Source organism: Haloplanus natans DSM 17983, from assembly GCF_000427685.1.
Taxonomy (GTDB): domain Archaea; phylum Halobacteriota; class Halobacteria; order Halobacteriales; family Haloferacaceae; genus Haloplanus; species Haloplanus natans.
On the sequence record NZ_KE386573.1, the window covers coordinates 773,397 to 888,739 of the forward strand.

At 62.8% G+C, this 115,343-nt stretch carries 100 protein-coding genes and 4 pseudogenes (2 of these 104 cut by a window edge); 53 read left to right on the plus strand and 51 right to left on the minus strand.

The window, feature by feature from the left end; all coding sequences use genetic code 11:
* Both HALNA_RS06300 and HALNA_RS06305 read left to right on the plus strand, forming a co-directional pair.
* Positions 1-517, plus strand: partial view of an RNA-guided endonuclease InsQ/TnpB family protein gene (locus tag HALNA_RS06300; protein WP_049935555.1) — the final stretch only. It extends 773 nt beyond the left edge of the window; only the last 517 of its 1,290 coding nucleotides appear in the window; the start codon falls outside the window, past its left edge; it ends in the stop codon at positions 515-517.
* A 215-nt stretch (positions 518-732) separates the two neighbouring features.
* Positions 733-1,125 (plus strand): hypothetical protein, encoded by a 393-nt coding sequence (locus HALNA_RS06305; protein ID WP_049935556.1) that lies wholly within the window; start codon positions 733-735, stop codon positions 1,123-1,125.
* 17 nt (positions 1,126-1,142) lie between these two features.
* Here the strand turns inward: HALNA_RS06305 and HALNA_RS06310 are convergent, their stop codons facing one another.
* From HALNA_RS06310 to HALNA_RS06320, 3 genes are all read right to left on the minus strand, one after another.
* Positions 1,143-1,925 (minus strand): hypothetical protein, encoded by a 783-nt coding sequence (locus tag HALNA_RS06310; protein WP_049935557.1) that lies wholly within the window; start codon positions 1,923-1,925, stop codon positions 1,143-1,145.
* A gap of 115 nt (positions 1,926-2,040) precedes the next feature.
* Positions 2,041-3,756: a pyrroloquinoline quinone-dependent dehydrogenase gene (locus tag HALNA_RS06315; protein ID WP_049935558.1), complete on the minus strand. Its 1,716-nt coding sequence runs from the start codon at positions 3,754-3,756 to the stop codon at positions 2,041-2,043.
* 25 nt (positions 3,757-3,781) lie between these two features.
* Positions 3,782-4,702, minus strand: a complete 921-nt coding sequence (locus tag HALNA_RS06320) for a hypothetical protein (RefSeq protein WP_049935559.1) — start codon at positions 4,700-4,702, stop codon at positions 3,782-3,784.
* A 521-nt stretch (positions 4,703-5,223) separates the two neighbouring features.
* Here HALNA_RS06320 and HALNA_RS06325 point away from each other — a divergent pair.
* The 5 genes and pseudogenes from HALNA_RS06325 to HALNA_RS06345 all read left to right on the plus strand — a co-directional run bounded on the left by HALNA_RS06325 (position 5,224) and on the right by HALNA_RS06345 (position 11,102).
* A complete protein-coding gene (locus tag HALNA_RS06325) occupies positions 5,224-7,407 on the plus strand; it encodes an AAA family ATPase (protein ID WP_084509925.1) in 2,184 nt (727 codons plus the stop codon).
* 134 nt (positions 7,408-7,541) lie between these two features.
* Positions 7,542-7,808 carry a hypothetical protein gene (locus HALNA_RS06330; RefSeq protein WP_049935560.1) on the plus strand — a complete coding sequence of 89 codons (267 nt, stop codon included), beginning with the start codon at positions 7,542-7,544 and terminating at the stop codon, positions 7,806-7,808.
* Positions 7,809-7,953: 145 nt separating this feature from the next.
* Positions 7,954-8,784: a hypothetical protein gene (locus tag HALNA_RS06335; protein WP_049935561.1), complete on the plus strand. Its 831-nt coding sequence runs from the start codon at positions 7,954-7,956 to the stop codon at positions 8,782-8,784.
* A 489-nt stretch (positions 8,785-9,273) separates the two neighbouring features.
* Positions 9,274-10,487: pseudogene (locus tag HALNA_RS21600) on the plus strand (RNA-guided endonuclease InsQ/TnpB family protein).
* 135 nt (positions 10,488-10,622) lie between these two features.
* Positions 10,623-11,102 carry a 2Fe-2S iron-sulfur cluster binding domain-containing protein gene (locus HALNA_RS06345; protein WP_049935562.1) on the plus strand — a complete coding sequence of 160 codons (480 nt, stop codon included), beginning with the start codon at positions 10,623-10,625 and terminating at the stop codon, positions 11,100-11,102.
* Positions 11,103-11,291: 189 nt separating this feature from the next.
* Here the strand turns inward: HALNA_RS06345 and HALNA_RS06350 are convergent, their stop codons facing one another.
* From HALNA_RS06350 to HALNA_RS06370, 6 genes and pseudogenes are all read right to left on the minus strand, one after another.
* Entirely contained in the window at positions 11,292-11,633 is a 342-nt protein-coding gene (locus HALNA_RS06350; RefSeq protein ID WP_049935563.1) for a cupin domain-containing protein, read from the minus strand.
* Between the two features lie 124 nt (positions 11,634-11,757).
* The gene (locus HALNA_RS21335; protein WP_281172102.1) at positions 11,758-11,889 is read right to left on the minus strand and encodes a hypothetical protein; all 132 of its coding nucleotides are present in this window, start codon (positions 11,887-11,889) and stop codon (positions 11,758-11,760) included.
* 47 nt (positions 11,890-11,936) lie between these two features.
* A pseudogene (locus HALNA_RS06355) lies at positions 11,937-12,533 on the minus strand (RNA-guided endonuclease TnpB family protein); the annotation flags it as partial.
* Between the two features lie 776 nt (positions 12,534-13,309).
* Positions 13,310-13,828, minus strand: coding sequence for an ArsR/SmtB family transcription factor (locus HALNA_RS06360; RefSeq protein WP_049935564.1), 519 nt, complete (start codon positions 13,826-13,828; stop codon positions 13,310-13,312).
* Between the two features lie 509 nt (positions 13,829-14,337).
* Complete coding sequence (locus tag HALNA_RS06365) at positions 14,338-14,805, minus strand: HVO_A0114 family putative DNA-binding protein (protein WP_049935565.1); 468 nt, start codon at positions 14,803-14,805, stop codon at positions 14,338-14,340.
* A complete protein-coding gene (locus tag HALNA_RS06370) occupies positions 14,786-15,094 on the minus strand; it encodes a toxin-antitoxin system TumE family protein (RefSeq protein ID WP_049935566.1) in 309 nt (102 codons plus the stop codon). The genes HALNA_RS06365 and HALNA_RS06370 overlap by 20 nt, the downstream gene beginning before the upstream one ends.
* 22 nt (positions 15,095-15,116) lie before the next feature.
* On the opposite strand from HALNA_RS06370, the gene HALNA_RS21085 reads away from it, so the two are divergent.
* From HALNA_RS21085 to HALNA_RS06380, 3 genes are all read left to right on the plus strand, one after another.
* Positions 15,117-15,350 (plus strand): hypothetical protein, encoded by a 234-nt coding sequence (locus HALNA_RS21085; protein WP_245576052.1) that lies wholly within the window; start codon positions 15,117-15,119, stop codon positions 15,348-15,350.
* 12 nt (positions 15,351-15,362) lie between these two features.
* Positions 15,363-15,611, plus strand: a complete 249-nt coding sequence (locus HALNA_RS21090) for a hypothetical protein (protein WP_245576007.1) — start codon at positions 15,363-15,365, stop codon at positions 15,609-15,611.
* Between the two features lie 574 nt (positions 15,612-16,185).
* Complete coding sequence (locus tag HALNA_RS06380; protein WP_049935568.1) at positions 16,186-17,487, plus strand: RNA-guided endonuclease InsQ/TnpB family protein; 1,302 nt, start codon at positions 16,186-16,188, stop codon at positions 17,485-17,487.
* A 240-nt stretch (positions 17,488-17,727) separates the two neighbouring features.
* Here HALNA_RS06380 and HALNA_RS06385 read toward each other — a convergent pair whose 3' ends face one another.
* From HALNA_RS06385 to HALNA_RS06395, 3 genes are all read right to left on the minus strand, one after another.
* Positions 17,728-18,021, minus strand: a complete 294-nt coding sequence (locus HALNA_RS06385; RefSeq protein ID WP_049935569.1) for a UPF0175 family protein — start codon at positions 18,019-18,021, stop codon at positions 17,728-17,730.
* A gap of 762 nt (positions 18,022-18,783) precedes the next feature.
* Positions 18,784-19,143, minus strand: a complete 360-nt coding sequence (locus HALNA_RS06390) for a hypothetical protein (RefSeq protein ID WP_157573465.1) — start codon at positions 19,141-19,143, stop codon at positions 18,784-18,786.
* Between the two features lie 33 nt (positions 19,144-19,176).
* The gene (locus tag HALNA_RS06395) at positions 19,177-19,800 is read right to left on the minus strand and encodes a histidine kinase (protein WP_245576008.1); all 624 of its coding nucleotides are present in this window, start codon (positions 19,798-19,800) and stop codon (positions 19,177-19,179) included.
* A gap of 488 nt (positions 19,801-20,288) precedes the next feature.
* On the opposite strand from HALNA_RS06395, the gene HALNA_RS06400 reads away from it, so the two are divergent.
* The 4 genes from HALNA_RS06400 (at position 20,289) to HALNA_RS06410 (ending at position 24,874) form a co-directional block, all read left to right on the plus strand.
* On the plus strand, positions 20,289-20,639 hold the full coding sequence (locus HALNA_RS06400; protein WP_049935572.1) for a hypothetical protein: 351 nt from the start codon (positions 20,289-20,291) through the stop codon (positions 20,637-20,639).
* A complete protein-coding gene (locus tag HALNA_RS19850; protein ID WP_157573466.1) occupies positions 20,636-20,779 on the plus strand; it encodes a hypothetical protein in 144 nt (47 codons plus the stop codon). The genes HALNA_RS06400 and HALNA_RS19850 overlap by 4 nt, the downstream gene beginning before the upstream one ends.
* Before the next feature lie 724 nt (positions 20,780-21,503).
* Positions 21,504-23,642: a S8 family peptidase gene (locus tag HALNA_RS19280; RefSeq protein WP_157573467.1), complete on the plus strand. Its 2,139-nt coding sequence runs from the start codon at positions 21,504-21,506 to the stop codon at positions 23,640-23,642.
* A 122-nt stretch (positions 23,643-23,764) separates the two neighbouring features.
* Positions 23,765-24,874, plus strand: a complete 1,110-nt coding sequence (locus tag HALNA_RS06410; protein ID WP_049935573.1) for a glycosyltransferase family 4 protein — start codon at positions 23,765-23,767, stop codon at positions 24,872-24,874.
* Between the two features lies 1 nt (position 24,875).
* Here the strand turns inward: HALNA_RS06410 and HALNA_RS19285 are convergent, their stop codons facing one another.
* From HALNA_RS19285 to HALNA_RS06430, 5 genes and pseudogenes are all read right to left on the minus strand, one after another.
* Positions 24,876-25,772 carry an alkaline phosphatase family protein gene (locus HALNA_RS19285; RefSeq protein ID WP_211225996.1) on the minus strand — a complete coding sequence of 299 codons (897 nt, stop codon included), beginning with the start codon at positions 25,770-25,772 and terminating at the stop codon, positions 24,876-24,878.
* A 55-nt stretch (positions 25,773-25,827) separates the two neighbouring features.
* Positions 25,828-26,682 (minus strand): glycosyltransferase family 2 protein, encoded by an 855-nt coding sequence (locus tag HALNA_RS06415; protein WP_169719017.1) that lies wholly within the window; start codon positions 26,680-26,682, stop codon positions 25,828-25,830.
* A 182-nt stretch (positions 26,683-26,864) separates the two neighbouring features.
* Positions 26,865-27,974 (minus strand): glycosyltransferase family 4 protein, encoded by a 1,110-nt coding sequence (locus HALNA_RS06420; protein ID WP_049935575.1) that lies wholly within the window; start codon positions 27,972-27,974, stop codon positions 26,865-26,867.
* A gap of 76 nt (positions 27,975-28,050) precedes the next feature.
* On the minus strand, positions 28,051-28,980 hold the full coding sequence (locus HALNA_RS06425; RefSeq protein WP_049935576.1) for a glycosyltransferase family 2 protein: 930 nt from the start codon (positions 28,978-28,980) through the stop codon (positions 28,051-28,053).
* A 72-nt stretch (positions 28,981-29,052) separates the two neighbouring features.
* Positions 29,053-29,687: pseudogene (locus HALNA_RS06430) on the minus strand (IS6 family transposase).
* Positions 29,688-30,244: 557 nt separating this feature from the next.
* On the opposite strand from HALNA_RS06430, the gene HALNA_RS06435 reads away from it, so the two are divergent.
* The 3 genes from HALNA_RS06435 (at position 30,245) to HALNA_RS19290 (ending at position 34,287) form a co-directional block, all read left to right on the plus strand.
* Positions 30,245-31,429: a glycosyltransferase gene (locus HALNA_RS06435; protein WP_049935577.1), complete on the plus strand. Its 1,185-nt coding sequence runs from the start codon at positions 30,245-30,247 to the stop codon at positions 31,427-31,429.
* Positions 31,430-31,496: 67 nt separating this feature from the next.
* A complete protein-coding gene (locus HALNA_RS06440; protein WP_049935578.1) occupies positions 31,497-32,804 on the plus strand; it encodes an O-antigen ligase family protein in 1,308 nt (435 codons plus the stop codon).
* 82 nt (positions 32,805-32,886) lie between these two features.
* Positions 32,887-34,287 (plus strand): DUF4330 family protein, encoded by a 1,401-nt coding sequence (locus HALNA_RS19290; RefSeq protein ID WP_084509928.1) that lies wholly within the window; start codon positions 32,887-32,889, stop codon positions 34,285-34,287.
* Between the two features lie 487 nt (positions 34,288-34,774).
* Here HALNA_RS19290 and HALNA_RS06445 read toward each other — a convergent pair whose 3' ends face one another.
* Entirely contained in the window at positions 34,775-35,698 is a 924-nt protein-coding gene (locus HALNA_RS06445) for an alkaline phosphatase family protein (protein ID WP_049935579.1), read from the minus strand.
* A gap of 277 nt (positions 35,699-35,975) precedes the next feature.
* Here HALNA_RS06445 and HALNA_RS06450 point away from each other — a divergent pair, with 277 nt between their 5' ends.
* The 3 genes from HALNA_RS06450 to HALNA_RS20840 all read left to right on the plus strand — a co-directional run bounded on the left by HALNA_RS06450 (position 35,976) and on the right by HALNA_RS20840 (position 40,413).
* Positions 35,976-37,196 carry an NHL repeat-containing protein gene (locus HALNA_RS06450; protein WP_157573468.1) on the plus strand — a complete coding sequence of 407 codons (1,221 nt, stop codon included), beginning with the start codon at positions 35,976-35,978 and terminating at the stop codon, positions 37,194-37,196.
* A gap of 234 nt (positions 37,197-37,430) precedes the next feature.
* Positions 37,431-38,921: a flippase gene (locus tag HALNA_RS06455; protein WP_049935581.1), complete on the plus strand. Its 1,491-nt coding sequence runs from the start codon at positions 37,431-37,433 to the stop codon at positions 38,919-38,921.
* A 58-nt stretch (positions 38,922-38,979) separates the two neighbouring features.
* The gene (locus tag HALNA_RS20840) at positions 38,980-40,413 is read left to right on the plus strand and encodes a vWA domain-containing protein (protein ID WP_049935582.1); all 1,434 of its coding nucleotides are present in this window, start codon (positions 38,980-38,982) and stop codon (positions 40,411-40,413) included.
* A 342-nt stretch (positions 40,414-40,755) separates the two neighbouring features.
* Here HALNA_RS20840 and HALNA_RS20845 read toward each other — a convergent pair whose 3' ends face one another.
* The 4 genes from HALNA_RS20845 to HALNA_RS21605 form a co-directional block, all read right to left on the minus strand.
* Positions 40,756-41,019 (minus strand): ribbon-helix-helix domain-containing protein, encoded by a 264-nt coding sequence (locus HALNA_RS20845; protein ID WP_211225997.1) that lies wholly within the window; start codon positions 41,017-41,019, stop codon positions 40,756-40,758.
* Between the two features lie 650 nt (positions 41,020-41,669).
* The gene (locus HALNA_RS06470) at positions 41,670-42,116 is read right to left on the minus strand and encodes an HVO_A0114 family putative DNA-binding protein (protein WP_049935583.1); all 447 of its coding nucleotides are present in this window, start codon (positions 42,114-42,116) and stop codon (positions 41,670-41,672) included.
* Complete coding sequence (locus HALNA_RS06475) at positions 42,113-42,415, minus strand: toxin-antitoxin system TumE family protein (RefSeq protein WP_049935584.1); 303 nt, start codon at positions 42,413-42,415, stop codon at positions 42,113-42,115. The genes HALNA_RS06470 and HALNA_RS06475 overlap by 4 nt, the downstream gene beginning before the upstream one ends.
* Before the next feature lie 877 nt (positions 42,416-43,292).
* Positions 43,293-43,664, minus strand: coding sequence for a HalOD1 output domain-containing protein (locus tag HALNA_RS21605; protein ID WP_049935585.1), 372 nt, complete (start codon positions 43,662-43,664; stop codon positions 43,293-43,295).
* A gap of 199 nt (positions 43,665-43,863) precedes the next feature.
* Between HALNA_RS21605 and HALNA_RS06485 the strand changes: the two genes are divergently transcribed.
* From HALNA_RS06485 to HALNA_RS06505, 5 genes are all read left to right on the plus strand, one after another.
* Positions 43,864-46,086: a methyl-accepting chemotaxis protein gene (locus HALNA_RS06485; RefSeq protein WP_049935586.1), complete on the plus strand. Its 2,223-nt coding sequence runs from the start codon at positions 43,864-43,866 to the stop codon at positions 46,084-46,086.
* Positions 46,087-46,214: 128 nt separating this feature from the next.
* The gene (locus tag HALNA_RS06490) at positions 46,215-48,809 is read left to right on the plus strand and encodes a PAS domain S-box protein (RefSeq protein WP_049935587.1); all 2,595 of its coding nucleotides are present in this window, start codon (positions 46,215-46,217) and stop codon (positions 48,807-48,809) included.
* Positions 48,810-48,902: 93 nt separating this feature from the next.
* A complete protein-coding gene (locus HALNA_RS06495; RefSeq protein WP_049935588.1) occupies positions 48,903-50,420 on the plus strand; it encodes an ATPase domain-containing protein in 1,518 nt (505 codons plus the stop codon).
* A complete protein-coding gene (locus HALNA_RS06500; RefSeq protein WP_049935589.1) occupies positions 50,417-52,636 on the plus strand; it encodes a PAS domain S-box protein in 2,220 nt (739 codons plus the stop codon). Before HALNA_RS06495 ends, HALNA_RS06500 begins: the two co-directional genes overlap by 4 nt.
* 4 nt (positions 52,637-52,640) lie before the next feature.
* On the plus strand, positions 52,641-54,062 hold the full coding sequence (locus HALNA_RS06505) for a sensor histidine kinase (protein WP_049935590.1): 1,422 nt from the start codon (positions 52,641-52,643) through the stop codon (positions 54,060-54,062).
* Between the two features lie 21 nt (positions 54,063-54,083).
* Here the strand turns inward: HALNA_RS06505 and HALNA_RS06510 are convergent, their stop codons facing one another.
* The 4 genes from HALNA_RS06510 to HALNA_RS06520 all read right to left on the minus strand — a co-directional run bounded on the left by HALNA_RS06510 (position 54,084) and on the right by HALNA_RS06520 (position 57,620).
* Positions 54,084-55,532 (minus strand): response regulator, encoded by a 1,449-nt coding sequence (locus HALNA_RS06510; RefSeq protein ID WP_049935591.1) that lies wholly within the window; start codon positions 55,530-55,532, stop codon positions 54,084-54,086.
* 154 nt (positions 55,533-55,686) lie between these two features.
* Positions 55,687-55,863, minus strand: coding sequence for a hypothetical protein (locus HALNA_RS20550; protein WP_169719018.1), 177 nt, complete (start codon positions 55,861-55,863; stop codon positions 55,687-55,689).
* A gap of 527 nt (positions 55,864-56,390) precedes the next feature.
* Complete coding sequence (locus HALNA_RS06515; protein ID WP_049935592.1) at positions 56,391-56,708, minus strand: hypothetical protein; 318 nt, start codon at positions 56,706-56,708, stop codon at positions 56,391-56,393.
* 285 nt (positions 56,709-56,993) lie between these two features.
* Positions 56,994-57,620: a peptide-methionine (S)-S-oxide reductase MsrA gene (locus HALNA_RS06520; RefSeq protein WP_049937988.1), complete on the minus strand. Its 627-nt coding sequence runs from the start codon at positions 57,618-57,620 to the stop codon at positions 56,994-56,996.
* Positions 57,621-57,810: 190 nt separating this feature from the next.
* On the opposite strand from HALNA_RS06520, the gene HALNA_RS06525 reads away from it, so the two are divergent.
* Positions 57,811-58,134, plus strand: coding sequence for a hypothetical protein (locus tag HALNA_RS06525; protein ID WP_245576009.1), 324 nt, complete (start codon positions 57,811-57,813; stop codon positions 58,132-58,134).
* 279 nt (positions 58,135-58,413) lie between these two features.
* Positions 58,414-58,845, plus strand: a complete 432-nt coding sequence (locus tag HALNA_RS06530) for an acyl-CoA thioesterase (protein ID WP_049935594.1) — start codon at positions 58,414-58,416, stop codon at positions 58,843-58,845.
* Between the two features lie 25 nt (positions 58,846-58,870).
* Here the strand turns inward: HALNA_RS06530 and HALNA_RS06535 are convergent, their stop codons facing one another.
* Complete coding sequence (locus HALNA_RS06535) at positions 58,871-59,065, minus strand: hypothetical protein (RefSeq protein WP_049935595.1); 195 nt, start codon at positions 59,063-59,065, stop codon at positions 58,871-58,873.
* A gap of 690 nt (positions 59,066-59,755) precedes the next feature.
* Between HALNA_RS06535 and HALNA_RS21455 the strand changes: the two are divergent.
* A pseudogene (locus HALNA_RS21455) lies at positions 59,756-59,933 on the plus strand (NAD-dependent epimerase/dehydratase family protein); the annotation flags it as partial.
* Between the two features lie 268 nt (positions 59,934-60,201).
* Here HALNA_RS21455 and HALNA_RS06540 read toward each other — a convergent pair.
* Positions 60,202-61,002 carry a hypothetical protein gene (locus HALNA_RS06540; protein ID WP_049935597.1) on the minus strand — a complete coding sequence of 267 codons (801 nt, stop codon included), beginning with the start codon at positions 61,000-61,002 and terminating at the stop codon, positions 60,202-60,204.
* Between the two features lie 115 nt (positions 61,003-61,117).
* Here HALNA_RS06540 and HALNA_RS06545 point away from each other — a divergent pair, with 115 nt between their 5' ends.
* Positions 61,118-61,606, plus strand: a complete 489-nt coding sequence (locus tag HALNA_RS06545) for a helix-turn-helix domain-containing protein (protein WP_049935598.1) — start codon at positions 61,118-61,120, stop codon at positions 61,604-61,606.
* A 32-nt stretch (positions 61,607-61,638) separates the two neighbouring features.
* On the opposite strand, the gene HALNA_RS06550 is transcribed toward HALNA_RS06545, so the two are convergent.
* Both HALNA_RS06550 and HALNA_RS06555 read right to left on the minus strand, forming a co-directional pair.
* Positions 61,639-61,875 carry a hypothetical protein gene (locus tag HALNA_RS06550; RefSeq protein WP_049935599.1) on the minus strand — a complete coding sequence of 79 codons (237 nt, stop codon included), beginning with the start codon at positions 61,873-61,875 and terminating at the stop codon, positions 61,639-61,641.
* 136 nt (positions 61,876-62,011) lie between these two features.
* Positions 62,012-62,287, minus strand: a complete 276-nt coding sequence (locus tag HALNA_RS06555) for a type II toxin-antitoxin system HicB family antitoxin (protein WP_049935600.1) — start codon at positions 62,285-62,287, stop codon at positions 62,012-62,014.
* Between the two features lie 816 nt (positions 62,288-63,103).
* Here HALNA_RS06555 and HALNA_RS06560 point away from each other — a divergent pair.
* The 4 genes from HALNA_RS06560 (at position 63,104) to HALNA_RS06565 (ending at position 67,117) form a co-directional block, all read left to right on the plus strand.
* The gene (locus tag HALNA_RS06560) at positions 63,104-65,224 is read left to right on the plus strand and encodes a PAS domain-containing protein (RefSeq protein WP_169719019.1); all 2,121 of its coding nucleotides are present in this window, start codon (positions 63,104-63,106) and stop codon (positions 65,222-65,224) included.
* 399 nt (positions 65,225-65,623) lie between these two features.
* Positions 65,624-65,785, plus strand: a complete 162-nt coding sequence (locus HALNA_RS19300) for a DUF1289 domain-containing protein (protein WP_169719020.1) — start codon at positions 65,624-65,626, stop codon at positions 65,783-65,785.
* A gap of 315 nt (positions 65,786-66,100) precedes the next feature.
* The gene (locus HALNA_RS19860; protein ID WP_157573470.1) at positions 66,101-66,277 is read left to right on the plus strand and encodes a hypothetical protein; all 177 of its coding nucleotides are present in this window, start codon (positions 66,101-66,103) and stop codon (positions 66,275-66,277) included.
* Positions 66,278-66,445: 168 nt separating this feature from the next.
* Positions 66,446-67,117, plus strand: a complete 672-nt coding sequence (locus tag HALNA_RS06565; RefSeq protein ID WP_049935602.1) for a glycerophosphodiester phosphodiesterase — start codon at positions 66,446-66,448, stop codon at positions 67,115-67,117.
* A 433-nt stretch (positions 67,118-67,550) separates the two neighbouring features.
* Here the strand turns inward: HALNA_RS06565 and HALNA_RS06575 are convergent, their stop codons facing one another.
* The 3 genes from HALNA_RS06575 to HALNA_RS06585 all read right to left on the minus strand — a co-directional run bounded on the left by HALNA_RS06575 (position 67,551) and on the right by HALNA_RS06585 (position 69,990).
* On the minus strand, positions 67,551-68,129 hold the full coding sequence (locus tag HALNA_RS06575) for a rhomboid family intramembrane serine protease (protein WP_169719021.1): 579 nt from the start codon (positions 68,127-68,129) through the stop codon (positions 67,551-67,553).
* Between the two features lie 81 nt (positions 68,130-68,210).
* Positions 68,211-68,966: a sugar phosphate nucleotidyltransferase gene (locus tag HALNA_RS06580; protein WP_049935605.1), complete on the minus strand. Its 756-nt coding sequence runs from the start codon at positions 68,964-68,966 to the stop codon at positions 68,211-68,213.
* A 40-nt stretch (positions 68,967-69,006) separates the two neighbouring features.
* The gene (locus HALNA_RS06585; protein ID WP_049935606.1) at positions 69,007-69,990 is read right to left on the minus strand and encodes an NAD-dependent epimerase/dehydratase family protein; all 984 of its coding nucleotides are present in this window, start codon (positions 69,988-69,990) and stop codon (positions 69,007-69,009) included.
* 424 nt (positions 69,991-70,414) lie between these two features.
* Between HALNA_RS06585 and HALNA_RS20555 the strand changes: the two genes are divergently transcribed.
* The 6 genes from HALNA_RS20555 (at position 70,415) to HALNA_RS06610 (ending at position 75,841) form a co-directional block, all read left to right on the plus strand.
* Positions 70,415-70,591 carry a DUF7501 family protein gene (locus HALNA_RS20555; RefSeq protein WP_169719022.1) on the plus strand — a complete coding sequence of 59 codons (177 nt, stop codon included), beginning with the start codon at positions 70,415-70,417 and terminating at the stop codon, positions 70,589-70,591.
* Positions 70,592-70,676: 85 nt separating this feature from the next.
* Positions 70,677-71,747, plus strand: coding sequence for a guanosine monophosphate reductase (locus HALNA_RS06590; protein ID WP_049935607.1), 1,071 nt, complete (start codon positions 70,677-70,679; stop codon positions 71,745-71,747).
* 167 nt (positions 71,748-71,914) lie between these two features.
* Positions 71,915-72,313 carry a hypothetical protein gene (locus HALNA_RS06595; RefSeq protein WP_049935608.1) on the plus strand — a complete coding sequence of 133 codons (399 nt, stop codon included), beginning with the start codon at positions 71,915-71,917 and terminating at the stop codon, positions 72,311-72,313.
* 89 nt (positions 72,314-72,402) lie between these two features.
* Entirely contained in the window at positions 72,403-73,176 is a 774-nt protein-coding gene (locus HALNA_RS21460) for an ABC transporter ATP-binding protein (RefSeq protein ID WP_342665011.1), read from the plus strand.
* Entirely contained in the window at positions 73,173-74,789 is a 1,617-nt protein-coding gene (locus HALNA_RS06605; protein WP_049935609.1) for a hypothetical protein, read from the plus strand. Before HALNA_RS21460 ends, HALNA_RS06605 begins: the two co-directional genes overlap by 4 nt.
* Before the next feature lie 38 nt (positions 74,790-74,827).
* Positions 74,828-75,841: a hypothetical protein gene (locus tag HALNA_RS06610; RefSeq protein ID WP_049935610.1), complete on the plus strand. Its 1,014-nt coding sequence runs from the start codon at positions 74,828-74,830 to the stop codon at positions 75,839-75,841.
* Positions 75,842-76,312: 471 nt separating this feature from the next.
* On the opposite strand, the gene HALNA_RS06615 is transcribed toward HALNA_RS06610, so the two are convergent.
* Positions 76,313-76,738, minus strand: coding sequence for a universal stress protein (locus HALNA_RS06615; RefSeq protein WP_049935611.1), 426 nt, complete (start codon positions 76,736-76,738; stop codon positions 76,313-76,315).
* A 123-nt stretch (positions 76,739-76,861) separates the two neighbouring features.
* Between HALNA_RS06615 and HALNA_RS06620 the strand changes: the two genes are divergently transcribed.
* Together HALNA_RS06620 and solA are read left to right on the plus strand one after the other, a co-directional pair.
* Entirely contained in the window at positions 76,862-77,395 is a 534-nt protein-coding gene (locus HALNA_RS06620) for a Rossmann-fold NAD(P)-binding domain-containing protein (RefSeq protein ID WP_049935612.1), read from the plus strand.
* Positions 77,395-78,528 carry an N-methyl-L-tryptophan oxidase gene (solA, locus tag HALNA_RS06625; protein ID WP_049935613.1) on the plus strand — a complete coding sequence of 378 codons (1,134 nt, stop codon included), beginning with the start codon at positions 77,395-77,397 and terminating at the stop codon, positions 78,526-78,528. Before HALNA_RS06620 ends, solA begins: the two co-directional genes overlap by 1 nt.
* 2 nt (positions 78,529-78,530) lie before the next feature.
* On the opposite strand, the gene HALNA_RS06630 is transcribed toward solA, so the two are convergent.
* From HALNA_RS06630 to HALNA_RS06650, 5 genes are all read right to left on the minus strand, one after another.
* A complete protein-coding gene (locus tag HALNA_RS06630; protein WP_049935614.1) occupies positions 78,531-79,511 on the minus strand; it encodes an ornithine cyclodeaminase family protein in 981 nt (326 codons plus the stop codon).
* Between the two features lie 86 nt (positions 79,512-79,597).
* The gene (locus HALNA_RS06635; RefSeq protein ID WP_049935615.1) at positions 79,598-81,043 is read right to left on the minus strand and encodes an aldehyde dehydrogenase family protein; all 1,446 of its coding nucleotides are present in this window, start codon (positions 81,041-81,043) and stop codon (positions 79,598-79,600) included.
* A gap of 134 nt (positions 81,044-81,177) precedes the next feature.
* On the minus strand, positions 81,178-82,107 hold the full coding sequence (locus HALNA_RS06640; protein WP_049935616.1) for a hypothetical protein: 930 nt from the start codon (positions 82,105-82,107) through the stop codon (positions 81,178-81,180).
* Positions 82,104-83,765: a hypothetical protein gene (locus tag HALNA_RS06645; RefSeq protein ID WP_245576010.1), complete on the minus strand. Its 1,662-nt coding sequence runs from the start codon at positions 83,763-83,765 to the stop codon at positions 82,104-82,106. The genes HALNA_RS06640 and HALNA_RS06645 overlap by 4 nt, the downstream gene beginning before the upstream one ends.
* 155 nt (positions 83,766-83,920) lie before the next feature.
* Positions 83,921-85,054, minus strand: a complete 1,134-nt coding sequence (locus tag HALNA_RS06650) for a dipeptidase (protein ID WP_084509930.1) — start codon at positions 85,052-85,054, stop codon at positions 83,921-83,923.
* Positions 85,055-85,178: 124 nt separating this feature from the next.
* On the opposite strand from HALNA_RS06650, the gene HALNA_RS06655 reads away from it, so the two are divergent.
* Positions 85,179-86,837 carry a BCCT family transporter gene (locus HALNA_RS06655; RefSeq protein ID WP_049935618.1) on the plus strand — a complete coding sequence of 553 codons (1,659 nt, stop codon included), beginning with the start codon at positions 85,179-85,181 and terminating at the stop codon, positions 86,835-86,837.
* Between the two features lie 124 nt (positions 86,838-86,961).
* Positions 86,962-87,735, plus strand: a complete 774-nt coding sequence (locus HALNA_RS06660) for an IclR family transcriptional regulator (protein ID WP_049935619.1) — start codon at positions 86,962-86,964, stop codon at positions 87,733-87,735.
* Between the two features lie 785 nt (positions 87,736-88,520).
* Here the strand turns inward: HALNA_RS06660 and HALNA_RS06665 are convergent.
* From HALNA_RS06665 to dctP, 3 genes are read right to left on the minus strand one after another with little or no spacing between them, the layout of a single operon-like run.
* Positions 88,521-89,804 (minus strand): TRAP transporter large permease, encoded by a 1,284-nt coding sequence (locus HALNA_RS06665; protein ID WP_049935620.1) that lies wholly within the window; start codon positions 89,802-89,804, stop codon positions 88,521-88,523.
* Complete coding sequence (locus HALNA_RS06670; RefSeq protein WP_049935621.1) at positions 89,801-90,319, minus strand: TRAP transporter small permease; 519 nt, start codon at positions 90,317-90,319, stop codon at positions 89,801-89,803. Before HALNA_RS06670 ends, HALNA_RS06665 begins: the two co-directional genes overlap by 4 nt.
* Positions 90,320-90,341: 22 nt before the next feature.
* A complete protein-coding gene (gene dctP / locus HALNA_RS06675; RefSeq protein WP_084509931.1) occupies positions 90,342-91,619 on the minus strand; it encodes a substrate-binding domain-containing protein in 1,278 nt (425 codons plus the stop codon).
* A 139-nt stretch (positions 91,620-91,758) separates the two neighbouring features.
* Here dctP and HALNA_RS06680 point away from each other — a divergent pair, with 139 nt between their 5' ends.
* Positions 91,759-92,883, plus strand: a complete 1,125-nt coding sequence (locus HALNA_RS06680) for a zinc-dependent alcohol dehydrogenase (RefSeq protein ID WP_049935623.1) — start codon at positions 91,759-91,761, stop codon at positions 92,881-92,883.
* A gap of 60 nt (positions 92,884-92,943) precedes the next feature.
* Here the strand turns inward: HALNA_RS06680 and HALNA_RS06685 are convergent, their stop codons facing one another.
* Complete coding sequence (locus tag HALNA_RS06685) at positions 92,944-93,288, minus strand: MoaD/ThiS family protein (RefSeq protein ID WP_049935624.1); 345 nt, start codon at positions 93,286-93,288, stop codon at positions 92,944-92,946.
* Positions 93,289-93,380: 92 nt separating this feature from the next.
* On the opposite strand from HALNA_RS06685, the gene HALNA_RS06690 reads away from it, so the two are divergent.
* A complete protein-coding gene (locus HALNA_RS06690) occupies positions 93,381-93,635 on the plus strand; it encodes a MoaD/ThiS family protein (protein WP_049935625.1) in 255 nt (84 codons plus the stop codon).
* Between the two features lie 43 nt (positions 93,636-93,678).
* Here the strand turns inward: HALNA_RS06690 and HALNA_RS06695 are convergent, their stop codons facing one another.
* From HALNA_RS06695 to HALNA_RS06705, 3 genes are all read right to left on the minus strand, one after another.
* Positions 93,679-95,340: an aldehyde ferredoxin oxidoreductase C-terminal domain-containing protein gene (locus HALNA_RS06695; RefSeq protein ID WP_049935626.1), complete on the minus strand. Its 1,662-nt coding sequence runs from the start codon at positions 95,338-95,340 to the stop codon at positions 93,679-93,681.
* A gap of 239 nt (positions 95,341-95,579) precedes the next feature.
* On the minus strand, positions 95,580-96,749 hold the full coding sequence (locus tag HALNA_RS06700; protein ID WP_049935627.1) for an enolase C-terminal domain-like protein: 1,170 nt from the start codon (positions 96,747-96,749) through the stop codon (positions 95,580-95,582).
* 161 nt (positions 96,750-96,910) lie between these two features.
* Positions 96,911-97,684, minus strand: a complete 774-nt coding sequence (locus HALNA_RS06705; protein WP_049935628.1) for an IclR family transcriptional regulator — start codon at positions 97,682-97,684, stop codon at positions 96,911-96,913.
* Positions 97,685-98,345: 661 nt separating this feature from the next.
* Here HALNA_RS06705 and rdfA point away from each other — a divergent pair.
* Complete coding sequence (gene rdfA / locus HALNA_RS06710) at positions 98,346-98,975, plus strand: rod-determining factor RdfA (protein ID WP_049935629.1); 630 nt, start codon at positions 98,346-98,348, stop codon at positions 98,973-98,975.
* 36 nt (positions 98,976-99,011) lie between these two features.
* Here the strand turns inward: rdfA and HALNA_RS06715 are convergent, their stop codons facing one another.
* The 4 genes from HALNA_RS06715 to HALNA_RS06730 form a co-directional block, all read right to left on the minus strand.
* Positions 99,012-100,946: an archaea-specific SMC-related protein gene (locus tag HALNA_RS06715; protein ID WP_049935630.1), complete on the minus strand. Its 1,935-nt coding sequence runs from the start codon at positions 100,944-100,946 to the stop codon at positions 99,012-99,014.
* 1,701 nt (positions 100,947-102,647) lie between these two features.
* Positions 102,648-103,418, minus strand: coding sequence for an IclR family transcriptional regulator (locus tag HALNA_RS06720; RefSeq protein WP_049935631.1), 771 nt, complete (start codon positions 103,416-103,418; stop codon positions 102,648-102,650).
* A 208-nt stretch (positions 103,419-103,626) separates the two neighbouring features.
* The gene (locus HALNA_RS06725; RefSeq protein ID WP_049935632.1) at positions 103,627-105,147 is read right to left on the minus strand and encodes an FGGY-family carbohydrate kinase; all 1,521 of its coding nucleotides are present in this window, start codon (positions 105,145-105,147) and stop codon (positions 103,627-103,629) included.
* Positions 105,144-106,658: an FGGY-family carbohydrate kinase gene (locus tag HALNA_RS06730; protein WP_049935633.1), complete on the minus strand. Its 1,515-nt coding sequence runs from the start codon at positions 106,656-106,658 to the stop codon at positions 105,144-105,146. Before HALNA_RS06730 ends, HALNA_RS06725 begins: the two co-directional genes overlap by 4 nt.
* Positions 106,659-106,942: 284 nt before the next feature.
* Between HALNA_RS06730 and HALNA_RS06735 the strand changes: the two genes are divergently transcribed.
* The 7 genes from HALNA_RS06735 to HALNA_RS06765 all read left to right on the plus strand — a co-directional run bounded on the left by HALNA_RS06735 (position 106,943) and on the right by HALNA_RS06765 (position 114,755).
* Positions 106,943-108,427, plus strand: coding sequence for an ABC transporter substrate-binding protein (locus HALNA_RS06735; RefSeq protein WP_157573471.1), 1,485 nt, complete (start codon positions 106,943-106,945; stop codon positions 108,425-108,427).
* A 13-nt stretch (positions 108,428-108,440) separates the two neighbouring features.
* Positions 108,441-109,376: a carbohydrate ABC transporter permease gene (locus tag HALNA_RS06740; protein WP_157573472.1), complete on the plus strand. Its 936-nt coding sequence runs from the start codon at positions 108,441-108,443 to the stop codon at positions 109,374-109,376.
* Complete coding sequence (locus HALNA_RS06745) at positions 109,373-110,251, plus strand: carbohydrate ABC transporter permease (RefSeq protein ID WP_049935636.1); 879 nt, start codon at positions 109,373-109,375, stop codon at positions 110,249-110,251. Before HALNA_RS06740 ends, HALNA_RS06745 begins: the two co-directional genes overlap by 4 nt.
* Positions 110,252-110,273: 22 nt before the next feature.
* Positions 110,274-111,344: a 2-hydroxyacid dehydrogenase gene (locus HALNA_RS06750; protein WP_049935637.1), complete on the plus strand. Its 1,071-nt coding sequence runs from the start codon at positions 110,274-110,276 to the stop codon at positions 111,342-111,344.
* A 1-nt stretch (position 111,345) separates the two neighbouring features.
* The gene (locus tag HALNA_RS06755; protein WP_049935638.1) at positions 111,346-112,518 is read left to right on the plus strand and encodes an ABC transporter ATP-binding protein; all 1,173 of its coding nucleotides are present in this window, start codon (positions 111,346-111,348) and stop codon (positions 112,516-112,518) included.
* Positions 112,519-112,585: 67 nt separating this feature from the next.
* Entirely contained in the window at positions 112,586-113,242 is a 657-nt protein-coding gene (locus tag HALNA_RS06760) for a class II aldolase/adducin family protein (RefSeq protein WP_049935639.1), read from the plus strand.
* Between the two features lie 46 nt (positions 113,243-113,288).
* Positions 113,289-114,755 (plus strand): xylulose kinase, encoded by a 1,467-nt coding sequence (locus tag HALNA_RS06765; RefSeq protein WP_049935640.1) that lies wholly within the window; start codon positions 113,289-113,291, stop codon positions 114,753-114,755.
* A gap of 6 nt (positions 114,756-114,761) precedes the next feature.
* Here HALNA_RS06765 and gfcR read toward each other — a convergent pair whose 3' ends face one another.
* Positions 114,762-115,343 carry the 3' portion of a transcriptional regulator GfcR gene (gene gfcR / locus HALNA_RS06770; RefSeq protein WP_049935641.1) on the minus strand. It continues 54 nt past the right edge of the window, so the window shows 582 of its 636 coding nt (coding positions 55-636); its start codon lies off the right edge, out of view; it ends in the stop codon at positions 114,762-114,764.

The window sequence follows — 115,343 nt, forward strand, 5'->3', positions numbered from 1 at the left end:
GCGGATGTCGAACAAAAAGCACGATTACAAGCACAAACTCGCACACGCCTACACCACCCAGTATGATGCCGTACTCGTTGAGAATCTTAACATCAAAGGGATGCTCGAATCCCCTGAAAACGCGCGTAACAAAGCCGAAGTCGGGTGGCGAGACTTTATCACCATTCTCGAACACCACGGTGATAAGAACGGGTGCCACGTCGTGCAAGTCAGTTCACGTGGAACGACTACGGAATGCGCGTCATGTGGAGTGGAGACGCAGAAACCGTTGTGGGTTCGTGAGCATTCGTGTCCGTCGTGTGGGTTCGAACTCGATAGGGATTGGAATGCGGCTCTCAACGTCCTCTCTTGGGGACTTGACAAACTAGGAGTGGTTCACTCCGAAGACATGCCTGTGGAGACTGCAACCGCTGTGTCTACCGACGGTGGCGAACATTCGTCCTTCGTCGTGGATGCAAGTCGCGTCGTAGAAGCAGGAAGCTCCGCCCTCAAGGAAGCCGCCTCGGCGGCTGAGTAGGGCGGGGTAGTTCACACCCTCCAGCCCCTCCTCACGAGGATGGCGAACGTTGGACGATCCCACGGCCGCTGTTCGATACACCGTCACAGACGGTCACCTCGTGGGTGTTCGATCGGATCGGACAGATATGGCCGGACCACGACCCCCGACCCGTTGGTACTGTGTGCAGCTACCGCTCCCCCACCGTTTTCCCACCCCGCCGCGAACGGCCACCGATGGCCCTCGAGCCTCACGCCGTGGCGCGAAGCGCCGTCGCCACCGTTCTCGCCGGGGTCGCGCTGTGGCCGCCGCGAGCGGTCTACTGGACGCGTCTCGCGGCCGTCGTCGGCGACGCCCCGACGCTCGCGCTGGTCGCCCTCCTCGCCGTCGGCTTTGGCGCGGCGCTCGCACGCGTCGCGGGCGCCGACCTCCCGTCGTTCGCCGGGGGCGGGCTCGTCGCGTACGCCGTCGGGATGGCCGCGATCGAGGCGTGGCTCTCGCCCGACAGCCCCGCGCATCTCGTCTGGTACGCGGCGCTTCTGGCCTGTCTGGTCGGTGGGGCGGCCCTTCGGAAGCGGTACGAACGGGATCGGATGTCGCCGCAGCGATCCCGAGATAACGGGTCGTAGCCCCTGCCCGGCACGGCCTACGGGCCGTCCGTTCGGACCGCTCGATCCTCCTCGAAGGCCCGGGTGAGCGCCCGCGCGGCCGCCCGGGTCTCACGCCCCGTGTTCGGACGGGGATCGGCCTTCGCGAGCGCGCTGAGTTCCTCGGCTCGTGTCAGCACCTGCTCCCGGCTCGGGACGATCTCCGCATCGACCGATGCGACCGCCGCCAGCGCGCGCACGGCCCCCTGTGCGACGACCTGCCGATCGGCGTCGGTCGCTGTCGCGTACGCCCCGACCGTCGCCTCGAACAGTTCCGGCCGCTCGACGACCGCCCCGACGAACGAGCGGACGATGGCGATCTGTGTCGGCAGCGTGGCCTCGGGGAGGCGGTCGGCGATGACCCGGTCCGCTGGCGTCACTGCTTCCGGGTCGGTCATGCCGATCCGCGTGAGCGTCCGAACGATCGCTTCCTCGATGGACGGCGCGACAGTGTCTTCGAAGGCGGTGACGAGCGTCGGCACCGCATCCGTCAGCCGTTGGGGGTCGTGCCCGGAAAGCTCCGCGAGTCCGATCGCCCCCGACAGCGTGAGCGAGCCGTTCTCGGCGGTGAGGAAGTCGACGAACGTCTCCTCGTAGGGCACGGCGAGTTCGGGGTCGTGCTCCGCGGCCGCCCGCAACGCCCGGCCGGCGTCCATCCGATCGGCCGGCCGCTCCGACGCGAGTTGCTCACGGAGCCGATCCTCGGCCGTCTCGATGATCGCGGGGTCGGCCCGAACGGCCCGTTCGAGGTCGTCGATCGCACTGATGTCTTTCATCGTCATGGCTGTTCCTCGTGAACAGGTATCGTATACACCTCGTCGATAAAAAATGGAGGTGTGCCGGGCGTCGTTCCGGACGGCCCGGCGACCCACCGACACTGCGATCCGACGGGTCGTCTCAGGCGCCAAGCGAGAACACGGCGAGACGGTCCCCTCGCGGACCGCGCCCGACGAAGCCGCTGCCGCCGACCTGGATCGCGATGTACTGTTTTTCCGTCCCGGGGTCGTACCAGCTAACCGGGTCGCCGGAGATGGCCTTCTCCGAGAGGTCGAACTCCCAGAGTCGGTCGCCGTTTTCGGCGTCGTACGCGACCATGTTGCCGTTCTGGGTCCCGGCAAACAGCAGTCCGGTCGCCGTCGACATCGTGCCACCCCACAGGTACCGGTCGCTGTCGATCCAGTCGCGCCAGACGACCTGTCCCGTGGTCGGGTCGACCGCGGCGATGGCGCTGATGTGGCCGTTGTACTCGTCCGGGATATCCTCCTCGTCCGGTTCGACGTCGACGATACCGCCCCAGAACTTCTCTCCCGGCTTGTACTCCTCGTTGCGCCACTTCACCGAGTGCGGGGTGTTGAGCGTCTTGTGGTAACACAGCCCCGTCTCGGGGTTGTACGACGCCGGCTGCCAGTCTTGCCCGCCGAGCAGCCCCGGCAACATCACGTACTCGCGCTCCTCGTCGACGTGGGGGACCATCTCTTGGAAGTTGATCTGCTGGGTGATCGGCTCCCCGCGAACGAGTAAGTCGCCGGTCTCGGGCTCCACCACGTACGACCAGGAGGTCTTGCCGGCGCTGTAGACGACGTCGCCCTCGTAGTCACGGTGTGGCACCTCGATGTCGCGGAGCAGCATCCGCATCATGCCCGCGTCGTAGTCCCAGATGTCGTGTGAGGACTCCTGATGTGCCCACTGGAGTTCGCCGGTGTGGATGTCGACGGCGACCGTGCCACAGGTGTTCCGGTTCGGCCCCGGCCGGACGGTGCCGTTGAAGTCCGGGCTCGGGTTGCCGACGTTGAAATAGAGGAGTTCGCGCTCGGTGTCGAGCGTGGGCGTCATCCAGTTCGTCCCGCCGGACTGTTTGAAGGATTCGCCGACCCACTCCTCCTCGGGACAGGTGCGCATCCGCCACAGTTCGTCACCGGTTTCGGCGTCGAGCGCGCAGTGGAACCCGCGGACGCCGTACTCGCCGCCCGCCGACCCGGTGAACAGTTTTCCGTCGTAGACGATCGGTGCCCACGTCGAGGAGTACCCGTCCTTGTAGTCCTCGGTGGAGGTGTACCACAGCTCCTCGCCGGTGTAGCGATCGAGCGCCTGCACGCCCGAGTCCAGCGAGGTCATGTAGATTTTGTCCTCGTACACCGCGACGCCACGGTTGTTGTCGTCACAACAGAGGACGGCATCCTCCGGCGCGGGATACGTGTAGCTCCAGAGCACCTCCCCCTCGCGGGCGTCGATGGCTTTCACGTGGCTCGGCCCGTTGGCCTGGTACATGATCGGCGGGTCGCCGGGGACGACGATGGGCGAGCCCTCCATGCTGGAGTTGGCCCCGACAGTCATCTCGTATTCGAGTTCCAGCTCCCCGACGTTGTCCTTCGTGATGACGTCGGCGGTGGTGTAGCGGTGTCCCTCGTAGTTGTTGCCGAACATCAGCCAACTCTCGGGGTCTTCGCTCTCCAGGAGCATCTCCTGGGTCACGTCGAATCGTGGGATTCGATCCGTATCGTGCTGGTCGAGCACCGCCTCATCGGGTGCGTTGAACACCTGATAGCCGAGGTCGGTCTCTTCGACGATCGTTTCGCTCGCTGCCTTGATAGCTTCGTCTTCTTCGACTGCCATTATCTTGTTTGGTATCCGTATCGTGTTATCTCGCCGGCGAGGGCGCGCGGTTCTCCTCGTTGATCCAGAACGCTTCCTGCATCAACTCCTCTTGATTGACGATCGTGATCGCAGCCCCAGAACTGAGTGCGGCGACGATCCGGCGGTCGCTCGACCCGTCATCGTTCGCCACCGCGTGGGCGGCACGCAGGAACAGATACACACCGCCGAGGATGGCCTTCGTCCGCCAGAACGCGTCGTCGACGATCGAGTCCGTGAGCAGGATTTCCTTCTGCTTGAGGTGCCGATCGAGCGCCTTGACCCACAGCAGCCCGCCGCCGACCGCCCGATGGTACAACGGCGGGACGTAGTCGACATCGAACTCGACACCCTCGGGGATTTCCTTGGCTTGAACCCAGTGCGATAGCCGAGTGTCGTTACTGACGAGATCGAGCAGTAGCGCCGTTCGCTCGTGTTCGTCGAACCCGACGTTGGCCAGTTCGTCGGTCAGCATCCCCGTCGCGAGGGTTCCCTCGGCCGTGTGGTCGAGATGTTCCTCGGTGAAGCCGGGGAGGGTGTCCTCGATACGCTCGAAGAACCCGACATCGATTAGATGGTAATACGCTTCCCACACGGGGGCGATCAGCTCACGGTACAGCTCTTCGACCCCCGCATCGCCTGGCCCATGCCGTTCCGGGATCCCTGCCTCTCGAACCGACTCTGCATCCTCGAGGACCGCTTCGAGGTCGTCGACCGCCGAGTCGAGGAGGTCCGCGTCGAGGGACTCACTCAGATCGTTTCTGATCGCTGCCCCCATCGACTCGAACGGCGCCGCATCCGTCCCCTCGATGTCGGTCAACAGGTCGAGGACTGCTTCGGGATCGTCGTCCAAAGCACCGACGTCGAACTCCGTCGTGAGGACCTCTCGATCACGGTCAGTAATACGTGGTTTGTATTCACCTGCCATACGGCATACGTCCTACATGATCATGTAACATTAAGAATACTCATAATTGCTCGCCTACTCAGTCTGTATATAATTGTCCGATGGGCGTCAGCGACGGTACTGTTTAGATTAGCGTACTTGGACTGGGGACACCTCGAAAGCCCCGACTCGCTGGAGTCGGGGGTAGCGAGGCGGCTTCGCCGCCTCGAACACGCGCACGGCTTCGCCGTGCGCGAACCTCGCTGCGGTCCTCGGCCTTCGGCCTGCGGTCCTTGCGTCGGCCGCCTTCCTCCAGCGAGTCGCCCCTTTCAGTCCCACCCGCATCGGCTGGCCACCCGGCCGCCGCCGGGTGGGACTGAAAGGGGCCGGCGTCTCGGCGTACCCGGACGACGCAAGCACCGCAACGCAGTGAGGAGCGCAGCGAGTCCCGGGAGCCGAGACGCCGGGGGCTTTCGAGGTGCTCCCAGTTTCACAGGCTTATCTAAACACTACTTCAGCGACCACCCACGTTTTGATATGTCAGGACTGCCAGAAGCCAACCGATGGAGCTAGTGATCAAACCGTCGCTCCGTTCGGACGATAGCGACGCGGCCGTCCTCGCCGCGGAGACGATGGGGACGCTTGGCGTGAGCGACGGCGACGCCGTCCGGATCGAACACGGCGACTCGGTCACCGCCACCCGGGTACGGACCGGAGCGAACGCCACGACGAACGACGGCGAAATCAGGCTCCAACCTGCGGTCCGGCGCTCGCTCGACGCCGAGCGGGGCGATACCGTCGAGGTGACGGCTACCGTTCCCGAATCGGCCGAACGGGTGACGCTCTCGTTGCCACCCAACCTCTCCGAAGCGGCCGCGTTCGACGTCGTCGAGGCCCTCGAGGGTCGCCCCATCGTCGGCGGGCAGACGCTGACACTCGACGACGACGGTCCGGCGAACGGCCATACGGCGGCCGCCGACCACGGCACGCACGTCTACGTCGACGAAACGAAACCCGACGGGGTCGTCGCAGTGAAAGGGTGGACGTCGATCCGGATTTCGGGTGCGTCCTTCGAGGCCCCGGTCACGCGGTCGGTCGGCGGCGGGGCGGCGCCCGGATACGACGATATCGGTGGGATGGAGTCCGTCATCGAGCAACTCCGCGAGGCCGTCGAAGCGCCGCTGGCGACGCCGGAACCCTTCGATGCGCTCGGCGTCGACCCACCCGGTGGCGTGCTGGTACATGGTCCCCCAGGGACGGGCAAAACGTTGCTCGTCCGGGCGCTCGCTGCCGAAGCCGACCTCCCCTTGATCCAGCGTTCCGGCGCCGAGTTGGTGGCTGGAGATATCGACGGGACGGATCCCTTCGAGAGCGCCCTTTCGGAGGCGGAGGCAAGTGCGCCGTCGATCCTGTTTTTCGACGACCTCGACGCCCTGACCGGCGAGCGGTCGGGCGAACTCGATCACCGCCGGACCGCGCGGCTCATCGCAACGCTCGACGACCACGACCCGAGTTCGCGTGTCGTCGTCATCGGCACGACGACCGACCCCGGGCGTCTGGACCCCTCGCTCCGTCGGAGCGGCCGCTTCGGGCGCGAAATCGCGGTTCCCGTTCCCGACCGAAACGATCGCCGTCGGATCCTCTCGGTCGCGACGCGGGCCGTCCCGCTCGCCGACGACGTGGACCTCGACCGAATCGCCGAGCGGACACACGGGTTCGTCGGCGCCGACATCGAACGCCTCGTCGACGAGGCGGCCATCGACGCCCTGCGCCGGAACGGACTCGAAGTCGCGGCTGGTGTCGCCCTCGACCCGGCGACCGTCGGCTCGATTCGGGTCCGACCGGCCGACTTCGACGCCGCCCTCGCAGGCGTCGATCCCTCGGCGCTCCGCGAGGTGTTCGTCGAGGTGCCCGACGTCCGGTGGGACGACGTCGGTGGGCTGGAAGCAACCATCGACCGCCTCCGCGAGACCGTGCAGTGGCCCCTCGAACATCCCGAGGCGTTCGAGCGGGTCTCGTTGCGCCCCGCGAAGGGAATCCTTCTGTACGGCCCGCCCGGCACCGGCAAGACGCTTCTCGCGAAAGCCGTCGCCAACGAGGCGGCGAGCAACTTCATCTCGGTGAAGGGACCGGAGCTACTCGATAAGTACGTCGGTGAGTCCGAGAAGGGCATCCGCGAGGTCTTCGAGAAGGCACGCACCAACGCTCCGACCGTCGTGTTCTTCGACGAAATCGACGCTATCGCGGGCGAGCGCGGCGGCGTCGGCGGTGAGTCCGGCGTGGGCGAACGCGTCGTCTCGCAGCTGTTGACGGAGATGGACGGCCTCGAAGAGCTCGAAGATGTCGTCGTGATCGCGACGACCAACCGGCCCGACCTCGTCGACGACGCGTTGCTGCGCCCCGGCCGTTTCGATCGACATATCCGCGTCGGCATCCCCGACACCGACGCGAGACGGCAGATTTTCGACGTGCATACCGCTGACCGGCCACTCGCCGCCGACGTCGACCTCACGGAGTTGGCAGCCCGGACGGACGGTTACGTCGGCGCCGACATCGAAGCCGTCTGTCGGGAGGCGGCGATGCTTGCGGTCCGGAGCTTCGTCGACACCCCGTCGACGACGCCGGACGCCATCCGTCTCACCGCGGCCCACTTCGAGACGGCGATCGAAACCGTCGACGCCGAACGACGCGACCGGGAGAACGGGTTCCCGACCGACGACCCCCTCGACTCGTCTCCGACCGAGTGATCGTTTCGACAGCACCTCGTCGGCGAGGCGTCGTGGGACCACCCGTGCCACGCGGTATGCGGCCCGCGTGGCGAGTGGCCGCAGGTCGTGGTCCGCACAGTAGTTTTATTAATCATGTGGAACCCAAAGACAGTATGCGAAAGTATCCCGCGACGCTGGTGCGCGTATTCGAGCACAAACTGGAGGCGGGGGCCGACACCGACGAGGACATCCCCTTCGACAAAGCCGACCTCCAGCGGGCGACCGACGAGTTGGATATCGACGTTCGGCAGGTACTCGAAATCCCCTCGGCGTACAGTTCGACCCGCGCGCTTCCCGACGATATCACCGAACACGGATACGTGGACATCGAACCCGACGAGTCGACCGAGGGCGAAACGTATCTGTTCGTCAAGGACTGATAGTAATCATTGTAAGTCAGTACCGGTGGTTCGCCGACCCGTTCTGGCGAACCACCGGTACACGGTTACAGTACACACTATGAGACGACCCGCCGTCGCTCCTGCGGTGCGAAATTTATGTGCCACTCGGTCCTACCGAGCGGTGATGCGTGTCGTTGACTCGCTTCGGCAACCCGAGTACACCGGCGAGAATCGGTGTGGGCCGTGTACCGTCGTCAACCTCCTCGTCACGGTGGGGCTGTCGGCCGCGACGTGGATTCTCGTCGGCCCCTGGAGCGGGGTCGGCACGTTCGTCGTCTGCACTGCGGCCGTCTACTTCCGGGGTTACCTCGTTCCCGGAACCCCGACGCTGACGAAGCGGTATCTCCCGGCGCCGGTGCTCCGAGCGTTCGGCAAGGAGCCGGTTGCGGACCGCACCGTCCGCCCGGTCGGCGACGACGCCCCGAGCGAGCGCTGGCTCCTCGCCGCCGGCGCGCTCGACGAGCGCGACGACCCCGACGGCCCGACCCTTGCCGACGACTTCGGCGACCGATGGGAAACGGCCGTCGAGAACGTCTCCTCCGGCGCCCCGACCGAGACCGACCTCTGCGACGCGCTCGGCACCGACGACGTCTCGAAACACGCCGACACCGGGGCAGTCGTCGAGGGGTCTCGATCCGTCCGGTGGCTCTCCGTCGCGGCGATGCGAGCCGACATCGCCGCGGCCCGCGTCTTCGCGACGACGGTCGCGGGCTGGGACGACGTCGGTCCGGGGCGACGGGTCGACCTGTGTCGTGACCTTCGACTGTTCGCTCGGACGTGCCCCGACTGCGGCGGCGGCGTTACCCTCGACGAACGGACCGTCGACCCCTGCTGTGAACGCCCCCACACGCTGCTCGAGGTCCGCTGTTCGGCGTGTGAGACGCCACTCGCCGACGCCGCGGTCGCCGGGACCGACGGCACGGTCCCCTCACGTGTCCGCGCACTCCGGGAGTGATGTCAAGCTGGATGGTCGTTCCGGAGCGGATGGCATCGCGTACGGACGGGTGTCACCCGCCCCCAGCGCCCGCTGACCCCGGCCGCGTATGCGACTCATCTTTCTACGAGCGGGAAACCCCGCCGTGAACGGCTGTCTCTTACCCACAAATCGAGTCGCTGTCGAGGTCAATAAATCCGACCGAAACCCCGATATCTACAGATGTAACACTCCTATGGAACGATTTTGCTGATCTCGTTTCCCACATTCAGTACCCACCCCACCGCCGAGATCATCGCCCGGATCACTCCCCATCTCAATCTTCCGGTCACAGATTGGGTTCGATAGCGTCTGAAACGTCTGTTTGGGACTCGGTGAACTTACGGGTAAAAGACAGCCGTTCACGGCGGGGAGGAACGCGACACGGTGAGGAACAACCGCCGTTCGGTGGCCCACCGACTCCCCACACCCGACGCAACCTATATGAATGTGAGATGTTACATATGAAATATGGCGGAGGCGCGTCGCACGGTCGTCGTCAAACTCGATATGGACGACAGCGACGCGACTCTCCTCCACGAAACCGTCGAGGAGTACCTGTGGGCGTGCAACTACGTCGTCCGAGACGCGTGGCAGGACGACTACAAGCCCACCTCGAAAACCGAACTCCACGACCGGACGTACTCCGACGTGCGCGAACAGACACGGCTTCAAGCCAACCTCGTTCAATCCGCACGCAACAAAGCCGCAGAAGCCATCAAGGGCGTCGTTGCCCGCTGGCAGAACGGCAAGAAGGCGTCACAACCACACTTCACGACCCCATCCGTCAGATACGACAAACGGAGCGCGACGTTCCACGATGACCGCGTATCCCTCTCCACGGTGAACGGACGTATCGAAGCCGAATACGTCCTTCCACCAGAGGGAGACAACCCGCACACGAAGTACCTCCGCGACGACGACTACGAGGTCACGGGTGCGACGCTCCAGTACCGCGACGCGACGGACACCTTTTTTTCCACATCGGAACAAAGGCTGACGTGGGGTCCGAGATACCGGACGAAGGCGACGCCGAGAACAGCACAGTCCTCGGCGTGGACCTCGGTATCGAACAGATTGCCGTCACGTCAACCGGAATGTTCTGGAGCGGCGATTACCTCAATCACCGCCGTCGGGAGTACGAGCGGGTCCGTGGCGATCTTCAACGGACAGGCACGGAATCAGCCCACCGAACAATCGAACGGATGGGCGACCGGGAGACACGGTGGGTAGAGGACTACCTACACCGTATCTCGAAAGCAATCGTCCAAGAAGCCGTCGCGCACGGGTGCGACCGGATAGCTTTCGAGGAGTTGAGGGACATCCGCGACCGGATGCCGGGCGCAAAGAAGTTCCATGCGTGGGCGTTCCGCCGCTTGTACGACTACACGGCGTACAAGGCCAAAGCGGAGGGTATCGACGCCACGCAGGTAGACCCGGCGTACACGTCCAAGCGGTGTTCGAAGTGTGGGACGACGCTAGACGAGAACCGCCCGTCACAAGCGAGGTTCTGTTGCCAGAAGTGTGGCTACGAGGTCAATGCGGACTACAACGCGGCGAAGAACATCGGATTTCGGCTACTCCGTGCGGGGCAAAAGTCTCCGCACGGAGGGGCGACACGTCACCTCGCCCTGAAGTCGGGGACGCTGAACGTGAACGGCGGCTACTCGCCTGCCACCCAGTAGGGTCGGCCAGAACGGGAGTCCACCGACAAGCTCCGCCCTTTAGGGCGGAGAAGGTGACATCTTCGGGACGGTGACCCAATGGGCGCGGACTGCTCGAAACAAACTTAATGTATGTGTGTGTATCTACCATCTACGATGGGCATCGAACTCCCTGCCGTTGGCCCGGGAGCTAACACCGACGACGACGACGGCGAGGACCTCCCACCCGCGGAGCTCGAGTATCTCAGTTACCAATCCATTGTCGAACACGGGTGGGAGATCGACGACGAGAACCTCTTCGATAAGGCAGCGCGTGCGAACCTCGACGACGACCGCTACGGTCGGATCGAGATCGACCGCGACGAGACGCTTCTCAGATCCGCCGAGGAACACGACCTCAAATGGGGTTCACAGTGTCGCTCCGGGACGTGTAACGTCTGTGCGGCGGTGATCAAAAGCGGGGAGATCGAGATGGACATGAACTTGGCACTCACGGACGAGCAAGTCGAGAACGGGGCCCGCTTGACCTGTACGGCGTACCCCGGAAGCGACCGGATTCGGCTCGTGTTCAACGCCTTCCCGCTCATCGCGAACGACGACCCCGGCCGCGGCCGCGAGCCGCCGGCCGAGGACTGATACTGTTTATTGTAACTGGGTACCGGTGGGTCGCCACGACGGTCCGGCGATCCACCGGTACTGACTTAGGATAAACACTATGAGACCGACTGTGTCTCCGGTGACCGTCGAGACGGCCCGGCGGGGCCCCCGTCGCAACGGCGGCGGTTGGACCGACCCTCGCAACGCGGCGCCGTCCGTCGCCGGGTGCTACTCGCGTATCGCGTACGAACTCGGATGCGACGAGTCGGCGAAGACGACGAGCGTCACGAGGTCCTCCTCGATGTCGAAGAAGTCGTGTTCGAGTCCCCGTTCGACGAAGACGGTATCGCCCGGTTCGACGGCGTGGACGTCGTCGCCCACCCGCACCTTCCCCGTGCCGGCGACGACGTAGTAGAGTTCGTCCTCGGTGTGTGGGTTCTTCGGGACCGCCTCACCGGCGGCGTGGCGGCCGATTTCGACCGTCATCGACCCTTCGTCCAACACTTCGAGGTAGTTGCCGCTCTCGTCGGCGAGCTGATCGAGCACGTCGAGTGCCGAGGCATGTGTCATCACGTATCACCCTAGTCGCGTAGTCGTATGTCGGCGTCGATACAATAGCGTTACGCGCCTACAGCGTTCGTTCGGTGTAGCGGTTGATCTCCGGTCGCTGCGGATGCGTCTCGTTCGGGCCGTCTCAAAACCCGTCGCGCTTGTGCGCTTCGTCGATGGGCACGATTTCGAGCACACGAACTTCGCCCTCCGCTTCCAAGACGGTGTGAACTGCCTCGGGGTCAAGTGGTTCGAGAGACCGTAGGTCTCTCGTCATCACGAAACGGCGTAGCCGTTTCGAACGACCCCGAGGCTTCCCGTGGGTTAGTCGGACACTCCCATCCGACCATCCGCCTGATAGCCTCGGGCGGTCGGGTGGGTCACGGTCGGGGCGTCCACGGCCCCCGATGCCTGCCGTCGCACCTTCCGAACAACGGGAAGGCTCTTGAGAGCAGGCACATTCCAATCGAGTTTCCTGATGCCTTTCACGGCGATGTTGACGCTTGCACCACGGTCGCTGTGGTCTTGATGAGAACACGACCGACACTTGAACCGCTTCTTGTTCCGATTCGCACGCTCCGTATGCCCGCACATCGGACACCGCTGGCTCGTGTATTCGGGGTTAATCCGCGCAGTCGGAATCTCCTCGAACGACGCCTTGTACGACGTATAGAACTGAAGGGCGCGGAACGGGAGGTGGTGCGAGCGTCGGTTCACCCGCGTGCCGTAGTCGATACTGTCGCGCATCTCTTTGAGGTCTTCAAAGACGATACACGGCTTCTCGAACTGACGGCTCCACTCCACGATGTGCCGAGATACCTTGTGGAGTCGGTCGCGGACAAACCGTTCCTCACGTTCTTCCAACGTGTCGTGAATGCTGTCCTTCCCCGCGTTTTGAACGCGCTTCCGCATCGTGAAGTAACACGGCGCGCTCTTGACGGAGGGGGGGGGAAGAACCGCCGCTTCGATATCGGCATCCGGCCAGTCATGTGGGGGTCGACACAGTGTGAGTGGTGGCGTGTGCCGAAGGGTCTCCGGGCTGATCGAGTCCCGGTAGATATCGGCCGCTTTGGGTGGCTGCTTACGAGTCAGCGGTGGGAGTGCGCCACCGTCGGGATCCTCGGCCAGTGCAGACATACTCTCGATAGTGTCGTCGATGTGCAGTAGCGCCCGGAGGAGTTCGATGCGACGATCGGTCACCGCCGATCTCTACGGACTCGGACGAACGCTTTCAGGTAGACTCGGGACACGATCACAAAGCTCAGTGAGACAGGTTTCGAGGATTGCCATCGGGTTCGGATCTATAAACGATGCAGATTCACGGTGCGGTGCTGGCCACGTTTCGTGGTCAACTTGGAAGTGACTCGGCCCTAGCGTCTCGTGGGTGTCGTCCTGATGCCAGCCACATGACCATGGCGTCCCCGGTTCATTGTACTGGATGCGGAACTCATCCCATTCGGAATGTGGACGCCACTCGAATTCGAGCGTCGCGTTGCCAACATCCACGTTCTGATCAAAAAAGACCGCGCGATTGAGGGTCGCTACGAGACGGACTGGACGCATCGGACTTGGTTTGGCGTCTACCATTGTCACACCAACTTCTCGTCGAAGTCGAGTTGCGGCTCGTTTGTGAACCTCGTATCGGTGGAGATGCGTGTTCCCAGAAATCGGTGGAGTTCCCATTTGCTGTCACCGGGTCAGTTGGAGGATGCGATACGACGCTCGCGAGTCGCCTCGATCGTATCATAGAGCTGAATTGCCTGCTTGATGAGCATCGCTTGGTGCTCATAGTAGTCCCAATCCTCTGCGTCGTGTCGCCGCTGTCGGCGTTCGGATGCCGGAATATCATCCCCGACCGTTGCCCGAAGTTCATCCGCAGACGCCACATCGTACTCCTCTTTCCACTCGTCGATATCATCTCGGATTGTATCTAATTCGGCTGTGAGCTCGTCTTTTTCATGGTCGTTGACGAGGTCACGGATCTGGTCGAAATACTGGGTGACTGGATCTGGATAGTAGCAGGTCTCACGGCCCCGCATGATCGTCGTGAGTTTATCCGCTTCGACCAATTGTGTGAGATATTTTTCAGCCGTGTTCCGGGCAACACCAGCTGTCTCAGCTATTTCTCCCGCGTTTTTTGGTTCGCGAACTGTCATCGCAACCTCTCGAATCCGGGCGACCTTTGTCGTGTGATCTGTGGTTCCCGAGTCGCTCATACACGTACTCGGATCTCTATCATCCTTAGTGTTTTGAATCTTGATTCAATATATTGAATTGGACGCGTTTTGGCTAGCAATACCGAAGCGCAAGACTCGGATTCCAAAGAAGCCTATCGAGAGATTATCGAAGCGAGACTGGAACCGGTGGAATATCCAGACGAGTCGAAACGTGTGGTTGGCTCACCGTGCTGTCGCTCAGACCCACCCGTGAACGGGTGGGCTTCCACTCGCTACGTTTCGTCCAGTGAGTCGTTCTGTACCCGAAGGAGCTGGATCGGTGGTACTGCCCGGAGCGATTCCGGACAGATCGAGTCCCGGTGGATATCAGCCGCCTTGGGTGGCCGCTTGCGAGTCAACGGTGGAAGTTCGTCACCGTCGAGATCCTCCAAGGTGACCAAGCGGGCGTCAAGGGCCTGGACGAGGCGCCACGCCCGATCGGTCAGTCTGGAGGTGTCACCTTCCCCGCCGGGAACGGCGGGGTTTCCCGCTTGTATCTTGATGCGGGGTCAGGCCGATGCGGCCGATTCTGACTCTTCACCGCGGGGGAGGCCGAACTCAACCTCGATTCGGACCGTATCGTAGGGGACGTACGGCTTCTTCGCACGGCCGTCCTCTTGGAAGTGGATGATGCCGTACTCGGCCAGCAGGTGCAGATCGTCGTGGACGTCGTGCACGTCACGGTCGAGGCGGTTGGTCAGTGCGCGGATACTCTCGGGCGGGTCCTCCATCACCGCTTCGAGCAGCTCCATCCGCCGGTCGGTCAGCAGCTGGCGGAGCCGCGAACGGTCTTCGAAGTTGACGACGTGCGGAACCTCCTCGCCGTCCTCCCATTGTTCGGCGCGCTCGATGGCTGCCGCCTGCGCCTGCTTCGCGGGGAGCGACGTGATGCGGAGGGTCGAAGGATACTCGGCCTCGTCCGGGTCTGGCGTGAATTCGTCGTGCGTGGGTTCGGTGTCAGTCGGTTCGTTGCTCATAGATTTCGGTCACCTCGTTCTGGAAGTCCTCGATCAGGTCGGAGAGACCTGTGAACTCCAGCTGCGTGATGTCGCCCTCAGGTGGGTGTCGATGATGCCGTCCGACATCCAGGTGGTAGGGCGCGTTGTCGTACCGCAGGAGTGTATCGCCATCAGCGTTCATATACTGGAAGCTGTACTTCAGCCCCTGCGGGAAGTCCTCGCTCATCGGGACCTGCCATGCGACCATCTCGTACCGACTCCCGTCCGGTTTCTCGTCTTCTTCTCGGTACACGACCGTCGCAGGCATCGTTCTCCTATGTTGGGATAGAATCCCAACAAACTTAACTCTTACACGAACGAGAGTCTGCGATGTCTACGTCGCCGAACAAGCAGCGGCTGACGACGTTGTGTTTGGTGGCGACCCGAGTGGCGCGTGGATTTGGCCTGCAGAGACACTGCGTCCGGACGGCTCACTAGCAGCCGGCAAATTCGCCGAACTCGTGGCGACCAACGGCTCGCTTGCTGACCTCGTCGCTGAGATTCCGACCTATCCAATCCGATGACAGAATATTGAGGTGGCTGCCCCCGAGAAAGCGGCTCTCATGGACAGGGTCGTATCGCTTGTCACCGAGCGCTACGATGCAAGTTCGATCACCACGTTGGACGGGGTCCGAATCGAGACCAAGACGGGGTGGATGCTCATTCGGGCGAGCGGGACTCAACCGCTCGTACGGCTGACTGCAGAGGCCCGAACCGACGATGACGTTGAACGACTCCTCGCAGAGGCTGAAAACCTAGTTGCGACGGCACGGTCTGAGCGGTAAGCGTGAGCGTGGACAAACCGGGGACGGCGACGACGCTTTCGTGGGCAGGGACGACATTTCTGATCGGGGGGCATGTCGCATGACTGGCGTCACTCAGCCTCTCGTCCCTGCCGACACCGGCCGTCCCCACAACTGTATCTCATGTCTTGCCGGTCTTAAATACTGTATGATACTTGATCATCTTTCGTGGCCGAGTTCGTTTCACGGAGATACAAGCAGGCACCCACGGTGTTAGCTGTGGGATGAATTCTCCGCTGGACGGACAGTCAGCGCGTCGAACGCGGATTGTACGTCTGTGAGGCAATCGAGTGGGCACGAGGGTCTACCTGTATGACCTCTCCTACGAATTCCAACCGCAGGCCGAGGTGGTGGACTCTAAACCGTAATATCCTAACCTCGGGATTCCTCCGCCTTCAGGCGGAGGAGAATGTCAAATATGTTTAAGGAGGAAGCCCACGGCTTCAGCCGTGGGAGGAATCCGACAAGGCTCGAAACAACCACGAGCGATAGTAACCCGACTCCCCTACCCCAGTCGTAGATTATATAAAGAGTCAATCCAATATGTGAAATACGGATGGAGGACGTGATTCGCACCGTCAAAGTCAAACTTGACGTACCCGAAGAGCGGTGCGACGACCTCCATCAGACGAAACAACAGTTCCTCCACTGTGCGAACACCACCGCAGCGTGGGCGTGGAGACACCCGAACGACTACTGTGTAACCTCGAAACAAAAAGCCGAACAAGCCCTCTACGATAGCCTTCGCAACGAGACGGAGTTGACTGCAAACCTCGTCCAGAAAGGGATTCGACGCGCTATCGAGGCCACGAAAAGCGGTGTCGCCCGACTCAAGAAAGGAGACAACACCAGTCAACCGCACTTCGATGCGTGGAGCGTCGTCTACGACAAACGGAGTGCGACGTTCCACCGCGACCACGTGTCCCTTTCCACAGTGAACGGTCGGGTTGAGTGCGACTATGTGCTTCCCGACGACGCAGAGAGGACACCGATTGGTGAGTACCTGCTGAGCGAGGACTACGAGTTCAGAATGTCCACGTTACAGTACGACCGCCAAACAGAGTCGTTCTACCTCCACGCTCGGATGCGCCGAACCACGGATGAACAAGAGCAATCCACGACTTCTTCGTCCGACGCCACGCACAGAACAGTCCTTGGTGTTGACCTGAACGTGGATGGCTCGCTCGCCGTGACTTCGACAGGTGCGTTCATCGGGAATGCTGATGAAATGAATCATCGACGCCGAGAGTTCGAGAAGACTCGCGGGTCGATGCAACAAGTAGGAACACGGTCGGCGCACCTGTCGATTCAGTCGATGAACGACCGCGAACACCGCTGGATGCAAGACGAACTCCACCGTGCCTCAAACCAAATCCTCGAAGAAGCCCGCGACCACGGGTGTACGCATATCACGTTCGAGAACCTGACCGACATTCGGAAGCGGATGGCTGGTGCAAAGCGGTTCCACGCGTGGGCGTTCAGACGCTTGTTCCAGTACGTCAAGTACAAAGCCGAGATGTACGGCATCGAGGTTGAGCAAGTGAGTCCGGCGTACACGTCTCAACGGTGTTCGTCGTGTGGATTTACGCACAGAGACAATCGGCGGTCGAAACACCAGTTCGTGTGTCAGAAGTGTGAGTACGAACTGAACGCGGATTACAACGCGAGCAAGAACATCGCTCGCAAACTTCTCAAGAAACTCCACTCGGGGCAGACGTCTTCGTGTGGAGGCGCACCCTGTCAGTGTGCGCTAGCGTCAGGGACGCTGAACCTGAATGGCGATTACACCGCCTCCGTCAACACGACGGCAGAAGGGGAGTCCACTGACAAGCCCACGACTTCAGTCGTGGGTAACTGACGGACGCATCGGCCACCGCAATTCCCTCCATCGACGCAATCTCTTCGGCTCGGGCTGGCGTGTCGTGAACGGGCACGTCCGCCAGAAACTCGTCAAGCGCCGCAGTCCCACGCTTTCCTTCTGTGAGGATTTCCTTTCGTACTTCCCCAGTTGTTCGAATTTCGTCAAAGACCGTCGAGACGAGGTCAAGTCGGCCGACCCACGCGAGCGGAATCAGCGCGGAGGAGTCGACGACGACCATCAGATGCGTTCGAGGTCGCGCTCAAGATCGTCAGTCGTGTACCCGACGTCGATGCCCTCCTCGGCGGCGAGCGTCAGCATCTCAACGTAGGAGACATCCGCGAGTTCCGCTGCCTTTCGCAGCGTGATGCTGTGGTCGCGGAGCTGGTCGAGCGCCCGCTCTGTGCGCCAGTCGTTGAGACCCTGCCGGATGAGACGCCGAAGCACTTCCGACCGGTCGGCACTCATCTCCTCCTCGAGTTCGGCGAGTGCCTCCTCGTCGTCTTCCGGGATGCGCGTGGTGACCGTCTTCATCGTTACGATACGCAATAGATGTAACGCACACTACCATCAGGTTTGGCTCCCACAGGTAGAATCAGGAACAACCGAGGACGGTGGTCATCGACTCGCTGAGAACAGTGGATAGGCACGCGTCTCGCAACTACTCGGCCCGGTCTGTTGTGACGACTAACTGACTGCACTCATCGTCCGCTTCGCTCGCCGGTGACGGGGCAAATGGACTGTCCCGCGGTTCTGGTGGACAAACAGCAGTATCAGTCGTCGATAGACTCGTTCAGCGTAGCAAACTCCGCTGGAGAGAGGACGACCTCCGCGTTAACCTCCTCCCACGGCTGAAGCCGTGGGATTCCCCGAAGGGGATTTTAAGTTTGCGCGTTTCCTCGGCCCTCAAGTTCCCTTTCGGGAGGGGCGTTCGACGGTTGCCGTCCGGTTACGACCCCGGACGTGCTTTCCAGCGCGTACAGCCCGGTCAAACGGGCCTTCCCACCCGGACGCGCCGGGTGCTTCGACGGGAATACCGCTTCCCTCCACGGTCGGGTATTCAGCCGACTGGGTACCACCATTCGCGTCCGGCCCGTAGGCCGGGACGTGGTGGATTGGTTCTCCGGCTTTGTTACCCGGCAGGCTGTGGACGCGAAGCGTCCGTAGGGGTCGAAGACCCCGTGCCACAACCGGGGAACGCCGTTACATCACAGTACAGGAGGGGCGGAGTTAACGATTCGGGACACAACTCCCGTCCGGCCACCGAACGGTGGTCTGTCTCCCACTGTGTCGGCTTCATCCCACGGCTAAAGCCGTGGGCTTTCGCCTCGAACAACTGTAATACCCGTCCCAGCCGTCGATGTTGTGATCGGCCGCCGGATCGAACGCAGCCCTGACTGTCGACTCTGTCATCTCGTCGTACCAGTGAACTCGACTCGCATCCGCGAAATTCTCCATCAGACGAGAGGCGTCAGCGTTCGAAAACGCGTAGGAGTTCGTCAGAACCATGTGAGAACCGAAGAGTGCTGGATACGGGACGACGGCGTCGATGGTGCCCTCGATGGCATCTTTCACGTACGAGAGCGCGTTCAGCGTCACGTGGCACATGCTCTTCGACGAATGCGAGGATTTCGCCGAGAATGCAACCGTGCTCACGCTACTCTCACAAAGTCGCTTCCGGATCACGCGCTACAGGGTCCGCTCGATGTAGCGGTTGATGGCCCGAATCCGGTCGTCGTCGAACGTCCACAGGGCGTCCCACTCGTTGTCGCCGACGTGTTCGGCGACCAGCGCGGCCGTCTCGGCGGTCGGGTCCGCGGTGTGAACGACGACGAACCACGAGGTGCGGAACTCGCCCTCGTAGCCCGCGTGGACGACGCCGGGGAACGACGCCGGCGGCAGCCAGTCCGGGACGCCGTAGACGTCGACGTCGGTGTGACCTACCGTCTCGTAGACGGTCCGGGTGCCGCGTTCGTCGTCGAGTCGGGAGGGGCGCTGGAACGAGGAGCGCAGGCGCCCCGAGCCGTGTTCCCAGGCGAGTTGCTCGATGTATCTGGAAATCATGATGAGGGGCAGCTTCTCCGACCCCGAGGCGGGGTAGCCCCGGACTCTGAACGGCGTCTCGTCGAGGCTCGCGAACACGTCGGGCAGCGTCACGTCGCCGAGCCCCTTCGCGCCCGTCATGTAGAGATCGGAGTTGACCAGTAGGATTTCGTCTTCGAGGACCGCCAGCGGCGAGGTGGCGACGACGTCGTCGCCGTCGAGCAACACCACCTGGTCCGCCTCGGCGTCGGGGATGTCCAGTTCGTCCACGCCGATCGATTGCCCCCCCGAACGTCTCTTCGACCATCTCCTGGATCGGCTGCGGTCGCGTCCGGTTGACGACGGCGATAGAGAGATCACGGACGGGGCCGCGTTCGATGAACGCGGCGAGCGAGTCGAGTCCCTCTGGCATCTAAGTCTGTCTGTGTGGGGCGTCAGATTAACTGTTACAGCGTGTGCCGCTCCGTGGACGGGCTCCGGGACGCTTCGACGACCCGACCAATCGTACGCGCGCCGAGATGGCCCGGCCATCGCGCCGAGTTGGCGCGGACAGGTTCGGCCGCCGGCCCGTCGAATCGGTACCGAGCTCCCGATCACTTCCGGCGGTAGTTGAGTCCTCGTCTACACATTGTGAACCACACGGCCTTGACATCCGCCCCGCGCTGCAGCGCGAGGCTTTCGCCTCGAATTTTCCGTATGGTCTTCCCCTGAGGGGAACAGCGCAAGGATTTTTGTCTCCGGGTTCGCTACCGTCTGCTATGAGTCAAAATCGAGACGAACACGGCCAATTCACCGAGCAGGTGACCCTCGCCGATGTACTCGGTGTGTTCGAGGCTGTCGAGGGGCCGGTGATCACCTCGGGCGATGTCGCGTCAGTAACTGGGTGTTCGGACGATTCTGCCCGGCGAAAACTCGAGCAGTTGCACCAGCGAGACCGTGTCGGTCGGCGAAAGACAGCCGGTCGAGTCATCTACTGGCGGCTCGACACAGCGGACCCTACCCCGGTGGACCCCGACGACCCGATCTTCACAGATCGTCCCTCGTTCTCGTCAGGTGCGGACAACCTGTCGGAACAGGTCGATGAACTCCTCTACGGGGCGGACCCGTGACACAGCCGCGGCCACTCTTCGTCGATACGAACGCGTTCGTCGCGCTTTTCGATGCGGATGACGATCATTACGCCGCCGCGAACGCCGTCATGGACGGGATCCGAGATGGCGACCTCGCCTACGGGCCACTATTTACGTGAGTGCGAGGAGAAAGCCCCCCTTCAGGGCGGGGATGAATCCGACACGCTCATATCGCTCGCTCTCGTACAATGGCCTACTGGAGTTCCCTCGTCGGGACACACCGGCTTCGCCGGTACAGACGCTTTGCGTTCACGTCCTACGGGGTAACAAATCCGACACCAGTCCACGGCGTAACACCTCAGGTGACGCGAACCGTGGTACCCAGTCGGCTGAATACCCGACCGTGGAGGGGCGAACGGTATTCGCCCCGTCGAAGCGTCCGGCACGTCCGGGTGGGAAGGCCGCTTTGACACGGCTAAACGCACTGCAAAGCACGCCCTTGGTAATAACTGGGCGGCGACCCCCGACGTGGGACGCGAAAGCGTACTTCGCCACCGAGGAAACGTGCAACCTTGAACTCCCCTTCGGGGAATCCTCGCCCTTCAGGGCGGGGAGGATGTCAAAGCGGGGGCGACCCCCTCGACGAACCGACCGGCCCCACCTCGGCTTGGATGGCCCGGCCATCGCTTCGGTCCGCCGCGGCCAGGCTCGGCCTACGAGCCGTCGCATCGCTTCAGGATCGCCGTACGAGACGGGTGTGCTGTATCTCAAATAATCGTCGATAAGGATTAGGAAGAGCGCCTAAACGCCCCATATAGCCGGGTTTCAGCCGTCCCTGCATCCGATTATCACCGGTGAGTTCCGAGCCAGAACGAATAAACTCTAGGCTCGCGGCGAGGGCGTATGGGTTCAGAGGCACCCGAGGGACAGGGTAGCGATTCGGGAGACGATTCGACCGGCGATTCGACGGGCATCGGGTCGACGACGCGACGTGGCGTCCTCGTCGGACTGACGACGGGCGCCGGCATCGGACTGGGCGCCGCGGCGGCCGCGCGCGGGCCGCCGGCGCACGCCGGCAACGACGCCGGCACCGGGCGCGGCAACAACGGCCGGGCACCCGCGGGCAACGACGACACGCCGGGGCGCGGGCCACCGGATCAGGTGATCGTCGGGACGACGACACAGGCCGCCGCCGACGAGGCGGCCCGGCAGGCCCGCGAGGTGCGTCACAAACTCGACTTCGGCGACCACGGCAAGGCCGTCGCGGGCCGCTTCCCCGAACCGGCGCGGAAAGGCCTCGCCAACCGGCCGGACGTGCGCTACGTTGAACCGGACGCGACGTTCGAGGCCGTGGCGCAGTCGACGCCGTGGGGCGTCGACCGCGTCGACGCCGACACCGTCCACGGCGACGGCACGACCGGTTCGGGAGCCGACATCGCGATCATCGACACCGGGATCGACAGCGACCACCCCGATCTCGTCGACAACCTCGGTTCGGGCACGGCGTACGTCGAGGCCGGCACCGACTACGACGGGAGTAGCTGTAGCGGCAACGGCAACACCTACTACGAGCCCTGGGACGACGACAACGACCACGGCACCCACTGTGCCGGCATCGCGGCCGGCGTCGACAACGGCGAGGGCGTCGTCGGCGTCGCGCCCGGCGCGACGCTGCACGCCGTCAAGGTGCTCGCCTGTAGCGGCACGGGGTATCTCTCCGACATCGCCGCGGGCGTCGAGTATACGGCGAATCAGGGCTGGGACGTGGCGAGCATGAGTCTCGGGTCGTCCTCGTCGTACTCGACGCTCCGGGACGCGTGTCAGTACGCGGTCGATCAGGGCGTGTTGCTCGTCGCGGCCGCGGGCAACGACGGGCCGTGTTCGGACTGTGTGTCGTATCCGGCGACCTACGACTCCGTGGTTGCGGTGAGTGCGACGACGAGTGCCGACGATCTGGCGTCGTTTTCGTCGACCGGGCCGGAGATCGACATCGCGGCGCCCGGGTCCTCGATCCTCTCGACCGTTCCCGGTGGGGAGGCGTATTTCTCCGGCACGTCGATGGCCTGTCCCCACGTGAGTGGCGTGGGTGGACTGTTGATGGCGAACGGCTATACGGGCAGTGAGGCGCGGTCGGCGTTGCAAGGGAGTGCGGAGGACATCGGGCTGTCGAGTTCGGACGGTGGGAACGGATTGCTAGACGCGAACGGGGCTGCGGGAGATCTTCAAAACATGATTGGCGAAGCCGGCACGATTTCGGTCGACGAGAATTGGACGACAGTTACGCTCGAAGGGTCGTACACCGACCCCGTGGTGGTTACGTCCGTGGGGACGTTCAACGACCCCGATCCGGTTCACGCGCGGGTTCGGAACGCCGGGAGCGGGAGTTTCGAAGTGCGGTTGGAGGAGTGGGAATATCAGGATGGGGCGCATAGTGCGGAGTCGGTTCAGTATATCGTGGTGGAGGCGGGTGAACACGATACCGAGGCAGGCGTCCCTCTCGTGGCCGGCAAGACGACGGCCAACGGCGGCGGCTGGACCACGGTCACCTTCACGTCGAGCTGGAACCCGCAGTCGCACGTCTACACACAGGTCATGTCGAACAATGATTCGACGCCGGTCTCAACGCGGATTACGCGGGCCGGTGCCGAGACGTTCGATGTCAGCTGTCACGAGGAGGAGACCAACGAATCGGGGTCGTCCTGGACCAACGATCACGCCGACGAGACGGTCGGCTTCATCGCGACGCAACCCCAGTCTCGGATCGACAACGCTGGCGCCGGCGAGAGCATTGCCTCCTCGATTCCGACGGACGCGTGGACTACGAACCCATTTCAGGAGAGCTACTCCGCCGCGCCCGTGACGGTGCCTCGGATGCAGTCCTTCTTTGGGGGGAACACGACGGACCTTCGCATGAGAAATCTCTCGGCGTCGTCGTTCGATGTACAGGCACAGGAGGAACAGTCTCTCGACGACGAGGTCGCCCACGTTCCGGAGTACGTGGCAACCTTGGCGCTCGAAGCTGGTCCCACCTCGCCTGCGTGACGGACAATCGCTCCGACCGCCGAAATTCCACCTGACTGAGACGTTCGTTTACGATTCGGTCCCAAATGTGTCCTATCAGCTGATCGCTGATTTCTTGACACGTCGTATTAATTGTCTCTCCGATGCGTATCCTCCGCGTCGCACAGAAACTCTACCCTGAGGTTCCAGGCGGCGGGACCTACCACGTCCACGCGATGAGTCGCGACCAGGCCGCCATGGGTCACGATGTGACCGTACTGACCGTCGCGACCGACCCCGAACTTCCTCACGTCGAGGAACGCGACGGCTACACGGTCGTCCGGTATCCGTCGACGCTTTCACTCATCGGCAACGACATCTCAGCCGGGCTCGCCCGGCACCTCGCCACCGTCGACGATTCGGCGTACGACGTGTGCCACGCCCACTCCCACCTCTACTTCTCGACGAACCTCGCGGCCCTGAAAGGCCGACTCGGCGACCTCCCACTCGCGATCACGAACCACGGTCTCTACTCTCAGAACGCGCCCGAGTGGGTATTCGACGCGTATCTACGGACGCTCGGACGGTGGACGTTCAACCGCGCTGATGTTGTGTTCTGCTATACCGACACCGACCGCAATCGCGTTCGTGAGCTTGGCGTCACATCACCGATCAAAATCGTCTCTAACGGCATTGATACTGGGCGATTCCACCCCCAAGGTTCCCAGAGCGATATGATCGATCACAATGGTCCTGTCATCTTGTTCGTTGGTCGGCTAGTGGAGGGAAAACGCCCGACTGACGCCATTCGTGCGCTTGCAGCGGTTCGGGAGACACATCCTAGTGCAGCCCTCTTCATGTGTGGTCAAGGGCCTCTCCGTCCGGATTTGGAGTCACTGGCAGCCGAATTGGGAATCGCTGGCGCCGTTACGTTCCTTGGACAGGTGTCGTACGATGCGATGCCTGGTGTGTACCGCGGAGCCGACGTGTTCGTTTTGCCAAGTCGAGCCGAAGGCGTCCCGCGGACGGTCATGGAAGCGATGGCGACCGAAGTCCCCGTCGTATGTAGCAACTTGCCCCAGATTCGAGAGCTGGTTTCGAGTGGTGGCTATACGGTCGATGTCGGCGATCATGCGGCATTTGCCGAGCGGATCGCTGCGTGCCTTGATGGATCGTTCCCCAATCGTGGGCGAGAGCGCATCGTGCGCGAACACTCATGGACGGATACAGTCGATCGAACGACCGACATCTTAGAGAAACTCGCCGCAACCTGACTCACTGGAGATAGCCAAGATCCTGCAGTCGTGATTCGACATCGTCTGTTTCGGTGGCTGTCTCGCGTGGTGCGGACGTAGCCGTGTTTCGCCGCGATTCGAATGGTAGTTCGACTAGTGGAACCTGTATGAGACCCTCAGCAGGCATATTCGGTGGGTGTCCGTACAGGGGGATTGGAAGCGCCGAGACGCGTTCACCGAAGAGGTTCCCGTGATCGCTCGTGACTACGGTTTTGCCGTTGAGTTCGCCGACCAGTCCGACGACCTCGTCGAGTACGAGTTCCAGATTCTCTTCGTACGCCGTCCGCACGTCGTCGACTGACACCTTTCCCGCCGAGAGGAGTTCCCAAATTGAGAGATGCTCTCGCTCTCGAAGCCCGCCAGTAAATGTCGCATGAGTTCCTATTTCTTGACCCGTTGGGCCGATGAACGGGTAGTGGGGCTGCATATAGTGGACGACTAGTTTCTTGTCCGGATACTTCTGTAGGGCTGCGAGCGCCGCTTCCGTTACGCTCTCTGGACGTACTGTCCGTAGTTTTTCGTCCCAATCACGCTTCCAGACGTGGACGATGTCGTGAAAATGGGATTCGTAACCGGCTAGCTGTGGAGAGGCGGTGACGTAGACGGTGTCGTGTCGATTCGAATTGAAATTCCGTTCGAGAAATTCCGCAGTGTGGCTGGCGTTTGATTCTACTCGCTTCGCTGCCACGTCGAACGGATTGTGTTTCTCGAAGGTGTCGTACCGACAGGCATCAAGGATGATCAGCGTGTCCCACTCTATGTCAATGTGCGACATCGCTGGAAAAGATGCGTACGTGAACGGGCGAACGAGCGACGCGGCTACCTTTCTCTTGGCTGCCTCTGGGAATTTGATCGCCTTCCGAATTTTTTCGATCATTTAGTAGTGCCCCGTCCGTAGCCGGATGGTTCTTCGACGGCCAATAAATAGATAGTCATGTTCGGGATGGACAATCATCTAGCAACCCATTGAGTATCCGCTCTTGTTCGTTGGTCAACTGCTGATCGTCGTCTGGAGCGAACAGCTGTCGGACAATCCGCTTCATCTCTGGTGGACTGTACATATAGACGAACCAGCCAAGGGACAGGACTAAATTAAGCGGCGACAGCCCGAGCCGCGTCACCGCCTGATAGTTGCGCTTAAGCAGGACCCATTTCTGTTCGAACTGTCCCTCGCGACTGATCGATTCCTCATTGATACGGTAGACGAACAGCGGTTCTTCCAGATTTCGTAGCTTCCACCCGTTTGCCGCCATATCGATGAGTATCTCGTAGATCTCGGCGTACTCGGATTTGAACAGATGAGTTTCAGCGAGTGCTTCGCACCGGAACATCGCCGAGCCGATGTGTATCGGGCACGACCTCGCCAGCGCCTTCCGAATCGTTTCGTGTTCAGTCGGCCGATTTCGGATGGTTCGCTCGTTCCGATTTGGGTTGATATAATAAAACGAACTGCCGACGGCACCGACATCCGGGTTTGACTCAAGGAACTCAACCTGACGTTCGAATCGAGATGGAACGGAGAGATCATCGGCATCGTGGAAGACGATGTATTCGCCGTTTGCATGCATTAGCCCTCTATTTCGGGCGAAGCTCTGGTTGACTCTCGGATCGTTCACGAGTATCTTGACACGCTGGAACTCCTCTTCGAAGCGCCGGATTTTCTCGACCGTGTCGTCAGCTGAGTTACCATCGACGACAATGAGTTCGACGTTATCGTACGTTTGGGCAGCCAACGAACGAAGCGTACTCTCGACGTAGTCGCTCTCGTTAAACGTCGGCGTAATCACCGAGATAGTCGGGCGATCCATTGTTGATTCAGCGGTCTACGAATTTTTTTGTCATAGGAGCGCTTGGGTTTTCGGCGGACTTGGGCTGCGTGTAGTACTACCACACTTTCTCCCCTAATTAATTCTCCTCGTTATTTGTAACGCTTCGATCACGAGACTGCGTTGGTACGACTAGTACCCTCTCACGTCTCCTCTGTGATGATCTCTTGGTACAACTCGGCATATTGGCGTGCGGTTTCATCGATATCGAACTCCGAACGAGCACGCTGTTTACAGGCCCTTCCCTCTTCAATTCGAGTTCGCTCGTCGTTATACAGTTCTACGATTTCGGTGGCGAACGTCTCGTAGGCGTGCGGTTGAGCATAGCGTCCACACGTCCCGACCACCTCGTGGAGGACGTCGATGTCGCTGACGACGACTGGTAACCCGCTTGCCATCGCCTCCACCGCAGCCACGCAGAATCCTTCCGATGTCGAACAGATAGCGAAGACATCACTCGTTGCGAGTGTTTGATATACTTCCTCTCGTGGGACGAGGCCGGCGAATCTTATCCCCGTTTCCACGCCGAGCTCAGCAGCTAAGCCGATCAACTGTTCTCGTTCGGAACCGTCACCGACGATTACGAGTTCGGCGCCGGGAATCTCGTCCTGAATCTTGGCAAACGCCCGCACAAGAGTGGCGTAGTTTTTCACCGGAACGAGCCGACCGACCGAGACTATTCGAAGTGGAGTGTCGTTTTCGGCATCCGGCGTCTTTTTCGACGCCATAGCGAGTGCTTGCTCGATCCGATCGATGTCGACGCCGTTGTAGATGACCTCCAGCTTCTCTTCCTCAAGTAGCAGACGCTCGTACCAGCGTAGCGAGCCCTTCGTCTGCTCCGAGTTGGAGACGACTCTATCGGCTAACGGGAGCGTCGGTGCGTTCACCAAATTCTGCAGGAGCGTGAATGACTCGTGATTCCGGTGTTCGGTGTCGACGATTTGGGTGTCTGTCGTTGCGGCGACCGCTCTCGCGATAGAGCCGATAAAATTCTGGTGCGTGTGGAGGAAATCGACCGATGAGAGTTGCTTGTGTAATCGTCGATACGCCGCGATATCGAACCGAGTTTGAGCCCCTAAAGTAGTGACTGGGACCGTGTGATCCGGATCGTCATGGGCCGTTGATCCGTTTGTCGAGTCGTAAAATGTGGCAACTTGAACGTCGATCTCGGAATCCGTGTGTAATTTCTCGGCGATTTCGAGCGGAATAGAGCTTGCCGAGACGCCAGTGACGAGGTGAAGGACCGAAACCATCTACAGAATCTCCTTCACATTCACTAATGAAGCTATCCCGCGTTTTCACTTGAACTACTCGTAACGCGAGTTATACTTAATTCAGTCCCGAATACAACCGCAGTATCGTGTTATACACGCTCTTTTTCAATTCATTCACTTTCCGAAACGTCCTTTTTCCGAACTGTGATGAGAATACCTGCAAATAATACCGTGCCTTCGTGGGATCCTTTTTTACGGCCTGCCGAAACTCGTGTCGGGCGCGGGGCATTTGATCGATTTTGACGTAGAGAAATCCACGAGTGTAGTGGATATACGCCTCTCCCTTCTTATCAAACCGCTCTTGATGTTTTTGCGTGAGTTGGTTTAGTGCGGACAACTTCATCTTCGTATTTTCGGAGAGGCGTCCCTGGTGAAGATAGTATTCCACCAGTTCTTCCGAGATCGGAGCCAAATCATATTTGTCGAGAAACCGAATTAAGAAGTCTCTATCTTGGAAAGCATCTAGTGACTCATCCAGTAATCCAATCTCATTGAACACTTTGGAGCGAAACGTCAAACAAGAGAACCCACCGACTTGATAGTCTCGAACAACTTCTACTAGGTCGGTAACTGCCGCTCGTGCGTAGTTAATGTCTTTCACAGAGGAATCTTGGATGAAACGCTCCGTGGTGTAAACGCCGCCGATACTCTCTGGCAAATCGTCCAGCTCCGTGATAACAGTCTCTAGATGTGTCGGTAGGAACGCGTCGTCCGAGTCAAGAAAACTGATATATGGCGCGGCAGCGGTTCTAATTCCCTCGTTACGCGCCGCATTTGCCCCTCTATTCTCCGTGAGTTGAACATAGCTTATGCGGTCATCGGTATACGATTTCATCACTGAGGGTGTTTCGTCCGTCGATCCGTCGTCAACCACGATGAGTTGGAACTCGTCTAGTGTCTGATTCAGGACGCTGTCAACTGCCCGTGGGAGCAGTTGCGCCCTGTTGTATGTTGGTATGACTACGCTAACTCGAGCCGGTGACATGGTCGCGATTTAATGAACTGTCATGCCACCATATGACTCTACGGAATACATCGAGATACGCGGTGGTAGTGTTCAGATTAGCTGGTTCCATGCGAAGGCGAACGCTTGAAGCCAATTTTCGACGGTGTCTGCTTCGGTGTGACTGAAACAGTTTGAGAACTAGTTTGTTCGACGTTTTAGTTCTCGAAAGATACGTTTAATGCTGTTCCGATTACCATGTTTTTCACATTTGTAATCGAGGCCGTGTCGGTGAAGCGTCGCTTGCAGCCACGTGCGGAATCGACGAGAAAGAGCGCGTTATCGACGAGATGTTTCTCACAGAGTTCCGCAAGGAATATCGCGGTTATCGCTATATTTCTCGTCGGAGAGAGCTTAACGTGCAGCAAGCGGTTTGTCTCAGGATCGACCGCAGCGTACAGCCAGAACCATTCGTCATTGAGCTGGAGCACGGTCTCATCAACCGCAACGTGATCCGGGTCGGCACCGTCTGTGGGCTGTAAATCAGCCTTCTGCACCCAATTGTGAACGGTAGATCGACAGCGCTCAACACCCAAAATATCGGGAATCGAGATGGTATTCGAAAATGATAGTCCTGCCAAATGGAGTCGAATACCGAGCTTCATCGCTAGCTTGGGTGTCGACTCTCGCTCCACAAATCCTAACTCGAAGCGGTCGCTACCGTCGCTAGGGCGGTCGATTTCGAGCATAGACCACTCAAAAAATCGCACCGCCTCATCCTTTATCCTTATCTGAACACCGCCCACCACCTCCGGTATTTCATATAAAATGATTTTACGCTCAAGAGGTATGACCGTTTTAATGTGATGACGGTCAGTCGACCGTGATTAGCAGTTTGTTAGTTCGTCCGATAATTATAATATCTAACAATAAATGATTGACTATATTATTAGGAGTTATTTGGATCACCAACTCAAAAATATCTGTCGAAATTCGATTATTACTTTGGAGTTGAAAGAGACGACTGCGGAATTGTAGCGACGGCTACCTCCGTGTGATCGACATCGTCGGCTCTCAAACACACCCTCATCGAACCACTCAATCTGTGGTGAGGGGCTCCTAGCGGGACGCAGACCCCGATTGCCCGGGGCTGGTCACGTACGTCTATCAGTCCCCGAAACAATTAAATTCAGGTGACACAATTCCATTTTCAAGGTGGCTCACTGGTGAACACCGACTCCGGACCGAGCACCGTTGCCCCATCCGACTTTACCTCCTCTATACCTCCGAGAGGTTCGGATCAGCGATGAACATTCTATACTTCCTCGGCCAGTTTCCAAAGCTCTCCGAGAGTTTCGTCCTCAACGAAATTTACGAACTTGACCGGCGGGGCCATCAGGTCGCCGTCTGTGCGCTCAACAAACCGACCGAGTCCGTTAGCCACCGGGAGTACGACGAACTGGATATCTCGGTACACTGGATCGAGACGCCGCAATACCGGGACGTGACGACGCTCTGCTCAACGACGCTGTTGCACCCCGGCGTAATCAAGAGCGCCCTCCATCCCGGATCTCCGAAACACCATGCCGCCAACCTCTACCGGGCGAAACGATGTATTGAGTTCGTTGAGTGCTTACCCTTCGACCTCGACCACGTACACACACACTTCGCGAAGGGTTCGAACTTCGGGGCTGCGTATGTCTCCGCGTACTACGACGTGCCGTTTACGCTCACGACGCACGCTACCGACCTGTACCGACGGCCGCTTGGGCGGTATAAACCGTATTTACTCCGCGCCGTGAATCGGCTAGTGACCATTTCCGAATACAATCGCTCGTACATCCGAGAGCACTTCGTCGACGACACCCCCATCGACATCGTCCACGCGGGGATCAGACCGGACAAGTTCCGTCCGTCTGGTGACCCACAGGACGGTCGCATCCTGACGGTCTCCCGTCTCGTGGAAAAAAAGGGTATCAGATACGCGATCGAGGCGGTCGCCGAGGTCGCGAAGCACGTTCCTGATGTCGACTACCACATCGTTGGTTCCGGCCCGTTGCAAGACGACTTGGAAGCACTGGTCGCGGAACATGACCTGCACACAAACGTCAACTTTCTGGATACGGTCAGTGACGACCGTCTGCTCACCGAGTACAACGAGGCTCGCTGTTTCCTGCTGCCCTGCGTCGTCGCCGAATCCGGGAACAGAGACGGCATCCCAGTGGCGCTCATGGAAGCCATGGCGATGAAGATACCCCCCGTGTCGACGACGGTGTCAGGTATCCCTGAACTGATCGAAGACGACTGGAACGGGCTCCTCGTTGAGCCCCGGGATCCCGATCTGATTGCCGACGCACTTCTCACGATGATCCGAAATGACTCAAGGTGGCGTGACTACCGCGACCGGACCAGACCCCAGATAGTCGACGAATTCAACATATCACGGGAAGTTGAAAAGCTGGAGACGACCTTCGAGAGGTGTGTTCAGTGATTTGGCGTAGTGGCTCGCGGCCGCGGCTGGCTGCCTCTACGGCCGTATTCCCCCAACGAGACAGCCCATGAGCGTCAAACAGAACATGGATTCGGACCGGATTTCGATTCCCGTCGTCACTGCACTTGTCGGACTTCTCGGACTGTCGTTGTTGAACGGAGCCTTCCCTACCGTTCGGATAGCGTCGTTCAGCTTCTTCCAGATCCACGTCTTCTGGATCATCGGTGTCTGTCTCGTTGGCTACCTCCTCCTCATCCGGAAGAGCGTCGAGGTCTCGGTCCCACTACTCTTTCTCGCGCTCTTCGCCGTGTACGCGACCATGACGATATCTTGGACGACGAGCATTTCCGATACCGTCCGGGCAATCTTCCACATCGTGTCGTCGGCGACGGTAATCGCGGCGATCATCTACACGCTTCGTGGGAAGCGGGACTTCTCGGTGCTGGTCTACGGCTTCTTCGCCATCGTTACGATCACGGTGCTCATCGCGTTCTGGGAATACTGGACCGGGAATCATCTGCCGGTAAGCCGGTTGACAGATCCCTCTCGGGCCAACACGCGAGGGTTCTCAAGTGTTTTCATCAATCGGAACTACTTCGTGTTTCTACTCGCTGTCACCGCGCCCATCCTTGTTTGGGAACTTCTGAGACGACGTTCGGTTGCCGCTCGGTTCGCCACACTCGGTCTTCTAATCACTGCTTTCCGGCTAATCGTCTACAACGGGGGGCGATCCGGGCTCATCGCCGGCAGCTTGGGTGTCGGTGTTACGGTCGTGTTTTGGATTCTGCGAGATAACATTCGAGCGTGGCTTTCGTCGTGGCTACCAGTCTTCACGGCACTCGTCGGCTCGACCACCGTTCTTGGATTAGTCCTTCCGAAGATAGCGAGTAACCCGTTCGACAAGGCTGCATCGTTTGGCCTGTGGAGTCGCTGGCAACTTCTGGACCTCGCTGGGACGATGTTAGTAGAGAAGCCGCTCGGACACGGTATCGGCGCGTTCACTTCGGTTGCCGCCCGCTCGTCGGTGGATACTGGGCGCATCATCAATCCCCATTCTTGGATCGCACAACTCGCCGGAGAAGTAGGGGCTGTCGGATTACTCCTGTTCGTTCTCGCCTATGGGCTTCTAGCCGACCAACTGTTTCAGACGTATCTTAATGGAGACGACGGATACGCACTCCCACTCTGTGTTTCCGTCCTGAGCTTTGCTATCGCCAGCCTCGGCACCGGTGACCCGCTTCACTCCAGCCGAATCTTCTGGGTCATATACGGGCTTGGATTAGCGTACGTACATGTGGTTGTCACGTCCGGTTTTTCGCGCTTTCAGTCCAGTGATCCGCAGGCAGTAAATCTAAACGATCAGAGGACAGATTGAAGCCACCTTCGAGTGACTCATTTCGCCCAAACTGTACGTTAGCAACTAGATTTTTATTTATTGGTGCCACACTTGTGGTTGAATGGACCTTATTGACGAACGGGGGAATCTGTTCGGCCTTCTCAACGTCGTCGATGCCCTTGTTGTCGTTCTGGTTTTTTGTCTCGTCGTAGCAGGGGTGGCACTTGCCGGTGAGGGATTTTCCGGTGATTCGGAACCTCGTGACTTACCAACGACACACGTCACCCTCGATCTCGGTACTCAACCGGATTATCTCCTTAGCGAATTGGAAGAAAACGACACGTACTCACCGGCAGTAAACTCCAAACTCACTATTACCGACGTTCACTTTTCTCCACAAGGGGAGCAAACTAGGGTATTGCTTCGGGCGGAACTCCGAGGTCCGGCGAGCGGTGAGACGTTGAGCTACGATAGCACACCTCCACGACTGGGACGCAGTCTCTCCATTCAGACGGATACGTATGAGGTAACGGGTGTGATCCGAGATGTTGGTTCCAGAAGTACACTCAAAACGCGTGAAATTCCGGTGGTGCTACGGACCGAGTCACCGAGTTCCGGCACCGCCAATATTGCTCCCGACCGGCCTCTCAATGTTGGCAACCGAACAGTCGGGAGGATTGACGAAGTCATCCTCTACCGGACAAGCGACACCGATGGTCGCCTCGCATTCATCAGCGCGACGCTTGACGTATACGCCGGTGCGACGGGAATTCGATTCGGCGGAACACGCCTCCAGCCGGGCACGTCCATCACTTTCCCTCCAGATACGGGATCCCTTTCGTTGACCGTCCTTGATGTCGGCTCGACACTTGATCAAACCACTTCTGATGTTCTGATCAGCAGTATGGTGTCAAGCGAAGTAGCGAGCCGACTCGATACAGGGGACACGTATCGTGTCGAGGGTCGAGACGTGGCTACCGTCGAGTCTGTCACGGTGTACGGTACGGATTCTCCCGATCAGAAGCGCGCGTTCGTCGGACTAAACCTCGTAACGATAGCCCGAGACCAAACACCACACTTCGGCGGAACACCTGTCGAAGAAGATTCCACGATTCGGTTCGTCACAGAAACGTACGAATTAAATGGAGAAATCCGTCGTGTCGGGGCAACCGAGCAACGCGGTGAGCGCACGACTCGAACGGTCACTCTCCAGCTTCGGAATGCTCCTCCCGTAGTCGCAAATGGCGTCCAGGAAGGGATGGTTGAGCGGGCCGCAGGCAGTACGGTTGCGAGAATCACCAACGTCTCCCGTGAGAACTCGACTATCGTTTTGACGAGTCAGGACGGTGGTATTTATCGACGTGAGCACCCCCTCAATCAGGACCTCACAATTACTGCTGAACTCACTCTGTACGAGACGCCTTCCGGAGTTTCGTTCAAAGGGCGAACGATTCAGCAAGGAAGCCGAATTGTTCTTGACCTCGGGCAGATGACAGTCCGCGTAACCGTGGTGTCACTATAGTGTCGATCGATCCGAAACGACCGGAGGACGGCAACTTCCGCATGTGGCTCAAGTCCGTGTACCGACAGTCCCTGCTTGCCGAGGTGGTCGGCGCCTTCAGCGATAACCTCGTCGTCTCGAGTGTCATTTCTGGTTATTTTTCGGTGCTTAAACTCGCTCACCGATCTTCCTCTTATCGCTTTCTCAGGCGGATCACCGAACCAGGCATCGTCTCCATTGATCTTCGAGAAACACGAACGCTCGGCCCAATACTTTCGCTAATCGATTGGGTGAGCCACCATACAACGCCGATTTTGCACAACTCTTGGACGTATCGAACGGTGACCGCTTTCACCAATTGGATTTCACAGTCATTACGGACGGAGTCGGACCAACAGTAACGACGATCAAAACATATTATAATCTGTGGTTATCGACAGGTTCGATATTCTACTTCGGACGAAATCCGCACCTTACGCACTTTTTGACTGTTGAGCCTACGTTTTCGTTACAGATACCCAAGATCTTCCAATCGTGACGTAACGTCCTCTTCGGAGATACTGTCCACCTGTTCGGACGGTTCCGGTTCGTATTTCCCCGAATCCGTCGCTCTCGTCTCTACCCACGGAACGCGCCGCACGCTTGGATGTGGATTTCGTGGAGGGTGGCCGAAAAATCCAAATTCGCCGAACGCATTTCCGTGATCTGCACTGATCACGACGGTGTCGGCGTCCATATTCTCAAGCAGGAGTTCTACGTCGTCGAGTACGTAATTTAAATTCGCCAGATAGGACTCCCACACTCGCTCCTTTGAAATTCGTCCGGCTTCGAGATCGTCCCACACTGATTCCCACTCTTCCCCGAATGTGTAGAGATCGATTGCCGATCCGATCGGATCAGGCACGCTCGGGAAGTGAGGCTGCATGTAGTGTACGAGCAAGCGCTCGGGATTGTGCGAGCGCGCTGTCTCGATGGCTTGGTCGGTAATCGGACGGGCTGGAACCGTTCCTCGCTCGTCGTCCCACGCGTACTTCCACACTTCGTCGATGAGCGCGAACGCGTTGGGATCGACGTGGTCGTTGCTGAATGGGTTGCCCGTGATGTATGCTGTCTCTTGCATCTCTACCCTCCACTCCGGTGTGAAGTTCCGATCCATCCAGACACGTGAGCTACTGGCCTTTGAACGGATCGTCTCCGGGTGTGTGGGGAGAAAGTCATACTTATCCGCCACCTCACCGAGTAAGTCCGGGCGGCACGCATCAAGGATCAACAGCACATCCCACTCTCTGGCAAAGATCGACTCGCCGGGGACATACGGATCGAGCCGAGATGCGGCACTCCGTTTGAACTCGTCGGCGGAGCGTCGCAGACCCGACAGTCCATCCTCCCGGACGTATGAGGCGGACCGTCCGAGCCAGTCGAAGACCGTCATCTATCGATGTATCTCAGCCTCGAAACATATGTCTTTGCTACGGGGCCACACATGATACAGATTAAATCGGTGCATATTGACTTGAGTATGGCCTCATTACCGCTTTTCATCCCGTGTATCGCGTGGCCATACCTATATATCAAACAGACGAAATATACTATCTGACCTTACTGACGGAAGTGCAGTGAGGAGCCAGCATATCATGAACCCGGACACAATCCAATCTGGAATTTCTCGCAGAGATGTCCTTCGCGCGACCACACTCGGTGTTGGAGTGGTGAGTTTCGGTGCGCTCGGTGTCAGAACGCTCTCTTTCCCAGCTACTGCCCAGTCCGTCACGGAAACGATCTATCTGACGGACAGTGCCTTCAGGGCTGACGACCCCGAGCCGACGCGTCTGTTCTCGGTCGACCTGGATACCGGTAGTGGGGAAGCTGTCCTCACAGAGCTTGAGGTACTCCCAGAGCCGAATTTCACGGGCGTGGACGCCATCGCGGCATCACTTGATGGAGAAACGGTCTATCTCATCGACCGGTTATCACGCCATCTCTGTACGTACGACGTGATCGGTGACACGTTCACCGACGAGGGACACATCAGCGGTCTGCCGGAACAGACGGTGCTCGCGTCGTTCGGCCTCGACGGTGTTCTCTACGCGGCCAGCAACGACACGAACGCGCTGTATTCGATCGACTTCGGTGCGTCGCCACCGACCGCGACGGAACTCGTGGTTCTGCAGGATGTGGAGGTCAACGGTGCCGACATCGCCTTCGACTCCAACGGTACCCTGTTCCTCCACTCGAACGCCGACGACACTCTATATACGATCGACTACGATTCCGGGAGTCCGACCTATGGTCAGGCGACCGTCGTCGGTACTGACGAGGGCACATCCTTCACCGGTTTAGCTGTCCGCGATGCCGGCCTCGGTGACCTCGTCGGATCGAGCCGCGAGTTAGAGGCACTCGTCGTCATCGATAAGACCGACGGGCAACGCGGAACAGTCTTCCACATGACGCTTGACGGCAACCCGTACGACTACCGTAACGGTGACATGACTGTGGGTCGGCTGATTGACGATACCTGCGTCGACTGCGAACTCGACGAAGCGGTGAAGTACGAGTTCGAGGACGGCGACTTCGTCCTCGAGGGTGAGGGCGACGACGGGATCAGTTACACGCCCGGCTCCTACGTCTCCAAGGAGGACGAGGAGAACGAACCGATGTCCGTCACCTTCCAGACCGACTACTGTACCCTGTGGGTCGTCGTGAAGGCCGGCCAGGGCTTCGATGTCCAGGAACTTGACGGAACGAACGGGGAGGTCACCGCGACGGCTCCTGACCGGTTCGCCATCAGCTTCGTCGAGTTCTACTGCACCGAGGCAGACGCACAGGAAGCCGCGGACAACTTCCCGTCGAACAACGACAATGGGAACGGCAACAACGGCAACGGAAACGGCAGCAACGGTAGGGCCCGAGGTCGGGGTCGGGATCGGTAACGGACTATCCGGCTAGCACTCCAACCTTACGTCGTATTTTTGTCCGCCATCGATGCAGGGGCTCATTTGCTAAGATTTAGATAACTCCAGGTTGACAAACTGATCATGCGACTAACTGGGGAACTATCTTCGATCCGACTTTCGACGTGAACTGACACGCTTCGATGGGTATGCTCGACACTACGTCAGAATCACCGATTCCTTCGACCCACCGCTACCTCTTCGGGAGCTTGAATGAGTGACAACGAGGCGGATAATGGAGGTCTTGACACCCTCAACTCCATCTCCGAGGGTGCCGGACTATTCTTGATCGGCAAGGGCATCTCGAAGGGATTCGGGCTCGTCACAAACGTCGTCCTCACGCGGTATCTCGGCACGAGCCTCTACGGCATCTACACCTACCTCAACGTCATCTTCTCGCTGTTTACCGTCTTCACGAAACTCGGCGGCGACAAGTCCGTGTTGCGCTTTCTCCCGGAGTATGAGGATCAACCGCGGAAACGACAGGCGATGCTCACGCTCGCGTACGGCACGTCGATCGCCGGCAGCGTCGTCGTCGCGGCTCTCGTCTACTTTGGTGCGCCCCTCGTCTCCGCCTATACGCTCGACGATCCCCTCTTCGTCGACGTGCTCCAGATCACTGCCATCGTCATCCCCTTCCAGACGCTGTCGTTGCTCACGTTTTCGGTGTTCAAGGCCATCGAGCGGATGGACTACAACGTCGCCGTCTCGTCGGTCGCGCGTCCGGCGATCCGGCTCGTATTCATCGGCGGGGCCGTCGCGCTCGGCTACTCGCTCGTCGGGGCCGCAGCCGGGCTCATCGTCAGCGGCGTGTTGACGCTTCTGGTCGCACTCGGGGTCCTGATCAAGAAGACTGACCTCGATTCGATCGCGCGACCGACACGGACCGACGCCGAGCGATACTACGACTTCTCGGTGCCGTTGACGTTCACCCAACTCGGGAGTTTCCTGTACAATCGGATCGACCTCCTGATGGTCGGCTTCCTGCTCTCGGGCTCGGCCGTCGGCGTCTACAACGTCGCAGTCCTCCTCTCGGGACTGCTCTCACTCCCTCTCAGCGCGTTCAATCAACTCTTTCCCCCAATCGCGTCCCGTCTCTACCACGACGGGGAGTACGACGAACTCGAAGACGTCTACGGCACGATCACGCGGTTGATCTTCACGACCGCTCTGTTCCCCGCGGTTGCCGCGTTCGTGTACGCACCGGAACTGCTCCGCATCTTCGGGGAGGGATTCGTTCGAGGAGAACGAGTACTGTGGCTGTTCGTCGTCGCCCAACTGACCAATGCACTCGTCGGACCGAGTGGCTACCTCCTGATGATGTCCGATCACCAGTATCTCACGTTGGCCAATCAACTCACCTCCGGCGTGTTGAACGCGATTCTGAACTACGTACTGATTCTGGAGTTCGGCTTCATCGGCGCCGCCCTCGCAACTGCCACCGTACTGACGCTCATCAACATCGTTCGCGTCGCTCAGGTCTGGTACCTCGAAGGGTTCTCACCGTACGACTGGACGTATCTGAAACCCGCTGCCGCCGGCGTCGTCGCCGGCGGAACGATGTACGGACTCAGTATCGTGCTCTCGCAATACGCGTTGCTCGTCGTCGGCGGCGGTCTCGGTGCTGGCGTCTTTCTGACGACGCTGTATCTCCTCGGCATCCAGGATCGTGATATCGAGTTGGTTCGGAATCTCGTCGAGTGACGATTTCGTCGGACGAAGGGACTTCCGATGGGATCGCTTGGTTCGGCAGATAGCCACGATGGCGTTCGGGGTATCAATCTTCTCTGGACGGGTCGTCGCCCAAAACGGCCCGATCGAAACGTGTGGGAAAGTCGACCTCGTGATGGCGGTCGACAACTCCGGATCACTGAGTTCCACCGAAATCGACGAGCTCGAAACCGGCGTGAACGCTCTCATCGACGGCTTGGTTACGACAGGTGCGGACATCAACATCGGCAGTCTGACGTTCAACGCCAATCAGATCAGCAACCTGAATACCCTCACGTCCTCCGGGCCGACAGTTTCGTTCCCCGACGCGGGCGGTGTCGGCAACACGCCGATGCCACCGGCACTCGACATCGCGGATCAGTTAGTGAACGATACGGGCGCGGGTGCACGATCCGACGCGCTCAAGATCGTCGTCCTGCTGACCGATGGTGGTCCGAATTATCGCAACTTCCAGTACAGCGCGAACGGGTACGTCGCCCCACGCGACCAGAGTGCGGACTGGTCCGCTGTGGGAGGGAACGATACGTACGACAACGAGGGGACGGGAGACTCGACCCAGGGGCAGCCCGGTACTGGGACGACTACCGTCGAGGAGATGGACGAGACTGCCTTGGTCGCGAATTCGGTCAAGAGTGGTGATACGCGGATCGTGACCGTCTACGTCGGCGATCCCGGCAACGATCAAGATTCGATGTCCGACCAAGCGATCAATACGTACACCGACTTACCGACGTATCTCGCTAACAACGTCGCTTCGCCCGACAGCGCCCGAACGACCGACTTGGAAGATCTTCAGAATTTCGTCGACGAACTGATTCAGATCCTCGCCGACCTCTGTGAAGACACCTGTGTCCTCTGTGAAGACGGTGACTTCGAGTTCAAGTACGAATGGGTGGAGGACGATGAGGACGACGATGACGACGAGGATGAGTACAATGATGACGAGGACGACGAGGATGAGTACGATGATGAGGACGACGAGGATGAGTACGATGATGAGGACGACGATGATGACGATGAGGACGACGATGAGGACGATGAAGACGACGAGGGACGCGGACGAAGCCACGTGAGCGATAGCGTCTTCAGAACCGACGGTGGCGATGACGATGACGACGCCGATGACGATGGAACCGGCGGTTGCGAGGGATCGTTCGTCATCTACGACGACGACGACAATATGATCGCCCCGGGTGCCGTCGAGAACCTCGAACTCGTCTCCGTCACCTGCGACGACGACGGTGAGCCACAGGAAGCGTGCTTCCGGACGAACTTCTGTGACCTCCACTACGTGGTGAAGGCCGGTCGCGGCACCGAGGAGGTCACCGTCTCCCTCGACGACGGGTCGATCGACGACAACGGTGAGTTCTGCGTGACGGGCATCGAGGGACAGAACCCTGCTGGCAAGTCGGTGACCTACGCCATCAGCAACATCGTGTTCACGTGCCCGCCCAGCGAGGAGTAAGAAGCCGCTCCCACTGATCACAGCACTTTTTATTCGGCTGGTGTCCCGATTTCGCTCAGTATCCTCGCGCCCAACCGTCCACGAACGGCCCACCGTGTGACGCTGGCAACCGCGACGAGTGAGAGACTTCTCCCCGATCAGAACGGGGCGCTCCACGACTCCGGTGCCGGGAGACGATACTCGCGTGTCTGGATGTTCCCTACGATCCATCGGTTTCGGGCGACCGACGGTTCCCCTGTGCCCTCGCCGTCGTCTCTCTTCATAATCGGCTTTTTCGGCTCAGAAACTGGAAGCCGACCGCTCGACGCATCTCAGCGGGTATAGGATTCGTCAGTATCGATGTCACGCTCCGGAAGAACACACCCCCCCATCGACAGTCCCCTTCGTCAGCACCACTTCGCTGTCGACCACTACGTACGTCGCTCGCACGCCTCGGTCTGCCTGCTCGTGTAACCGCTCTACGCGTTCCTCCCCGACGACCAGTCGAGCGCCATAGCGGAGGGCGTCCGACCGAGAACCGAACATCTCGGCCCCGACCAGTTCGTCGAGTCGCTCGACCACCTCCGGAGGAAGTGAGACCGGGAGCGACTGACAGTCGCCGCTCATCGGCCGACATACGTTATACAATCGTATCGAGTACTGCGTTGGCGGTACCCTCCACTGGGATTCCGCATACGGGCGTCGCTGCGGCGGCATTCATGATCAGTACGACCGTCTCGCTGTACCTCATACGGTCGTTCGCCGCCGTTGCGTGCGGCTACGAGCGTTCATGATCGAGGCCACTCCCGAGAAGAACACTCACTAACTGCTATCCCACGCACGAACGAATACTTGTCGACGACCAACCGAAACGCCCGAAAATCGGCACATCGACGTAGCAACCCGGAATCGAGCGTGCCACGGTATTGGCCAGTCACGCCCCGTCACGAGCTCCTCGATATTCATAATCGGTTCCCGTCCATCGATTCGCAGATCGGGACCGACCGTCGTCGTCGACGCTGCCGACCACGTCGTCCCGACCAACCCGTCAGTCGGGCGTGCAGGCGCTCTCCCCGTCGAGTTCGCGTCGCACCCGGGACCGCACGGCTCGCTTCATATTCGACTCTCGATTCGGTCCAACGGCCGTCTTGCGGGGACACAGCCCGATGATGACGATTCGATGTCCCGCGCCATGCCGCCGAGGGTCGCCAGTTCGACACCGTCGCTGTCCGTGAACCCGCAGATGACCTCCTGAATGAATCGGGTTCGCTCCTCGGTTAGGCTGGTGTTGGCTCTCTGCCGACGAGTTCGATGTCGAGGTGAATCCGCTCGTAGGGCAGGTACGGCCGCTTGCGCTGTCCGTCATCGACGACGAACAGCAGGCCGTAGTCCGCAAGCAGGGAGATGTCGTCGTGAACCGGCCGGTAATCACGGCCGAGCGCATCGGCCACTGCCGAAATGCTCTCGGCTGCCCCGTCGGTGTTCAGCAGCACCCGAAGGAGTTCAAGACGGCGGTCGGTCAGGATCTTCCGCAACTCCCCGACCGTCGCGAACGACACGACCGCCGGTGAGGAGTCCCCCTCGGCGACTGCGTCAACACGCTCGAGTGTGTCCTCACAAACGTCGTCGAACCCCTCGACAGTCACCCGGAGGACGGTCGGGTGTGGGCGCTCGCGGGGGTCGCGGTACTTGTCGGGCCAGCCGTCGTGATCGGTATCGGTCATGGGTTGGAATGCTCAGTGTCGGTTAGTTCGGCGATCTCTTGAAAGAAGAGGACGACGTGCGACACGAGGTTCTGAAACGGGATCTCGGTATCCTCGCCGAACCGAACGTGGCGATGGTGCCAGCCGAGATCCTCGTCGGCGTGTGCATTGTCGTAGGGCAGGAACTCGCCCTCCTCCGGGTGGTAGTACTGGAACCGGTAGAACCAACCGCCGGGGTACTCCTCGTCGCGGATCGCGAACACCTCCACGCGGCCACCTGGGACGGCGCGGTTGAGTTCGATCGGGTGGTTCTCCGGCATCCTGCCACTGAGTATAACCTATGACCTCATAGATCATAAGTATTTATACTGTGTCCGTATGACCGAACACGGCGCAGTCGAATGGCCCACCGAGACGAGCGTGTCGACGCACTGGTGACCGCTCGCTTGGGGGACAAGCGTGACAGAGCGCGTTCGCTGCAACCGGCTCTCCGAACGAGGTCTTGCCGCCACCGATCGTCATACTCGGTGTGGCCGATGCAACGGCGCGTAGACGGCCTCTCGACGTATCCTCACGCCGACAGTCTCCTCCGTATCGATCCTCCGAACCGCAAGCACACACCCTGACTGCCACACGACGGCAGTCGATCCAACCTCCGGTAGCCACCTCGACTCCGACACGCATCCAAATTCGCGCGTCTCGACGCTCGTCTCGGGCGCCACGAGCGCGACGCGACCGGCCCCTCGTCGTCGTCGCGAGCCCCCCGAGCTTCATAATCGGCTCTAATCTGTCGATTTGGCCGATCGTGATTCGTCGACCGCGCTCGCGGTCGTGTGTGCATTCGTTCGATCGCCCGAACGACGGTCCGTCAGGCTCGTTACGGCCTTCCATGGCTGGCGGATGATCTCCGAGAGCCGGCGTGCTTTGGAAATGTCTGTATTGCTCGGACGTTGCTGAAACTCGATGATTACTACACCCCGCCAGTCGGTGGCTCTGGAGCGGATAATAAACGCAGCTGAGTCGACAACACCGACCGGAGGAGCACCGGCGGTTTGGCACCGTTTCGCGATGGCTTAAAATAAATCCCCAAAATGAAACCTGAGCTATAGTGGTAATCTCGAAAATCCCACCGCTCGGGGTTCCTGCGCCTTCGGGCCCAAGAGGGTATCGAGCCAGTCGTCCGTTCTGATCGTCCAGTTATTCCGTATTCCCCGCACGCGGAAGGCCCACTTCGATCACACCGCCGCTCGAGAGTTGAATCGTGAGCCCCTCATAAGTGAACTCGACGAGCCGGTCGTTACGGGATGGTCCGGACGGACGGTGTCTCACGATTCGGTCGAGAGCGTCCGGGTCGACGACGTGGTCCAGTGGTCGGAGAGCAGTCACCGACTGTCCGGTTATTTTTGCGACCACCGAAATAACGGCTACACTCGGGGACACGTCGCCACCGTCGAACTCCGCAACGTACGTTTCCTCATCTGTATCGAACGTTAGCGACCGAACGGGGGGATCGGCGTCGATTCCGCCCAGTCCGAAAGAATCTCGATCATGCTGGGGCGAATCGGACATAACCGTTCAAAAACGGACAGTGACATAACTCACCCCTCTAGATAACGGGACACATCCGGAACCGTACTTCCGACGGCGTCCCTCAGGAATGGTTCGAACAGCGAAGCGATCGAGCGAGACGGCCGCCGATTCTCAGCTGCGATACTCATACTGTTATCTAGAATGGCCAGTTATTGGGTTTGCCACGGGAGAGTAGCTCATGTTAGAAAAGGTGAAACTCGATCGGTTCGACTTGCGGCCGAAACTCATCCTGGCGTTCGTGCTCGTGGCGTTGCTGGTCGCCGTGACCGGTGCGATCGGGTACACCTCGGTTGCCACCGTCGATGAAGAGGCACACATCATTGCAGAAGATGGGCTGAAGATGGACGCGTCCGCAGAAATGATCGTTGCCATCGAACAGCAGCAGGGTGCGATACAGGCTGCCCAACTCGGTGAGGAAAACGCACAGCAACAATTCGAAGAGGCCACGCAACATTTCAACGAACAGGCACAGCACCTCGAAGAGGCGGAGTTGAGCCCACAGCAAGAAGAACAGTTCTCGACCCTCAAATCCCAACACGAGGAGTACAACACGCTCGGAACCGAATTTTTCGACGCGAGAGCCGCGGGTGAGACTGAACTCGCTGCACAGAAAGCCGCCGAAATGGACACCCTCCGTCTCCAAATGGAAGAGCACGCACACGCCATCGAGCAATCGGCACAAGCAGACCTCGAATCTCAAGTCGAAATCGCCGATAGCACGACACAGTCCGCACAACTGGAGATTCTCGGGCTTACCATCGGTGCGTTCGTCCTCGCGATCGCCATCGGCCTGTTCGTGGCCGGACGGATCATCCCGCCGATCACGAGGTTGGAAGAGACTGCACAGGCTGTCAGTGACGGCAACCTCGACAACGACCTCGACGACCACGTCGAAGACGACGAACTCGGTCGGATGATCGAGGCGTTCACCGAGATGCAGTCGAATCTTCGAGGCGTATTCTCGCAGATCGGAACCGCCAGCCGTGGTTTGCGAGAGGGCGACCTCGGGTGGGAGTTCGAGTCCAGCTATCCCGGTCGGTACGGCGAAACCGTCGCTGATCTCGAAGCGGGTGCCGACGAACTCGCGGAGAGTTTCGACGAGATCCGGGGTGTGAGCGACGATCTCCAGCAGGGAGTTCTGGACGGGGACGTCGATGCGGACCGCCCCGGACAGTACGGCGAAGTGCTCACCGACCTCGCGACCGGGACGACCCAGTTGTCGGAAAGCTTCGCCCAAATCTCGGCCGTGAGCCGGGGTCTGAACTCCGGGCAGCTGGATCAGGACATCGACACGGATTTCCCGGGAACGTTTGGATCGACACTGGGTGACCTCGAGAACGGGATCGAGCAGTTGGATACGAGCGTCGCACGCGTCCAGTCCATCGCGGACGATGTCGCGACATCGAGCGAGAGCGTGGCGAGCAGTTCGGAAGAGATCGAACAGGCCAGCAGGCAGGTCGCGGAGTCCGTCGAGGAGATTTCACGCGGTGCGGACACACAGAGCGAGAACCTCGACGAGGTGGCCGGCGAGATGAACGACATGTCGGCGACCGTCGAGGAAATCGCTTCCTCGGCCGAGGAGGTGGCTACAACCGCCAGTACGGCTGTCGAGCGCGGTGAGACTGGCCGACAGTACGCCTCGGAGGCGACCGAAGAGATCCAGTCGATCGAAACGCGGGCCGACCAAGCGGCCACACAAGTCGAGGCGCTCGACGAGAAGATGGACCGGATCGGCGAGGTCGTCGAGATGATCGCCGACATCGCCGAACAGACCAACATGCTGGCATTGAACGCCTCGATCGAGGCCGCGAGGGCTGGAGAAGCGGGCGAGGGGTTCGGCGTCGTGGCAAACGAGATAAAGTCCTTAGCAGGGGAGGCAGCCGAAGCGACTACGGACATCGAACAGCGCATCGAAGAGGTCCAGGCGACGACGGACGATACCGTCGAGGGCATACAACAGATGAGCGACCGCGTCGAACGCGGCTCCGACACGATCGAAGACGCCATCGAGATGTTCGACGAAATCGCCAACACCGTCCAGGAAGCCGAAAGCGGTATCCGGGAAATCAGCGACGCCACCGACGACCAGGCGGCCTCGTCGGAAGAAGTGGTGTCGATGGTCGACCAGGTCTCCAGCGTCAGCCAGCAGACGGCGGCCGAGGCGAGCAACGTCTCCGCCGCGACCGAAGAGCAGACCGCCTCACTGTCCGAGGCCTCGGAGAACGTGCAACAGCTGTCCGCGCTCGCTGAGGAACTACACGACCAAGTGTCGGATTTCGACACCGGATCGGGTGTCAATGCAGGAGCCGATGTGACAGCGGGATCGGCGGCCGCAGCCGACGGCGGACACCACCTCTCCGAGACCGATGCTCGAACGCCGGAGTACGATGGAGAAACGTGAGCCGATGAGGACACGTCACGTTCCCGAGTCCACGCGCGTGGAAGGGCGGTACGCTATCGGTATCGGGACCGTCTCCGAAATTGTCGGCTGTTCGGAAGAGTGGATCCGGAACCGATCTCGACCGAAGCATGAGTGAGGCGAAGGCCCTGATCGAGACTGAGGAGGTGATACGGGTTCTCCACGTGGACGACCAATCCGATTTCGCCGATCTCACTGCGACGTTCCTCGAGCGAGCGGACGACCGGTTCACCGTCGAGACGGCGAGTAGCGCCGACGGCGGGTTGGAGCGAATCGGCGATCGGCCGCCCGACTGCATCGTCTCGGATTACAATATGCCCGGCATGAACGGTTTCGAGTTCTTGGAAGCTGTCCGAGAGCGATATCCCGACCTTCCGTTCATCCTGTTTACTGGCAAGGGCAGCGAGGCCATCGCCAGCGAGGCCATCTCCGCTGGCGTTACCGACTACCTCCGGAAGGGTTCCGGTACCGAACAGTACGACCTCTTGGCCAACCGGATTCGGAACGCCGTCCGGGCACGACGCGAGGCACAGCGGGCCGACAGACAGCAACAACTGATGCGACTGACGGAGTTCGTCGGCGACACTGGTGGGTGGGAACTGGATCGAGGGAGTGATACTGTCCTGCTGACGGCCGGCACCCGGCAAGCCATCGGCCGCCCTGACCGGGCCGAAATCCCTCTGGAGGAGGCGATTGCACTGTTCCACCCGGGCGACCGCGAAGACGTTCGCCAGACACTCACCGAGGCCTTCGAAGCGGGTGCGGAACTGGAACGGAGGTGGCGACTGCGGCCACGTGACGGCGACGAGCGTCTCATAGACATGACGATCACTCCGGTCGTCGAATCGGGGGGAACGGTAACGAAGCTCCGTGGTGCTGGCCACGACGTCACCGACCGCGAGGAGCGGCGGCGCGAACTCGAAACGTACGAGACGATCATCGAGGCGCTGACCGACGCGGTGTACGTGCTCGACGAGGAGGGACGATTCACCTACGTCAACGACGAGTTCGTCGAGTTGGTTGGCTACGACCGGGAGACGATTCTCGGAAACACGCCGTCGCTCGTCAAGGACGAGGCGGCCGTCGAACGGGGTGATCGCAACTTGCGACGGTTGTTATCGAGCGACGGCCCTGAGACGATTTCCTTCGAGGTGACACTGCAACCGCGCGAGGGTGAGCCGATCGTCTGCACGGACCACATGGGCGTGCTTCCCTACGAGGGTGACCGGTTCGACGGATCAGTTGGCACGCTCCGGGATGTTACCGCGGCCAGGGAGCGCGAGCGAACGCTGGAACGGCAAAACGACCTGTTTACAAAAGCCCAAAACATTGCCGATGTCGGGGCTTGGAGTTACGACGTGCGGACCGACGAGGCGTTTTTGACGGACAAAGCGTACGCGATTCACGGCCTCTCGCCGGATGACGAACTGACTCCCGAGAGAAGCCTCGATTTCTATCACCCCGAGGATCGACCGGCAATCCGCGACGCATTCGACCGAGCAGTAGAGACGGGCGAATCCTACGACCTCGAACTTCGACTGATCGACACAGCGGACGACCTCCGCTGGGTGCGCACCCGTGGCGATGCCGAACCCGAAGACGGCAACGTTGTTTGCGTTCGCGGCACCCTGCAAGATATTACCGAGCGCAAACGACGGGAGCGGGCGCTCGAAGATCGGACTGAGAAGCTGGAAACGTTGACCTCCGAACTCGAGGAACAGTACCGGCATCTGTTCGAGGAAGCACCGCTCATGGCGGTCGTTACGCGTGCCGAGGAGGGGGAGCCGATAATCGAAGACTGTAACGACCTGTTCGTCGATACCCTAGGCTACGAGAAGTCGGAACTCGTCGGAGCGAAACTCGAACGGTTCTACACCGCCGAGTCCCGACGTAAACTGCTGGACGAAGGTGGCTACGAGCGTGCACTGGGCGACGAGTTCGTCCGCGAGAACAGATCCCTGGTGACCGCTGGCGGGGAGACAGTCGAGACGCTCTTCCGGGCGGTTCCCCGGAAAAGGTCACCGGAGGGATCCCGCGGGACGATCGCGTTCTACGTCAACGTCACCGAGCGTAAACGATTGGAACGGGAACGGGACCGTCTGGAGGAGTTCACGAGCATCGTCAGCCACGACCTCCGGAATCCGCTCACAGTGGCAGATGGACACATCGAACTCGCACGAGAAGAGTGCGACAGCGACCATCTGGCTCGGGTAGCCGACGCGATCGATCGGAGCCAAGCACTCATCGACGACCTGCTGACGCTGGCGCGTGAGGGGAGAGAAGTGACCGGAAGCGAACCTGTGGAACTTACCGACGTGGTCAAGCGCAGTTGGGAAACCGTCGATACGGAGCACGCAACGCTCGAAGCCAACGCGACGCAGGTCGTCAAAGCCCACAGGAGTCGGCTCCAGCAACTATTCGAGAACCTCTATCGGAACGCGGTTGAGCACGGTGGTGACGGGGTGACCGTTCACGTCGGCGATCTGGACGGCGGCTTCTACGTGGCGGATACGGGGTCCGGGATTCCCGAAAGCGACCGGGACGAGATTTTCGAGGCCGGCTATTCGACCGCAGACCACGGAACCGGATTTGGCCTGCGGATCGTAGAGCAAATGGTCGAGGCGCACGGCTGGGACATCCGCGTCGTCGACGGCGAACGGCGTGGCGCCCGCTTCGAGATTACCGGCGTCGAGACCACACACTGAGCGAAACCGCCGTCGACGGACTGCGTCCGGCATCTCGTTATCTAGACCGTCGAGTTATTCTTTCCGAGGCCCGTTACGGGAACACGATAGTCGATGTCCGACGATTCTGGCGGTACGGCGGCGGAGGAAATAGACCTGATCGCGTCCGGCATCCCCGAGTTGGACGAGTTACTCAACGGTGGGTACGTTCGCGGTCGGACGTATCTCGTGCAGGGCGTCTCCGGGACGGGAAAGTCACTGCTCGGCCAGCACTTTCTTCGAGCAGGACTCGATAGAGACGAGACGGTCGTCTACATCCACGGCGAAGAATCGAGACACGATATTCTCGTCAACGCCGCACGGTTGGGAATCGACATCCAGGATGCCGAATTTCTCGATATCGGCCCCGGGACGGACTTCTTCGCCGAGGACAAGTCGTACAACTTGGTCGAGGCGACCGAAGTCGAATCCGAGCGGTTCACACAGGACATCAAGCGGGTGATCGAGGACGTCGACCCGAGCCGGATTCTTATCGATCCGATCACACAGCTCCAGTACGTGGAACGGGACGAGTACCAGTACCGGAAGCGACTGCAATCACTCATCCGATTTCTCCGGGACCGACAGGTGACGACAGTCGCAACGCGAACGCACGACAGGAGCCGTGCACCGCAGACCACACACGACGATTTCGAGTCGCTCAGCGACGGTGTCATCGATCTGTATCTCGACGAGCGCGAGCGTCGGATAGCGGTCCCGAAACACCGCGGACTCGGCCAGGTGGACGGTACCCACGGGCTCGAAATCCGCGAGCACGGGATCGAAGTCTACCCACAGACCATCCCGGCCCACGACGACCGAACGTTCGACCCGGAACTCATCCCCACCGGACACGAGTCCCTCGACGGCCTCCTCGGAGGCGGAATCGAACGCGGAACCGTCTCGTTCGTTAGCGGCCCGACCGGCATCGGAAAATCGACTACCGGGGCACAGACACTCTCTGGCATCGTCGAAGACGGGGGGACGGCACTCGGATACTTTTTCGAGGAGTCAATCGATCAGTTCGTCCATCGCTCGGAGGCCCTCGGACTCCCGATTTCGGAGATGCGGGCGCAGGGATCACTGGGGCTGATAGAGACCGAACCGCTCGTTCGTTCGGCCGAGGAGTTCGATCAACACGTCCTCAATCAGGTCGACGAGCACGCGCCGGACGCGGTGTTCATCGACGGGCTCTCGGGCTATCAGACCTCGCTCCAAGGCGACGATCAACGGCTCGTTCGACGTCTCCACGGCCTTACGCGGGTACTCAAAAATCGCGGTATCGCAGTCATCATCACGGACGAAGCGGATCGACTCACCGGCATCCCGGAAGCCACGAGTACGAACACCAGCTACATCGCCGACAACATCGTGTTTCTCACGTACGTGGAAGTCGACGGCGAGTTGGACCGTGCGATCGGAGTCGTCAAGAAGCGACTCGGGGACTTCGACAGCCGGTTTCACCGATTCTCCATCGAATCCGGCGAGGGACTCGTTATCCAAGGGCCGTTCGACAACGTACGAGGAATCATGGGGGGGAGTTCGGCGCGTCGCGTTCCGGACGGATCCAACCAGACGACTCATCGATCATGATCGGCCGGTCGAGCCACGAAGCGAGTGCGCGACACACGATACAGCTCTTCGTACACGGAGACAACGACCGGGACGCCCTCGAAGAGTCCCTCCGCGAACGGTACGACGTTATCGACGGCGAGACGCTCCACCCCGCCGATTGTTACGTCGTCGATGAGCCGATGGTGCCAACGTATCGGGACGCGTTGCGAGAACACAAAACGAAGGTTCACCCGACGTTCACCCCAGTGCTGTTGATTCAGAAAGAAGGGTCGCGGGGAACTGTTCCACTGCCGTCGGAGCAGAACGGCGACGGCCCACCGCTGATCGACGAAGTGGTGCCAGCACCCGTCGACCGGAAGACCCTGTTTCGTCGAGTGGGGAATCTGTTGGCCCGGCGAGAGCAGTCGGTGGAGTTGTCCGAACGTTACGAAGACGTTCAGACCCGATTTCAGCGGCTGTTCGAGTCGACGAACGACGCTCTCTTCGTGGTTGCCCCGGGCGGCGACGGGATCAGCGAGTGTAATCCGGCTGCGTGTGACCTCGTGGGATACTCACGCGACGAATTACTCTCTCTCTCCCCGACTGAGACGATCTACGCCGACGACTGCGAGCGGTTCCAAGCCTTTCTTCGAGACGTACGAGAGTCGGGTCAGGGGTCGACCGACGACCTCGCGTGTCTGACGAAGGCGGGCAACGAGCGACAGTTGGAGGTGTCGGCTGCGACACTCGAGGAGTCCGGCGAGTCCTCGATAATCCTCTCCGCACGCGACGTGACAGAGCGGAAGGCGTACGCACGGGAGCTCGAACTGAAGTCCCGAGCGATGGACGAAGCCCCCGTCGGGATCACAATTACCGATCCCGACAGGGAGGACAACCCGATGATCTACGTGAACGAGGGGTTCGAGGCGCTAACGGGATACTCCGCGGAGGCGGCGGTCGGTCGAAACTGTCGATTTCTTCAGGGGGAAGCGACACGGGAGCAGCCCGTCGCAGAAATGCGGAAGGCGATTGATAGAGCCGAGCCGGTTTCCGTGGAACTCCGCAACTACCGCAAGGACGGGAGCCAGTTCTGGGATCGTGTCAGTATCGCGCCGGTGAGAGACCAGGCCGGAAACGTGACGAACTACGTCGGATTTCAGGAGGATATCACCGAACGCAAAGAGCGCGAGATGGACTTACAGCTGTTCAAAAAAGCCGTCGAGAACGCGGGACAGTCGGTGTTCATCACCGACAGCGACGGGGTTATCCAGTACGTGAACCCGAAATTCGAATCCCGATCCGGCTATACTCGTGAGGAAGCGGTCGGTCGAACGCCCCGTATTCTCAAGTCGGGCAAACAGGGCGAGGAGTTCTACGACCGGATGTGGCAGACGATTCTCGCAGGCGACCAGTGGGATGCCCACCTCGTCAATCGCCGCAAAAACGGGGAGCTGTACCACGTCGACCAGACGATCTCGCCCATAGCGAACGACGAGGAGATCACGCATTTCGTCACGATCGAAGCTGACGTGACGAACCGCCGGTTGCGCGAACAGCAACTCGAGGTCCTCAATCGTGTGTTGCGTCACAACCTCCGGAACGCTGTGAACGTAATCGAAGGCCGCGCAGCAATGCTCCGGAAGGCGCTGGACGACGACGAACTCCAGACACACGTGAGCGCGATCGAAGATCGATCGACTGCGCTGTCGAGCCTGGCTGACAAAACCGCAACGGTGCGCTCCCTGTTCGACACCGAAGCAGCTACTCAGACGGCCTGCGACGTGACTGGACTGCTGACTGAGGTCGTCGACGAACTTTCCGACGAGCATCCCGACGCGATGTTCACGGTCAGTACGCCCAATTCTCTCCACGCACGGGCGGACAGTCGGTTGAAAACCGCACTGTCGGAGCTCATCGAAAACGCAATCGTCCACAACGACAAGTCCACGCCGGAGGTCACGGTTACGACCAGATCGCCAAGCGAAGATCGAACCGGCGAGTGGATAGAACTCGTCGTCGCCGATAACGGACCCGGAATCCCGAATCACGAACAGGAAACGATCGAAAGAGCAGAGGAAACACCCCTGCAACACGGTACCGGAATCGGACTGTGGATCGTCTACTGGACGATTTCGTTGTACGGAGGTGAGATCTCGATCGAGGAAAACGCACCGCGTGGGACGCGCCTCGTACTGAGTCTCCCACAGGAGTCGGTCGACTCCTCGCCCCGGATCGTCCCCGCTGATACTCACTGAGCCAATGACGGAACGAAGGACCTCGAAAACGGAGAGCGAGAAACGAACCGACCGGTATCGGGCGCTCGTTGAAGCGTCGCACGACATCACCACCATCATCGACACGGACGGAACGATGACGTACGTGAGCCCCGCGGTTACACGGGTTCTTGGCTACGACTCCGAGGAATTAGTCGGGGACACTGGATACGAGTACGTCCATCCCGACGACCGGGAGCGAAACGAAGACGCGGTTGAAGCCGTGCTGTCGGCCCCGGACGAATCCCAGACCGTCGAAGTCAGATTCGAACACGCCGACGGGTCGTGGTGCTGGATCGAAGCCACGATGCGGAATCGACTCGACGACGACGCCATCGACGGGATTTTACTCAACAGCCGTGAGATTGCCGAACGAAAAGGACGTGAACGCGAACTCCACGAACTCGCCGGAGAGTACGAAGCACTCCTGAACAACGTAGAGGACGCGATTTTCTTCGTTGAGGTTGACGCTTCGGACACCGACATCACGTTCGAGTTCGAGCGCCTCAGTCCAGCATACGAGCGACAAACCGGACTCACGACCGAAGAAGTCCGGGGACAGACGCCACAAGAGGTGTTCGGGGAGCAAGAGGGAGCGGAACTCGAAGCGAACTACCACCGGTGCGTTAAGATCGGTGAGCCGATTTCGTACCAGGAAGAACTCCGGATTGACGAAGGGGCACGCATCTGGCAGACGAACCTCGCGCCGGTCACCACCGACGGTGAAATCACCCGTCTCGTGGGAATTACCCGGAACGTAACCGCCCGCGTCGAACGGGAACGCCAACTCCGTCGTCAAACGGAGCGTCTCGACGAGTTTGCGAGTGTCATCTCCCACGACCTTCGCAATCCGCTCAACGTCGCACAGGGTCGCGCAACGGTCCTCGATGAACAAGTGGAAAGCGAACACCTTGCTCCACTCCGACAATCACTCGACTGGATGGAGGCGATCGTCACGGACACGTTGACGCTCGCCCGGCAGGGCGAGACGATAGACGAAACGGAGTCGGTCAGTCTGACCGATCTCGTCGGGAAGTGCTGGGGGACGATAGACGCAGACGCGGCGACCCTCGAGATAACTGATAAGATGACCTTCCAAGGCGATCGCGACCGATTACGGCACGTGTTCGAGAATCTGTTCCGAAACGCTATCGAACACGGTGGCACGGACGTGACCGTTCGTGTCGGACGTGTCGATGAGGACACTATCTACGTCGAAGACGATGGGTCCGGGATCCCCGCAGATCGGCGCGAGGAGATTTTCGAACCGGGCCATTCCTCGACGAGTGGCGGCACCGGATTCGGACTAACCATCGTGAAGCGGATCGTAGAAGCTCACGGGTGGACAGTGTCTGTGACAGACGGGACTGAGGGCGGGGCGCGGTTCGAACTCGTGATGTCACAGTAGGCGGGATGGCTATGAGACAGGTCAGTCGGAGACCGTCGACCGAGCCGTCCGGTCGGCGTCGACCGACTCGGTGCCGACGAACTCGAACCGGGCCCCGCCGTCGGCGCTTTCGGTGAGGTCGACATCCCAGCGGTGAGCGTCGGCGATCCGGTCGACGATCGCCAGCCCGAAGCCGGTCCCGTCGGCCGACATCGAGACGCCGGGTTCGAACACCGTGTCACGATGCTCCGGGTCGACGCCGGGGCCATCGTCGGCGACGTAAAATCCGGGGGCGTCACCCTCGACGGCCCCGACGGTCACGGTCGCGTTCGCGCCCCCGTGTGCAACGGCGTTGGTGAAGAGGTTCTCGAAGAGGCGCTGGAGCCGGTCGGGGTCGGCCACGACCGTTCGGTCGATGTCGACTACGAGCGTCGCTCGATCGGGAGCGACCGTCTCCCACGCCGCGCGGGCGACGGCCGGGACGGCGACCGCCTCCGTCGTCGCGGTCCGCTCGTCGGTCCGGGCCAACGTGAGCAACTCGTCGAGCATTCCCTCCAGTCGCTCGTGAGCCCGGGTGAGCGCGTCGAAGTGTTCGGCGTCGCGGGTCTCCGCGGCGAGCTCCGCCGCGCCCTGCGCGGCCGACAACGGCGTCCGAAGGTCGTGAGAGATGACCGAGACGAGCTCCTCGAGGCGGTCGTTCTTTCGCTGGAGCGTCCGTTCGCGCGCCCGCTGATCGGAGAGGTCCCGGAGGATGCCGGCACACCCGCGGAACTCGTCGTCGAAGGGCAGGGCGGCGATGTGATCCTTACACGTGATCCGCTCGCCGTCGTTTCGCTGGATCTCGACCTCGACGTGCTCGATATCCGGGCCCGAACTGGAGACGACCGTCCGGAGCGCCTCGTTGATTTCGGCGACGCTCTCGTCCGTCTTGATCAGGTCCGGTTCGGCGCCGACGAGTTCGGACTGCTCGTAGCCGACCAGGTCCACGAAGGCGTCGTTCACGTAGCTGAACCGGCCGTCGGCGTCGACGACGTAGACGGGGTAGCCGAGCGCTTCGAGCACGGTCGAATACCGCTGCGATTCGATCTGCGCCCGATACTCCCTGATGGCGTGGTCGACGCGATTCGCCAGTCGGCGGTGTTGCTCCGCCCCGCCCTTCTGGAGATAACCGGTCACGCCGGCGTTGATCGCTTCGCTCGCGATTTCCTCGCTTCCCTTCCCCGTATAGAGGATGAACGGGAGGTCAGGATACGTCTCGCGCACCGTGTCGAGAAACTCGAGGCCGGTCGTTCCGGGCATATCGTAGTCGCTGACGACACAGTCGACCGGTTCGGTGTCGAGTACCGAGAGTGCCTGCTCGATGTCGGTAACCGAGTGGACGTCGATGTCCGACTGCGTTCGCGTCAGGAACTCGGCCGTCAGGTCGAGTAGCGCTGGATCGTCGTCGACGTGGAGGACGCTCGACGCGCTGGTGGACGGGGATTGGCTCATAGATGAGAGTTACCTCCGGTTGGGGTTTGATCGATATGAACGCACGCATTCGTGATGAAAAGTCACACACATGCAGGTGGCCGGGGACGGGCGATTTCGACCTGTCGAGCACCCCGTCGCTACGACGCACAGCGACCGGTCGCCGGCGGGCGCGCTACTTCGCGAAGTAACTGGTGAAAAAGCCGGACAGAAACGCCGACAGGCCGACCGCGAGAACCATGTCGCGCAGGTCCCAGGGACCGTCACCGTCGTCGGCCATTCCGACGGTGAACCCGACGCTGATCACGAGCGAGACGATGCCGTTGACGAGGTGTTTGCCGAGAGCGGCCATACGCATGATTCGGCGCGGAGCGACAAACCGTTTCGGGGCGTCGCTTGCCGGAGCACCAACCGGGGCGGGAGGAACCGACGCCAGCGGCCGCCTCCTGTAGAATTCGTCTCAGCGGGCCGCACGGGGACGCGTCCGTCACCGTCGAGTAGTCCGACGTCGAATCGGTCGAACGCAGCCGGCCGAATCGGACGAACGGATCGGACAGCGCTCACGGCGGCGAGTTTCACGCTGGTCGCTATCGGCTACGATGGCGACCCGGTGTCGGTACCGTCGGTCGGATTCCTCCCACGGCTAAAGCCGTGGGCTTCCTCCTCGATTCTGTGTGAACTGGTCGCGGACGCGCCCGATGGTAGCCGTCGCGACTGCGGTTTTCGGTCGGACCCACGGTGTGGTTCTTTCGTCCCGGTTATCGCCTTACGAAACGACTGGATCGGGGGCACAGAGATGAAGACTCCCGATCACGTTCGACGGTCGGGGCAGATGTCGGTTCGGCCGGCGTGGAGCGCGTCGAACGTCGGGGCGGCAGATCACGGCGGCCCGTTGCCGGGCCGGTGCTCCGTCGTCGCGGCCAGCACCGCGTCCAGTTCGGCGTCGACAGCGTCTGCGGCCACATCGACGTCGAGGTGGCGTGTCGTCCCCGTCCGCCGACAACCCGCGATTCGATCGACGCGAACGGCTGCGGCGCCGAGACGGTCCGGGCGGACAGTCAGCTTCGCCGCGACACAGGGGCCGTCGTCGCCCGGCAACCGGTACTGCACAGCGCTACTCTCGTCGTAGCGCTCCCACTGGCCGGGGGGCGCCGGGAGGGCCGATTCGAGTCGGGGCATAGACGGTGGGTCGGCCATGTGGACACGTGGGACCGACGGCGAATGAATGTGGCGTGTGGGGCCGTCGCCGGCGTGCCCACCACGCCGGTCTCGAGTGAGCACGGACGGGACTCGTGACCAGGCGATGATGCCGCGACCGGTGACTGCCACGCCCTCGGATCCGGATGCCTACTGACTGTCGGGGATCCTTGTCGGCTCCCGGATCGGCAGTGAGTCGGCGTTGCCGTTACCCCGAATCCGGACGGTCTCGCCGCCGAGCGGGGCCATACGTGGTCCCGGCGGATATCCGTATTCGCGGCCGGCTCACCCCGATGGGTGCTGATCGGGCGCTGGCAGGGCCGCGTCGACATCGACGTGATGCCCCGCAACGTATCCGTTCAACGCTGCCGCGATGGGGGAGTCACGGATATCCTCGTCGGCGTACCCGGCCTCCTCGAAGACACTCAGGAACGACGACATCGACCGGAGCCTGTACTTTTGATGGTAGGTTTCGGCCGGATGGAACCGCGCGAGTTGCTCGATACGCGTCTCGATGCTCGCCGCGGTTTCGTCGCGGTCCGCAAGCACCGAATCGATGGCCGTCCGCTGGGTGGGCGTCGACGCGAACACGACGTTTTGATACTGTGTTTTCGATGGCTGTGTCCGCGGATCGTGTTGCTGAAAGACGTCCGCGAGGAGGTCACGGTAGGTCACCACCGCCGGATCGAAGTCGACCTGTAGCACCTCCGTGTGGTCGCCCAACGAGTGATATGACGGGTCGGGTTTCGTCCCGCCGGCATACCCGACGCGTGTTCGAACCACGCCGTCCATGGCACCGAACCGCGCGTCCGGTCCCCAGAAGCACCCGAGTCCGAACGTCGCGGTGTCGGTCGTCGCTCGATCGACGGCTTGCGCGTCGTAGTCGTGTATGAGAGCTGGTGTGAGCGTCATCGGGTTGAGCCGTCTGTAGAGTCCGCGGGCCATCCGTCCTGGACTGCGTCGCATCTCATCACGTGTTGGTCGTGCAGACACTAATGCTGGGCGCCACCGCGCGTCGGGATCCCGCATGCGCCGGGTCGCCGCGCCTCCGTTCGGTCGACACGATCCCCGGATACAAACCCGCTGCGCCCGAATGGGGCGTGTGAGCCACGCTTTGGAATACCGATGTATCGGCTGTATGGAAGCGACGGTGACGCGCGAGTTCGACGTGTCACATCTGTCGCGCACCTGCCCGGTCTGTGGCGAGTTCGAGCGGTTCGTCAACACCGTCGTTGTCGAGCGGGTCAACGCGCTGGCCGCGGACCCGCCGGCACACCTCCACTGGGAACAGCTCGATCGCACCCGAAAGTTTCTGATCGCCGAGCGGGTGAGCCGCAAGGATCACTCCATTGAGGATTTCGAGACGGTGGACCCCGATGACGAGGACGAGAGGGACGCCGACGCCAGCACCGGCGCCGAAGCTTGATCACCTCACGCGACTCCGACCGAGAGCCCACCGAAGGGGCGGTCGTAGCCCCGTGTCGGATAGTTGACAAGATTTCACGCACGCCCATGGCAGGTAGCGTGGTACGAATTGGCACGAATAAAGATATCGGTGGCGTGCCATGTCGACCGGACCCGCGGCACCGGCAGCGGACCGGGACTGCCGGCCACGAACGTGGGCCGTCAGCCGGTGAGCCCGTCACGGGGCGTCGGCGCCTCGGGAAACCCGCGGGACTATGCCTGTCCGTACCATACCGATGGTATGTCCACAACCGTCGAGGGGTCGTACGTCGAGTCGGTCGAACGCATCCAGCCGAATCAGGCGAACAACTACGGCAACGCCCACGGCGGCGAGGTGGTCAAACTGATGGACGAACTCGCCGCCATCGCGGCGATGGGGGTGGCTGGGGAGACCTGTGTGACCGCACACATCGGCAGCGTCGACTTCCAGTCGCCCATCGCCGTCGGCGACGTCGTTGAGCTGTCGGCGTACGTCTACGAGACGGGGGAGAGCAGCCTGCAGGTGCGCGTCGACGCCGACGCCCGTGACCCCCGATCCACCGACTCGCGGCGAACTACGGCGGCGTGTTTCACCATGGTCGCCATCGACGACGACGGCGACCCGGTGTCGGTGCCGTCGGTGACCGCCGACACCGAGCGCGGGCGTGAACTGGTCGCGAAGGCGCCCTGCTGACGCGAGCGACGGCGGCCTCGACCGCTCAGGCGTCGTCGGGCGTCGCCTCCTCGAACGCCACCGCGAGGGCGCCCGTAAGGAGTGCCAGCGCGAGCCAGCGCGCCGTCCCGCGGAGGTCACGGCGACGGGCGCTGACGAGCGTCGCCGTCCACGCGCCTGCACGCCGTCGCGGTGCCTGTCGGTCGACGAACGAACGCGCGGACGACGCCGCACTCGGCACACCAGTGGGGGGTGCGGATCTCCCGGTCCGATCAGACACGGTACAGTCACTTCGGGTCGGTTCATACCCGGTCGGACCGACCCTCCGGCGCCGAGCCGCGCTCTCGACGCCGTGGCGTGACGCGTCGAATCGTCATAATCGGGGTGTGCGGCCGCAAGAGGTGGTGTAGACCCAATTGTGGCCCGAGTATGACTCGGCGAGTGGGATCCTATGTACGACGCGAAATCGAAGAGGAGGGCGTCCAAACCCCCGACTGACGGGCTGTTCGCGACGACTCGATGGTCGACGTCGACCAAAGCGTTCGCTCCTGACCGGCAAATCGCGGGATGGGAACCGATTATGAAGATCGAGGGGCTCGCGACGGGGGCCGACGCTTCAGTAGCGACGCCCGCTCGATGCCAGTCTCTGGTGACGACACGCCGATTTTTGGGCGAATGGGTCGTTCGTCGGTGGGTGGATGTCCTGTGTGTGGGTGGCAGCCGATGCGTGTGCCTGCGGGGCGTGGCGGCGATGATGAACGCTCGTAGCGGCACACAACAGCGACGAGCGACCATTTAACGCCCACTGGAGCGGTCGTACCGAGTATGAACCCACTGCAGCGACGCCGGCGTTCGGGACACGACGGCCTGGGGGCGCGCCTCCATCGATCGGAGCGCGTACGTTTTCACCACCGTCGAGAATATCGAGGCCATGCAGATGCTCGTCACGGGGGGGTGCGGGATTCATCGGCGGTCACCTCGCGGAACGATTCGTCGGCGATGGCCACGACGTCGTCATCCTCGACAATCTGAACCAGTTCTACGAGACGGGACTCAAGAAACGAAACATCGCTGTCGGGCGTGAAGCCGCCGAGGGCGGGGAAGTTACAGCGGTTCAAGGAGAAAGCCCACGGCTTCAGCCGTGAGATGAATCCGACAACAGCCGAAACAACTACCACGGTTCGTATCGTCGGTCGTGCTACCGAGTCTCGGGTAAGGATATGCACGCCAGCGCGGCGGTAGATGAAGCCCGCTATCCGAGTCGGGGGCCGGACTGGCACGGCCCATAACCCCACCGAACGACGCGAGTGGGGAACCTCTCCGTCGTGGGCACGGTCTGTGACCGTGGAACCCCACGACTTCAGTCCTGGGAGGATGTCAGTGGTCCTCACGCTCTTCCCACTCCGGACGTGGTGTCGGGGACGGGAGTTCGTCACCCTCAGTTCGAAGTTCGTCCTCTGTCGTCCACGGGAAGCACCGTTCGTGGAGTTCGAATTTACGGAATTTGTTGAGATGGACCCAACTGTACGTTGCCGGCTTTTCGCCCTCATCTGCCCGGTCGTCGATCACATCCCACACCTCTTGTTCGTCGATGTCGACACCGCTCTCTTGGGCGCGATCAACGAGCGACTCGACGTTTGCTTGGATTTCATCCGCCGACAAGTCGTCTGTGAACGCTATCTCAAGGGCGGCCTGAATGACGTGCTGTGGCGAGTCAAGGTTCTCGTCGGTCACCCACGCGTAATCACGTGGGAACACGTACGACTTGTCGAAATACGGCGGCTCATCGATCTCGCCCAATTCAGGCGCCTCCCCACCACTTTCCTTCTCGAAGACCCCGACGATGTAGTCGCTGTATGTCGCGAGCAACGAAAACATGATATCGAACGTGTTGAGGCGGTCAGTCGGAAGTTCGAGGAGATCACCCATGATGAACGGATAGGCACCGAGCTGCTTTGTGAGTTCGTTCTGGACGGCGCGAAGCCGGCGGATATAGGGGTCGCGATAGCTCCCGAGGATAAAATACGACGTCCGCTGACTCCAGAGATACGGCAATTCACGCTGGGTGAACCGCCAGATCTCCCGCTTCTCCGCGGGTTCGAGCTCGATGCCCCCAACGGCCTTGTGGACCACTGTCATAATATCGGCAGCGTCGGGCGGCGGGCTTGAGTCGGTCATTAGCTGCCGATTCAAACCACACCATCTTATCGATTCTGAATCACTTTGATTTTTTCTGGTTTAACCAACTTGGTTGGCCCTAACTGTTATAGCGCCCTACCTCGTACCATCACGTATGAGCGAAATCGACACTGGCGCGGCCGATGCAGGGCCGTTCGCGGAACAGCAGCGGCTGTTCAAGCTGCTGTCCCAGGATACGCGCCATCTCATTATCCAGGAGCTGCTGGGCCACCCCACCCATCTGATGTCGCTCGCCGAATTTGAGTATATGACCGGGAAGAGCCAAGCAGCAATCAAAGACCAGTTGGAGACGTTGATCGACGCCGGGCTCCTCGCGCGCTACACGTACGAACCAAGCGAGGGGAAACGTGATCTCCCCTCCCAGTTCTACGGATTCACGGAGCGGGGCGTCGAGATCATCCACGACTACAAGTATCTCCGTGGGCTTCCGGTCGCACGTGCCCTCTACGAAAACACGCGCAAGACCGAGAAGATCGAACGGCATGAATCGGCACCGCGCCCGGAGCTTCCGGAAGCGGTGGTAGAGGCGCTTGAGTTCGACGAACCCGATCTCGAGGCCGTTGATGTCGGCACAACCCCGTAGCTCGGTAGTGGCCAGTCTCGAAGGCAGGCGGTTCAGCCCTGGTCGGAGTCACGTTGCTCACGAGCCTTCGCGAATGCGACCGGATCAGTGTCGCCGTCCCGGGCCATCTCGTTCGCGGACTGTAGCCGTGAGTCGATCAACTTGTTCTGCTGGCGTGACCACTCTTCGTCGTCGTGAGTGCGGACGTACTCGGCCCAGCGTTTAATGAACGCCCGTCGCTCCTGGACGTTCTGTCGTTGAGATCGTTCAAATTCGTCTGAGCTCAGCATAGTAGTCCTCGACACCCAGTTGTTCGACGTACGATTCGAGCCGCTACAGCGTGAACCGCCTCGGGGTCAAGCCCCGAGGCACTCGTCTTGATTCATCTGTAGACATCCGCACCCGAAAAGTCCCGCGTCACCATCGCTACTGCAACACGTCGGGGAGGTCATCACCTTGTCTCCGAACCACCTCGGGATAGACTCCAAGGTCACGAATCTCGTCGTCGGTTGGGGAGTGTCCACTGTCGCCGTCTACCGCCTCAACGACGGCGTCGAGCTTTTCGAGTGCGACCTCCCGACTGTCACCCTGTGCAGTCACCCCTGCACGGAGATCACGAGCCGTCCACCGTCCATCCGGATTTTTCAGCAACCGGATTTCTCGATCAGGAGTGTCTGCATCGCCCGGGTCCGCTCGTGACATATCCAGACATACTTCCACAGGACGCAAAACGCTTCGGGAGCAGGTCCGCAGCAGGTATTGTCGTCGAGCAATACACAGACTACTGAACAGTTGGTTCGCTGGCTCCAGCGTGAAAGAAATCAAGGCTACCGCGCGAACCCTCCCTCTCTATTCAGCACGCTACTCTATCAAATTTTGAGGGTTTCGACAGAGGCAGATAGTACTATTGGCAGACGGCCGCATTGTACTGTTCACGGACGCGTCCGTCGAAGGATTCCGAGTTAGTTCATGCGGAGGTGGGAAGATATCGACCCGTCCGGTCGCTTCCTCCGGTGCTGGTCACTGGCACGCGTTGTTATAAGGAGTTCGTAAGCACGATTCCGTGCCGAAATCGAGCGTTTCGGTACGGAATGCTGACGGATACTGGATCGCAGGGACCGGCGCGAGCGTCCCGAACCACTGTAATCAGCAACGCGTTATTTGTATCTGGGTGAAAGAACTCGACATGTAATGGACGAACAGGATCGGCAGGAGAACGGTGGAGGGAGCCGGCCGAATCGCGCCGACTCCGTCGAAGCCGATCCCGGTGTGTCCCGCGACGTTTCCGAGTCGGACGCACGCACGCCGGACCGAGACGACACAGCGGACGAGAATCCCGTGTTCGGAGGGGCGGCCGAGAAAAAATCCCAGGGGTGGACGAATGCGTTCGACGCGCTCGAACGGGCGAGTGAACTCTTCGCGGCCCTGGATAAGGATATCGACGATAGTGTTCGGACGTACGTCTCGGAACTGCCACAGTGGTTCCGGGACTCGCAAGCGATCGAGGCCAAGATTCGGGTGGGAGACGACGTGTTCGAAACCGATGGGTTCCACTCAACTTCCGACGCCCTGACAGCGAAGGCCCATACACACATCGGAACTGCCGTCTCGATGACAGTCGTCTCCACGGACCGGCAACCGGGCACGGACCGGGAGGCATGGTCCCCGAGCGAGCGCGAACTGGCCGAGACGACCATCTCACTCATCACATCCGCAGTCGATCGATGGGAGATAGACAGTCTGAAGCGCGTGTCGGACGGCGTTGCCGTGCTTGATGGCGACCTCACGTATAGATACGTGAATCAGCAGGCCGAGCAGCTCCTCGGACGGGACAACGAGGAACTGCGTGGTGAGTACGTCTGGGACGTCTTTCCCGAAGCGGCTGACACCATTGCTGAAGAGAAAATCCGGACGGCTCTCGACACACAGTCATCGGCGTCCTTCGAGCGATACAACGCCCAGAAGGAACAGTGGATCGAAGCTAGCGTCCACCCAAGCGACGATGGCGTCATCATCGTCTTCACCGAAATCACCGACTCGAAGGTTACCGAACGAAAACTGGATCACGTCTTGGAAACGGCGCCCGTCGGCATCGTCCTCCTGACCCCCGAGGGAGAGATTACTCGCGCAAACGCCCGTGCAGAAGCGTTGCTTGGCCTGTCCAGAAGCAGGATGGACGGCGTGGCGTACGATCACCCGGGCTGGGATATCTGGGACGAAGCGGGGAATCCGATTCCACGCGAAAACCACCCGGTCGCGCATGTCCGCAGAACCGGCGAGGCTATCCAGGGGTTCACCCACGGAATCACACTTTCGGACGGCTCCGAACGCTGGCTATCGAGCAACGTTGCTCCCGTCGAGGGTGAAGACGGATCGATCGAACAAATCATCGTCGCACTGGAAGACGTGACCGTCCCCAAACGGCTCGAACAACTCACCGAGACGTTCCAGCCGGTCAGCGAACTACTCAATAGCGCAACTGCTGGCGAGGAGATCGAACGACCCATCTGTGAGTTACTGACGGACACGCGCGAATACCAGTACGCACGGATTACCGAGTACACCCCGGAAACGGAACTGACCGAATCGGATCTCGAGGAGGGATCGGGGGCTGTCGCTGCCAACGAGTCCGTAACTCGTCCGATACAATCGCGGACTGAGGTCGCTCCGGCAGTGGTCGCCGTTGAAACGGCCGAGATACAGGCGGTTCGGAGGAATCAGTCGGACTCGCGGTTCGAGCGATGGCGAGCATACACACTGGAACAGGGGTTCCAGGGTGGAGCTATCGTTCCGCTCGTGCACAGAGGCCGCGTCTACGGGCTGCTCGTCTTGTATACGGACCGTGGAGATGCGTTCCGTGATCGCGAGCGGACACTCCTCTCGACGTTCGGTGAGAGGATTGGCCAAGTGCTTCACTCACTTGCGACGGAGCGCATTCTCCACGCCGACGAAGTGGCCGAGCTTACGTTCGAGAGTACCGACTCGGCGTCGTTTTTCGTCTCCGCTTCTGAACAACTGGAGTGTACGATCGATATCAGGGACACGATTCCGGCCTCGGATGAGACACTCGTCCACTACGCGTCCATCCAGGGTGCTTCGTTGGATGCCTTCAGGAACTTCACGGAGAGTACGGACAGGGTAGCCCAGTTGCGGCAGATCCGACAGACTGAGGATCAGCCCGGCGGGGACGTCGAAATCGGGCTGTGCCGACAGTCCTTGGCACAGACACTCGTAGCAGAGGGCGCAGTCGTCACGACGGATACGGTAACCGACGGTCGGGCAGAGGTTGTCTGCGAAGTACCACTCGGTGACGATATTGGTTCGCTTGTCACACGCGTGCAGGAGTCGTTCCCGGACACGACGTTGGTCTCAAAACACGAACACACTCCCGCCGCGAAGTCGCATGCACACGCAATCGGTCAGATACTCGGAGATACCTTCGAAGCCGAACTCACGGACCGTCAACAACAGATCCTGCGAGCCGCGATGTACGCTGGGTATTTCGAGTCACCCCGAGAAAGTACGGCCACCGAAATCGCTGACGCACTCTCGCTGACTCAATCCACCTTCTCGTATCATCTGCGAAACGCCCAGCAAACACTTTTCGAGCAACTTTTCGACCGAATACAGCAGCAGTGACTAGCGTCCCGACCGACATGCGTGATACCTTGAAAAATCAAGGAAATTCCCTTTTGCCGATGACGACAAGTACACGTCTTGCTGACCGTTGTCACTACTCTCATCCCCGCCTCCACCACAGTACATAGTCGGGCGTGCCCCAATAGACGAATGCTTTTCGCTCGCTTATAAACATCCGACGACCGACCCCCTCGACTGACACCGCTCACTCTGACCGATTCGCGCATTGTATTCAGCACGGTTTCCGAACGCTCCTCCTCTTGCAGGTTTCGACAAGGCCCATGGAGTCGGAGCGCCGTCTCGATGCACTCGGGGTCGAGCGACGGCAGTTCGGCGCCGCGTCGACGAAGCCGACGCCGAGTCGGCAGTACTTAGCCGCCGGCGTCCATGGAGCGACATATGATCAGCAGTCCGTGCGTCGGCGTGTGCGAAACCGAGAACGGCGTCTGTGTGGCCTGCGGTCGGACGCTCGACGATATCGCGACGTGGGCGGCGATGAGCGAGGCCGAACGGATCGAGCGGATGCGGGAACTCGACGAGGCGACCGACGCCGACGAGTGACACGGGTCGTTGTCCGTCGGTACCGATCGGGCGAGCGTACGTGCCACGCGCGAGCACCCAGCGACGTTCGGCGGCTGGTCACAACGCCCGATCAGTATCGTGCTCGCGTAAGCCAGTCAGTTGTTCTTGGCGACGGTATCGGCGTCGACGGCTGCGTCGCCGAGAAGCCTAAGACCGCCGCCAGACACTACAGGCATATGCCGTTCTACCCCACGCCCACTGCCGTCGAACGCGCCCATCCGGGGCCGCGAACCAGGATCCCCGAGCAACACACGATATGCCAGCCGAGAGACGCGTCCCGTCAGGAGGGCGGCGATGTCTGACTCGGGGTATTGGCAGTTTTGTGAGATTATCGAACGGACGAAGATCCCAGGCCCGACGATCACGACCCCTGCAGAGACCGAGCAAGTAGTCCTCGAACAGCATACGGACACGGGCGAGTATCGAGTCCGACCCCTCAAGACGGTCATGGAGGACGCCGCCGACGGGTGAAGCGCCGGCCCCACTCGCCGCGGTCCGGACTCGCGTTCGCGGTGCTCGTCACGTCCTCGTGTCTGCTCGTTTCGGCGTGTCGATTCGAGCCGAGGCGATGGCTCGACCCTCGTGGGGGCGACGGAGCGGACAGAACACATTTGCGGCTCGCTGGGCAATGGTGAGCCGATGCGGCTCATCGCCCATCGCGGTTTCGATGAGCAGTACTCCGCGAACACGGTCGCGGCTATCGAACGGGCGGTCCCACACGCCGACATGGTCGAACTCGATATTCGCCGGTGTGCGTCGGGTGAACTCGTCGTCGCACACGACACCCTCATCGACGTCGGCATCGACGGCGTGGAGCAGGTAGACGAACTGACCGCTTCGGAGCTCGCCGCCCTCGACGCCCACGACGGCGAGGGTGTCCGGACGCTCGATGTCGTTCTCGACGCGATCCCCGCCGAGGTAGGTGTCAATCTCGAGGTGAAAGAGCCCGATGTCACCGAGCAGGCCTTCGAGATGGCCACCTCGGTACCCCACGAGGTCATCATCTCGTCGTTCGACCCCGACGCACTCCGTGGCGTTCACCCCGGAGACGACACGAACGTGGAACTGGGCTACGTCATCGGGGCGACGCCCGGCGACGACCTCTCGGTCGCGATGGATCTCGGTTGCGCGTTCGTGCACCCGAATGCGTGGTTGTGTCTGCTGACCGGCGTCGTCGCCGACGCCCACGACGCGGGACTGGCGGTCAACGCGTGGACCGTCGATTCGAGACCCGGGGCGTGGGCCCTCTCGTGGCGCGGCGTCGACGGACTCATCGCGAGTTCGCCCCACGTGACGGGGTGGCTCGATTAAGAGACGCGGACTCCGCAGGCGAGTTCGGCCAACTCGTCCTGCCGGATTCGAATCCCGTAGTCAACACGACCGGCGGAACTCACCCAGGAGCCGTCATTGGTCCGCGAGAGACGGCGTGGAGTCAGCAGACGCGTACCGGCGGCGGGACGAACTGATGTATTCCTCGTACTGTCGGCTGTAAACCAATTAATATATTCGCCATCCCTGGATGGTGAATGTCTTGAAACAGTTACAGCCGGCACGGGTCCAGTCGAGCCGAACGACGTAGCGGCGCCGGTGTAGACGCGCCAGCAGGGACACGGCGACACTCCGGCGGCGTCCCCGTACGAACGTCGTCGGCGTGCGAGTGACGTCGCCCTCGGCGGGGTCGAACCGGCTGATGGCCCGGAGCGCCGAACGGCCGACCGTCCGGATGCCGTGACGGGTGCGGCACTCACCCCCCACTCACCGACACGTACCGCTCCCCGACACCGGCGATCACCCCCACGACCAGCCCCGTCGCGTGGCCGACGACGCTCGCGCGAGCCGGGGGGTTCAGAAAGCCCAGCAGGTTGAGCGCCAGCCCGAGGACCGCAACGGCCAGAATCCCGGCCTCGACGCGCGAGAGCGACCGCCACTCCGGCAGCGACTGGAGGCGTGCGGCGGCCTCGCGCCCCACCAACGCGTGGGCGACGCCGCTTCCGCCGATGCCCAGGCCGGGCGCGACGCCGAGGACGACGAACAGGGTCGGGACGAGCGTCGTCGTGAGAAAGCCCGCGACGACGACGAAGCCGACGTAGTCCGGCCAGGGCCGGCGGCGTTCGCAGAAGTAGCCGAAGGGGACGACCCACACGAGCGTGGCGACGAGGTGGTCGCCGCTCGCGTGGAGGGCGGGCGCGAACATCTGCGTGAGCGCGTTCGCCGGGACCGTATCGAGCGTGACGAGTTGTCGGGGCGTGATGTCGAAGGCGTACGCGATATTCTGTTCGAGGCGGTACGCGAGGAGAAACGCGGCCGTCAGCGCTAGGGTCACGTGGCCGGGCCGATCGGAGCGACGGTGGGTGGACATGTGGACTCGCGGAGACGACAGCCGGCGCGTACGGTCCGTCGTGGCTTAAGTATCCGTCCCGTTCGGCGGTTCGTCACGTGCCCGCTCCCCTGGCCCGCCGTCGAGTCGCGCGCTCGCCCGCTCGATGTCCGCCGTCGTGTTCACGTTCACCAGCCAGCCGTCCAGCCGGACCGTCTCCACACGCGCGCCCTCGGCGACCAACAGATCGATGGCGTCGGTGAGTTCGTACTCGCCGCGCGCCGAGGGCTCGATGCGGTCCAACGCCTCGAAGAGCCGGTCGGAGAAAACGAACACGCCCCGCGGAATCAGCGTCGACGGCGGGGCGTCGGGTTTCTCGACTACGCCCACCACCTCGCCGTCGTCGACGATGAAGACGGCGCCCTCGCTCGCCCGCTCGCGCCCCACCTCGTCGACGAGCAACGTCGCGGCCGCGTCGGTCGCCCGACGGCGCTCGATCAGCCCCGACAGGGCCACGTCGCCGACGTTGTCGCCGTTCCACACCACCACGTCGCCGGCAACGTATCCCCCCGCGGCCGAGACGGCGTGGCCGAGGCCGAGGCGCTCGGTCTGCCACGCGTAGGTCAGGGATACGTCCCGAAAGCGGTCGACGTAGTAGTCGACGATGTCGTCGCCGCGGTAGCCGACCACGACGACGATGTCGTCGATTCCCGCCGCCCGGAGCGACTCGAAGACGTGTGTCAGTATCGGCCGCCCGGCCACCTCGACGAGGCCCTTCGGTCGCTCCGCCGTCAGCGGCCGGAGCCGCGTGCCCTCGCCGGCCGCGGGGACGATAGCCTGCATGACCGTCCCGTACGCCCCCAGGCACAAAAACGCCGCCCGATCAGGAGTTCAGGACGAGCGGTTCGTACCACTCGCGGTTCGCCCGATACCACTCGACGAACTTCCCGACGCCCTCGCGGATCGTATGCGAGGGCTCGTAGCCCAGCAACTCGCGGGCTTTCGACGTGTCCGCGTGGGTGTGTTCGGCGTCGGCGTCGTGGCGCTCGGCGAACGTCAGATCGAGGTCGGGCGCCAACTGATCGCGCACCACTTCGGCGAGGGTTCGGATCTCGATGGTGTCGGTACTGCCGATGTTGACGGCTTCGCCGTCGGCGGCGTCCGTCTCCAGTAGCGTCAGATTCGCTTCGACCACGTCGTCGATATACGTGAAATCGCGGGTCTGGGTGCCGTCGCCGTAGACGACGGGCGGGTCGCCGTTCGTACAGCGGGAGACGAAGTTGGAGATGGCCATGTTCGGGCGCATGCGCGGCCCGTAGACGGTGAAGTAGCGCAGGGCAACGACGGGGAGGTCGTACACCTCGGCGTAGGCACAGGCGTAGCGCTCGCCGGCCAATTTCGACGCGCCGTAGGGGCTGACGGGCGTCGTCGGGTGCTCCTCGTCGTAGGGGAGATATCGGGGTTTGCCGTAGACCGAGGACGAACTCGCGACGACGACGCGTTCGATCCCCCCATCCCGGGCCGCGTCGAGGACGTTCAGCGTCCCATCGACGTTCACTTCGTCGTAGAGCCGTGGGTTCGCGACGCTGGATCGGACGCCGGCACGGGCGGCCTGGTGATAGATGTAGTCCGCGTCGCCGACGAGGTCCGCGACGAGGTCCGCATCCCGGATGTCGCCCTCCACGAACTCGTACGTGCCGCCACGGTCGGACGCGTCCCGTCCAGCGGCGACGTTCCGTTCCTTGAGCCCCGTGTCGTAGAACTCGTTCAGATTGTCGAGGACGACGACGTCGTGGCCCGCTTCGACGAACTGCTCCGCGAGGTGACCGCCGATGAAGCCCGCACCCCCCGTGACGAGTATCTGCATCGTTCCGATATCAGCGAGTGTGGAGAAAAATGTACCCTTCGGGCGGGGACGCCGCCGTCGCAACTCGACGCCGCAGGGGACGCGAACCGTCCCCGGACCGTTCGTCGATCGTACCAGAGCGCAGATACGTTACCCCGTCGTACCGCGTCGTGTCCGGGCGCGTGCCGTTCGCGGCGATGCGCGTGTGATCTCTCGTTGGCACTCCACGTCGACATCTCCCAAACACGTGTTGCCCGTCGGCACGCCACCCCGGACGGCGCCGTCCCCGTGTCGCTCGCACTCGATAGTTGAACTACTATCACTATCTCCGAACGTGGCTCTATTTCTTGGATATACGAGTGGAATAGCCGTGCATATAGTGAGAGATAGCGAGATATTCAAAAATAACACAACTATTTTAATCAACGGCATGGTATTTGTTCACATGGCAGCCAGCGAAACGTGGACGGACCCGAACCAGTGCCCGTTCTGTGGACAAGCACTCCCGTCCCCCGGCGAGGGGTTCGTGAGACACCTCGACGAGAGCGAGGCGTGCGACGGGGCGTACGGCGTCTGGCGCCAGCGAGTCGCCGACGATATCGGCGGTGGCTGGTCGGGCTGATCCGGCGTCGACGTTCGGACGGGTGTGTCCCGCCCGCTCCGATCCGAGACGTTTATATTTCCACATCGGCTGGTTCGTCGGGGATATGGACGACGTACGCACCGGATTGAGCTATGGAGACGTGTTGCTGGTCCCGAAGCGGTCGGCGGTCGACAGCCGCGACGATGTCGACCTCTCGACGACGCTCACGCCGACCGTCCGGCTCGAGACACCGCTCGTCTCGGCGGCGATGGACACCGTGACCGAGGCGCCGATGGCGTGCGAACTCAGTCGCGCGGGCGGACTCGGCGTCATCCACCGATTTCTCACGCCCGAGGAACAGGCGAGTCAGGTAGCCGAGGTGGCGGCGGCGGGCGAACGGGCCGCCGCCGCCGTCGGTATCGACGAGGACTACGTCGCCCGTGCCGAGTTGCTGGTCGATGCGGGTGTCGACGCCCTCGTCGTCGACGTGGCGCATGGCCACCTCGAACGGGCACTCGACGCCGTCGAGGCGCTCACCGAGGCGTTTCCGGCCACCGACCTCGTCGCCGGGAACGTCGCGACGCCGACCGGCGTCGCGGACCTCGCGGCCGCCGGTGCCGACTGCGTGAAAGTCGGGATCGGTCCGGGGTCACACTGCACCACCCGCAAAGTCGCCGGGGCCGGCGTGCCACAACTGACCGCGGTCGACGACTGTGCGAGCGTCGCCGCCGACCACGGCGTGACGCTCTGTGCGGACGGCGGCATCCGCAACTCCGGCGACGCGGTGAAGGCCCTGCTGGCCGGTGCGGACACCGTGATGCTCGGGAGTCTCTTCGCCGGCACGGACGAGGCACCGGGTCGCGTCGTCGAGGTGGACGGCACGCGGTACAAGCGGTCACGGGGGATGGCGACGACGGCCGCGGACGAGGCCCGCGAGGACAAGTCGAACGATATCGACGCCGACGAAGGGGTCGAGGCACTGACGCCGTACAAGGGGCCGGTCGCGGGGGTCGTCGAGGAGTTCTGTGCCGGCATTCGTTCCGGGCTCTCGTACTGTGGCGGCCACACGGTCGCCGAAGCCCGCGAAACAGCCGAATTCGTCCGGGTGGCGCCGGGTGCGAAAGAACGCGAAGGCTTCCACGCCGACCACGACTGGGAAGGCGTGACCGTCGACAGCGGGGGCGAGGCCGACTGATAGTGTTTATTGTAACTGTTTACCGGTGGTTCGCCAGAACGGGTCGGCAAACCACCGGTACTGACTTACAATGATCACTATGAGCGGCGGCCTCGACCCGAGGGGCTGCTGTCGCTCGTCGTGAGACACGGACGAAGATTGATACGCCTCGACTGGCAGGGAGGAGTATGCCCATCTCCGACGACGAGTGGGACTCCGGTGCCCGCACTGATAGCCCGACTGCGACGGAGACGACTCCAGTCGGCGACTACGACGACGAGGCGGAACTGATCGTCGCCTTCCTCTCCGAAAATATCGACAACGCGTACACGAAAGCCGAAATCGTTCGCGGCGTCGACTTCGGTAACGACGCCCGTCCCGAGACGATTCGCGAACTCCTGACCGAGATTCCGGACGAACTGGTCGATGTCGCCGGCGATGTCGTCGCGAGCGGGATGCTGGTCGACGACATCGACGCGGCGCTCGACCAACTGGTCGCCGACGGGATGGTCGCCGAGAAACGGATCGAGACGGCCGACGGGACGACGACGTACTACCGGCTCAACACCGACGAAGCCGGGGGGTGAGACGGCTCGGTACAGGTGGTGCCTGCCGCGAGCCGACGGTGGTCCGCCACTCCCCCGATCCGCGGAGTCGTAACTATTAGGCGTCGGCCATGGAAACCCATACCCATCGTGCCCTCCACGGACCGCCCCGCCGTCGAGGCGACCGCCCTCCGGAAGACGTACGGCTCCGAAGTCGCCCTCGACGGCGTCTCCTTCTCGATCCCGTCGGGTGTCGTCTACGGCTTCCTCGGCCCGAACGGCGCCGGGAAGACGACGACGATTCGACTACTGACCGGCCTCTCGAACCCCACGAGCGGCGACGTCCGCATCCACGGCGACCCCGTCGACGACCGGCGAGCCGTCGCCGGCCGCGTCGGCTACCTCCCCGAAACACCGCCGCTGTACGACGAGTTCAGCGCCCGCGAACAGCTGACGTACGTCGCCGACCTTCGCGACATCCCGACCGTATCGCCGACTATCTGGAACGGTTCGACCTCGCCGCCGACGCCGACAAGCGGATCGACGCCTACTCGAAAGGGATGCGACGCAAGACGGCGTTCGTCCAGAGCGTCCTCCACGATCCGGACGTGCTCTTTCTGGACGAACCGACCTCGGGACTCGATCCGCGTGCGGCCCGCCGCATCCGCGAGTCGATCACCGCGCTCGCCGACGACGGGACGACCGTCTTCCTCTCGACGCACGTTCTCCCCGTCGCGGAGGCCGTCGCCGACGAAATCGGCGTGCTGTTCGACGGGCGCCTCGTTGCCGAAGGGACGCCCGCCGACGTGACGGCGCGCGCCGAGACGGCGGGGGGATCGCTCGAAGACGCCTTCCTCGCGGTGACGAACGCCCACGAACACGACCGGGCGGTCCCCGACGAATGAGCCCGTTCCTGCGCCGTGACCTCCGCCACGGCGTTCGTATCGCCCGCGCCGAGTACGTCCGAAGCCTCCGTGGCTACGTCCATAGCACGCGTCGACTCGTTGGCCTCGTCGTCGTCGTCCTGTTTTTCGGTGGAACTCTCCTCGTGACGCTCCCGACGGCGTACGCCCTCGGCCGGTCGGCACGGGCCGTCGACGCGGTTCCCGGCTTTGCTCCGGCCACGACGGCGGTTCCGGCCGTCCTCGTCGCGCTCGCGACGCTCCGGACGCTGGAACGGATCGGCCGGATCGACGCTCACGAACTCGTTCTGACGGCTGTCCCCCCGCGTGCCGTCGTTCTCGGCCTCGTCGGTGCCGAATTCGCGCGGCTGGTGACGTGGTTCGGCGTTCCCACGGCGGCGGTCGTCGCGGCGTTCGCCCTGGGGCTCGGATCGACGGTGTTTCCGCTCTCGGCCGCGCTCGTCGCCCTGCCGCTCGTCGCCTGGGCCGCCGTCTGGGGGTACGCCTCGGGCATCGCCGCCCTGCGACTCCTCCGTCGGCTCCCCGGCGCCCGGCGCGTGCTGAAAGCCGTCGGCATCGTCGCGATGCTCGCCGTCGTGGTCGCCACACAGTTCGTCGGCCGGTATCTCGCTATCGACGGCGCGGCCCTCACGCGTGCCGTCTCGACGCTTTCGCTGCCCCCAGTCGTCGACTACGCCGCGCTCGCGTTCGTCGGGACGCCGCTGGCCCGGCCGCCCTCGGCGGGTGCGCTCTCGGTCCTCGTGGCCCTGCTCGTCCTCACTCCCGTCGCCCTCGCCGTCGCGACGCGTGGGGCAGCCCGCCTCTGGTTCACCGACGCGCCGGCCCGGGACGCTCCGAGCACCGCGACGGGGCCGACGGGCCGGTTCGCGGTCCCGTGGCCGTTCTCGTGGCGGAAAGTCGGGCGCATCGCGTGGGCCCACCTCGTCCACGCACGACGGCAGCCACAGGACCTCGCTCATCTGGTCGTCGCCCTCTTTTTCGTCGGCCCGTTCGGCACGACCCTCGCGGAGTCGTCGGGGGACGCGCTCGGTCCGCTCGTCGCCGGTGCTGGCGTCGGCGTCGGGACGTACCTCGCCGGCGCGACGTTCGGGCTGAACCCACTCGGCGACGACCGTCCGCAGTTGCCCGTCCTCCTGCTCACGGCGACGCTGCCTCGGACGCTCGTCCGCGGCCGGACGCTCGCTGGCCTCACGGTCGGGTTGCCCGTCGTCGGCCTCGGCACGCTGGCGTCGGTGTCGCTGGGGCTGTCCCCGCGCTACGCCGTCGGGTTCGCCCTCGTCGGTGCCGGCACCTGCGTCGCCGCCGCCGCGTTCGCCGTCGGCCTCGGTACGGCGTACCCCGTCTACGAGGAGCGGGCGTTCTGGGGGACCGAGACGGTCGTCCCGTCGACGCTCGTCATGCTCACCTACATCGTCGTCGTCGGCGTGGGGACGGCCCTCGCCCTGATCGCGACGTGGGTCTTTCTCACCGGCCACCCCGTCGTCACGCCCGCCCTCCTCGTGGCTCTCGGTGCGTCCCTCGCGCTCACCCTCGCCGTGTCGTACGCGTCGTACCGGTACGCAGTCCGCCGGTATCGGTGCTACACGGTCGGCTGAATCGACACTGCCAACAGGCCGGGGATACTCGATCCAGTATGGTCCCCGCACCGCCGATCGCCCGCCGATCGAGCGATCCGTCACCGCAGGATGACGACGCCCGCGAAACGGAGGAAGCCGACAGCATCACCCGTAGACGTGCCCTCCATGTCGCCGGCGCGACGACGATCGCCGCACTCGCCGGCTGTTCGTCGCTTCCCATCGGTAGCGACGAGGCCGCCCCGGAGTACACGCTGCACGTCGAGTCGGTCGACGCCTCGCCGGTCGAACACGCCCTCTACTCCCCCGCCGACGGGGCGCTGTTCGGGGCGCCCGCCCGGACTGCCCTCGACGCCGTCCTGCCGGACGGTCGGCACACGACGTACGGTTACGAGCCCCTCCCGAGCGACGCGTACGTCGACCACGAGGGGACGTACTACCGGCTCGCCTCGGTCGTCACGGGGCGACGACGGCTGGAGCGACCGCTCGTCCGCGTCGACCCCGTCTCGGACCCACCGCCCGACGCGGCGGTGATCGACTCACTTCCGCGGCCGAGCGCGCGGGCCCTCAAAATTCTCCATACGTACACGCAGACCGACGGCGAGACGAGCACCGCGGACCTGCTCCGTGGCGACGCGTACGTGCTCCGACGCCCGGCGGAACTGGAGAGCAGACTCGCGACGGGTGCCCTCGACGGCCGAATGGTGGCGACGACCGAGAGCGGGACGTGGGCCTACCGGGTCCGCGTCGCCCGCGAGCGGATCGTCGAGACGGCATACACGGCCCTCGCCATCCCCGTCGCCAGCACCCGCGACGCGTTCCGGAAGGTCGTCTTCGGCTCGCGGATCGACGCCGAACTCGCACCCGGCACCCTCTCCGATACCGTTCGGACGCGCCTGGGACGAGCCATCGACCGGGGGACGTACGCCGAGACGACGCCCCTCTCGTCGGCGTTCGACACGCTCCTCGAACGCTTGGGACTGGGTGCCGTCGACACGGCCGCCAGCGGCCGACTCCTCTGGTACGACGACGCGCTCTACCGGTACGCGCTGTACGTCTCCGATCCATCCTGACGCGACGACCGAACGCATCGCCGTCGACGACGGGTATCTCGGCGACGCCAAAACTATAATATCCCAATGTATTATAGCAAAATTACATACTGCCGTACGGCCGCTCCCCGATACTGGCACCGTCCTCGGGGCCGGTATCGACTCTCATACGGTGTGTTATACCTCAGCACCGGTGGTTCGTCGAGCAGTCCGGCGATCCGCCGGTACACAGTTACAACGCTTCGTATCGGTCGATTTGTCGGCCACTGTCGCACGGATTCGTTACGCTCATCGGCGCGTCGCTCCGGTGGCGCTGTCGATGAACGAACAGTCGCCGAAACTGGAGACGGAGGCGAAAACGGAGCGTTCGTCGGATCACTCGTCGTCGACCGAACTGGGCGTTAATATATAAAGACAAATAATATGAAGGAAATTACGGAATTGTGATGGGTCGATCGATGGCCGTGTCGGCGTCGACCGAGGCGTGCCCGATCAGTCCACCGAGACGCTGAGCACCGGCACCAGCGAGTTGATGAGCACCTTCTGTGCGACGCTCCCGAACAGCGCCTTCCCCGTCGGCGAGCGCTGTCGCCCGCCGAGGACGACGTACCGCGCCCCCAGTTCCTCGGCACACGCCATGATCTCGCCACCCGGATCACCGACGCGGACCGAGACGGAGGGTTCCGGCCTCGACGGATCGGCCGCCCGGGCGACGATGTTCTCGCCCACTTTCTGGACCTCGTAGTTCTCGCTGAAGGACTGTCCCTCCACCTCCTTTTCCAGGACGTCGACGAGTTCGGACCGCTCGATGATGTGCACCGCGTGCAGATCCTCGCCGATATCGGCTGCGAGCCGTCCCGCCTCGTCGAGTACGGTTGCCGCGCCGTCCGTATCGTCGATTGCTGCCAGAACTACCATGCGGCCAGTATGACAGCCATACAATAAATACCTTCTGACATTCCAACCGTGCCGGGCGGCGACGCGTCCGGTTCGTCGTCCCCGTCAACAGAGGTATATACCAGCGCGTCGACCGACGGTGTAATGTCGGAGCGACAGCCTGTCGAGCTACGCTTCTTATCACAGGAGGCGACGCTCGACGCCGGTATCGTCGAGATGGATCGATGCGTCGAGACGATGGCGTCCGTCTTCGACCTCTACAACCGCGGTCAGGTGCTCATGGGGAACCCCGGCGAACATATGCACGGACACGTGACGACCTTCCCCGGTAACTTGGAAAACGCCGACACGTTCGACGCCGACCGGATTTTTTGTGACGTTCGTGGGAACGCGCTGGAGTTCGCCGAGCGGGTCGACTGGGAGGTGATGAACCGGCTGGGCGCCGCCGTCGACTACGGCCTCGGGCTCGATATCGACCGCACCGATCTGCGGACGCTCCACGAACTCGTCGGTGGCGCGGATACGGCGCCGACGGAGGGGCGGTCGACACTCTACTCGCCGGGGCTCCCGATGGAGGACGTGGCGTGGACGAACGAGGTGTACGAAAACGCGAAAGCCGCCGGACTCGGACGGACGCCGACGATGTTCGAGGAGCCGTACTTCACCAAGCCCTACTGATGACGCCCGACCACGATGTCATCGTCCTCGGCGTCGGCGGCATGGGGAGTGCGGCCGCGTCACATCTGGCCCGGCGCGGCACCGACGTCCTCGGTATCGAACGGTTCGACGTGCCACACGCGAAGGGCTCCTCACACGGCGTGACGCGTATCATCCGCGTGCCACAGTTCAAGCACCCGGACTACGTTCCGCTCGCCCAGCGGTCGCTCGACCTGTGGACGGATCTGGAGGCCGAACACGACCGACAGCTGTTCTATCGCACTGGCTCGCTCGATTTCGGGCCGCCCGATAGCGACGTGTTCACCGGGTCGAAGGAGTCCTGTGCGGTCCACGACCTCGAACACACGGTGTTGACCGGCCGGGAACTGACCGAACGACCGGGGGGACTCGACCTGCCGGACGAGTATCGGGCGGTCTACCAGCCCGACGGCGGGTTCGCTCACGCCGAGCAGTCCGTCGTCGCCCACGTCCAAGCGGCACAGAAACGGGGCGCGACGATCCGCGCCCGCGAACGCGTCCACGAGTGGACGGCGGACGAATCCGGCGTCTGCGTCGTCACCGACCGCGGAACGTACACCGCGGAGACACTCGTTACCACCGTCGGGGCGTGGACGGGCGAACTGTTTCCGACGCTCGACCCGATTCTCGCCCCCGAGCGACAGGTTCTCGGATGGTTCCAGCCGACCGCCCCCGAGCGGTTCACGCCCGAGCGGTTCCCCGTGTTCGTCGCGGACGTGCCCGAGGGCAACTACTACGGGTTCCCCGCCTTCGAAGTGCCGGGGTTCAAACTCGGCAAACACCACCACTGCGGCGAGACTGGCGCCGTCGAAGAGCTACGCCGAGAGCCGACCCGCGACGACGAGGCGGTCCTCCGGCGGTTCGCCGACGAGTACGTCCCCGCCGGAACGGGACCGACCATGCGGCTCGTGGACTGTCTGTACACCAACACGCCCGATCGGGATTTCCTGCTCGATAGGCACCCCGACCACGACAACGTCGTCGTCGGCGCCGGCTTCTCCGGCCACGGCTTCAAATTCGCGCCCGTCGTCGGCGAAATCCTCGCCGATCTGGCGATGGAGGGCACGACCGAACACCCGATCGACCGGTTCGCCATCCCGCGGTTCGACCGGTAGGCTCAGACGAAATCGAACTCGTCGAGTGCGTCGGTGCCCTCTTCGCGGCGCAGGTGTTCGGCGATGGCGACGTCGAGGGCGCCGACCCCGATGGGAACGAAGACGACCCGCTCGTCGCGTCCGATCGACGGCCGGTACCCGCCGTCGACCACGTCGCCGATCGTCGCGTCCAGGTCCTCGGCGCCGAGTTCGCCCCGCGTGGCCAAGTCGGCCAGCGCGCCACGCTGGAGACACTGCTCCGGATGGTCGACGACGAGATGATCGGCCCCGCGTATCGTCGCGTCCGACAACTCCCGGTACGAGCCGAGCGCGACGACGAGCGACGGCTCGTCGAGCCACGCCTCGTCTAACACCGGCGTCTTTGAATCCGTGACGGTCACGACGGCGTCGCTGTCGGCGACGCTCGCGGGCGCGTCCTCGACGACCGTGGCCGCGGCAAGCTCCGGGTCGACGGCCGCTGCGAGCGAGCGGGCGCGCTCACCGTCGACGTCGTAGAGCCGGAACGTCTCGATATCGAGCAGGTGGTCGATCACGAGGAGTTGAAACCGGGCCTGAAACCCGGCACCGACGACGCCGACCGTCGTCGGCTCAGTCGCCATCAGCCGTCGCAGCCCGACGACGGACTGTACGGCCGTGCGGACGCCGGTCAGATACATGCCCTCCATGACCGCGGTGAACGCGCCGCGGTCGAGGTCGAACAGCAACACGAGCGAACTGATCGGCGGCTGTGTGTCGGCGTCCCACGTCGCGACGGCCCACTTCGTCCCCGCGACGCCGAGCCAGTCGACGTACGCGGGCATATCGATCGAGAACGCGTCCGCGTCCGGCCACCCGCCGTCGTCGCCGAGATGCATCGTCAGCTTCGACGGATTCAGCACCCGCCCCCGTGCGCTCTCGGCGTACGTCCGTTCCACCACGTCCAACGCCTCCTCGAGGTCGAGTCGGCGTTCTACGTCCGCTCTGGAGTATAGCGTCACGCCCATCGTCGAACGTGCATCGCGTTCGCGAGGGTCCCTCTTAGCTGTTGTGCAGGGTCGGCCTCGATCCTGCCGTGGACAGCCGATCCCCCCTACGGATCGGTCCGGTAGACCGACTTCTCGTGGGTGTAGAACTCGTAGGCCCGCTGGCCGAGTTCCTTTGCCGTCTCCGACGACGACGCCTTCATCCCGCCGAACGGCATCTGGATCTGGGAGCCGCTCGTCGTCCCGTTCACCTTGATCACGCCGGCCTCGATCCGGTCGACGAACTCGCGCCACCGCGCCATATCGGCGGTGAAGACGCTCGCCGAGAGGCCGAACGCCACGTCGTTCGCGACGCGGATCGCCTCGTCGAAGTCGGCCACCTCGATGATCGAGAGGACCGGCCCGAACACCTCCTCCTGGGCGATTCGCATCGAGGACTCCACGTCGGTGACCACCGTCGGCTCGATGAAGTAGCCCGACTCCGGTTCGGCCGGTCGACCTCCACCGGTCAGAAGCGTCGCGCCCTCCTCGCGTGCGATGGAGACGTACTCGAAGTTCGTCTCGTCCTGGTCGGCGGAGACGGCCGGCCCCATGTCCGGATCAGCCATCCCGGGGCCGACCGAGAGCGACTCGGCACGGTCGACGACGGCTTCGGTCACCCGGTCGGCCACCGCTTCGTGGACGAGCAGCCGGCTGGTCGCGGTACACGCCTGCCCGGTCAGCCCGAACGCCCCGGCGACGGCCGCGTCGGCGGCGGCGTCGATGTCCGCGTCCGGAAGCACGACCTGCGGGTTCTTGCCCCCCATCTCGGTCTGGACCGGCACCCCTCGCTCCGCGGCCGTCGTCGAGATGTGCGTCCCGGTTCCCGTCGACCCCGTAAACGAGATGCCGTCGACGCGTTCGTCGGTGATCAGTTCGTCGCCGACGGTCGATCCCGGGCCGACGACGAGGCTGAGGGCGCCGTCGGGGACGCCGGCCGCCGCGAGGATCTCGACGAGGCGCTTCGCGATCGTCGGCGTCTCCGAGGAGGGCTTGAGGACGACGGCGTTCCCCGAGGCGAGCGCCGCCGCGACCTTCCACGTCGGCGTCGCGATGGGGAAATTCCACGGCGTGATCAGCGAGACGACGCCGAGCGGTTCCCGAACCGTATACGTGAACGTCTCGGGGTCGGTCGACGGCACGGTGTCGCCGGTCGCGGTGCGGGTGTAGCTGGCGAAAAAGCGCAGAATCTCCGCTGCACGGGCCACTTCCCCGCGACTCGACGAGATCGGTTTGCCCTCCTCCAGCGTGAGCGTCTCCGCGAGCCTGTCGAGGTTCGCCTCCACCCGGTCCGCCGCGTCGTAAAGCACCGTCTCCCGCTCGTCGGGTGTCGACGCCCCCCACGCCCCGCTGGCCTCGTCGGCCGCGGCCAGCGCCCGCGTCGCCTGTGCACCGGTCGCCGCCGGAAACGAGACGACCGTCTCGTCCGGCGACGCCGGATTCCGGACCACCAGCTCGTTCCCGTCGCCATCCGTCCATTCGCCGTCGATGTACTGATACTGTGTGTCGGTCATAGTGTGACTCGCTCGCCGCCGTCGGCGCTCCATAGGGGTCACGACCGTCGTCACGACGGCCGGGACGCTCCGCGGACAGCACCGACACGGATCGACCGTGCGTGGGGAGCGTCGTAAACGTTCCGGTGGCCCCCTCACTCGTTGATTTCGAAGCCCGCGCCCCGGTACGACCCCTCGAACTCCGGCGCGAGCACGTCGCTGCTGTACTCGAAGATGTCCTCCCACACCGACCGCTCGATGTCGACGCCCTCGCGAAGCAGCCGGTCGGCCCGCGTGCCGACCTCCTCCGGTCGGAAGACGTCGATACCCTCGCGGAACGTCCGCTCGGCGCGCCGGGGCCGGGTCGGGTGGGTTGGATCGAAACAGATCGTCACGAACCCCGCGGGCACGTCCGGCCGTCCCTCGACGGGGGTCGTCGCGTCGTCGAGGAGCCGGGTCACAAACCGTCCGTCCGCCGTCCCGGCCCCGTCGTCGTCGCCGTCCCCGTCGAAGAGTGCGTGTATCAGGAGGTCGGTCGAGTGGTCCGTGGGGCCCTCGTCGATCGCATCCAGTATCGTCGCGTGCGCGACCGACGGAGCGCCGAGGTCGGCCTCGCCCACGATCGGGTGTGGTCGTGCGGGCTCGGCCGTGACGGTCACGGCGTCGCCCACGCGGTTCGCGTACAGCACGACCGACTGGAGCCCCCGCTTTGCCGCCGCGTGTGCGACGTGGCCGAGCGCGGCCACGGTGTCATCCCCCGGGGCGACCGTGGTGTAGGTGAGGCCGAGGCCGCGACGCTCCGCTCGCGCACAGCAGAGATCGAGTGTCGGAGTCCCGGAGACGATGCTCGGCTGCCCGGCGCCATCGACGACCGGGACGGCCCCGTCCCGCCGACGCGTCAGCCGTCCCCGATCCAGATCCTGCAGTTCGTCCAGGAGTTCGTGCAGCAGCGTGAGCCCCGAGCCCTTGGTGAGTTCGGTCCACCAGATACTCTCCGCGTTCGCTCGTGCCGCCCCGTCGGCGAAGCCGGCGGCGCGGAAACACCGCTCGGATAAGTCGAACACTTCCCTGACGCTCAGTTTCATGTGTCCTCCCTCCAGTGTGGCGCCCGCGCCGGTCTCGACGGGTAGAGCCAGTCGACACCCCCGCCCTCCCCGTTGCGTACGTCCACGGGGAGCGGGGCGCCCTGGTAGAACGTCCCGCGGACCCACCCCTGGGATTTCGGGTGCGCCTTCTGAATCCCCCAGATGGCCTTGAGACACGAGATCATCGACAGCGGGACGAACTCGGCGTCGAGGGGGTTCGTGCGAACCTCGGCGTACGGCAGGTCGTGGACCGTCTGCACCCGTTCGACGATGCTTCGGTGATCCGGGTGATCGAACAGCAGGTCGGCGACCGGCGCCGCGGCGTCGTACGCCCCGAGGTCGGCGTCGAGGGCCTGTACCTGCCGCGCGATGTCGATGGGGAGGCCGTACTCCTCGTAGTCGTGCTCGCCGCGAATACCGAGCCGTGGCTCCTCGCTGTCGATCGATCGGTACCAGAAGTACCGGCGGGACTCCGGCTCGCTCAGGTCGATATCGAGCGCCCACTCGTAGTGTTCGTCGACGATCGAGCGGAGGGTCGCGACCGACATCTCCGGCGCCACGTCGCTTCGCTCCGAGACGGTCAACGAGGACGCCAGCCCACGACACGTCTCCGGGTGCGTATCGAGCAACAGCGAGTGGAGCAGTTCCACCGTCTCCGCCGCGAATTCGGCCTCGGCCCACTCACAGAGCCGTTCCCAGGTCGGCGGCGTCTCGACTCCCTCGTACCGGCGCGCGACGCGCCGGCCGATCCGCTCTAGCCCCGCGGCGATGCGGTCCTTCGAGAGGAAGTACTCCTTCGTGTCGCTCTCGTCTTCCGCGAACCACCGCCGTGCGTCCGCCAGGATCGTCCCGAATCGGTCGCGGTCCTCGGGGCCCGGTCGAATCCCCTTGACGCGGGCGAGCGCGACTTCCCGGGCCCGAAGCCAGGCGTCGATCAACTGCGGGTGGTTGACGACGTAGTGGACGATGCCGATGCCCGACGAGTTCCCGGTCCCGAGATACCGCTTGATCTCGTAGTCGATGGCCGGGGCGTCGTCGTTTCGCGCCGACGCGATGTGTTCGGCTAGGTCGTAGCTGAAGATCCGAAGGAGATACACCGAGAGCATCTGCGCCATGTACGGCCGCTTCAGCGGGTGATCGCCGTCCATCGCCCGGAACTCCTTCGTCCCGTTCAGCCCGTTTCCGTAGTAGCCCGACGACCGCATCAGGTAGCCACCCTGCGCACAGAACTCGACGTCCGGCTGGTGACCCGCCGCCAGCGAGTCGACGACGTGTCCGAAAAACCGCGAACTCCGGTTCGCGCGCGTCCAGATCAGTATCTCCGGTGTCGCCCGGCCGTCCCTGACCGACGGCAGCTCCTCGAACTGCGACTCCATCAGCTCCGGCGTGGCGCGTCCCTCACACAGAAATCCCCACATGTCCCAGTTGTCCGCGACGATTCGATCCGTGTTCTCCCCGTCCGGATCGTGTGAGAAGACGCCAAAGGAGAGCCGACGCGACGGCGTTTCGATACGGTAGACGAGTCGCCCGACACCCCGCTCGTCCAGATCGGATCGCTCCACCGTGATCTCCCACTCCTCCTCGACCATCTTGTCCAGCAACAGCCGTGCGAAGCTGAGCCGCGTCTGCTTGAGTGCGCTCAATCGCTCGGGTTGCATGAGCTCTGACGGGTCGCGTAGCGATGTCACGCGGCTGAATCACCTCTGTTGGGAGCCATTGACACCCTCGGTGTTCTCACACGAAAATAAAAACTTTGCCACCGCCGACGATCCGAGCGCCCGCGTCTGCGGCCGCCTCGACCGAGAGCGCCCGACTACACCGCACGCTCCCAGAACGCGAGGAAGTTATCGCCCAGGATTCCCGGCGCCGCCTCGCCGAAGCGGGAGTCGACCGCCTCGCGAACACGGTCCCAGTCCCGATACGTCTCGAAGTCGCCGATACCCGCAGCCGTCTCCCGCTCCCGGACCGTTTCCTCGTCGAACCCGAGTTCGATGATGTGATCCTCGTAGTACGAGAGGAGTTCCTCCGGAAACCGCACGTCGGCCGGATAGAAGTCGGTGCCGATGCCCACCCTGTCGACGCCGAGGATGTCGCTCGCGTGTGCCAGATGCTCGACGAAGACGTCGAGCGTCGGGTCGTCGACACCGGGGGCGATGAACCACGGGAGCGCCACGATACCCAGATAACCGTCCGCGTCGGCGAGCGCGGTCAGTTCCTCGTCGGATTTGCCCCGGTAGTGCTGTGCGACGCCCTGACACGTCGCGTGTGTCACGGCGACCGGCTCCTCGGAGTACGCGATGGCGTCGAGCGTCGTCCGCTTCCCGCAGTGAGAGAGGTCGACCACCCCGCCCAGATCGTTGATTCGATCGACTGCGGCCCGACCGAACGTCGAGAGTCCACCCCCGGACGGGTCGTTACAGCCCGTCCCGAGCCGGTTCTGGTAGTTGTACGTGAGCTGGAAGAGCCGCACACCCTCGTTGTACAGGGTGTCGATCCGGTCGAGCGAGCCGTCGATGGCCGCGCCGACGTTCTGCGTGTTGAGGATCACGCCGACATCACCGTCGGCCGCGACACGCCGAGCCTCCGCGGGCGAGGTCACCTTGTGTAGCCAGTCGGCAGCGTCGAACCGTGCCTGCCACCGGGCGAGGTCACGCCGCTGTCCCGTCCGCTCCGAGACACCCCTCTCGTGTGTCCACGGCGTCACGCTGAGGAGGTCGACGCCCGCCGCCCCGTACACGTCCCGTACCCGACGCCGACACTCACTGTCCGCCTCGAACTGCCGGACTTCGTGATCCCAGATGGCCTCCCAGCACTCGTCTCTCGGTTTGCCGTCCGCGACCATCCCCTCGATCGCCGCTGCCAACTCCTCGGACCCACCGTACGCCTCGATGACCTGCTCCCACGGGGCCGAGGACGCGTAGTCGAAGACCGGTGTCTCGTCGCTCATGTCCCGCAGTACTCCGATGTCAGTGTTAAAATTTCGCACTGTGGTCGTCCCGAGCGGACGCGTGTTAACGTTGACCACAATTTATATATGAATCGAATGAAACCAATAGGGCAGAGCGCAACCCATGGCTCAATCAACCGATTCAGGAGTGTTTAGACAGTTCGTCGACGAGATCGACACCATTCCGTTCGTGCTCGGGGCACTGATTACGTTCGTGTTCATCGGACTGGCCGCCGTCAGGACGGAGCTGGTGTCACAGAGCATCTCCTCCGCTTTCACCGTGTTCGGGCAGGGGCTCGCGTGGCTCTACCTCCTCTCGATGCTGTTGATGATCGGCGTCGGCGCCTACCTGATGCTCAGCCCGTACGGGAAGATCAAACTCGGGGACGGCGATCCGGAGTACAGCAACTTTTCGTATCTGTCGATGTTCTTCTCGGCCGGCCTCTCGGCCGGCATCGTCTTCTTCGGGCCCGTTGAGGCGCTGACTCACTACAGCACCGTCCCGACGCTGTTCAGTAGCGGGGTGGAAGCCGGCACGACGGGCGCGATGGTTCCCGCGCTCGCCTACGCCATCTTCCACTACGGCATCTCCGCCTGGGGCGGCTATCTGGCGATCGGCATTCCGGTCGCGTACTACGTCTACGAGTACGGCGCGCCCTTCCGCACGTCGACCGTCCTCCTGCCGGTGTTGGGCGCCAAGAACCTCGACGGCGTCATCGGCCGCACCATCGACACGCTCGCCGTCGTCGCGACGCTGGGCGGTATCGCGACCGGTCTCGGCTTCATCGCCACACAGATCCTCACCGGCATCACCTACCGGACGGGGATTCAGTTCGGCAACGTGGAGACGCTGCTCGCCATCACGGGCATCACGATCATCTTCACCCTGTCGCTGGTCGCCGGCGTCGACCGCGGCATCCGCCGCCTCTCGGATTTCAACGTCGCGATGATGGCCGTCCTCCTGCTGGCGACGCTGATCGGGGGTATCGTCCTCGACAGCATCTCCGGGGCGGCCGTGTTGAACACGGGCGTGCTGGCTATCGGGACCTACCTCGGCAACTTCTTCCGCATGAGTCTGTTCACGGGCATCGGGACCGACGGCGGCGCAGTCTGGACCTCCTTCTGGACGGTCTTTTACTGGTCGTGGTGGATCGCGTGGGCGCCCTTCGTCGGCCTGTTTCTCGCGCGCATCTCGAAGGGCCGGACGATCCGTGAGGTGCTGTTCACCGCGTTCGTCACCATGACCTCGGTCTCTGTCGTCTGGTTCACCGTCGTCGGCGGCACGTCGATGTGGCTCCAGCAGACCGGCACCGCCGACATCCTCGGCGCAGTCAACCAGTTCGGCGACGGCGTCGCCGGGTACGCGCTCTTCGGCGCGCTTCCGCTCGGCGAACTCTGGCAGCCGCTCTTTTTGATCCTCGTCGTGACCTTCTTTGCCACCTCCGCCGATTCGTCGACGCTCGCCGTCGCGATGCTGACCACCGGCGGCAAGGAGGACCCCTCCAGCATCAACCGCGTCTTCTGGGGCGTCCTGCAGGGACTGATCGCCTCGATCCTCGTCGTTCTCGGTGGGGCGAGCGCGCTCCGCTCGTCGGTGATCGTCACCGGCGCGCCGTTCGCCGTCGTCTGTGTCGTCGCGATGTTCGTCTTCATGTGGAAACTCGCCAAGGACCACGGGAGCCCACTCGTCGACGGCGAGCGGACCTGGATCCGGAGCCCGAAAGGGGCCAAGACGTCGACCAGCGCCGACGACGGCAACACGATGGTCGCCGAGGACGACTGACCGGAACTCCGCCGCCCGGACGCGTGGCGCTCGACGCTACGCGGGCCTGCATCCATACCGAACGCTCGTTCGGCACGAGTACAACCGACTCAATTTTTATACGTTGCGGACGACTGTATCGACCATGTCGGAGCACACGTCGGACGAACCGCGGACGGTGGGAGCGACCGAAACGTCGTTCGCCGTCATCGAACGGCTCCGTGACCGGAGCGGGGCGACTGTCACCGAACTCGCCGCCGACCTCGGCGCCTCGAAGAGCACGGTTCACAACCATCTCAGGACACTCGTCGAATTGGGATACGTCGTCACGGAGGGGAGCGTCTACCATCTCGGTCTCCAGTTTCTGGACCTCGGCAACGCGGCCCGCGACCGGTTGGACCTGTACGACGTGACGAAACAGGGCGTCGACGAACTCGTCTCCACGACGGACGAACACGGGTACGTGATGGTCGAAGAAGGGGGGCGCGGCGTCTACATCTACCAGTCGACGACCGAACGCGGCGTGCAGACGGACTCCCACATCGGCACCACGGTCGACCTCCACGCGACCGCAGTCGGGAAGGCGTATCTCGCCCACCTCGAGGAACCGCGCCGGAGTGAACTGCTCGAAAACATCGAACTCCGGGAACGAACGCCGTCGACGTACACCGATCGTAACGCGTTCGAGGCGGAACTGGACGCGGTGCGGAAACAGGGATTCGCGTTCAACGACGAGGAGCGGTTCGTCGGCATGCGTGCCGTCGGCGCCCCCGTTCTCGGCCCCGACGACGAGGTGCTCGCATCGATCAGCGTCTCCGGACCGACGACCCGACTGGAAGGCGAGCGATACCGCTCCGAACTGCCCGAACTGGTCACCCAGACTGCCCGACTGATCGGGATTCGGGCGTCGTACTCCTGACGCGACCGAGAGCGACTTCATCGCCGTTCGGAGCTACCGAACGACCGTTCACCTCGATCCGCCGACGCTCCGTCACCCCAAAAATAACACACATAATGGTGTTAGGGGACTATGATTCACCCGGAAGCGTCGCGACTCGGACCGATCGACCGCGAAGCCCGTTCCCCCTTTCTCCCACCGATATCACTAGAATATTATAATATTTGGAAAAATACACGTTTGCGGCAGAACTCACTGAACCATCGTCCGTGACCGCCGTCGTGGCCGACGGTTGCAGTCCACGGAACCGATGCGACCTCCTCGACGCGTTGATTCCGGATTTCCGGCTACTATCGAGGCGAATTGCCGAACTGTGCCGGGGCCATCCACTCGGCGGTGTCCTGTGTCCTCTGCGCCGACTATCCGTTCTACGTCTGCCGTTTTGCGACTAGGATCGGGTGCCCCGTGTCTCCAGCGGTTTCTCGGTCCATTCGTCTCCTGTGACGTGTGGGAGGCCTCGTCTCGATACTTCTATGTTTCCAAATAGGAATGCAAGTACTTCGGATTGCTTATGTTTTGTCGGCCGAAACACCAGCACGTACTCGACCGAACGCTATAGTAGCCGTTGTAAGTCAGAGCACACCTGATCGCACGCAGTCCTGCGATCAGGTGTACAAACAGTTCCAAACGCTACTACAGGTGGGCGAGATATCGGGGCGCTCTCGACGGTGCCGGGTTTTCACAGTACCAACGCGGACGGCGGAGTAACGCGACCGACCCCGGGACCGGTGTCACGGGGTCGGCGCTCAGACGTACAGATGTATCACCGCGTAGCCGATCCAGACCCCGACCAGTCCGAGTAGATACGGCACCACGGCTCGGGCGACCCTGATGTAGTCGATTTCGGCGATGCCGCTGATGATGTAGAGATTCAACCCGTACGGTGGCGTGATGAACCCGACCGAGTCGCCCATCATGAAGATCATTCCCCAGACGATCGGACCCCACCCGATTTCCGCAGCAGCGGGGGCCAGCATCGGCGCCGTGAGAAGCAGGTTCGGCGTCGCGTCCATCACCGTCCCGGCGATCCAGATGATGGCGAGGATCGCAAAGAGGATGAGATACGGGTGTTGGAGCCCGATGACTGCGTTGGCTATCAGCGTCTGCAGCCCCAAATTCGACATACTCTGTTGGATCAGGACCGACGTCACGACCATCGGAATGATGACCCCGAGCAACAGCAACGACGAGAACGAGGCGCGAACGATCTGTTCGAAAGAGGTGATTCTCCCCGTGCCGACCGACAGGGCGAGAATGTAGATGACCGCCACGGCGGCCGACTCGGTCGGGGTGAAGATCCCCGCAAAGATCCCACCCAACAGGATCACGATCGTTCCGATGCCGATCTTCGCGTTCCACGCGGCTTTGACCGCCTCGAGCGGGTCGATTCCGCGGCTCGTCTGCGACCCGTAGCTGTTCCTTTTCGAGTAGTACGTGTTGATCCCGACGAGGACGATCAACATCCCGATTCCGGGGGCGATGCCGGCCTTGAACAGTTCGACGATCGAGACGCCGAAGGCGACGCCGTAAATTATCAGCAGGATACTAGGTGGAATGATTGCCCCGAGAACGCCGCCGGCGGCGATGGTCCCTGCGGCGTAGGTGTCTTCGTACCCCTCGTCTTCCATCTGGGGGTACAGGGCGTTCCCGACCGATGCCGTGGTCGCGGCGTTCGACCCGGTTATCGCCGAGAATATCGACGCCGTTCCGATCGCCGTGTTCCCGGTCGATCCCGGCCACCAGCCGATCGTCTCCCTGGTGAATTCGACGACATCCTCCGCGATGCCGGACTCGTATATCAGGTCTCCGACGAGGATGAACAGCGGAATCGCCGTGAACGGGAAGGTCTGCAGAACGGCGTAATGTTCCGTGGCTATGTTGCTGATCGGGAAGCTCGCGGAGGTAGCGTGGTACACCAGCCCCCAAAAGCCGAAGACGAGATAGATCGGGATTCCGATGGCGAACAGGACCACACAGAGCACCGTCGCGAACAGCAGGAGTTCGCCGGTCGAGAGTGCCGCGACGATCATATATCGACCTTCGATGTCGGCGTGATGTCCTCGCCGTTCTTGTACTGTCGGCGGATCAGCACCGCCTTCTGTAGCGATCGGACGACGATGAGAACCATTCCGACGGCGACTGCCAAGTACGCCGTCCAGAGCGGGATCGGCGTCCCGAGTATCTGTCGGCCCGACTCCAGCCTGAGCTGCAGGGTTTCGAGCAGATACACGGTGACGATCCCGGCGAAAAAGACCCACGCGACGATGTCGAGGTATCTGAGCGCGTAGTTCACACGGTTGGAGAGCCGCTCACGGAGCAGCGTGAACCGGAAATGCGAATCGTGGCGGATGGCCCAGCCCGCAGCCAGCCACGTCATCCACGTGAACAGGTAGAGCGTCACCGAGAGCGTGTACGAGGGCGGGTCGCCGAACGTCTCCCGCTGGAAAATCGTGTAGCCGATGAGTAGGGTGTACGCGAACAGCATGATCGTCCCGATATACCCCTCGAAGTTCCGTTCGAGTTTCCGTAGAAGCGTCGTATTCATAGATCGTATTCAAGCGGATCGGTTACATCTCTTCGAGGTAGTCGTCCCACCACGCGTCGACGGTGTAGTCGTCGCCCCAGAACCCGTCCGGGACCGCGGACTCCCGGGCGGAGTCGTGCAGGTATTCGTGGAACGCCTCCCCGTCGACCCCGATCTGATCGGCGCTCCCGATAATGTCCGAGTACAGATCGGCGTTTTGCTCGTACGAGACCATATCCATCCACTGCCGTTGCTCGTCGCCTTCGATGTAGTTTACCTGCAGGTCGTGTTCGTTCACGCAGGCGCTCTCCGGCGGGTCGTCGGTATGGGTTCCGAGTCTCTGCTGGTGGATTTCGGGGTTCATCCGCACGAGATCCCGATAGATCCTCCGGGATTCCTCGGCGATGATCGCCCTGTTTTCCTCCGACAGCCCCTTGAGCCACTCGACGCTGGCCCACTTCACGTCGTTGTGGATCGTCCACTGGTTGTGGACGCTCTCCCCCAGCGAGTCGGCCATGTTACCTTGATACGCACAGATGGGTGAAATCGCCGCTTCCATGCCGCCTACCACCCCGGTTCGCAGGCCCTGAAGGCTGTCCGCCCAGGACACGGAAACCGGGCTCATCCCCCACTCGTTGAGACAGATTCCGGACACCTGACTGCCGGTCCGACGACAGTCCATCCCCTTGACGTCCGCGGGCAGCCGGTGGGCCGAATCCCGACTGTTGGATCTGTCGAGGCCGATGTTGATCGACCGCAGCGTCGGTGCGTGCATCCACAGGGGAACGACGCCGAACTCCTGTGCGAACGGAACCCACCACTGTTCCCACGTTTCGGGCTTCTGATGGACGTAGCCGAGCGACTGCGGACTCGGGAACGTAAACGGCAACATCCAGATATCGTTCATCGGATAGAATTTCGTCGAGTTCCCGATCGAGGCGCTCCCGATCTCGACTGCGCCCTGTCGGACTTTGTCCGGGCAGGTCAGCTCTCCACAGAGCTGTCCCTCGGCGACGTTTTCTACCTGTATTCGACCGCCGGTCCGCTCCTCGACACGCTTTTCGAACTCCCAGTGACCGGACGGTTGTGCTCCTTCCCACGCACTCCCCGGCTTCGTCATCACCCCGCCGATCGTCAGCGTGAGTTCCGCCTCCGACCCGCCCGAACTGGTGTCCGTACTGCCGCCGCCCGACCCGTCCGAACCGGTGTCCGTACCGCCGCCACCGCCCCCCGAACAGCCCGCGAGACTCACTCCGAACGCTCCCACCGCCCCGGTCGTTTTGATAACCGTCCGTCTAGATACGTCACTGTCTCGTGACATGGGCTTGAGACTGTGTCACAAATTAATAAACATTATGCATTCATGTTGGATTATCTAAATTAGTTGTCGCCCTCGACTGCCGGCGTACGCCCCCAATTTAGGAAAAATTTATATGCTGTTGTTCGGGAAGGGAAATGGTATGGAGACCACTGCAGTAGTCATGACGAAACCCGGAACGGTACGTCACCAGGAGATCGAGATTCCCGACCCCGGTCCGGACGACGTGCTTCTCCGCGTCGAACTGTCCGGCATCTGCGGCACCGACGTACATATGTACAACGGGGGAATGGATCTCGACTTCCCCGTCGTCCCGGGTCACGAGTTCGCCGGTGAGATAGAGCACGTCGGCGAACGCGTCGAGACCGACTCGAAAGGGGCCGACATCGAGGAGGGGGACCGCCTAGCCGTCGTCCCGGCGATGCCCGGCGGCAGCGACGACTGGTACGCCCGAAACATGCCGGGCCGTCCCCGACTGAGCAAGGACCCCGATCGGTTCGGCTTCGACAACGTCGACGAGCAGTACGCCGGCGGCATGAGCGAATACGTCGTCCTGCCGCCGAAGGCCGCCTACTACAAACTTCCCGAGGAGATGGTCGTGGAACTGGGTGCGCTCGTCGAGCCGCTGTCGGTCGGGATGCATGCCTTCGAACGGTCGATGCAGCCCGGACTCCCACACATGCGCGAAGGGTTCGGTGTCGGGCGGAGCGTCGCCGTACAGGGCGCCGGCCCGGTCGGTCTCTTCGCCATCTGCTCCGCGACGGCGGCCGGCGCCGGACAGATCATCGCCATCGACGCCTTGGACGAACGGTTGGCACTCGCCGAGGAGTTTGGTGCCACGGACCTCGTGAACCTGACCGACCACGAACCGGACGAACTCGTCACGACCGTCAAGGAACTCACGAACGGAAACGTCGGTCCCGATGTCGTGATCGAAGCGGCTGGCGTCCCACAGGCGGTCGAGCAAGGTCTGGAGCTACCACACGACGGCGGCACGTACGTCGAAGCCGGCCACTTCGCGTACAACGGGGAGAGCGAGATCAACCCCACCCGGATCGTCCAGAAGGAGCTGAACATCTACGGAAGTCTGGCGTACCCCCCGACACAGTTCGAGTCCGCGATCGAACTGCTGTCGCAACTGGAAGACGACGTTCCGTTCCGGAAGCTGTTCAACTTCAAGACGACGTTCGAAGACGCGGAGACAGCCTACGCCGCCCAGGAGTCCGGTGAAGCGTACCGGGCAACGGTGCATCCACACGGTATCTGAGCCGATCCGGGTGTCAACCCCGCTCCCGCCGGTGGCGCCGTTCCGTCGTGTCTCCGCGCGCTATTCGCCGCCTTCGGCCCCAGCCGATCGGTGTCGCGAGTGGCTCCGCGGGCGTCGATCCGGCTTCCCGCCCTGGATCTGCGGCGTGATCCGAACGGTGTCGCCATCGGTCAGCGTCGTCGCCGTGCCGTTTCGCTGTCGGATGTTGTCGGTGTCGACCGTGACGACGATCCCCTCACGAAGTTCGCCGTCCTCGGTCAGGGCGGCGCCGCGAAACCCGTCCAGTTCGCGATCCAGTTCCGCTAGCAGGTCATCCACCGTGGACCCCGCCGCCAGGGTTTGCACCACGGTCTTCGTCCCAACTGCCTCCCGGATCGGGCCGAAACAGACACACTCGATGTCCATACACCCGCTTTGCCGGGTGGCTACATGAATCCACAGGCCGGCCCGTCCTCGCCGATCGATAGGTTCGAGTGAGTGGCCACCGACCGTCCCGCATGAACGTCGAACTCAGGTGTTACGGCGCCGTCCGCACGGCCCTCGGAGCGCAGTCCCTCGAACGCTCCCTCCCCGAAGGAGCGACCGTCGCGACCGTGCTCGACCGACTCGGGGAGGCCAATCCCGACTTCGCCCGACTCGCTCGCGACGAGGACGGGGTGGTCGTGATGCGTGATCGCACTCACCTCGATCGGGACGCTCCCCTCGCCGACGGCGACGTGGTGAGCCTCTCCACGTCGCCGGTGCGGGACTGATCTGCCAGCGGTATCGACGACGAGCGTCGTCGGCCGGGACCTATCAGAGGGAGCTCTCGACGACTGCCTCCGGGACCGTCCCGTCGTCGTTCCACTGTCGCCCCGCGTAGTACTGCTCCAGCGCCGACTCGAACCCCTCGATGTCGTACGGCAGGCGGTCGTCGGCCCGGTCCCGTCCACGCTGGTTGTTGAAATGCCGTTCTAGGGCCACGATTCGGTCACCGATGGCGTCGAGTCGTTCCCAGTCGGTCCGCAGCAACGCCGCGAAATCCGACTCGGTGACGTAGTCGTCTATGCCGAACGCACAGAGGACCCCGCTGTCACGGACTGCCATCTTGTTTTCCCGGTGGATCAGCAACTCGACTTTCTCCGCGGAGAGCCCGTTGGGGTCGACGGCGCCGTCGTATTCCGGACTCAGCATGTTGCCGTACATGTGGTCGGCGCCGCGGTTCGCGACGGCGTACGAGAGCCCCTGTCCGTTGAGCACGCGGCCGTCGTGGGCGGCGAACTCCATGCCTTTGACGCTCCAGTTCTCGACGCCGAGGTCCGCGTGTGCGCGGTCGACCCCCTCCGCCAGTAGATCCCCGATCCCCTCGCGGTGGGCGATTTTGGGCAGGAGGTCGTGGACGAGTTCCGCGTTCCCGAACTCGTCCTCGGCAGCGAGATACGCGGCGACGACGTTGCCGGCGCTGATCGTGTCCATCCCCAGCAGGTCACAGAGCTCGTTCGACTGCATCACGTCCACGATATCACCGATCCCCTGGTTGCTGCCGAACGAGAACACCGTCTCGAACTCCGGTCCCTCCGTCTCGACGCCGGACGCTTCGTCCCTCGTGGGGAGTTTACAGGCGAAGGCACAGACCGAACAGGCCGCCTTCTCGTATTTTTTCGATTCGACGGCGTCGCCGTTGATGCCCTCGACGTCCTCGAACGACAGTTCGGAGAAATACCGGGTGGGAAGCGAGAAGTTGTCGTTGATGAACTGCGTGCCGGCGGTCGTCCCCTGACGTTTCATCATGTCGTCGGTCGTCGCCGCCTCGCCGTGGATCTCGGACTGGACCTGAGACGAGAGGTCGACCGTCGGCGCCGACTCGCCCGCAAAGGAGATGGTCTTGACGCCTTTTGAGCCGAGCACGGCGCCGAGTCCCCCGCGTCCGAACGCCCGCGAGTCGTAGGTCATGACGCAGGCGAACCGGACCAGGTTCTCGCCGGCCGGCCCGATGGTGACGAGGTTCTCCGATTCGAGGCCGTGGCGGTCGTTCATCACCTCGCTCACGTGGGGGACGTGGGCCTCGCGCAGTTCGGGCACCGTCTCGAATTCGACGCCGTCGTCGCTCACGTGGATCGCCAGCAACTCGTCGCTCTCGCCGACAACCTCGACGACGGGGTAGCCGGTCCCCGCGAAGTTTCGGGAGAGGTAGCCGCCGGCGTTCGTCGAGACCAGGCCGTCGGTCAGCGGCGAGAGGGCGGTCATGTTCATGCGGCCGGTGAACGACATCCGTGACTGCTGTAACGGCCCGGTCGAGAGGTACGCTCGGTTCTCCGGGCCGAGCGGATCGGCGGTGAACGGAATGCGCTCGTGGGCGAGTTTGGTTGCGATGCCCCGCCCGCCGAGGAACGATTCGAGGTGGTCGTCGATGGCCGATTCCTCGACGCTTCGGTCCCCGACGTCGATCGTCAACAGGGGTCCGTTGGCGTGTTCCATGGTGGTTCGGGTAACGAGAGCGTCGCACATGAACGTTCGGATGGGGACAGTCGTGTCGGCGCCCCACCGGCATCGACGGCCCGCCGTAGGGGATAACGGTGTCCCCGTGGTTCGCGGACCCTCCCGACGAATCACGGGTTCGGGCTCACACTACCCCGTCTCATACGATTTATCGTAAGTCAGTACCGGTGGCCGAGATGGGCCGACGATCCACCGGTGAACAGTTACAATAATCCGTATCAGTCGTAGACGCGTCTGTCGATCCGGTTCGCCTCGACGTACTCCCAGTCGTACTCGACGCCGAGTCCCGGGCCGGTTGGCACGGGCACCGTACCGTCGTCGTCGATCGCGTCGATGCGGTCGGTGTACCCTCCCTGGTAGACGGGATACTCTGTGTGGGGACGCTTCGACTCCGGGTGGACGAGCCCGAGTTCGTAGAAGTTGGTGTTGCGCGTCGCAGCCATACAGTGGCGCTGTGCGGGCCCAGCGAGGTGATACTCGATGTCGACGCCGAGCCCTTCCGCGGCGCGGGCAATCTTCATCGCCCCCGTGATTCCGCCGTCCCACTCGGGGTCGGCGCGGGCGAAGTCCGTCGCGCCGTTCACAACGAAATCGGTCGTCGGCTCCAGTCCCCGCACGAGTTCCGTCAGCAAGAGCGGCGTGTCGAGGCGCTGGCGCAGGTTCTGGTGCCCGTGCTGTGACCGACCCCCGTCACTGTACGGGTCCTCGTACCAGAAGTAGTCGTACTCGTCACACACCGTCCCCACGGCGAGGGCGTCCGCGAACGTCTCGTATTTCGAGACCGGATCGTGCATCAACCGCATCCGATCCCCGACCCGCTCGCCGACCGCTCGGATCAGGGCCTGCTCCCGTTCGATGTCGGTCTCCCCACACCAGGTGTGGGTCTTGAACCCCGGATAGCCGTATTCGAGGCAGGTCTCCGCGAAGTCGGCGAAGGCCGCCGGGGAGTCGAGGCCGTCCTCGGGATTCGCGAAGTACGTCGAGGCGTACGCGGGCAACCGCTCCCTGTACGTCCCGAGCAACTGGTGGATCGGCGCGTCGACGTGCCGGCCGGCGAAATCCCAGAGGGCGATATCGAGCATACCGAGTCCCATCTGGTCGTACTTGCGGAGCCCCTGGCGCATCGACGCCCAGTGTCGCTCTCGATCCAGCGGATTCTCGCCGAGCAGGGACCGGGCACACATGTCGATCTGTGCGAGCCCCGGGCCGTTCCCACCGATGTACTCCCCGGTCACCCCCACGTCGGTGTGGATGCGGATCCCGTGTGCGGTTCGCTCGTGTGTCTCCCCCGGCGCGTAGACGAGTTTCCGGACCGCCGGTTTCAGGCGGGCGCCTTCGACCGGATAGGTGAACGAGTCGACCTCGATCCGGGTGATCGTCGGGCTCATGGGTCGCCACCCGCGTCCGTCCGTGCCGTTCCCTCGGCCGTCTCGTGTGGCAGTCCTCGTGGCGCCGTGTCCGTCCGTTCGTGTTCGATCACGGTGTGCTAACGACGCGAGTCGGAGTATAAATTAGTTGGTGCGGAACCCTCGGCCCCGAGACGCCCGCGCTACGCCTCCATCTCCTGTTCCACTTTGTGTTCGATCTGGCTCGTTATCCGCAGGAGGTCGTCGCCGTACTCCTCGATCAGGTACTCCTCCGGGAGGCTGGCCGCCGGACCGAACACGTTGATCGCACCGACCTTGCCCGTCGGTCCCGTGATGACCGCGCCGATGCCGTTTATTTTTTCGTGCCACTCGCCGCTACTGATGGCGAAGCCGCGGTCACGGATGGTGGACACCTCCGCGAACAACTCCTCTGCGGTCGTTACGGTGTCGTCCTCCCGGGGCGGCAGTCCGGTCTCCTCGACGTACGCCCGGATTCGTTCGTCCGACTCCTCGGCGAGCATCGCTTTCCCCGGGGCGGACTGGTGTAGATACTCCCGTCGCCCCGGGAGGAAGTTGACCTGGAACATATTGGAGTCGTTGTTGATGTAGACGCCGATGGAGTAGTTGCCCTGTTTGACGGAGAACTTGACCACGTCGTCGACGTTGTTCGCCATCTTCTCCACGCGGTTTTTGGCCACCTGACACAGCTTGCTCTGCTTTTTGACGTGTTCCGCGTGCGTTATGAACATGAAACTCAGCGCGTACTCGCCGTCGGTGTTGTCCACGTATTTCGTCTGCTCCAGCGTCTTCAGATACTTGTGGACGTGACTCTTCTCCATGTCCAGATACTCCCCGAGTTCCGTCACGCCGGCGCCGCCCAGTTTCTGTAACGCCTGGACCACCTCGAGCAGTTGTTCGCCCGATTTGATCGTGCCGGGAGTGTTGCGGTTCACCATGGCACGAAAACTAATTCGCAGTGACTTAATCGTTTCTCTATAAGTAACGCCGCCCACGAAATGTCTATATATTCGATATCTGACGGTATTTGCCGGTCGTTCGTGGTCCCGGATAGAACAGAAGTTAAAGACCAAATTTTATTCTCGCCAAAAGCCGACTGTTCGTGTGTTTACGATGGCACGAATCGACACCCCCTCGGGTCGGCCAGGAGAACGAGCCTCGATACGGCGCGCCGGCCGTCGTCGTCGCCGATTCCGGCGGCTACGCTGTCGATATCTCGCCCGAATCGGCCGACAGCGACGACGCGACCGTACTCGGCGGTAACACACACTCGGTGACCACCCATAGTTGCACTCACGCGCCGTTCGTGACCGTGACGGCGCCCGAATCGCCGTTTCATTTCACGAAACGAGTTCGAGTCGAGCGAGCCCGCCGTTTCGACGGGACGCCTTACTGTGGTGTGGTGTCATGGCACAGTAACTCGGTGAGCCGTTCGTCGCACCGGCGCTACGCGGACGCTCCCGTGGAACACGGTCACGGGCCGTGGAGTCGTCGGGCAGTCGGGGCGGCGTTATCTTATTGTGAACGGCCGAACGCTCCGGACCGACGACCGACGTGCCGCGTCTTTTATGTGTGCCGCATCGCATGAAGTAGCAAGACATGACCGACAACCGCGACGATAGCGATCGACCGTCGAGCAAGGTCGCCCGGCTGATCGACGAGTACGGCCTCGGCGAGTCGTTCGGCGACGAACTCGAACGGCTCTGGACCGCCGAGGGCGACGAGCGTCGGAGCCTCCGTGACCTCGCGGCGCTGTTCAACCGACGCCTTCTCGACAGTGCCCTGACCGCAGCGGGGGCGTCGACGGTCAGTGGCGAGGTGGAGAACCTCTATCGCCTCCTCACCGCCGACGACGTGAGCAGCGGGATGCGGACGGAGGCACGCGCCCGACTCGAACGCGACGGCGTCGACGTCGACGGCCTCGAACGCGATTTCATCACCTATCAGGCCATCCGCTCGTACCTGACCGAGTACCGCGACGCTACGTACGAGGAGCCGTCCGATAGCGAGCAGGTCGAGTCGGTCGTCGATACGATCCAGCGCCTCCGCTCGCGGCTCCGGTCGATCACGGAGGGGAGTCTGGACCGCCTCCGCTCGACCGACCGGCTCACCCTTGGCACTTTCCGCCTGTTCGTCGATGTCGACGTACTCTGTGAGGACTGTGGCGCCCAGTACAGCGTCGTCGAACTGCTGGAACGAGGTGGGTGTGACTGCGCGGCCGACGAATAGCAATAACACCGATATGGGTGTTAGCCAATCGGGTACTCAAATCTCCGTCACGCGGGCGTACACGTCGTCGAGGGCCTGTGCGTCCTCGGGGAGGAGGGCGGCGACGAGGAACTCGGCGTAGTCGGCGACGTACTCGATCAGAGCGGCGATACGGTCGGAGTCGATGGCTTCGAGCGAGTCGAGCAGCATGAACGGTAGCGTCTCGTACACGTCGTGGACGAGGTAGCCTGCGAGCGCGAACACGAGGCCGGTCACCTCGCGTTCGCTCTCGGAGAGGTGGTCGATGGTGTCCTCGAACGTCGCCCCGTTCTCGGTGCTCCGGACGATGTGGAGTTCGAACAGCGTCTTTTCGACGGTTCGACGCCCCTCGCGGACGGTGCGTTCGACCCGTTCGATCCAGATACGTTCGAGGTTCTCGTAGCCGAGGATGTCGAGGACAGAGGCCATGTGGTCGTTGAACTGCTCGACGGCGTTCTCCTCGATCCGGTCGATCCGCGTCCGGAGATCACGCAGCTCCGCGTTGAGTTCCTCACGCTGGGACCGGAGCTGGTCTTCCTCGGTCAGGCGCTCCTCGATGGCGCCGATCCGGTCGGCCACGTCGTCGAGGTCCGACTCCAGCCGTCCGAGCTCGAACTCGAGCTGATTTGCCTCCTTGTGCAGGTCGAGAATGTCGCCGAAATCGTCGGACTCCAGGGTTTCGATCTCGGCCTCGAGCGCCTCGATGTCCTCGTTGAGCCCCTCGCGCTCGGCGCGCAAGCTCTCGAGCCGGGTCTCGCGGTCCTCGATCTCGCCGTCGATGTCGCTCAGTTTTCGCTCGATGGTCTCCTTGCGCTGCTGTTGTTTCCGGTAGGTCCGGCGCTCGTCTTTCAGCTGACTCAGTTCCGATTCGAGCGATCGAATCGTCTCGAGTTTCTCCTGGCGGATCTCCCGGAGCTGATCGAGCGTGTTCGTGATCCGATCCGCCTCGACGGTGGTGCCGCAGGTCCAGCAGACGACCGATTCGTCGACGAGCGCGTCCGTCACGGCGCCGTCCTCGTCCCCGCCAAGGTGTGCTGCGATCGACCCCGTCTCGTCGAGTTGGTCCTCGTTGAACCCGATGACGTCTTGTAGATCGCTCACCTCGCGTTCGAGTGTCTCCTTTCGCTCCCGGAGGCGCTCGATTTCGTTGTCGAGGTCGGCGTGTTCGCCCATCGGCGTCTCGGGCAGGTCGTCGCGCTCGCCTTCCAGTTCCCGGCGCTCGGCCGTGAGCGACTCGATGCTCTCCTGCTGGAGGTCGATGTCGGATCGCACCCGCTCCAGCGACGAACGCTTCTCCCGCAGGTCGTCGAGCCGCGATTCGAGCTCCCGTTTCTCCTCCCGCGTCTCGTCGAGGTCGGCGTCTAGCGTCTCGATGTCCTCCTCTTTCGCCGCCAGTTCCGCCCGCTTCTCCTCGATATCGCCTTCGAGGCGGCTCCGCTTCCGTTCGAGCTCCGGTAGGTCGCCTTTCAGGTCGTCGAGTTCGTCGAGTTCGTCGTCGATCCGGGATTTCTCGCGTTCGAGTTCCCGGATCTCTGCCCGGATCGCCTCGGTGTCGACCGGCCGCATGATGAGTTCGCGTAGGTCCGCGCCCCGGGCGACCGATCGCCGCGCCTCGTTCGACTCCAGCAGGAACGCGAAGAGATCCGCCAGTTCGGGGTCGTCCAGAAACGGGTCCCCCCCAGTCGTCACCGTGCCGTTCGTCCGCGTGAACGTCCGTACGTAGCGCTCGTCCCCGACCGTGAGTTCGACGCGCCCCTCGTCGGCGTCGGCCTTGAGTGAGGCGTCGTCGCTCCCCATGACTGCCATGATCGAACGGAGCAACGACGTTCGGTTCGTCGCGTTTCTCCCCGTCAGAATCGTGATCCCCGGATCGAACTCCACGGCCGTCTCGTCGATGCCGCCGACGTTCCGCACCCGAAGGGTAGCTTCCTGCCCAAGTAGTTTCGTATCCATTTCGGTCTACCCTCACCCTCGTATCATAAAAACGTTGTTGTACTCCGCCGCCGCGCGCTAAAATAACAATATTACTGGTGTTAGAAAACCTCCGATCGGCCCGTTTTCGTTTCGGAAACGAGGTGGATCACCATCGCAGTGTGTCGCTACCGCCGATGGAACGGGGTCGGGGTCGTTCCTCGGCGGGGGTTCGGGCGACAGTACGACCGAATTTCCGGACATCGACTCGATCCCGTTTGGGACAGGTGAACGATCAAGTGGGCTCCCACGGTAATGGATGTACCACTACCTGGCGACGCTCCGGCAGGAGGATTTCGTCGCCAAGACCGGCGACCAGTACGAACTCGGCCTCCAACCCCGGGAGAGTCCGTCAGGAACCGCAACTTCCTCTATCGCTCCGGCAAGGAGGAACTCGCGGAGACGACCGGGGAGTACGCGAACCTCCGTACCGACCGAGCGTCGCCGAACCGACGAGTCGACTGATACTGTTTATTGTAACTGGTTACCAGTGGGTCGCCGGACCGGCTTGGCGACCCACCGGTAATGACTTACAATAAACAGTATGAAGCGCACGCCGATCGACGAGGAATTTTCGTGTCGTGAACACGCTTCCGTGGCTCGGTACCGATCCTCGTTCGCGTGCGAGATTCGCCACTCCGGCCGTCCACACCCGCGTAGCTACTCCGGTCCGTCCACTCGCGGGGGCTGTGCGAGAACCCGCCGCGGGACGGCGCGGACAGCATCCTCGTCTCGGTGGCGTTCGCGATGTGCATGGTGCCGTCACCGGACCCGGATGAAGCGAGAGGGAGGGCGTCGACGGTCGATACCGCCCGCTCGCGGGCGGCCATACACCGTTCGCTCATCTCGCTCGGCGGGATGTCGTACGGTCGCTCGAACCCCGTTTCGATCGGTCCCGTCGTCCCGACGTCTCCCCTCTTCGGTCGATGCGTGGGGTGTTCCCGAGCGCTCGGGCCCGCGGTTCGTCGATTCGAGACCGGGCCACGGACATCACGGTGACGTACTACTCTAGTTAGATTAAATTTATCGTATCCGATTTCTATCATTCGGATCGTCGGCCCGAAACGGTGTGCGGAGCCCGAACGATTCGCCGAACTGGAGCGATTTCGACCGCCTCCGGAGTCCCATCGACCGACATCAGAACCGTCGAAACGGGTTCGAACTGTGAATTTCAGCCGTTCCAACGCGAACGATTTCGGCAACGTCGTCGGGCACTCTACCGCCACGAACGCCGGACCGGGTGGCCCTCCGTGTCATTACTGCACGCGTTATAACATTTGAATATACAGTAACAAAATTTGATATGATCTGTGGACGAAAGCTTCGCAGGCGTCCGATGGACCGGCGGGTTCGTGTCGGGACGCGCCGTTCGGTCCCGTCACGTTCGGCCCCACGTCCGTCGGATAGGGATGGATCGTTCGGTGGGGGACGAAATCGTACGAACGGTCGTCGACGTCGACCCCACTCTACCTGGTTCCGTCCGGTTTCGGTCTCTGATGCACGCTATCGTCGGTGAGCAGTCGACGGCGTCGACCGCCCGATCGCCCGTATCGGCCCCCCGGTTGGTCACCCACAGCGTCTCCCGGTCGAACCACGCGGCGAGTTTGTGGGCGCTCGTCCGGGCCGCTCGTCGCCGAGTCAGTGGCCGACGTTATTTTCTGCAAAACAGAATAAACGCCACCCTCAGAACCGCGAGTACGTCACGTTGAGTTCCAGTTCGTTGGCGACGCCGAGGAGGCTGTCGACGATGGACCGTTCGTGGGTGGACTCCTCGAGTCGATAGGAGGGTCCGGCGACGCTGATCGCCCCCAGAAGGTCGCCTTCGGTCGTTTTGATCGGGACGCTGATCGCCCGCATCCCGCGGATGTGTTCCCCGGCGTTGATGGCGTACCCACGGTCACGAACGGTGTCGAGGCGGTCGAGCAGGTGTTCCCGATCGGTGATAGTCTGATCGGTGAGCGCTGGCAGCCCCCGTTCGGCGAGGATATCGTCGACCCGGTCGTCCGGGAGGTGCGCGAGCAGTGCCTTCCCGCCGGCGATGCCGTTGAGCGCGACTGACGTGCCGATCCGGGTCTGTGTCTCCACGGCGTCGTCGCCCCGCTCCTGGAAGAGGACGATCCCTCGCCCCCGTTCCTCGACGACGAACTGACAGATCTCCTCGGTCGAGTCGGCGATTTCGCTGATTTTCGGCCGGATCAGGTGGACACTCGGCGTCTGCGCTCTCGCGTGTCCGCCGTGGTCGAGAAACCGAAGCCCGAGTCGGTACAGGTCCCCGTCTCTAACCACGTAGCCGTGGCGTTCCAGGGTCTGCAGGTGGTTGTGTACTGTGCTCTTCGACCGGCCGACCCTATCGGCGAGGGCCGTGAGTTCGCCACCGTTCGTCTCCTGAAGCGCCTCGACGATGGCGAGCGTCGTCTCGACCGACTTCACCGGGACGTTCGCGGGGTCTCCCATGCGACGCCGTACCCACCGAGAGACCTAATGTTCTTTCATTCAGAACAGTATACCGAAACGTCGCGGATACACGGGCATCATTTACCGTCCCGTCCGGTACAAGGAGCGACGAATCCACGTACAGACGTGCGCTAATAGGATTTGAGGCCTTCTCGGGACGATCGACAACCTGCTTCTGCTATACAGAATACAGGGTCGTCGGGCGGCGTCACTCGTCGACCGCGTCGAACGACTCGGCGACGGTCCGGCGAAGCGCCCACGCATCGGCCATCGATTCCGCGACGGCATCGTAGTACTCGTACAGGGCGTCGTACATCGACGCGGGCTCCGGGCGGGGTGTGTGTGTCGTCGCCGCGCCGCTCATCGCCTCGACCGCCGCGCCGAGGTCGGGGTATCGATCCACCCCGATCGCCGCCAGCATGGCGGCGCCTTTCGCACCCAGTTCGCCGTACGTGGGCACCGTCACCGGCGTATCGAGGCAGTCGGCGAACAGCCGACACCAGAACGCCGACCGCGTGCCACCGCCGCTAACGGTGATCGTCGTGGGGTCGGTCGGTAACGATTCGTAACAGTCGCGCGCAGCGAGGGCGACACCCTCGTAGACGGCCCGAAGGAGGTGGGCGCGGGAGTGGGAAGGGTCGAGACCGCTGAACCCCGCGCGTGCCGCCGGGTCGACGAACGGCGCTTTCTCGCCGGCGCTACTGAGGTAGGGGTGGTAGACGAGGCCGTCGGCGCCGATCGGCGCCGACCGTGCCGCGTCCTCGACGGCGCCGAAGTCGTCCGTCTCGGCGATCTGCGCCCGCGCCCAGTCGAGGTTCGGCGTCCCCACCATCGTGCCCATCGCACGGAGTCCCAGGCCGTCGATCCCGAGATCGAGCGTGTAGCCCGTCGGCGGCCCGACGATCCGTGGGCGTTCCAGAAGGACCTGGTTCTGGAGCGTCGTCCCGAGGACGGTCGACCCCTCGCCCGGTTCGTACGCGCCGCTGCCGTACGCCGAGGCCGCCACGTCCATCGTCCCCGCGACGACCGGTGTCCCGGCTGGAAGTCCGGTGGCTGCGGCGGCGTCGGCCGTCACCTCGCCGACGACGCTCGTCGGCGCGTCGACCCGCGGTTCGAGATCACCGACCGCCGGCACGCCGGCGAGTTCGAGGGTGTCGGTGCGGTAGCCGTCGCCCCGGATGTCGCGGTGGATCAGTGACGTGTCGGTCGGATCGCTCCCGACCGTCCTCGTCAGACGGGTGCGAATCCAGTCCTTGCAGCCGACGATCGTCGCCGCGCGGTCGAGGGCGTCCGGATCGTGCTCGCGAAGCCAGCGGACGATGGGCAGCGCCATCCCCGGAAAGGCACCGTAGCCACAGCGGTCGAACAGCGCTTCGCTCGTCCCGTCGTCGCGCCACGCCTCGACGATCGCCGACGCGCGGGCGTCCGTCCAGAGGATCGCGTTTCCGGCCGGCGCCCCGTCCGCGTCGAGCAGCCAGCACCCGCCGCCTTGGCCCGTGACGCCGACACCGACCACCTCGTCGCCGGCCGGCAGCGCCGTCACCACCTCACGGATCGCCCCGGCTGTCCGCTCCCACGTCGTCGTCATGTCCTGTTCCGCCCACTCGTCGCGGGGGTGGTGAACGCGGTTGTCGCGGGCGGCGTGGGCGCGTTCGGTCCCGTCAGCCGCGAACGCGACGGCCGTAATCGTCGTCGTGCCCGCGTCGACGCCGAGCAGACACCGCGTCATCGGCCGTCCCCGCGCAACTCGTCGCGGACGGCCGCCCGTGTCTCCCAGGCGTCGAACATCGCCTCGTAGGTCGTTCGGTACACCTCGTACCACTCGTCGTACCGCTCGGCGTACCCCGACCGAGGGTCGTACGATCGGTCGATCCCCGTCATCGCGTCGAGCCCGGCCTCGATGCCGGGGTACGCGTCCAGCGCGACGCCCGCGAGGAGGGCAACGCCGCGCGCGCCGAGTTCGCTCCCCTCGGGGACCGCCACAGTCGTGTCGAGACAGTCCGCGAACAGCTGACACCAGAACGTCGAGTCCGCGCCGCCGCCGCTGACGACGACGCGGTCGGCTTCGGTCGGCAGGTGTTCGTAGCAATCACGCATGGCGAGGGCGACGCCCTCGTAGACGGCCCGGAGGAGGTGGGCGCGGGTGTGGGAGGGGTCGAGGCCGCTGAACTGTGCGCGTGCCGCCGAGTCGATGAAGGGCGACCGCTCGCCCGACGAACTGAGATAGGGGTGATAGAGCAGGCCGTCGGCGCCGGTGGGGACCGACCGCGCCGCATCCTCGACGGCGTCGAAGTCGTCCGTCTCGGCGATCTCCGCCCGCGCCCAGTCGAGGTTCGGCGTCCCCGCCATCGACGCCATCGCCCGCGTGTATCGATCCTCGGTGATCGCCAGCGTGAAGCCGACCGGCTCGTCGAGATCCGGAACCGACTCGAGGATCGTCTGATTGAGCGCGGTGGTTCCCACGACTGAGGAACTGTCGCCCGGCCGTGCGGCGCCGCTCCCCACCGCGGAGGCGACGATGTCGATGACGCCGGAGATGACCGGCGTCCCCGCGGGAAGGCCGGTCCGTGCCGACGCCGACTCGGTGACCGTGCCGACGATGGATGTCGCCGGTTCGAGTCGGGGAAACAGCGTTTCGACGCCCGGGACGCCGGCGAGGTCGGACAGTTCGTCCGTGTACTCGCGCGTACGGACATCGAGATACGGCAACGAGGCGTCGGAGAGATCGGTGGTCAGCTCCCCGGTCAATCGGTATTTGATCCAGTCCTTGCAGAAAAGCACCGTCTCGGCGCGGTCGAGCGTCGCCGGTTCGTTGTCGTGAAGCCAGCGCAGGATCGGAAGGCTCGCCCCCGCGAACAGCCCGTTGCCACAGATGTCGAAGATGCGCTCGCTGACCCCCGTCTCGCCCCACTCCTCGACGACATCCGCGGCGCGGTTGTCGTTCCAGAGGATGGCGTTTCGCGCCGGTTGCCCATCACCGTCGACGAGCCAACAGCCGTCGCCCTGGCCCGTGACGCCCACGCCAACGACGTGGTCGTCGGCCGATAGCGACGCACTCACGTCCTCGATGGTCGCGGCCGTCCGCTCCCACGTCGCCTCCATGTCCTGTTCGGTCCGACCGTCCTCGGTCAGAACCTCGTTTCTCCGACTCGCCCGGGCGAGTTCGTCACCTCCGGCCGAGAACGCCACCGTCTTGATGTTCGTCGTTCCCGCGTCGACGCCGATCAGTACCCCTGCCATGCGTCAACGCGGACGAGCAATCGTTATAATCTTTCGTGACCTGACAGCGGGCATCGGGGTCGTAGAAAAATTTATTAATGTTTGTGTTAAACGGTGGGCTCGTGCCTGTGGCACGCATAGGCACCCGCAGTGTCAGGTAGCAGCCTGCGGGTAATCCGGCGGGGCGTGCGCCGCTCCCGCGGGTGGCCGGTCCGCGCCGGCGCCGACGCACCACAGTCGCAGTGACAATGACAGACCACAACGACTCTACGATCGAACGGGAACGTTCGTCGAGGCGGCCGCTGGTGGATCGGCGACGAGTGCTGCAGACGATCGGCGGCGCCTCCGTCGTCGGACTGGCCGGCTGTTCGAGCAACGACGGCTCCGGCGGCGGCACCAGCACCGGCGGTGGCGACGGGAGCGGTGGCGGCGGCGGAAGCTCCGGCCTCCCCTCCCGGTCCGCCGCGGTGCAGGAGTGGGGCGAACGCATCAACCAGCACTGCCGGCAGGCCGGTATCGACTGGAAGCAGTTCGAGGGAACGTCGCTCATTACCGGGATGAACGTCCATCCGTTCACCTCGGTGACCGAGCCTCTCCTTCCCTACTTCGAGGAACTGACGGGGATCAGCGTCCAGTACAACACGTTCCCGGAGGACCAGCTCTGGCAGAAACTGACGCTCGACCTGAACTCCCAGACGGGGGTCTTCGACGGGTTCTTCCTCGGCCTCTGGCCGAGTGCCCGGTACCACAACGCCGGCTGGGTGAAAGACCTCAACCAGTATATCGACGATTCGAGTCTGACGGATACGGACTGGCTCGCCCTCGACGACTACCCGCAGGCGGCGCTCGACGCGTTCACGTACGGCGACGACGACTTCATCGCCATGCCGTTCGGCATCGAGGCCTACGGCTGTCTCGGCTACGACAAGCCGACGCTCGAGACGGTCGGCATGGACGTGCCGACCGACTACCCGTCGATGCGCGACGTAGCGAAGGCCATCCAGGAATCCGACGAGGTGGACCGTGCGGGTATCTGCTCCCGGGCGAGTTCGACCACCCTCTCGTCGGCCAACTGGGCAACGGTGTTCAAGTCCTACGGCGCGGATTGGCTCGACTACGGGAACCGGCAGGCGACCCTCGACTCCAGTCAGGGCGTCGCGTCGCTCGAAATCTTCTCCGAGATGATGGGCGACTACGGCCCCGCGGACATCGGCTCGTTCGACTGGTACCGATCCAACCAGGCGATGGGCAACGGGCGGGTCGGCATGATTCTCCACACGCCCTCGGCCATCGGCCCGTGGACGACGGAGCAGCGCCAGCGGACCGAGTGGGTGCCGCCGGTGCCCGGTCCGGACGGCGACCAAGTCGCGAGCACCTGGGAGTGGGCGATGGGGATCAGCCAGTACACCGACAACCCCGGTGCGATGTGGCTGTTCCTCCAGTGGGCCACCTGCCGGCCGATGATCCTCCTCAACAACGTCCAGCAGTGGGAGGGCCAGCCGGTGTACGGTCCGGCCCGCAGCAACTGGCTGTTCGAGCAGGACGAGTACCTCGAGAACGGCCCCAAGGAGTCGTGGCGGGAGGCCCACCGTCAGGGAATGGAGATGGTGCCGTCCTCGCCGCCGCCGGTGCCCCTGCACACGCCCCAGAACATGGACATCATGACCGAGGCGGCGGTGGCGATGAACGCCGCCGTCACGGACACCAAATCGGCCCAGCAGGCACTCTCCGACGCTGCGCCACCAATCACGGAGTTCGCCAAGGAGATCCCGAGCGAATACCTGTCCTAATGGAGGGGTGTTCGTGATCGGAATTGGAGAGATACAGGCGAAGGTCGGCCGGCTGCGAACCCGGGAGCCGTTGCTCAACCGGCTCGACATCTCCGACCGGACGCTGAAGTGGCTGTTCCTGCTCCCTTCGGTCGCCATCCTCGCCTTTCTGGCGCTCTATCCCTTCTTCATGGGGATTTGGATGAGCTTCCACGAGTGGTCGTTGGCCGGCCAGACCCAGACGTGGATCGGGCTGGAGAACTACGCGTCGCTGCTCGCCGAGAGCCGCTTCCAGAACTCCCTCGAGAAGACCGTCATCTTCACCGGCGCCTCGGTGACCGTCGAGTTGCTCCTCGGGCTCGGTCTGGCGCTCTACCTGCGGTCGGTGACGAGGACGTGGCGCCCGATCTTCCGGACCATCTTCATCCTCCCGATGGTGATGACGCCCATCGCCACCGGGCTGATGTGGCGACTCCTGCTCAACAGCCAGATCGGCGTCGTCAACTGGATGATCGAGACGTTCCTCGGCGTGTCTGCACCCGCGTGGACCTCGTCCCCGACGATGGCGATGGCGACGCTGATCATGATCGACGTCTGGCAGTGGACGCCGCTGATCATCATGATCGTCTTCGCGGGCCTGCTGTCGGTCCCCGAGACGCTCTACGAGGCCGCGCGTGTCGACGGCGCGCCGCGCTGGGCCGTCTTCCGACACATCACGCTGCCACACATCAAGTATATGATCGCAATCGCGGTCGTCTTCCGGCTGATGCGGAGCTTCCGGAGTTTCGACATCATCTGGCTCGTGACCGGCGGCGGCCCCGGCACGTCGACCGAGATCCTCAACATCTACCTGTACCGCGTCGCGTTCGTCAACCTGGCCGGCGGGAAGGCGGCCGCGCTCGGCCTGATCTTGCTGGTGATCACGATCGGAACGACGATGGGTATCCTGCGGTTCGCGGGGGCACAATGAGCAGCCGTACCGTCGGGGTCGGCGACCGACTCGCCGCCCTCACCGACGACCCGAAACACGCCGTCGCCGTCGCGGTGAAATACGGCTTCGGCGCCCTCGTGAGCCTCTGGATGCTCTTTCCGATCTACTGGATGGTCCTCACCAGCCTGCAGTCGCGGTCGACCATCCTCGACTCGACGCCGACCTTCCTGCCGTTCGATCCCACCCTCTCGAACTACGTCACGGTCTTCGTCGAGAACGAGTTCCTGACCTACCTGACGAACAGTTTCATCGTGGCGGCGGGGGCCGTGACGATCAGCGTCATCATCGGCGTCCCGGCCGCGTACAGCCTCTCCCGGATGGATATCCCGGGCGATCACCACATCAGCTTCTGGATTCTCTCGACGCGGATGGTGCCGCCGCTGTCGATTCTGGTGCCGCTGTACGTCTTCCTGTCGGGGGCGGGTCTGACCCGCAGCCTCGCGGGACTGACGATCACGCATTTCCTGATCACGCTCCCGATGATCATCTGGATCGTGAAGGGGTTCATCGACGAACTCCCCGAATCGATGGAGGAGTCGGCGATGATCGACGGCTGCAACCGGATTCAGGCGTTTCGCGAGGTGGTGGTTCCGCTGGTCAAACCCGGCATCGCCGCCGCGGCGTTTATCAGCTTCATCTTCTCGTGGAACAACTTCCTGCTGGCGCTCGTACTGACCGGCGGGAACACCAAGACTGCACCTCTGCAGATCCAGGCCTCGATGGGGTATCTCTCCATCGACTGGGGGATGCTCGGCGCCGCGGGCACCGTGACGGTGCTCCCCGTCGTCCTTATCAGCCTCGCCATCCGCAACTACTTGGTGGAAGGATTGACCATGGGGGCGGTCAAAGAATGACGCTCACTACGGAGACTCACTCATGAAGGCGCTAATCACGGCGAACATCGACGACGACGCTATGGAACGACTACGACGCGACCTCGACTGTGAGGTTGTGTACCATCCGATCGAATCGCGCACCGAACGCTTCTCGACCGACGAGTTCGTCGAGTTACTCGACGGCGTCGAGTTGCTGATCGTCGGCTACGAGGGCGTCTCCGCCGAGGTACTTGACGCCGCGTCCGACCTCGAACTCATCGCGTGTCCGCGAGGCGGCCCGGACGCGAACGTGGACATCGCGGCCGCCACCGAGCGTGGGATTCCCGTCCTCTACGCCCCCGGCCGAAACGCGGTCAGCGTCGCGGACTTCACGCTCGGCCTAATCTTGAGTGTCACGCGCCATATCGCTCACAGCCACCACCTCCTTCACACCGGAACCTACACCGGCCAGCCGAGCGCCGATTCGGCCGAAGGCGGCGAACGCGAGGACGTGACCTGGGGCATCGCCGAGGGCTCGCCGTACGTCGAGCTCAAGGGCCCCGAACTCGAGGCCAAGACGCTCGGCATCGTCGGCATGGGCGCCATCGGCCGCAAGGTGGCGGCCCGCGCCGCCGGTTTCGACATGGACCTCGTCGGCTACGATCCGTATATCGACGCCGACGAGATGGCCGACTACGGCGTAGAGAAAGTCGACGACTTGGACGCCCTGCTCGACCGGGCGGCCGTCGTCACGCTCCACGTCCCGGTGACCGACGCGACACGCGGCCTGATCGGTGCCGACGAGTTCGACCGGATGCGCGACGACGCCTACTTCATCAACACGGCGCGGGGCGCGCTCATCGATCAGGACGCCCTCGTCGGCGAACTGCAGTCCGGCGGGCTCCGCGGCGCGGCACTGGACGTCTACGACGAGGAGCCGTTACCGGACGACCACCCGTTGTTGGCACTCGACAACGTGGTGACGACGCCACACCTCGGCGGCGCCGCCGAGGAAGTCGTCACCCGCCACTCGCGGATGGTGGTCGACGACATCGCCGCGGTGCTCGCCGGTGAGACGCCAGATCACGTATCGAATCCCGAAACGCTCGAACCCGCAACGACCGGAGGATAACATGGGCAACGTCACCCTCGACGGCGTCGGTAAGGTGTACGACTCGGCCGAGGAGCAGGTGGTCGCGGTGTCGGATCTCGACCTCGACATCGAGGACGGCGAGTTCCTCGTCCTCGTCGGGCCGTCCGGCTGCGGGAAGTCGACGACCCTGCGCATGATCGCCGGTCTCGAAACGATCACCGAGGGCACCATCACCATCGGTAACGAGGTGGTAAACGAGAAGGAGCCGAAAGATAGGGACATCGCGATGGTGTTCCAGAACTACGCGCTCTACCCGCACAAGACGGTGCGGGAGAACATGTCCTTCGGCCTCAAATACTCGAGCGATCTCTCCACGGCGGAGATGCGCGAACGCGTCGAGGAGACGGCCGAGATGATGGGTATCGAGGAGCTCCTCGACGAGAAGCCCTCGCAGCTCTCGGGCGGGCAGCGACAGCGCGTGGCGCTCGGCCGGGCCATCGTCCGCGACCCGGCGGCCTTCCTCTTCGACGAGCCGCTGTCGAATCTCGACGCCAAGTTGCGGACGCATATGCGGACCGAGATCACGAAATTGCAGACCGACCTGGACGTGACGACGGTGTACGTCACCCACGACCAGGCCGAGGCGATGACGATGGGCGACCGCATCGCCGTCCTCGACGGCGGCGAACTCCAGCAGGTCGGCACGCCGAACGAGGTGTACAACCACCCGGCCAACGAGTTCGTCGCGGGCTTTATCGGCTCGCCGAGCATGAACTTCATGTCGATGTCGGTCGTCCGCCGCGGCGGGACGACGGCGCTCGTCGCCGACCACGACGAGTCGCTCACGTATCGGCTCGACGACGCGGCGTCGGATCTCCCCGTCGAACCGGGTGATAGCGTGACCCTCGGGGTTCGACCGGAGGATCTCCGGATCGTCGACGGCGCCGAGTCCAACGGCGAGGGGCGCCGGCTTGACGCGGCGGTACAGGTGGTCGAACCGATGGGGAGCGACAACTTCCTGTCGCTCGACGTCGGCCTCGACGATGCGTGGGTCGCCCGCGTCGACCCCTCCTACACGCCCGAGGAGCGAACGTCGATTCAGGTTACCCTCGACTACCACGCGCTCAACCTGTTCGACGACGACGGGATGACGATCAAATCGCGGGGTACAGAGGTGGAATCGTTCCACGGGAGGGTCTCGCCGAGTCATTAACCACTCTCCACGAGTCGAATCGAGCCACGAACAGCGACCTGCGGACGATCAGTACACACCACATACAATGGCAGAAAACCTACAGTACGGCGCGGAACGGACGACCGTCAGCGACCTGGGACGCGAGATGCTCGCCCAAGGGCTGACGAAAGGAACCGGCGGTAACGTGAGCCAACTGTGCGCCGACGGCGAGACGGTCGCGATCAACCCGTCCGGTGTCCCCTACGAGGACGTGACGCCGGAGCGTGTCTCCCTCGTCACGCTCGACGGCGAACAGGTGGCGGGCGACCTGGACGCCTCCAGCGAGACGCCGATGCATACGATGATCCTCCGGCGCCGCGACGACATCGGCGGCGTCGTCCACACACACTCCCCGTACGCGAGCACCTTCGCCTCGCTCGGCGAACCCATCCCGGCGTCACACTACCTGATCGCCTTCGCCGGCGATCAGGTCCCCGTGGCGGGCTACGAGAAGCCCGGCAGCGAGGAACTCGGCGAACTCGCCGCGGAGACGATGGGCACCGACTACGACGCGTGCCTCCTCCAGAACCACGGCACCCTCGCCGTCGGCGAGACGGCCGAGGAGGCGTTCGAGGTGTCGATGATGGTCGAATACTGCGCGCGCATCCACTATCAGGCGATCAGCGTCGGCGACCCGGTCATCCTGCCCGACGAGGAGGTCGACCGCCTGCGCTCGGTGTTCGAGAGCTACGGCCAGCACTGACCTGCCCGACCGGAAGACACAACCGGCCCGGGTAGTAACGGCGCGCATGGACGATCCCCAACTCGTCGGCATCGACCTGGGGACGGCGGGCGCGCGGACGACCGCCTACACCGCGTCGGGCGAAGTCGTCTTGAGCGGTCGGTCGGAGATCGACAACCACACTATCGAAGAGTGGGAGCGTGCCCTCCGCTCGGCCGCGCTGTATCTTCCCTCGAAGCGGACGATCTGTTCGGTCGACAGCACCTCGGGGACCGTCGTCGCCGTCGACGCGACCGGCGACCCGGTGTTCGAGCCGTCTATGTACTACGAGTCGGCGCCGGAGCAGGCGGAGCGGCTCCGTTCGCTCGGCCCGGTACAGGAACTGGCGGCGCGGGGGCTCTCGCTCTCGGCGACGAGCCCGCTCTCGAAGATCCTCCGACTCCGGGAGCGCCACCCCGACCGCTTCGAGTCGGTCGAGTGGCTGCTCAGCCCGACGACGTGGCTGCTCAACCGGCTCAAACACGAGGCTGAGGAGCGGTGGACGGACGTACGCACCGACTGGACGAACGCGCTCAAATTCGGCGCCGACATCACCCGGGACCCGCCGACGTGGTTCGAGCCGCTGTTCGATCGGGTCGACCTCCCGACGCATCTCCTCCCCGACATCGAGCCCCCGGGGACGTACGTCGGCGTCGCGGCGAGCGAGTTCGCGGAGGACATCGGCCTCGGCGGCGCGGAGTTGTACCAGGGCATGACCGACGGTAACGCGTCGGCGCTCGCGGCCGGGGGACTGGAACCCGGCGACTACAACATCACCTGTGGGTCGACGAGCGTCGTGAAGTACGTCTCGGAGTCGATCAAACCCCACGACGCGCTCTACTACCACCGCCACCCGATCGAGGGGTACTTCGCCGGCGCCGCCGCCCAGACCGGCGCCGTCTTCCGGTGGTTCTGTCGCACCGTCTTCGATTTCAGCGAGACGCGCGGGCTGGAACTCGCCCAGCGTGTCGCCCCCGGCGACGAGTACGAGATGATCCTCCAGGCCGACCGGAGCCCCTTCTTCGATCCGACGATGGGCAACTCCTTTTTCGGTATCTGGCCGGATAGCGACCTCTCGACCGAGGCGGTTCGCGGCAGGTTCCTCCGTGGCATCGCCACCGGCATCGCCCTCGCGGAGTACACGTACCTCCCGCTCCTCGAATCGCAGTTCGACACGGATATCGACCGCGTCCACCTCGTCAGCGGCGGGCGAGCGGGCGGCGACGACCCGGTGAGCTGGTGGAACGAACTCCGGGCGTCGATCTGGAACCGCGAGACGGTGCAGATGGAGCCCCGTACCACGGTCGGCTCGCTGATTCCGGCGACGCTCTCGGCGGGCCTGTTCGACGACGTGAACGAGGCCAGCGACGCCCTCCTCCGCTCTCACGGGATGCTTGACTCCGACCCGACGCTCCGGGAGCGATACGCGGACGACCGCGAGTCTTTCACGGAGCGGTGGCGGGCCGTCAACGACTACTACGAGTCGTGGTACTGACAGTCCTCACTCGCCCCCGGTGACCGACACCACCTGCAACAGCGAGTAGACGGGGACGCCGGCGAGGCTGTCCACCCCGCGCTTGTCCACGAGGACGACGCAGGCAACGGGGTCGCCGCCGCGGGTGCGGACCGCCTCGATGGTCTCTTCCATCGTCGTGCCGCTCGTGATCGTGTCGTCGACGACGTAACACTCGCGGTTCCGGATGTCCGCGAAGTTCCGCGAGAACGACCCGCCGAGTTCGTCCAGTTCGCCCTCCTCCCAGTGGTGCTTGCTCGGCGTGTACGTACCGAGGTCGGTGTCGAGTTCGCGGGCGACGGTCGTCGCCAGCGGCGCGCCGGCCTTCTCGATGCCGATGGTGAGGTCGACGGCCTCCCCCTGCTTCCCGAGGAGGTCGGCCATCGCCGCCCCCGCGTAGTGGAGACGGGTGCTGTCCCGGCCGAACGCGCTCCAGTCGACGTGGATGTCGCGTGGCTCCTCGTCGTCGGCCGCAGTCGCGGCCCGTGGACGACTGCCGCTTCGCTCGACCAGCCAACTCGCCGTCTCGCGAGAGACGTTCAACTCGTCGGCGATTTCGCCTTTCGTCAG

Coding starts and splice junctions, on each gene's coding strand:
- HALNA_RS06350 (WP_049935563.1), bottom strand. CDS start 11,633: ATGACACATGCCTCGGCACTCGACGTGCTCGATCAGCTCGCCGACGAG.
- HALNA_RS06425 (WP_049935576.1), bottom strand. CDS start 28,980: ATGTCACCGGCTCGAGTTAGCGTAGTCATACCAACATACAACAGGGCG.
- HALNA_RS06555 (WP_049935600.1), bottom strand. CDS start 62,287: ATGTCACGAGCGGACCCGGGCGATGCAGACACTCCTGATCGAGAAATC.
- HALNA_RS06410 (WP_049935573.1), top strand. CDS start 23,765: ATGCGTATCCTCCGCGTCGCACAGAAACTCTACCCTGAGGTTCCAGGC.
- HALNA_RS06510 (WP_049935591.1), bottom strand. CDS start 55,532: ATGAGCCAATCCCCGTCCACCAGCGCGTCGAGCGTCCTCCACGTCGAC.
- HALNA_RS21335 (WP_281172102.1), bottom strand. CDS start 11,889: ATGACGAGAGACCTACGGTCTCTCGAACCACTTGACCCCGAGGCAGTT.
- HALNA_RS06440 (WP_049935578.1), top strand. CDS start 31,497: ATGAGCGTCAAACAGAACATGGATTCGGACCGGATTTCGATTCCCGTC.
- HALNA_RS06645 (WP_245576010.1), bottom strand. CDS start 83,765: ATGCAACCCGAGCGATTGAGCGCACTCAAGCAGACGCGGCTCAGCTTC.
- HALNA_RS06755 (WP_049935638.1), top strand. CDS start 111,346: ATGGGCAACGTCACCCTCGACGGCGTCGGTAAGGTGTACGACTCGGCC.
- HALNA_RS06760 (WP_049935639.1), top strand. CDS start 112,586: ATGGCAGAAAACCTACAGTACGGCGCGGAACGGACGACCGTCAGCGAC.
- HALNA_RS06745 (WP_049935636.1), top strand. CDS start 109,373: ATGAGCAGCCGTACCGTCGGGGTCGGCGACCGACTCGCCGCCCTCACC.
- HALNA_RS20840 (WP_049935582.1), top strand. CDS start 38,980: ATGGCGTTCGGGGTATCAATCTTCTCTGGACGGGTCGTCGCCCAAAAC.
- HALNA_RS06545 (WP_049935598.1), top strand. CDS start 61,118: ATGAGCGAAATCGACACTGGCGCGGCCGATGCAGGGCCGTTCGCGGAA.
- HALNA_RS20555 (WP_169719022.1), top strand. CDS start 70,415: ATGGCAGCCAGCGAAACGTGGACGGACCCGAACCAGTGCCCGTTCTGT.
- HALNA_RS06385 (WP_049935569.1), bottom strand. CDS start 18,021: ATGAAGACGGTCACCACGCGCATCCCGGAAGACGACGAGGAGGCACTC.
- HALNA_RS06750 (WP_049935637.1), top strand. CDS start 110,274: ATGAAGGCGCTAATCACGGCGAACATCGACGACGACGCTATGGAACGA.
- HALNA_RS06435 (WP_049935577.1), top strand. CDS start 30,245: ATGAACATTCTATACTTCCTCGGCCAGTTTCCAAAGCTCTCCGAGAGT.
- HALNA_RS06765 (WP_049935640.1), top strand. CDS start 113,289: ATGGACGATCCCCAACTCGTCGGCATCGACCTGGGGACGGCGGGCGCG.
- HALNA_RS06365 (WP_049935565.1), bottom strand. CDS start 14,805: ATGAGCAACGAACCGACTGACACCGAACCCACGCACGACGAATTCACG.
- HALNA_RS06325 (WP_084509925.1), top strand. CDS start 5,224: ATGGAGCTAGTGATCAAACCGTCGCTCCGTTCGGACGATAGCGACGCG.
- HALNA_RS06520 (WP_049937988.1), bottom strand. CDS start 57,620: ATGACGCTCACACCAGCTCTCATACACGACTACGACGCGCAAGCCGTC.
- HALNA_RS06380 (WP_049935568.1), top strand. CDS start 16,186: ATGGAGGACGTGATTCGCACCGTCAAAGTCAAACTTGACGTACCCGAA.
- HALNA_RS06420 (WP_049935575.1), bottom strand. CDS start 27,974: ATGGTTTCGGTCCTTCACCTCGTCACTGGCGTCTCGGCAAGCTCTATT.
- HALNA_RS19300 (WP_169719020.1), top strand. CDS start 65,624: ATGATCAGCAGTCCGTGCGTCGGCGTGTGCGAAACCGAGAACGGCGTC.
- HALNA_RS06635 (WP_049935615.1), bottom strand. CDS start 81,043: ATGACCGACACACAGTATCAGTACATCGACGGCGAATGGACGGATGGC.
- HALNA_RS06725 (WP_049935632.1), bottom strand. CDS start 105,147: ATGACGCGGTGTCTGCTCGGCGTCGACGCGGGCACGACGACGATTACG.
- HALNA_RS21460 (WP_342665011.1), top strand. CDS start 72,403: ATGGAAACCCATACCCATCGTGCCCTCCACGGACCGCCCCGCCGTCGA.
- HALNA_RS06490 (WP_049935587.1), top strand. CDS start 46,215: ATGAGTGAGGCGAAGGCCCTGATCGAGACTGAGGAGGTGATACGGGTT.
- HALNA_RS06590 (WP_049935607.1), top strand. CDS start 70,677: ATGGACGACGTACGCACCGGATTGAGCTATGGAGACGTGTTGCTGGTC.
- HALNA_RS06540 (WP_049935597.1), bottom strand. CDS start 61,002: ATGACCGACTCAAGCCCGCCGCCCGACGCTGCCGATATTATGACAGTG.
- HALNA_RS19860 (WP_157573470.1), top strand. CDS start 66,101: ATGTCTGACTCGGGGTATTGGCAGTTTTGTGAGATTATCGAACGGACG.
- HALNA_RS06640 (WP_049935616.1), bottom strand. CDS start 82,107: ATGAAACTGAGCGTCAGGGAAGTGTTCGACTTATCCGAGCGGTGTTTC.
- HALNA_RS06505 (WP_049935590.1), top strand. CDS start 52,641: ATGACGGAACGAAGGACCTCGAAAACGGAGAGCGAGAAACGAACCGAC.
- HALNA_RS06610 (WP_049935610.1), top strand. CDS start 74,828: ATGGTCCCCGCACCGCCGATCGCCCGCCGATCGAGCGATCCGTCACCG.
- HALNA_RS06650 (WP_084509930.1), bottom strand. CDS start 85,054: ATGAGCGACGAGACACCGGTCTTCGACTACGCGTCCTCGGCCCCGTGG.
- HALNA_RS06360 (WP_049935564.1), bottom strand. CDS start 13,828: ATGAGCGACTCGGGAACCACAGATCACACGACAAAGGTCGCCCGGATT.
- HALNA_RS06330 (WP_049935560.1), top strand. CDS start 7,542: ATGCGAAAGTATCCCGCGACGCTGGTGCGCGTATTCGAGCACAAACTG.
- HALNA_RS06705 (WP_049935628.1), bottom strand. CDS start 97,684: ATGGTGAACCGCAACACTCCCGGCACGATCAAATCGGGCGAACAACTG.
- HALNA_RS06685 (WP_049935624.1), bottom strand. CDS start 93,288: ATGGACATCGAGTGTGTCTGTTTCGGCCCGATCCGGGAGGCAGTTGGG.
- HALNA_RS06475 (WP_049935584.1), bottom strand. CDS start 42,415: ATGCCGGAGAACCACCCGATCGAACTCAACCGCGCCGTCCCAGGTGGC.
- HALNA_RS06720 (WP_049935631.1), bottom strand. CDS start 103,418: ATGGGAGACCCCGCGAACGTCCCGGTGAAGTCGGTCGAGACGACGCTC.
- HALNA_RS06595 (WP_049935608.1), top strand. CDS start 71,915: ATGCCCATCTCCGACGACGAGTGGGACTCCGGTGCCCGCACTGATAGC.
- HALNA_RS06615 (WP_049935611.1), bottom strand. CDS start 76,738: ATGGTAGTTCTGGCAGCAATCGACGATACGGACGGCGCGGCAACCGTA.
- HALNA_RS19290 (WP_084509928.1), top strand. CDS start 32,887: ATGGACCTTATTGACGAACGGGGGAATCTGTTCGGCCTTCTCAACGTC.
- HALNA_RS06515 (WP_049935592.1), bottom strand. CDS start 56,708: ATGGCCGACCCACCGTCTATGCCCCGACTCGAATCGGCCCTCCCGGCG.
- HALNA_RS06470 (WP_049935583.1), bottom strand. CDS start 42,116: ATGACCGATACCGATCACGACGGCTGGCCCGACAAGTACCGCGACCCC.
- HALNA_RS06495 (WP_049935588.1), top strand. CDS start 48,903: ATGTCCGACGATTCTGGCGGTACGGCGGCGGAGGAAATAGACCTGATC.
- HALNA_RS06620 (WP_049935612.1), top strand. CDS start 76,862: ATGTCGGAGCGACAGCCTGTCGAGCTACGCTTCTTATCACAGGAGGCG.
- HALNA_RS06445 (WP_049935579.1), bottom strand. CDS start 35,698: ATGACGGTCTTCGACTGGCTCGGACGGTCCGCCTCATACGTCCGGGAG.
- HALNA_RS06335 (WP_049935561.1), top strand. CDS start 7,954: ATGCGTGTCGTTGACTCGCTTCGGCAACCCGAGTACACCGGCGAGAAT.
- HALNA_RS06680 (WP_049935623.1), top strand. CDS start 91,759: ATGGAGACCACTGCAGTAGTCATGACGAAACCCGGAACGGTACGTCAC.
- rdfA (WP_049935629.1), top strand. CDS start 98,346: ATGACCGACAACCGCGACGATAGCGATCGACCGTCGAGCAAGGTCGCC.
- HALNA_RS06310 (WP_049935557.1), bottom strand. CDS start 1,925: ATGACGATGAAAGACATCAGTGCGATCGACGACCTCGAACGGGCCGTT.
- HALNA_RS06730 (WP_049935633.1), bottom strand. CDS start 106,658: ATGGCAGGGGTACTGATCGGCGTCGACGCGGGAACGACGAACATCAAG.
- HALNA_RS19280 (WP_157573467.1), top strand. CDS start 21,504: ATGGGTTCAGAGGCACCCGAGGGACAGGGTAGCGATTCGGGAGACGAT.
- HALNA_RS06305 (WP_049935556.1), top strand. CDS start 733: ATGGCCCTCGAGCCTCACGCCGTGGCGCGAAGCGCCGTCGCCACCGTT.
- HALNA_RS19285 (WP_211225996.1), bottom strand. CDS start 25,772: ATGATCGAAAAAATTCGGAAGGCGATCAAATTCCCAGAGGCAGCCAAG.
- HALNA_RS06345 (WP_049935562.1), top strand. CDS start 10,623: ATGGGCATCGAACTCCCTGCCGTTGGCCCGGGAGCTAACACCGACGAC.
- HALNA_RS06690 (WP_049935625.1), top strand. CDS start 93,381: ATGAACGTCGAACTCAGGTGTTACGGCGCCGTCCGCACGGCCCTCGGA.
- HALNA_RS06530 (WP_049935594.1), top strand. CDS start 58,414: ATGTCCACAACCGTCGAGGGGTCGTACGTCGAGTCGGTCGAACGCATC.
- dctP (WP_084509931.1), bottom strand. CDS start 91,619: ATGTCACGAGACAGTGACGTATCTAGACGGACGGTTATCAAAACGACC.
- HALNA_RS06700 (WP_049935627.1), bottom strand. CDS start 96,749: ATGAGCCCGACGATCACCCGGATCGAGGTCGACTCGTTCACCTATCCG.
- HALNA_RS06370 (WP_049935566.1), bottom strand. CDS start 15,094: ATGCCTGCGACGGTCGTGTACCGAGAAGAAGACGAGAAACCGGACGGG.
- HALNA_RS06695 (WP_049935626.1), bottom strand. CDS start 95,340: ATGGAACACGCCAACGGACCCCTGTTGACGATCGACGTCGGGGACCGA.
- HALNA_RS06605 (WP_049935609.1), top strand. CDS start 73,173: ATGAGCCCGTTCCTGCGCCGTGACCTCCGCCACGGCGTTCGTATCGCC.
- HALNA_RS06585 (WP_049935606.1), bottom strand. CDS start 69,990: ATGCAGATACTCGTCACGGGGGGTGCGGGCTTCATCGGCGGTCACCTC.
- HALNA_RS06565 (WP_049935602.1), top strand. CDS start 66,446: ATGCGGCTCATCGCCCATCGCGGTTTCGATGAGCAGTACTCCGCGAAC.
- HALNA_RS06665 (WP_049935620.1), bottom strand. CDS start 89,804: ATGATCGTCGCGGCACTCTCGACCGGCGAACTCCTGCTGTTCGCGACG.
- HALNA_RS20845 (WP_211225997.1), bottom strand. CDS start 41,019: ATGAGCGGCGACTGTCAGTCGCTCCCGGTCTCACTTCCTCCGGAGGTG.
- HALNA_RS06455 (WP_049935581.1), top strand. CDS start 37,431: ATGAGTGACAACGAGGCGGATAATGGAGGTCTTGACACCCTCAACTCC.
- HALNA_RS06715 (WP_049935630.1), bottom strand. CDS start 100,946: ATGGATACGAAACTACTTGGGCAGGAAGCTACCCTTCGGGTGCGGAAC.
- HALNA_RS06500 (WP_049935589.1), top strand. CDS start 50,417: ATGATCGGCCGGTCGAGCCACGAAGCGAGTGCGCGACACACGATACAG.
- HALNA_RS06485 (WP_049935586.1), top strand. CDS start 43,864: ATGTTAGAAAAGGTGAAACTCGATCGGTTCGACTTGCGGCCGAAACTC.
- HALNA_RS06400 (WP_049935572.1), top strand. CDS start 20,289: ATGAGTCAAAATCGAGACGAACACGGCCAATTCACCGAGCAGGTGACC.
- HALNA_RS06580 (WP_049935605.1), bottom strand. CDS start 68,966: ATGCAGGCTATCGTCCCCGCGGCCGGCGAGGGCACGCGGCTCCGGCCG.
- HALNA_RS06660 (WP_049935619.1), top strand. CDS start 86,962: ATGTCGGAGCACACGTCGGACGAACCGCGGACGGTGGGAGCGACCGAA.
- HALNA_RS20550 (WP_169719018.1), bottom strand. CDS start 55,863: ATGGCCGCTCTCGGCAAACACCTCGTCAACGGCATCGTCTCGCTCGTG.
- HALNA_RS06550 (WP_049935599.1), bottom strand. CDS start 61,875: ATGCTGAGCTCAGACGAATTTGAACGATCTCAACGACAGAACGTCCAG.
- HALNA_RS06315 (WP_049935558.1), bottom strand. CDS start 3,756: ATGGCAGTCGAAGAAGACGAAGCTATCAAGGCAGCGAGCGAAACGATC.
- HALNA_RS06655 (WP_049935618.1), top strand. CDS start 85,179: ATGGCTCAATCAACCGATTCAGGAGTGTTTAGACAGTTCGTCGACGAG.
- HALNA_RS06630 (WP_049935614.1), bottom strand. CDS start 79,511: ATGGGCGTGACGCTATACTCCAGAGCGGACGTAGAACGCCGACTCGAC.
- HALNA_RS21605 (WP_049935585.1), bottom strand. CDS start 43,664: ATGTCCGATTCGCCCCAGCATGATCGAGATTCTTTCGGACTGGGCGGA.
- solA (WP_049935613.1), top strand. CDS start 77,395: ATGACGCCCGACCACGATGTCATCGTCCTCGGCGTCGGCGGCATGGGG.
- HALNA_RS06320 (WP_049935559.1), bottom strand. CDS start 4,702: ATGGCAGGTGAATACAAACCACGTATTACTGACCGTGATCGAGAGGTC.
- HALNA_RS06670 (WP_049935621.1), bottom strand. CDS start 90,319: ATGAATACGACGCTTCTACGGAAACTCGAACGGAACTTCGAGGGGTAT.